Annotated in this window: 125 protein-coding genes, 2 pseudogenes, 7 riboswitches and 1 other annotated feature (1 of these 135 only partly in view); of the genes and pseudogenes, 97 read left to right on the forward strand and 30 right to left on the reverse strand. The window is 40.3% G+C overall.

The genetic code is table 11. The features are described from left to right. Positions 1–243: 243 nt before the first annotated feature. Entirely contained in the window at positions 244–732 is a 489-nt protein-coding gene (locus ACTJJD_RS04230; RefSeq protein ID WP_007498817.1) for a small multi-drug export protein, read from the forward strand. 16 nt (positions 733–748) lie between these two features. Next, positions 749–1,294, forward strand: a complete 546-nt coding sequence (locus ACTJJD_RS04235; RefSeq protein ID WP_017359129.1) for a GNAT family N-acetyltransferase — start codon at positions 749–751, stop codon at positions 1,292–1,294. A gap of 18 nt (positions 1,295–1,312) precedes the next feature. Here the strand turns inward: ACTJJD_RS04235 and ACTJJD_RS04240 are convergent, their stop codons facing one another. Continuing rightward, on the reverse strand, positions 1,313–2,356 hold the full coding sequence (locus tag ACTJJD_RS04240; RefSeq protein WP_017359128.1) for a bifunctional transcriptional activator/DNA repair enzyme AdaA: 1,044 nt from the start codon (positions 2,354–2,356) through the stop codon (positions 1,313–1,315). Positions 2,357–2,555: 199 nt separating this feature from the next. Then, a riboswitch (guanidine-I (ykkC/yxkD leader) is annotated at positions 2,556–2,665 on the forward strand. 66 nt (positions 2,666–2,731) lie between these two features. Here ACTJJD_RS04240 and ACTJJD_RS04245 point away from each other — a divergent pair. Then, a complete protein-coding gene (locus tag ACTJJD_RS04245) occupies positions 2,732–3,061 on the forward strand; it encodes a DMT family transporter (protein ID WP_024719620.1) in 330 nt (109 codons plus the stop codon). Next, the gene (locus ACTJJD_RS04250) at positions 3,058–3,372 is read left to right on the forward strand and encodes a DMT family transporter (protein WP_017367096.1); all 315 of its coding nucleotides are present in this window, start codon (positions 3,058–3,060) and stop codon (positions 3,370–3,372) included. Before ACTJJD_RS04245 ends, ACTJJD_RS04250 begins: the two co-directional genes overlap by 4 nt. 33 nt (positions 3,373–3,405) lie before the next feature. Here the strand turns inward: ACTJJD_RS04250 and ACTJJD_RS04255 are convergent, their stop codons facing one another. Next, positions 3,406–3,591, reverse strand: coding sequence for a hypothetical protein (locus tag ACTJJD_RS04255; protein WP_024719622.1), 186 nt, complete (start codon positions 3,589–3,591; stop codon positions 3,406–3,408). A gap of 163 nt (positions 3,592–3,754) precedes the next feature. Here ACTJJD_RS04255 and purU point away from each other — a divergent pair, with 163 nt between their 5' ends. The 6 genes from purU to ACTJJD_RS04285 all read left to right on the forward strand — a co-directional run bounded on the left by purU (position 3,755) and on the right by ACTJJD_RS04285 (position 9,325). Further along, complete coding sequence (gene purU, locus ACTJJD_RS04260) at positions 3,755–4,657, forward strand: formyltetrahydrofolate deformylase (RefSeq protein ID WP_138825629.1); 903 nt, start codon at positions 3,755–3,757, stop codon at positions 4,655–4,657. Positions 4,658–4,700: 43 nt separating this feature from the next. Beyond that, positions 4,701–4,920 (forward strand) — a binding site (T-box leader). A gap of 56 nt (positions 4,921–4,976) precedes the next feature. Then, the gene (gene proB, locus ACTJJD_RS04265) at positions 4,977–6,074 is read left to right on the forward strand and encodes a glutamate 5-kinase (protein WP_025207224.1); all 1,098 of its coding nucleotides are present in this window, start codon (positions 4,977–4,979) and stop codon (positions 6,072–6,074) included. Positions 6,075–6,086: 12 nt separating this feature from the next. Continuing rightward, positions 6,087–7,334, forward strand: coding sequence for a glutamate-5-semialdehyde dehydrogenase (locus tag ACTJJD_RS04270; RefSeq protein WP_440608138.1), 1,248 nt, complete (start codon positions 6,087–6,089; stop codon positions 7,332–7,334). A gap of 125 nt (positions 7,335–7,459) precedes the next feature. Then, the gene (locus ACTJJD_RS04275) at positions 7,460–8,596 is read left to right on the forward strand and encodes a Rap family tetratricopeptide repeat protein (protein ID WP_024719625.1); all 1,137 of its coding nucleotides are present in this window, start codon (positions 7,460–7,462) and stop codon (positions 8,594–8,596) included. Further along, the gene (locus ACTJJD_RS04280; protein WP_008346190.1) at positions 8,586–8,720 is read left to right on the forward strand and encodes a hypothetical protein; all 135 of its coding nucleotides are present in this window, start codon (positions 8,586–8,588) and stop codon (positions 8,718–8,720) included. Before ACTJJD_RS04275 ends, ACTJJD_RS04280 begins: the two co-directional genes overlap by 11 nt. A gap of 176 nt (positions 8,721–8,896) precedes the next feature. Further along, positions 8,897–9,325 (forward strand): organic hydroperoxide resistance protein, encoded by a 429-nt coding sequence (locus ACTJJD_RS04285; RefSeq protein WP_440608139.1) that lies wholly within the window; start codon positions 8,897–8,899, stop codon positions 9,323–9,325. 33 nt (positions 9,326–9,358) lie between these two features. Here the strand turns inward: ACTJJD_RS04285 and ACTJJD_RS04290 are convergent, their stop codons facing one another. Further along, positions 9,359–9,805: a MarR family winged helix-turn-helix transcriptional regulator gene (locus ACTJJD_RS04290; protein WP_008346188.1), complete on the reverse strand. Its 447-nt coding sequence runs from the start codon at positions 9,803–9,805 to the stop codon at positions 9,359–9,361. A 161-nt stretch (positions 9,806–9,966) separates the two neighbouring features. Between ACTJJD_RS04290 and ACTJJD_RS04295 the strand changes: the two genes are divergently transcribed. Continuing rightward, entirely contained in the window at positions 9,967–10,386 is a 420-nt protein-coding gene (locus ACTJJD_RS04295; RefSeq protein ID WP_284565014.1) for an organic hydroperoxide resistance protein, read from the forward strand. A 73-nt stretch (positions 10,387–10,459) separates the two neighbouring features. On the opposite strand, the gene ACTJJD_RS04300 is transcribed toward ACTJJD_RS04295, so the two are convergent. From ACTJJD_RS04300 to ACTJJD_RS04310, 3 genes are all read right to left on the reverse strand, one after another. Beyond that, on the reverse strand, positions 10,460–10,930 hold the full coding sequence (locus ACTJJD_RS04300) for a nucleoside deaminase (protein ID WP_008346184.1): 471 nt from the start codon (positions 10,928–10,930) through the stop codon (positions 10,460–10,462). A 142-nt stretch (positions 10,931–11,072) separates the two neighbouring features. After that, positions 11,073–13,361 carry a 5-methyltetrahydropteroyltriglutamate--homocysteine S-methyltransferase gene (gene metE, locus ACTJJD_RS04305; RefSeq protein WP_039170288.1) on the reverse strand — a complete coding sequence of 763 codons (2,289 nt, stop codon included), beginning with the start codon at positions 13,359–13,361 and terminating at the stop codon, positions 11,073–11,075. A gap of 156 nt (positions 13,362–13,517) precedes the next feature. Next, a riboswitch (cobalamin riboswitch) is annotated at positions 13,518–13,710 on the reverse strand. Positions 13,711–13,822: 112 nt separating this feature from the next. Further along, positions 13,823–14,782, reverse strand: a complete 960-nt coding sequence (locus ACTJJD_RS04310; protein WP_007498796.1) for a S8 family peptidase — start codon at positions 14,780–14,782, stop codon at positions 13,823–13,825. A gap of 459 nt (positions 14,783–15,241) precedes the next feature. Between ACTJJD_RS04310 and ACTJJD_RS04315 the strand changes: the two genes are divergently transcribed. The 9 genes from ACTJJD_RS04315 (at position 15,242) to ACTJJD_RS04355 (ending at position 22,035) form a co-directional block, all read left to right on the forward strand. Beyond that, the gene (locus ACTJJD_RS04315) at positions 15,242–15,544 is read left to right on the forward strand and encodes a hypothetical protein (protein ID WP_440608140.1); all 303 of its coding nucleotides are present in this window, start codon (positions 15,242–15,244) and stop codon (positions 15,542–15,544) included. A 1-nt stretch (position 15,545) separates the two neighbouring features. Then, positions 15,546–15,749 carry a helix-turn-helix transcriptional regulator gene (locus ACTJJD_RS04320; protein WP_008346178.1) on the forward strand — a complete coding sequence of 68 codons (204 nt, stop codon included), beginning with the start codon at positions 15,546–15,548 and terminating at the stop codon, positions 15,747–15,749. Between the two features lie 199 nt (positions 15,750–15,948). Continuing rightward, positions 15,949–16,635 carry a response regulator transcription factor gene (locus ACTJJD_RS04325; protein WP_440608141.1) on the forward strand — a complete coding sequence of 229 codons (687 nt, stop codon included), beginning with the start codon at positions 15,949–15,951 and terminating at the stop codon, positions 16,633–16,635. 3 nt (positions 16,636–16,638) lie between these two features. Continuing rightward, the gene (locus tag ACTJJD_RS04330; protein WP_284565016.1) at positions 16,639–17,988 is read left to right on the forward strand and encodes an ATP-binding protein; all 1,350 of its coding nucleotides are present in this window, start codon (positions 16,639–16,641) and stop codon (positions 17,986–17,988) included. Positions 17,989–18,054: 66 nt separating this feature from the next. Next, positions 18,055–18,744 (forward strand): PepSY domain-containing protein, encoded by a 690-nt coding sequence (locus ACTJJD_RS04335; RefSeq protein ID WP_284565017.1) that lies wholly within the window; start codon positions 18,055–18,057, stop codon positions 18,742–18,744. A 93-nt stretch (positions 18,745–18,837) separates the two neighbouring features. Continuing rightward, positions 18,838–19,356 carry a PepSY domain-containing protein gene (locus ACTJJD_RS04340; protein ID WP_008346169.1) on the forward strand — a complete coding sequence of 173 codons (519 nt, stop codon included), beginning with the start codon at positions 18,838–18,840 and terminating at the stop codon, positions 19,354–19,356. A 174-nt stretch (positions 19,357–19,530) separates the two neighbouring features. Further along, positions 19,531–19,674, forward strand: a complete 144-nt coding sequence (locus ACTJJD_RS04345; RefSeq protein WP_008346168.1) for a hypothetical protein — start codon at positions 19,531–19,533, stop codon at positions 19,672–19,674. Positions 19,675–19,806: 132 nt separating this feature from the next. Beyond that, positions 19,807–19,970, forward strand: a riboswitch (M-box (ykoK) riboswitch). A gap of 207 nt (positions 19,971–20,177) precedes the next feature. Beyond that, positions 20,178–21,536 carry a magnesium transporter gene (gene mgtE, locus ACTJJD_RS04350; RefSeq protein ID WP_007498785.1) on the forward strand — a complete coding sequence of 453 codons (1,359 nt, stop codon included), beginning with the start codon at positions 20,178–20,180 and terminating at the stop codon, positions 21,534–21,536. Between the two features lie 100 nt (positions 21,537–21,636). Then, complete coding sequence (locus ACTJJD_RS04355; RefSeq protein WP_024719633.1) at positions 21,637–22,035, forward strand: hypothetical protein; 399 nt, start codon at positions 21,637–21,639, stop codon at positions 22,033–22,035. Between the two features lie 134 nt (positions 22,036–22,169). Here the strand turns inward: ACTJJD_RS04355 and ACTJJD_RS04360 are convergent, their stop codons facing one another. Beyond that, positions 22,170–23,033: a LysR family transcriptional regulator gene (locus ACTJJD_RS04360; protein WP_284565018.1), complete on the reverse strand. Its 864-nt coding sequence runs from the start codon at positions 23,031–23,033 to the stop codon at positions 22,170–22,172. 208 nt (positions 23,034–23,241) lie between these two features. Here ACTJJD_RS04360 and ACTJJD_RS04365 point away from each other — a divergent pair. Next, a pseudogene (locus tag ACTJJD_RS04365) lies at positions 23,242–23,600 on the forward strand (cupin domain-containing protein). 257 nt (positions 23,601–23,857) lie between these two features. On the opposite strand, the gene ACTJJD_RS04370 reads toward ACTJJD_RS04365, so the two are convergent. Beyond that, positions 23,858–24,187: a MerR family transcriptional regulator gene (locus tag ACTJJD_RS04370; protein WP_007498778.1), complete on the reverse strand. Its 330-nt coding sequence runs from the start codon at positions 24,185–24,187 to the stop codon at positions 23,858–23,860. A 192-nt stretch (positions 24,188–24,379) separates the two neighbouring features. Here ACTJJD_RS04370 and ACTJJD_RS04375 point away from each other — a divergent pair, with 192 nt between their 5' ends. From ACTJJD_RS04375 to ACTJJD_RS04385, 3 genes are all read left to right on the forward strand, one after another. Continuing rightward, on the forward strand, positions 24,380–24,535 hold the full coding sequence (locus tag ACTJJD_RS04375) for a hypothetical protein (protein ID WP_008346151.1): 156 nt from the start codon (positions 24,380–24,382) through the stop codon (positions 24,533–24,535). Between the two features lie 38 nt (positions 24,536–24,573). Continuing rightward, on the forward strand, positions 24,574–24,732 hold the full coding sequence (locus ACTJJD_RS04380; RefSeq protein WP_035700511.1) for a hypothetical protein: 159 nt from the start codon (positions 24,574–24,576) through the stop codon (positions 24,730–24,732). A 356-nt stretch (positions 24,733–25,088) separates the two neighbouring features. Further along, a complete protein-coding gene (locus tag ACTJJD_RS04385; protein ID WP_088004396.1) occupies positions 25,089–25,553 on the forward strand; it encodes a MarR family winged helix-turn-helix transcriptional regulator in 465 nt (154 codons plus the stop codon). Between the two features lie 30 nt (positions 25,554–25,583). Here ACTJJD_RS04385 and ACTJJD_RS04390 read toward each other — a convergent pair whose 3' ends face one another. After that, positions 25,584–28,007 (reverse strand): EAL domain-containing protein, encoded by a 2,424-nt coding sequence (locus ACTJJD_RS04390; protein WP_178897132.1) that lies wholly within the window; start codon positions 28,005–28,007, stop codon positions 25,584–25,586. Positions 28,008–28,255: 248 nt separating this feature from the next. Here ACTJJD_RS04390 and ACTJJD_RS04395 point away from each other — a divergent pair, with 248 nt between their 5' ends. The 4 genes from ACTJJD_RS04395 to ACTJJD_RS04410 all read left to right on the forward strand — a co-directional run bounded on the left by ACTJJD_RS04395 (position 28,256) and on the right by ACTJJD_RS04410 (position 32,104). After that, a complete protein-coding gene (locus ACTJJD_RS04395) occupies positions 28,256–28,870 on the forward strand; it encodes a DedA family protein (protein ID WP_007498772.1) in 615 nt (204 codons plus the stop codon). A gap of 78 nt (positions 28,871–28,948) precedes the next feature. Continuing rightward, a riboswitch (yybP-ykoY riboswitch) is annotated at positions 28,949–29,119 on the forward strand. A 32-nt stretch (positions 29,120–29,151) separates the two neighbouring features. Next, complete coding sequence (locus tag ACTJJD_RS04400) at positions 29,152–29,943, forward strand: TerC family protein (protein ID WP_046527615.1); 792 nt, start codon at positions 29,152–29,154, stop codon at positions 29,941–29,943. A 215-nt stretch (positions 29,944–30,158) separates the two neighbouring features. Beyond that, complete coding sequence (sigI, locus tag ACTJJD_RS04405; RefSeq protein ID WP_008346139.1) at positions 30,159–30,914, forward strand: RNA polymerase sigma factor SigI; 756 nt, start codon at positions 30,159–30,161, stop codon at positions 30,912–30,914. Then, positions 30,911–32,104: an anti-sigma factor domain-containing protein gene (locus ACTJJD_RS04410; RefSeq protein WP_019743081.1), complete on the forward strand. Its 1,194-nt coding sequence runs from the start codon at positions 30,911–30,913 to the stop codon at positions 32,102–32,104. Before sigI ends, ACTJJD_RS04410 begins: the two co-directional genes overlap by 4 nt. A 39-nt stretch (positions 32,105–32,143) precedes the next feature. Here ACTJJD_RS04410 and ACTJJD_RS04415 read toward each other — a convergent pair whose 3' ends face one another. Both ACTJJD_RS04415 and ACTJJD_RS04420 read right to left on the reverse strand, forming a co-directional pair. After that, a complete protein-coding gene (locus tag ACTJJD_RS04415) occupies positions 32,144–32,338 on the reverse strand; it encodes an alpha/beta-type small acid-soluble spore protein (protein ID WP_019743080.1) in 195 nt (64 codons plus the stop codon). 124 nt (positions 32,339–32,462) lie between these two features. Beyond that, positions 32,463–33,179, reverse strand: a complete 717-nt coding sequence (locus ACTJJD_RS04420) for a DUF1836 domain-containing protein (RefSeq protein ID WP_025207237.1) — start codon at positions 33,177–33,179, stop codon at positions 32,463–32,465. A 278-nt stretch (positions 33,180–33,457) separates the two neighbouring features. On the opposite strand from ACTJJD_RS04420, the gene htpX reads away from it, so the two are divergent. The 5 genes from htpX (at position 33,458) to ACTJJD_RS04445 (ending at position 36,809) form a co-directional block, all read left to right on the forward strand. Further along, a complete protein-coding gene (gene htpX, locus ACTJJD_RS04425) occupies positions 33,458–34,357 on the forward strand; it encodes a protease HtpX (RefSeq protein ID WP_282833562.1) in 900 nt (299 codons plus the stop codon). A 143-nt stretch (positions 34,358–34,500) separates the two neighbouring features. Beyond that, positions 34,501–35,847, forward strand: a complete 1,347-nt coding sequence (locus ACTJJD_RS04430; protein ID WP_007498761.1) for a TrkH family potassium uptake protein — start codon at positions 34,501–34,503, stop codon at positions 35,845–35,847. Between the two features lie 98 nt (positions 35,848–35,945). Continuing rightward, on the forward strand, positions 35,946–36,473 hold the full coding sequence (locus ACTJJD_RS04435; RefSeq protein WP_045034960.1) for a DUF421 domain-containing protein: 528 nt from the start codon (positions 35,946–35,948) through the stop codon (positions 36,471–36,473). Further along, a complete protein-coding gene (locus tag ACTJJD_RS04440; protein ID WP_017367114.1) occupies positions 36,470–36,634 on the forward strand; it encodes a hypothetical protein in 165 nt (54 codons plus the stop codon). The genes ACTJJD_RS04435 and ACTJJD_RS04440 overlap by 4 nt, the downstream gene beginning before the upstream one ends. Further along, positions 36,627–36,809 (forward strand): hypothetical protein, encoded by a 183-nt coding sequence (locus ACTJJD_RS04445; protein ID WP_281215391.1) that lies wholly within the window; start codon positions 36,627–36,629, stop codon positions 36,807–36,809. Before ACTJJD_RS04440 ends, ACTJJD_RS04445 begins: the two co-directional genes overlap by 8 nt. A gap of 36 nt (positions 36,810–36,845) precedes the next feature. On the opposite strand, the gene ACTJJD_RS04450 is transcribed toward ACTJJD_RS04445, so the two are convergent. Continuing rightward, entirely contained in the window at positions 36,846–37,865 is a 1,020-nt protein-coding gene (locus ACTJJD_RS04450) for an acyltransferase family protein (protein WP_017367116.1), read from the reverse strand. A 293-nt stretch (positions 37,866–38,158) separates the two neighbouring features. Between ACTJJD_RS04450 and ACTJJD_RS04455 the strand changes: the two genes are divergently transcribed. From ACTJJD_RS04455 to ACTJJD_RS04465, 3 genes are all read left to right on the forward strand, one after another. Then, positions 38,159–40,354 (forward strand): PAS domain S-box protein, encoded by a 2,196-nt coding sequence (locus tag ACTJJD_RS04455; protein WP_440599996.1) that lies wholly within the window; start codon positions 38,159–38,161, stop codon positions 40,352–40,354. 1 nt (position 40,355) lies between these two features. After that, positions 40,356–40,847: a methylated-DNA--[protein]-cysteine S-methyltransferase gene (locus ACTJJD_RS04460; protein ID WP_017359455.1), complete on the forward strand. Its 492-nt coding sequence runs from the start codon at positions 40,356–40,358 to the stop codon at positions 40,845–40,847. A gap of 89 nt (positions 40,848–40,936) precedes the next feature. Beyond that, the gene (locus ACTJJD_RS04465) at positions 40,937–41,071 is read left to right on the forward strand and encodes a hypothetical protein (protein ID WP_017359454.1); all 135 of its coding nucleotides are present in this window, start codon (positions 40,937–40,939) and stop codon (positions 41,069–41,071) included. Positions 41,072–41,095: 24 nt separating this feature from the next. On the opposite strand, the gene mtnA is transcribed toward ACTJJD_RS04465, so the two are convergent. Together mtnA and mtnK are read right to left on the reverse strand one after the other, a co-directional pair. Further along, complete coding sequence (gene mtnA, locus ACTJJD_RS04470; protein WP_284565021.1) at positions 41,096–42,157, reverse strand: S-methyl-5-thioribose-1-phosphate isomerase; 1,062 nt, start codon at positions 42,155–42,157, stop codon at positions 41,096–41,098. Between the two features lie 6 nt (positions 42,158–42,163). Next, a complete protein-coding gene (gene mtnK / locus ACTJJD_RS04475; protein ID WP_284565022.1) occupies positions 42,164–43,357 on the reverse strand; it encodes an S-methyl-5-thioribose kinase in 1,194 nt (397 codons plus the stop codon). An 80-nt stretch (positions 43,358–43,437) separates the two neighbouring features. Further along, a riboswitch (SAM riboswitch) is annotated at positions 43,438–43,595 on the reverse strand. A gap of 164 nt (positions 43,596–43,759) precedes the next feature. Between mtnK and ACTJJD_RS04480 the strand changes: the two genes are divergently transcribed. From ACTJJD_RS04480 to ACTJJD_RS04505, 6 genes are all read left to right on the forward strand, one after another. After that, positions 43,760–44,950 (forward strand): pyridoxal phosphate-dependent aminotransferase, encoded by a 1,191-nt coding sequence (locus tag ACTJJD_RS04480; RefSeq protein WP_440608142.1) that lies wholly within the window; start codon positions 43,760–43,762, stop codon positions 44,948–44,950. Positions 44,951–44,994: 44 nt separating this feature from the next. Beyond that, positions 44,995–45,096, forward strand: a riboswitch (SAM riboswitch). Between the two features lie 99 nt (positions 45,097–45,195). Further along, the gene (gene mtnW, locus ACTJJD_RS04485; RefSeq protein ID WP_144740349.1) at positions 45,196–46,413 is read left to right on the forward strand and encodes a 2,3-diketo-5-methylthiopentyl-1-phosphate enolase; all 1,218 of its coding nucleotides are present in this window, start codon (positions 45,196–45,198) and stop codon (positions 46,411–46,413) included. After that, complete coding sequence (locus ACTJJD_RS04490; RefSeq protein ID WP_135226812.1) at positions 46,414–47,109, forward strand: 2-hydroxy-3-keto-5-methylthiopentenyl-1-phosphate phosphatase; 696 nt, start codon at positions 46,414–46,416, stop codon at positions 47,107–47,109. Further along, positions 47,073–47,705: a methylthioribulose 1-phosphate dehydratase gene (locus ACTJJD_RS04495; protein WP_099496475.1), complete on the forward strand. Its 633-nt coding sequence runs from the start codon at positions 47,073–47,075 to the stop codon at positions 47,703–47,705. Before ACTJJD_RS04490 ends, ACTJJD_RS04495 begins: the two co-directional genes overlap by 37 nt. A gap of 16 nt (positions 47,706–47,721) precedes the next feature. Continuing rightward, positions 47,722–48,252: a 1,2-dihydroxy-3-keto-5-methylthiopentene dioxygenase gene (locus ACTJJD_RS04500; RefSeq protein ID WP_019743068.1), complete on the forward strand. Its 531-nt coding sequence runs from the start codon at positions 47,722–47,724 to the stop codon at positions 48,250–48,252. A gap of 302 nt (positions 48,253–48,554) precedes the next feature. Continuing rightward, entirely contained in the window at positions 48,555–48,797 is a 243-nt protein-coding gene (locus ACTJJD_RS04505; protein WP_008346101.1) for an aspartyl-phosphate phosphatase Spo0E family protein, read from the forward strand. Between the two features lie 51 nt (positions 48,798–48,848). On the opposite strand, the gene ACTJJD_RS04510 is transcribed toward ACTJJD_RS04505, so the two are convergent. Then, positions 48,849–50,348 carry an ATP-binding protein gene (locus tag ACTJJD_RS04510; RefSeq protein WP_008346092.1) on the reverse strand — a complete coding sequence of 500 codons (1,500 nt, stop codon included), beginning with the start codon at positions 50,346–50,348 and terminating at the stop codon, positions 48,849–48,851. 204 nt (positions 50,349–50,552) lie between these two features. On the opposite strand from ACTJJD_RS04510, the gene ACTJJD_RS04515 reads away from it, so the two are divergent. Continuing rightward, the gene (locus ACTJJD_RS04515; RefSeq protein ID WP_003211701.1) at positions 50,553–51,008 is read left to right on the forward strand and encodes a MarR family winged helix-turn-helix transcriptional regulator; all 456 of its coding nucleotides are present in this window, start codon (positions 50,553–50,555) and stop codon (positions 51,006–51,008) included. 186 nt (positions 51,009–51,194) lie between these two features. Here ACTJJD_RS04515 and motB read toward each other — a convergent pair whose 3' ends face one another. The 3 genes from motB to ACTJJD_RS04530 all read right to left on the reverse strand — a co-directional run bounded on the left by motB (position 51,195) and on the right by ACTJJD_RS04530 (position 55,415). After that, positions 51,195–51,959: a flagellar motor protein MotB gene (motB, locus tag ACTJJD_RS04520; RefSeq protein WP_017367125.1), complete on the reverse strand. Its 765-nt coding sequence runs from the start codon at positions 51,957–51,959 to the stop codon at positions 51,195–51,197. Beyond that, entirely contained in the window at positions 51,952–52,746 is a 795-nt protein-coding gene (gene motA / locus ACTJJD_RS04525; RefSeq protein ID WP_008346088.1) for a flagellar motor stator protein MotA, read from the reverse strand. The genes motB and motA overlap by 8 nt, the downstream gene beginning before the upstream one ends. Before the next feature lie 563 nt (positions 52,747–53,309). Beyond that, positions 53,310–55,415 (reverse strand): AAA family ATPase, encoded by a 2,106-nt coding sequence (locus tag ACTJJD_RS04530; RefSeq protein WP_440608143.1) that lies wholly within the window; start codon positions 55,413–55,415, stop codon positions 53,310–53,312. Positions 55,416–55,660: 245 nt separating this feature from the next. Between ACTJJD_RS04530 and ACTJJD_RS04535 the strand changes: the two genes are divergently transcribed. The 6 genes from ACTJJD_RS04535 to ACTJJD_RS04560 all read left to right on the forward strand — a co-directional run bounded on the left by ACTJJD_RS04535 (position 55,661) and on the right by ACTJJD_RS04560 (position 59,790). Next, the gene (locus tag ACTJJD_RS04535) at positions 55,661–56,704 is read left to right on the forward strand and encodes a YkvI family membrane protein (RefSeq protein WP_108611227.1); all 1,044 of its coding nucleotides are present in this window, start codon (positions 55,661–55,663) and stop codon (positions 56,702–56,704) included. A 71-nt stretch (positions 56,705–56,775) separates the two neighbouring features. Beyond that, positions 56,776–56,820: riboswitch (PreQ1 riboswitch) on the forward strand. Positions 56,821–56,978: 158 nt separating this feature from the next. Continuing rightward, positions 56,979–57,635 carry a 7-cyano-7-deazaguanine synthase QueC gene (gene queC, locus ACTJJD_RS04540; protein WP_025207244.1) on the forward strand — a complete coding sequence of 219 codons (657 nt, stop codon included), beginning with the start codon at positions 56,979–56,981 and terminating at the stop codon, positions 57,633–57,635. Next, positions 57,636–58,076, forward strand: coding sequence for a 6-carboxytetrahydropterin synthase QueD (gene queD, locus ACTJJD_RS04545; RefSeq protein ID WP_007498731.1), 441 nt, complete (start codon positions 57,636–57,638; stop codon positions 58,074–58,076). Continuing rightward, on the forward strand, positions 58,069–58,800 hold the full coding sequence (queE, locus tag ACTJJD_RS04550; RefSeq protein WP_440608144.1) for a 7-carboxy-7-deazaguanine synthase QueE: 732 nt from the start codon (positions 58,069–58,071) through the stop codon (positions 58,798–58,800). The genes queD and queE overlap by 8 nt, the downstream gene beginning before the upstream one ends. 15 nt (positions 58,801–58,815) lie before the next feature. Next, the gene (gene queF / locus ACTJJD_RS04555; RefSeq protein WP_283931312.1) at positions 58,816–59,313 is read left to right on the forward strand and encodes a preQ(1) synthase; all 498 of its coding nucleotides are present in this window, start codon (positions 58,816–58,818) and stop codon (positions 59,311–59,313) included. A 258-nt stretch (positions 59,314–59,571) separates the two neighbouring features. Continuing rightward, the gene (locus tag ACTJJD_RS04560) at positions 59,572–59,790 is read left to right on the forward strand and encodes a hypothetical protein (RefSeq protein WP_017367128.1); all 219 of its coding nucleotides are present in this window, start codon (positions 59,572–59,574) and stop codon (positions 59,788–59,790) included. Positions 59,791–59,889: 99 nt separating this feature from the next. On the opposite strand, the gene ACTJJD_RS04565 is transcribed toward ACTJJD_RS04560, so the two are convergent. Together ACTJJD_RS04565 and ACTJJD_RS04570 are read right to left on the reverse strand one after the other, a co-directional pair. Then, positions 59,890–60,414, reverse strand: a complete 525-nt coding sequence (locus tag ACTJJD_RS04565) for a GNAT family N-acetyltransferase (RefSeq protein WP_035392243.1) — start codon at positions 60,412–60,414, stop codon at positions 59,890–59,892. A gap of 132 nt (positions 60,415–60,546) precedes the next feature. After that, the gene (locus tag ACTJJD_RS04570; RefSeq protein ID WP_003211747.1) at positions 60,547–60,735 is read right to left on the reverse strand and encodes a YkvS family protein; all 189 of its coding nucleotides are present in this window, start codon (positions 60,733–60,735) and stop codon (positions 60,547–60,549) included. Positions 60,736–60,902: 167 nt separating this feature from the next. Here ACTJJD_RS04570 and ACTJJD_RS04575 point away from each other — a divergent pair, with 167 nt between their 5' ends. The 17 genes and pseudogenes from ACTJJD_RS04575 to ACTJJD_RS04655 all read left to right on the forward strand — a co-directional run bounded on the left by ACTJJD_RS04575 (position 60,903) and on the right by ACTJJD_RS04655 (position 79,298). Then, complete coding sequence (locus ACTJJD_RS04575; protein ID WP_008348081.1) at positions 60,903–61,097, forward strand: hypothetical protein; 195 nt, start codon at positions 60,903–60,905, stop codon at positions 61,095–61,097. 306 nt (positions 61,098–61,403) lie between these two features. Next, positions 61,404–62,063 (forward strand): cell wall hydrolase, encoded by a 660-nt coding sequence (locus ACTJJD_RS04580; protein WP_057079621.1) that lies wholly within the window; start codon positions 61,404–61,406, stop codon positions 62,061–62,063. A gap of 112 nt (positions 62,064–62,175) precedes the next feature. Beyond that, positions 62,176–63,492: a polysaccharide biosynthesis protein gene (locus ACTJJD_RS04585; protein ID WP_281215388.1), complete on the forward strand. Its 1,317-nt coding sequence runs from the start codon at positions 62,176–62,178 to the stop codon at positions 63,490–63,492. Positions 63,493–63,546: 54 nt separating this feature from the next. Further along, on the forward strand, positions 63,547–64,035 hold the full coding sequence (gene stoA / locus ACTJJD_RS04590) for an endospore biogenesis thiol-disulfide oxidoreductase StoA (RefSeq protein ID WP_440608145.1): 489 nt from the start codon (positions 63,547–63,549) through the stop codon (positions 64,033–64,035). Between the two features lie 295 nt (positions 64,036–64,330). Continuing rightward, the gene (locus tag ACTJJD_RS04595; protein ID WP_440608146.1) at positions 64,331–66,250 is read left to right on the forward strand and encodes a heavy metal translocating P-type ATPase; all 1,920 of its coding nucleotides are present in this window, start codon (positions 64,331–64,333) and stop codon (positions 66,248–66,250) included. Positions 66,251–66,354: 104 nt separating this feature from the next. Beyond that, entirely contained in the window at positions 66,355–67,449 is a 1,095-nt protein-coding gene (locus ACTJJD_RS04600; protein WP_440608147.1) for a M24 family metallopeptidase, read from the forward strand. A gap of 292 nt (positions 67,450–67,741) precedes the next feature. After that, the gene (locus ACTJJD_RS04605) at positions 67,742–68,731 is read left to right on the forward strand and encodes a LacI family DNA-binding transcriptional regulator (protein ID WP_440608148.1); all 990 of its coding nucleotides are present in this window, start codon (positions 67,742–67,744) and stop codon (positions 68,729–68,731) included. A 55-nt stretch (positions 68,732–68,786) separates the two neighbouring features. Continuing rightward, positions 68,787–69,641 carry a glucose PTS transporter transcription antiterminator GlcT gene (gene glcT / locus ACTJJD_RS04610; protein ID WP_017359435.1) on the forward strand — a complete coding sequence of 285 codons (855 nt, stop codon included), beginning with the start codon at positions 68,787–68,789 and terminating at the stop codon, positions 69,639–69,641. Between the two features lie 202 nt (positions 69,642–69,843). Beyond that, positions 69,844–71,943 carry a glucose-specific PTS transporter subunit IIBC gene (gene ptsG / locus ACTJJD_RS04615; RefSeq protein WP_017359434.1) on the forward strand — a complete coding sequence of 700 codons (2,100 nt, stop codon included), beginning with the start codon at positions 69,844–69,846 and terminating at the stop codon, positions 71,941–71,943. Between the two features lie 93 nt (positions 71,944–72,036). Further along, entirely contained in the window at positions 72,037–72,303 is a 267-nt protein-coding gene (locus ACTJJD_RS04620) for a phosphocarrier protein HPr (RefSeq protein ID WP_003211078.1), read from the forward strand. Then, positions 72,303–74,021 carry a phosphoenolpyruvate--protein phosphotransferase gene (gene ptsP / locus ACTJJD_RS04625; protein ID WP_052320863.1) on the forward strand — a complete coding sequence of 573 codons (1,719 nt, stop codon included), beginning with the start codon at positions 72,303–72,305 and terminating at the stop codon, positions 74,019–74,021. The genes ACTJJD_RS04620 and ptsP overlap by 1 nt, the downstream gene beginning before the upstream one ends. 100 nt (positions 74,022–74,121) lie before the next feature. After that, complete coding sequence (locus ACTJJD_RS04630) at positions 74,122–74,364, forward strand: transcriptional regulator SplA domain-containing protein (RefSeq protein WP_034646394.1); 243 nt, start codon at positions 74,122–74,124, stop codon at positions 74,362–74,364. A gap of 80 nt (positions 74,365–74,444) precedes the next feature. Further along, positions 74,445–75,473: a spore photoproduct lyase gene (gene splB / locus ACTJJD_RS04635; protein ID WP_440608149.1), complete on the forward strand. Its 1,029-nt coding sequence runs from the start codon at positions 74,445–74,447 to the stop codon at positions 75,471–75,473. 115 nt (positions 75,474–75,588) lie between these two features. After that, positions 75,589–76,611: pseudogene (locus ACTJJD_RS04640) on the forward strand (cache domain-containing protein); the annotation flags it as partial. Further along, positions 76,603–77,550: a methyl-accepting chemotaxis protein gene (locus ACTJJD_RS04645; protein WP_370529227.1), complete on the forward strand. Its 948-nt coding sequence runs from the start codon at positions 76,603–76,605 to the stop codon at positions 77,548–77,550. The pseudogene ACTJJD_RS04640 and the gene ACTJJD_RS04645, both read left to right, overlap by 9 nt. Positions 77,551–77,626: 76 nt before the next feature. Then, entirely contained in the window at positions 77,627–78,412 is a 786-nt protein-coding gene (locus tag ACTJJD_RS04650) for an SDR family oxidoreductase (protein ID WP_249670235.1), read from the forward strand. 13 nt (positions 78,413–78,425) lie between these two features. After that, positions 78,426–79,298, forward strand: coding sequence for an NAD(P)-dependent oxidoreductase (locus ACTJJD_RS04655; protein WP_272511448.1), 873 nt, complete (start codon positions 78,426–78,428; stop codon positions 79,296–79,298). 114 nt (positions 79,299–79,412) lie between these two features. On the opposite strand, the gene ACTJJD_RS04660 is transcribed toward ACTJJD_RS04655, so the two are convergent. Next, positions 79,413–80,210, reverse strand: coding sequence for a CAP domain-containing protein (locus ACTJJD_RS04660; RefSeq protein WP_007498701.1), 798 nt, complete (start codon positions 80,208–80,210; stop codon positions 79,413–79,415). Positions 80,211–80,546: 336 nt separating this feature from the next. On the opposite strand from ACTJJD_RS04660, the gene ACTJJD_RS04665 reads away from it, so the two are divergent. Further along, positions 80,547–82,673, forward strand: coding sequence for a peptidoglycan D,D-transpeptidase FtsI family protein (locus ACTJJD_RS04665; RefSeq protein ID WP_045035143.1), 2,127 nt, complete (start codon positions 80,547–80,549; stop codon positions 82,671–82,673). Positions 82,674–82,829: 156 nt separating this feature from the next. Further along, positions 82,830–84,656 (forward strand): PAS domain S-box protein, encoded by a 1,827-nt coding sequence (locus tag ACTJJD_RS04670; RefSeq protein ID WP_440599990.1) that lies wholly within the window; start codon positions 82,830–82,832, stop codon positions 84,654–84,656. A 25-nt stretch (positions 84,657–84,681) separates the two neighbouring features. Here ACTJJD_RS04670 and ACTJJD_RS04675 read toward each other — a convergent pair whose 3' ends face one another. Next, the gene (locus ACTJJD_RS04675; RefSeq protein WP_019743910.1) at positions 84,682–85,854 is read right to left on the reverse strand and encodes an aminotransferase A; all 1,173 of its coding nucleotides are present in this window, start codon (positions 85,852–85,854) and stop codon (positions 84,682–84,684) included. Between the two features lie 294 nt (positions 85,855–86,148). Here ACTJJD_RS04675 and ACTJJD_RS04680 point away from each other — a divergent pair, with 294 nt between their 5' ends. Further along, positions 86,149–87,033 carry a cation diffusion facilitator family transporter gene (locus tag ACTJJD_RS04680; RefSeq protein ID WP_017359428.1) on the forward strand — a complete coding sequence of 295 codons (885 nt, stop codon included), beginning with the start codon at positions 86,149–86,151 and terminating at the stop codon, positions 87,031–87,033. Between the two features lie 65 nt (positions 87,034–87,098). Here the strand turns inward: ACTJJD_RS04680 and ACTJJD_RS04685 are convergent, their stop codons facing one another. After that, positions 87,099–87,251, reverse strand: coding sequence for a hypothetical protein (locus ACTJJD_RS04685; RefSeq protein ID WP_017367142.1), 153 nt, complete (start codon positions 87,249–87,251; stop codon positions 87,099–87,101). Between the two features lie 300 nt (positions 87,252–87,551). On the opposite strand from ACTJJD_RS04685, the gene ACTJJD_RS04690 reads away from it, so the two are divergent. The 3 genes from ACTJJD_RS04690 (at position 87,552) to ACTJJD_RS04700 (ending at position 90,509) form a co-directional block, all read left to right on the forward strand. After that, positions 87,552–88,091, forward strand: a complete 540-nt coding sequence (locus ACTJJD_RS04690; RefSeq protein ID WP_007498690.1) for an RDD family protein — start codon at positions 87,552–87,554, stop codon at positions 88,089–88,091. A 125-nt stretch (positions 88,092–88,216) separates the two neighbouring features. Further along, positions 88,217–89,527, forward strand: a complete 1,311-nt coding sequence (locus tag ACTJJD_RS04695; protein WP_242731923.1) for an MFS transporter — start codon at positions 88,217–88,219, stop codon at positions 89,525–89,527. A gap of 73 nt (positions 89,528–89,600) precedes the next feature. After that, the gene (locus ACTJJD_RS04700) at positions 89,601–90,509 is read left to right on the forward strand and encodes a chemotaxis protein (protein ID WP_008348035.1); all 909 of its coding nucleotides are present in this window, start codon (positions 89,601–89,603) and stop codon (positions 90,507–90,509) included. 36 nt (positions 90,510–90,545) lie between these two features. On the opposite strand, the gene ACTJJD_RS04705 is transcribed toward ACTJJD_RS04700, so the two are convergent. Next, positions 90,546–91,007, reverse strand: coding sequence for a YkyB family protein (locus tag ACTJJD_RS04705; RefSeq protein WP_007498684.1), 462 nt, complete (start codon positions 91,005–91,007; stop codon positions 90,546–90,548). Between the two features lie 477 nt (positions 91,008–91,484). After that, positions 91,485–91,700, reverse strand: coding sequence for a hypothetical protein (locus ACTJJD_RS04710; protein ID WP_008348016.1), 216 nt, complete (start codon positions 91,698–91,700; stop codon positions 91,485–91,487). A 167-nt stretch (positions 91,701–91,867) separates the two neighbouring features. Between ACTJJD_RS04710 and ACTJJD_RS04715 the strand changes: the two genes are divergently transcribed. Beyond that, positions 91,868–92,044, forward strand: coding sequence for a hypothetical protein (locus tag ACTJJD_RS04715; protein WP_284565062.1), 177 nt, complete (start codon positions 91,868–91,870; stop codon positions 92,042–92,044). A 64-nt stretch (positions 92,045–92,108) separates the two neighbouring features. Here ACTJJD_RS04715 and ACTJJD_RS04720 read toward each other — a convergent pair whose 3' ends face one another. From ACTJJD_RS04720 to ACTJJD_RS04730, 3 genes are all read right to left on the reverse strand, one after another. Beyond that, the gene (locus ACTJJD_RS04720; RefSeq protein WP_008348012.1) at positions 92,109–93,386 is read right to left on the reverse strand and encodes an MFS transporter; all 1,278 of its coding nucleotides are present in this window, start codon (positions 93,384–93,386) and stop codon (positions 92,109–92,111) included. Positions 93,387–93,459: 73 nt separating this feature from the next. Further along, entirely contained in the window at positions 93,460–93,957 is a 498-nt protein-coding gene (locus ACTJJD_RS04725) for a L,D-transpeptidase family protein (RefSeq protein WP_008348009.1), read from the reverse strand. 156 nt (positions 93,958–94,113) lie between these two features. Further along, positions 94,114–94,971: a metallophosphoesterase gene (locus ACTJJD_RS04730; protein WP_254505785.1), complete on the reverse strand. Its 858-nt coding sequence runs from the start codon at positions 94,969–94,971 to the stop codon at positions 94,114–94,116. A gap of 139 nt (positions 94,972–95,110) precedes the next feature. Here ACTJJD_RS04730 and fadH point away from each other — a divergent pair, with 139 nt between their 5' ends. The 15 genes from fadH (at position 95,111) to ACTJJD_RS04805 (ending at position 106,161) form a co-directional block, all read left to right on the forward strand. Further along, positions 95,111–95,875, forward strand: a complete 765-nt coding sequence (fadH, locus tag ACTJJD_RS04735; protein ID WP_019743904.1) for a 2,4-dienoyl-CoA reductase — start codon at positions 95,111–95,113, stop codon at positions 95,873–95,875. A gap of 64 nt (positions 95,876–95,939) precedes the next feature. Beyond that, the gene (locus tag ACTJJD_RS04740) at positions 95,940–97,160 is read left to right on the forward strand and encodes an EAL domain-containing protein (RefSeq protein ID WP_024719569.1); all 1,221 of its coding nucleotides are present in this window, start codon (positions 95,940–95,942) and stop codon (positions 97,158–97,160) included. A 259-nt stretch (positions 97,161–97,419) separates the two neighbouring features. Continuing rightward, on the forward strand, positions 97,420–98,316 hold the full coding sequence (locus ACTJJD_RS04745) for a manganese catalase family protein (RefSeq protein WP_019743902.1): 897 nt from the start codon (positions 97,420–97,422) through the stop codon (positions 98,314–98,316). A gap of 184 nt (positions 98,317–98,500) precedes the next feature. Continuing rightward, positions 98,501–98,743, forward strand: coding sequence for a YkuJ family protein (locus ACTJJD_RS04750; RefSeq protein WP_003212254.1), 243 nt, complete (start codon positions 98,501–98,503; stop codon positions 98,741–98,743). Between the two features lie 139 nt (positions 98,744–98,882). Further along, positions 98,883–99,398 carry a ribonuclease H-like YkuK family protein gene (locus ACTJJD_RS04755; RefSeq protein ID WP_440608150.1) on the forward strand — a complete coding sequence of 172 codons (516 nt, stop codon included), beginning with the start codon at positions 98,883–98,885 and terminating at the stop codon, positions 99,396–99,398. A gap of 149 nt (positions 99,399–99,547) precedes the next feature. Continuing rightward, positions 99,548–99,739: an antirepressor AbbA gene (gene abbA / locus ACTJJD_RS04760; RefSeq protein ID WP_008347999.1), complete on the forward strand. Its 192-nt coding sequence runs from the start codon at positions 99,548–99,550 to the stop codon at positions 99,737–99,739. A 146-nt stretch (positions 99,740–99,885) separates the two neighbouring features. Continuing rightward, positions 99,886–100,329, forward strand: a complete 444-nt coding sequence (gene cbpB, locus ACTJJD_RS04765; RefSeq protein WP_007498671.1) for a cyclic-di-AMP-binding protein CbpB — start codon at positions 99,886–99,888, stop codon at positions 100,327–100,329. A gap of 96 nt (positions 100,330–100,425) precedes the next feature. Further along, positions 100,426–101,307: a LysR family transcriptional regulator gene (locus tag ACTJJD_RS04770; RefSeq protein WP_039168691.1), complete on the forward strand. Its 882-nt coding sequence runs from the start codon at positions 100,426–100,428 to the stop codon at positions 101,305–101,307. A gap of 95 nt (positions 101,308–101,402) precedes the next feature. Beyond that, the gene (locus tag ACTJJD_RS04775; protein ID WP_073414341.1) at positions 101,403–101,810 is read left to right on the forward strand and encodes a DUF4275 family protein; all 408 of its coding nucleotides are present in this window, start codon (positions 101,403–101,405) and stop codon (positions 101,808–101,810) included. A 190-nt stretch (positions 101,811–102,000) separates the two neighbouring features. Continuing rightward, complete coding sequence (locus ACTJJD_RS04780) at positions 102,001–102,477, forward strand: flavodoxin (protein ID WP_072367699.1); 477 nt, start codon at positions 102,001–102,003, stop codon at positions 102,475–102,477. After that, a complete protein-coding gene (locus ACTJJD_RS04785; protein ID WP_045034210.1) occupies positions 102,467–103,360 on the forward strand; it encodes a WD40/YVTN/BNR-like repeat-containing protein in 894 nt (297 codons plus the stop codon). The genes ACTJJD_RS04780 and ACTJJD_RS04785 overlap by 11 nt, the downstream gene beginning before the upstream one ends. 16 nt (positions 103,361–103,376) lie before the next feature. Further along, positions 103,377–103,835: a flavodoxin gene (locus ACTJJD_RS04790; RefSeq protein ID WP_440608151.1), complete on the forward strand. Its 459-nt coding sequence runs from the start codon at positions 103,377–103,379 to the stop codon at positions 103,833–103,835. A gap of 109 nt (positions 103,836–103,944) precedes the next feature. Next, positions 103,945–104,655 carry a 2,3,4,5-tetrahydropyridine-2,6-dicarboxylate N-acetyltransferase gene (dapD, locus tag ACTJJD_RS04795; protein WP_008347987.1) on the forward strand — a complete coding sequence of 237 codons (711 nt, stop codon included), beginning with the start codon at positions 103,945–103,947 and terminating at the stop codon, positions 104,653–104,655. A gap of 34 nt (positions 104,656–104,689) precedes the next feature. Continuing rightward, positions 104,690–105,868 carry an N-acetyldiaminopimelate deacetylase gene (locus ACTJJD_RS04800; RefSeq protein WP_052141832.1) on the forward strand — a complete coding sequence of 393 codons (1,179 nt, stop codon included), beginning with the start codon at positions 104,690–104,692 and terminating at the stop codon, positions 105,866–105,868. A 50-nt stretch (positions 105,869–105,918) separates the two neighbouring features. Further along, positions 105,919–106,161: a YkuS family protein gene (locus tag ACTJJD_RS04805; RefSeq protein WP_003211408.1), complete on the forward strand. Its 243-nt coding sequence runs from the start codon at positions 105,919–105,921 to the stop codon at positions 106,159–106,161. 22 nt (positions 106,162–106,183) lie between these two features. Here the strand turns inward: ACTJJD_RS04805 and ACTJJD_RS04810 are convergent, their stop codons facing one another. Continuing rightward, positions 106,184–106,993: a mechanosensitive ion channel family protein gene (locus tag ACTJJD_RS04810; RefSeq protein WP_242731933.1), complete on the reverse strand. Its 810-nt coding sequence runs from the start codon at positions 106,991–106,993 to the stop codon at positions 106,184–106,186. Positions 106,994–107,264: 271 nt separating this feature from the next. Here ACTJJD_RS04810 and ahpA point away from each other — a divergent pair, with 271 nt between their 5' ends. From ahpA to ACTJJD_RS04825, 3 genes are all read left to right on the forward strand, one after another. Beyond that, positions 107,265–107,807, forward strand: a complete 543-nt coding sequence (gene ahpA / locus ACTJJD_RS04815) for a biofilm-specific peroxidase AhpA (RefSeq protein WP_007498654.1) — start codon at positions 107,265–107,267, stop codon at positions 107,805–107,807. A 276-nt stretch (positions 107,808–108,083) separates the two neighbouring features. Continuing rightward, positions 108,084–108,542, forward strand: a complete 459-nt coding sequence (locus tag ACTJJD_RS04820; RefSeq protein WP_008345174.1) for a TlpA disulfide reductase family protein — start codon at positions 108,084–108,086, stop codon at positions 108,540–108,542. Between the two features lie 480 nt (positions 108,543–109,022). Further along, entirely contained in the window at positions 109,023–109,604 is a 582-nt protein-coding gene (locus ACTJJD_RS04825; RefSeq protein ID WP_007498648.1) for a Rok-like winged helix domain-containing protein, read from the forward strand. Positions 109,605–109,666: 62 nt separating this feature from the next. On the opposite strand, the gene ACTJJD_RS04830 is transcribed toward ACTJJD_RS04825, so the two are convergent. Continuing rightward, positions 109,667–110,584: a sigmaE regulated sporulation protein gene (locus ACTJJD_RS04830; RefSeq protein WP_079920060.1), complete on the reverse strand. Its 918-nt coding sequence runs from the start codon at positions 110,582–110,584 to the stop codon at positions 109,667–109,669. 82 nt (positions 110,585–110,666) lie between these two features. On the opposite strand from ACTJJD_RS04830, the gene ACTJJD_RS04835 reads away from it, so the two are divergent. The 6 genes in view from ACTJJD_RS04835 to moaD are tightly spaced (at most 29 nt apart) and all read left to right on the forward strand, a layout consistent with a single transcriptional unit that may run on beyond the window. After that, complete coding sequence (locus ACTJJD_RS04835; protein ID WP_284565335.1) at positions 110,667–111,248, forward strand: molybdenum cofactor guanylyltransferase; 582 nt, start codon at positions 110,667–110,669, stop codon at positions 111,246–111,248. Between the two features lie 29 nt (positions 111,249–111,277). Beyond that, the gene (locus ACTJJD_RS04840) at positions 111,278–112,294 is read left to right on the forward strand and encodes a MoeB/ThiF family adenylyltransferase (RefSeq protein WP_284565063.1); all 1,017 of its coding nucleotides are present in this window, start codon (positions 111,278–111,280) and stop codon (positions 112,292–112,294) included. 9 nt (positions 112,295–112,303) lie between these two features. Then, positions 112,304–113,578: a molybdopterin molybdotransferase MoeA gene (locus tag ACTJJD_RS04845; RefSeq protein ID WP_284565064.1), complete on the forward strand. Its 1,275-nt coding sequence runs from the start codon at positions 112,304–112,306 to the stop codon at positions 113,576–113,578. After that, positions 113,560–114,087: a molybdopterin-guanine dinucleotide biosynthesis protein B gene (mobB, locus tag ACTJJD_RS04850; protein ID WP_007498638.1), complete on the forward strand. Its 528-nt coding sequence runs from the start codon at positions 113,560–113,562 to the stop codon at positions 114,085–114,087. Before ACTJJD_RS04845 ends, mobB begins: the two co-directional genes overlap by 19 nt. Then, positions 114,080–114,571, forward strand: a complete 492-nt coding sequence (locus ACTJJD_RS04855; RefSeq protein WP_041092418.1) for a molybdenum cofactor biosynthesis protein MoaE — start codon at positions 114,080–114,082, stop codon at positions 114,569–114,571. The genes mobB and ACTJJD_RS04855 overlap by 8 nt, the downstream gene beginning before the upstream one ends. Beyond that, a protein-coding gene (gene moaD / locus ACTJJD_RS04860; protein ID WP_008345159.1) for a molybdopterin converting factor subunit 1 crosses the window boundary here: on the forward strand, positions 114,564–114,681 show its 5' portion. Its footprint extends 116 nt past the window's final position; only the first 118 of its 234 coding nucleotides appear in the window; its start codon is at positions 114,564–114,566; its stop codon lies off the right edge, out of view. Before ACTJJD_RS04855 ends, moaD begins: the two co-directional genes overlap by 8 nt.

The raw sequence follows: 114,681 nt of genomic DNA on the forward strand, positions 1-114,681 counted from the left end.
CGTGCTGGTGCTCACGAATGTCAAATTCGCTCCGCGCCAGTACTCGTCCTTCCTAGACTGCAAAGGTTTTCTATCAAGCTGAAAAGAAGACAAAGGGCTAAAATAAAGTTCATTTTAGCCCTTTGTCAACAATCTGGAGCACATCACTTGCGATGTGCTTTTCTTTTTCTAAAAAAATGTAGATATGGGATCACATTTTTCTTTACAATGAGAAGAGGACAAAAATGAAAAGGGGTTCTGTGATTGGATATTGTATGGGGGTATGTACTCGTTTTTATATTGGCTGCTTTACCTTTCTTTGAAGTGGTTGGTGTCGTTCCGCTGGGGATTTTAAGTGGTCTGCATCCTGTGACAACGGCAGTTATTGGATTCGTCGGCAACTTTCTTACCGTCTTACTACTCATCGTCTTCGTGGACCGATTTAAAGCGTGGTGGCTGAAGAGGAAAGAGGAGAAACATGATGAAAAAGGAGAGAAAAAACAGCTGAAAGCCAGAAAGGTTTGGGAACGGTACGGTCTCCCTGGTCTGGCACTTATTGGTCCTTTTATTATTGGCAGTCATTTAGCGGCTTTTATGTGTATGAGCTTCGGTACGAAAAGAAAACAAGTCACTGTGTGGATGACGGTCAGTTTAATCATGTGGACCGCATTAGCTGCTAGTTTAACGGGTGCGGGGTTCCATTACTTTGCCCCAGATTCAAATGGGTTGTTCGGAGATATTTTTAGCAAGTAAGCAGGGGGGATAAAAAATAGCACATCAAACACGGATCGTGCTTGAAACAGAGCGTCTCAGACTGAGAACAATGGATGAAGACGATGCGCCTTTTTTATATGAAAAGCTGTTCCAAGATGCAGAGGTCATGAAGTATTATCCTTCACTAAAGGATGAAAAGCAGACAAAAGAGTGGATTGCTTGGAATCAAAAGAATGACCGCACATTTCATACATCCCTGTGGATCATTGAAGAAAAAGAAACGAAGGAACCACTTGGTCAAAGCGGAATTGTTCTCCAAAACGTCGAAGGACAAACAGAGCTTGAAATTGGCTATATGCTAAAGAGATCGGCATGGGGAAAAGGATATGCTGTTGAGGCTGCAAAAGGCTGTCTTGCGTATGGTTTTGACGAAATGAAGGTGAGGCGAATGGTCAGCTTAATTCGCCCTGACAATGAAGCGTCAGTCAAGGTCGCAATGAAAATGGGGATGAAAAAAGAAAAAACCATTTCAAAATGGGATCAAATGATTGATGTTTACAGTGTTACTCGTGACGGAAAAAGCGGCTCGCTTGAATCATAAGGAGAGCCGCTTTTTCTTTTATAGACGCTGTTCTAACTGAAGTAAATATTTCTTTCGTTCGATTCCCCCGCCATATCCGCCAAGTTCACCGCTTGTTTGAATGACTCGGTGACAAGGAATGATGACGGCCAACTGATTGGCACCATTTGCATTTCCAACTGCCCGAACCAAATGGGGATCGCCAAGCATGATGGCAAGATCTCGATACGATCTCGTTTCGCCTGGCGGAATCTGTAATAGAAGATCCCATACCCTTTTCTGAAAAGGGGTGCCATGTATAGCAAGTGGCACAGTAAACTGCGTGAGTTTCTTTTCAAAATATAAGGCCAATTCCTTTGCTAATTGCTGATGAACGTTTGTTTCTCCAACTAAAATACGGGCATGATGTTTTTTTCTGATGTTCTCAATTTCTCTTTCTAATCCTCGCCTGTCCATAAATTCCAGCAAATACACATGGGTTGCATCTGAAATGCTCATCATCCGCCCAATCGGAGTAGAAATAAAATTCGCATGCAAAATATTGACTTGCGCCTTTTTGGGTGGATTCCCCATGATTTTCGTAAAGGCATCATTGAAGGCACTGGAAGACTCGTAACCGAAGGTGACTTGCTGATCAATGACTTTTTTTCCGTTCAGAATCTCTTTAAACGCTAGCCCCATTCGGCGTGATCTAGCATATTGAACAAAGGTCATTCCATAGATTTCTTTGAATTTTCTCCGAGCTGTTGCAGAGTGAATCCCTAATTGGCGAAAATCTTCTTCTTTCCACCGTTTCTCAGGACTCTCTTCAACTGCTGATACAAGTGTTTTGACTTCTTCTGGAATGCTGTTAGGATATGTTAAAGGCGTGCATCGCTTACACGGCCGATACCCTGCAAGCAGCGCCTCCTCTGCTGTAAAGAAAAACTCGCAGTTCTCATATTTTGGTTTTCTAGCAGTGCACGTGGCATGGCAGAAGATGCCGGTTGTTTTAATACCAGCAAAAAACGTGCCGTCATATTGCGGATTTTTATCAACAAGTGCTTGATAAAATTCGTGTTTTTGTTCGTCGGTCATCATCATTTGATCCACCTCTTGTTTTATTATATCAGTGATGTGGTCGTTCCTCTTTCTATCATTTAGTATACTTCGCTTTCATCCACTTTCTTTCGAAAAATGAACAAGTATATTTGAAGGAAAAAAGCAAAGTGGTAGACCGGCATATCAGGGTGTGATACACTTTTTCATACAGAATCGGCTCTACGCTAGATCTGATTATCATGAATTGGTTTTCTAGGGTTCCGTGCGGGCAGCGCAGTCTGGACCGAGAGAAAACACATAGGGTCTAGACAATAGACCGTATGGACACGGAGGGATAAAAGCCCGGGAGATTTGATCAAACGATCGATTTCCGGGCTTTTTTTATTGCTTGGAATCGGTAAGAAAGGAAGAGATCGAATGAAATGGGGAAATGTTTTGATTGCAGCCGTATTTGAAGTCGGCTGGGTAATGGGGTTGAAATATGCTGGCTCTATATTGGAATGGAGCGCAACCATCGTTTGTATTGTCGTCAGCTTTTATTTACTCCTAAAAGCCACGACGGTACTTCCAGTTGGCACACTTTACGCCGTTTTCACCGGACTTGGAACAGCCGGTACGGTCATAGTAGGGATGGTCATGGGTGAGCCGGTACAGCTAGTAAAATTACTTTTGATCATGGTGCTTTTAAGCGGTGTATTAGGACTCAAATTGACCACAGGTGAAAAGAAAGGGGAGGCTGAATCGTGAGCTGGCTTTTACTCATTGGGGCAGGCATCTTAGAAATGCTTTGTGTCACCATGATGAATCAATTCCAGAAAGATCGCCATGTCAAATGGATTTTCTTCATAGCAGCTGGATTTTCGCTTTCCTTTCTGATGCTGTCTCTTGCGATGAATACAATTCCGATGGGAACGGCGTATGCGATTTGGACAGGAATCGGAGCAGCTGGAGGAGCGATTGTTGGGATGTTGTTTTATGGTGAGTCGAAAGACGCAAAACGTATTTTCTTTATCGCACTGATTTTATCGGCAGCGGTCGGGTTGAAAATCATTGAATAAGAAAAGGCTGGCAAACATGTGCCAGCCTTTTTGCTACATCGAATGATGATTGGAATCGTTTTCATTTTTGCGGTAAAGTTGACTCACAAGCAGAAAACATACACCAAATGTAAGTAAAGGAATGAGTCTTTCTCCGGTCATAAATAGATAAATGCCCGTGATTAGACATACGATGCCGAGCCAAAAGCTCACTTTACCAAACAAAGTCATGCTTTTCATCTCCATCACTCCTTTTGTGATAAAAGGTCTATTCATATTATATCACGCCAGGTGCAGAATTGAATGAATATTCAATAAAAAATACGCCACTTAATTGCTTTTTCTGTTTCCAGTCCAGTATAATATTTCATTAGAATGAAAAACGTAAATGAGGTCATAAGACATGAGAACATTGATTACAGAGAAACTTGAATTACACAGACAAAAGCATGAGCAAAAAGGAAGGCTTTTAGTCAGCTGCCCGGATCAGCCTGGTATTGTGTCAGCTGTTTCTACTTTTTTATTTGAACATGGAGCAAACATCATTGAATCTAGTCAATACACAACAGATCATGAGAGCGGCCGGTTCTTTTTAAGAATTGAATTTGATTGGAAAGACATTTCTGCCAACTTAGATCAATTGAAAAGCAGTTTTGAGCCAATTGCGCAATCATTTCACATGACATGGAGCATGTCGCGTGCAAGTGATCTAAAAAAGCTGGCAATCTTTGTGTCCAAAGAGCTTCATTGTTTACATGAACTTTTATGGGAATGGCAAAGCGGTAATTTAATGGCTGAAATAGCGGTTGTCATCAGCAATCATGAAACGGCAAAGGATACAGTCGAAGCACTCGGCATTCCATTCCACTTCGTGAAAGCAAATAAAGACATTCGCCAAGATGCAGAAAAACAACAGCTTGCCTTATTAGAAGAATATGATATTGATGCGGTTGTGCTTGCTAGATACATGCAAATTTTGACGCCAGCCTTTATCGAACAGCACCCGAACAAAATCATTAATATTCATCATTCCTTCCTGCCGGCTTTTATAGGGGCTAACCCTTACAAGCGTGCATATGAGCGAGGGGTTAAACTGATTGGTGCGACTTCTCATTACGTGACAAATGATTTAGACGAAGGGCCAATCATTGAACAGGATATTGAGCGGGTAGATCATAGAGATGATACAGAGGCATTAAAAAATATTGGCCGCACGATTGAGCGCAGCGTGCTTGCCCGAGCTGTCAAATGGCATCTGGAAGATCGAATCATTGTCCATGAGAATAAAACGATTGTGTTTAATTGACCGCTTGACTTTTCTGAAGCAATTGGTGATAATATAAAAAAATTAACGAGCGTTGAGAAGGAATAGTAAGCAGGACCTGCTGTGTAAAAGAGAGCAAATGACATGCTGAAACATTTGCCGCAGACAGCTGCTGAACCTACCCTTTGAGCCTTAGAGGAAAAATCTAAGCGCATGCCTGGCGTTACAGGAGTTGAGTGGAATAAGCAGACGTGTGCTTATTCAATGAAGGTGGTACCACGGAAAATCCCTTTTTCGTCCTTTACATAAGGAGAAAAAGGGATTTTTTATGTGGTGAAAGGTATAGCGGAGGGAATCAATGATGAAAAAGCAAAGGATCGTCATAAAAATTGGTAGCAGTTCATTAACAGAGCAAAAGGGAGCCATTGATGAACAAAAAATGCAGGATCATGTCAAAGCCATCGCAAAGCTAAAAGAGGCAGGCCATGAAATCATTCTCATTTCGTCAGGTGCCGTTGCGGCGGGATTTGGCAGTTTAGGATATCCGTCAAGACCTGTGACCTTAAAAGGGAAGCAGGCTGCTGCTGCTGTTGGTCAAGGCTTGTTAATGCAGAAATATACAGAACTATTTTCACAGTTTCAGATGACGCCTGCACAAATGCTTTTAACACGTAATGACTTTTCAGATCGTACAAGATATCGAAATGCTTACGCAACGATGATGGAACTGCTCGAAAGAAAAATTTTACCGATCATTAATGAAAATGATTCTGTGTCCATCGAGGAGCTTACCTTTGGTGATAATGACATGTTATCAGCACTGGTCAGTGGCTTAATTCATGCAGACCAATTGATCATTTTAACAGATATCAACGGAATTTATGATGCCAATCCAAGTGAGAATCCTGATGCGAAGCGGTTTGATGTGCTGACTCACATTTCAGATGAATTGTTCTCATATGCGAAGAGTACGGGTTCAAAGGTTGGAACAGGCGGGATGAAATCTAAGCTTTCAGCTGCACAAACAGCTCTCTCCCTTGGCGTTAAAGTCTTCATTGGCACAGGTACAGGGGAAGACAAGCTTCTTCACATTCTCGCTGGTCAAGGGGACGGCACATATATTGGTGAACAAGACTTATCATCAGTCAATAACCGTCGCCAATGGATTCAATTCCACTCACCAGTCTCTGGGAAGATCATGATTGATGCGGGGGCAGAGGCGGCGATTTTGCATAATGGAAGGAGTCTTCTTCCAGCTGGTGTCATTGATGTAGCTGGTGAATTTTCTAAAGGAGAGGTCGTCGAAGTCGTTGGTCCAAACGGGTTAGTCGGTAAAGGGCAAACATTGTATGATTCTGATGAGCTTCTTGGCATTAAAGGGATGCGAAGTCAGGAGCTTTCTTATGAAAAACCTGAAGTCATTCACCGAGATCACTGGGTTCAGCATGTACAAAACTGAGGAGGGAAAACGATGAATGAAGTTCTAAAAAAAGCAAAAAAGGCAAGCGCAGCCAAAGATCAGCTGCTATTAAAAACAACTGAACAAAAGAATGCTGCATTAGACGCTATTGCAAAAGCATTAAAAGCATCTTCAGCTTATTTAATTGCCGAAAACCAAAAAGATGTTCAGGCGGCTATAGACAAAGAGTTCACGCCATCTGTGATCGACAGAATTACATTAACAGAAGAGAGAATTGAAGCGATTGCAGACGCTACGAATCAACTCATTCAGCTCAAAGACCCAATTGGTGAAACATTAGAGACCATTCAAAAAGAAAACGGGCTTCTCATTGAAAAAGTACGTGTGCCTCTTGGAACGGTTGGGATGATTTACGAAGCAAGACCAAACGTGACAGTCGATGCGGCCACTCTTTGCTTGAAAACTGGAAATGCTGTGATTCTTCGAGGAAGTTCATCGGCCATTCATAGTAATAAAGCGATTGTGAAAGTCATTCACGAAGCGCTGCAACCAACGGATATTCCAGTAGACAGTGTACAATTGATTGAAGATACAGGCCGTGAGACGGCTAAAACCCTGTTCACTTTAAATGACTATCTAGATGTCCTTATTCCACGCGGCGGGAAACATTTAATTGATCTTGTTGTGAGAGAGTCTACTGTTCCAGTACTTGAGACGGGTGCAGGGAATTGTCATATTTACATTGATGAAACAGCCCAAAAAGAAATGGCTGAACAAATTGTTCTGAATGCGAAAACACAAAGACCATCTGTTTGTAATGCCATTGAGAGCATTGTCATTCATGAAACATGGGCAAAAGAACATGGCGCTTCGCTTTTTGAAGCACTTCAGACACATGGTGTAGAAATACGGGGCGATGAAGCAGTATGTGCACTTGCACCGAGTGCCACATTAGCTAAGGCCACTGATTTTGAAACGGAATTTTTAGCGCCGATTGTCAGTATTAAAACCGTAAAGACCATGGAAGAGGCGATACAGCATATTCAAATGTATAGCTCTAAGCATTCTGAAGCGATCATTACGGAAAACGAGCAGCATGCGGCACTTTTCTTAACAGCCGTTGATGCTGCCGCTGTGTATCATAATGCATCTACCCGGTTTACAGATGGCTTTGAATTTGGCTACGGAGCGGAAATCGGCATTAGCACACAAAAATTGCATGCTAGAGGACCAATGGGTCTGCCAGCCCTAACCTCTGAAAAATTTGTGATTCGTGGTCAAGGACAAATAAGAGAATAACCCATCCAAAAAGAGAGTCTTATCGCACAAGGCTCTCTTTTTCCTTTCATTTTTGTATTTCTTCGGTCAAGTATGATAAAATATGGTAATGTTTTATATTTTGAGAAGATTGGAGAAGGCAACGTATGGCGAAAATCATTCCCTCTTCGGATATTGGAGTGAAAATCAACAAGTGGTATGAATTAATCCGCAGATTTGATTCAGAACAAGCAGAACAGTTAAAGCAGGAAATTCGCACCTCTCTTGATTCAATGGAAGAAGATCAGAATTTGCTTCTCTATTTTTCTTTAATGGAATTCAGGCATGAGGTCATGCTCGATTATTTAAAGCCATTAAAGGAAGGAAAGCTTCGCGCCAACTTTTCCGAGCTTTCGAAAGAAATAGATGAGCATCAAACGCATGTCACAGGCATGCTTGAATATTACTATCATTTCTTCAGAGGCATGTATGAGTTCGGCCGGAGAGAGTACATTGCTGCCATATCGTCCTATCAAAAGGCAGAGCATAAGCTTTCTTTTGTATCCGACGATATTGAACGTGCAGAATTTCATTTTAAAATGTCAGAAATATATTATCACATGAAACAAACACACATTTCGATGCACCATGCCAAACTAGCGCTGGATGTCTATATTCAGCACGAACTATATGCGCTTCGTACCATTCAGTGTGAATTTATTGTAGCCGGTAATTATGATGATATGAGAAGGCATGAAAAGGCATTGCCACATCTCGAAAGAGCACTTGCAAGGTCAAGAGACTTTCAGAATGTGCGTTTTATTGCTTCTTCTTTGTTTAATATGGGCAACAGTTATTACAGAATGGGAGACTTGAACCGCGCACTCGACTTAATGAAAGAATCCATCTCATTATTTGATCAAAACCAATCTGATCATCTTCGTCGATCGATAGACCCTCTTTATACAGCCGCTCAGATCTTATACAAACAAGGTAAAAACGATGAAGCATTATATTACAGAGAAGAATGTATGAAACGAGCAGAAGCTCTGCAGGATGACATTCATATTCAGAAGACCATTTTTTTAGAAGCGTTGTACTTACGACAAGATGCAGAGCATATTAAACGAATTTTCCATTTTTTAGAATCTTCCTATGCATATCCAGATATAGAAGAGCTGGCTTTAGACACCGCAAAGTATTATAATGAAATGGAGGATTATGAAAAATCTTCCATGTTCTATGGGGAAGCGGAACATGCTCGTATCTATATTCAGAGAGGGGATTGTTTATATGAATTTTAAAAAATGGGCAGTCGTCTGTACAAGCATCACGATCTTGGCATTATGGATCACATCACCTAATGCCGACCCCGATAACAGAAACCATACGCTAGAAAAACCGAATCCGCAGCATATCACGATCTAAAAAGCCCTTTTTAAAGGGCTTTTTTTATTGACCGCTTCAATCATCGTAGGTTGCACATTCATAAAAATAAAAAATGGAGGAAAGATGAAAGTGAGTGTTTTTCATTGACTCTTGAATTTATATTGTGTACAATTCAATTGTAGAAAATATTAATAGAGCGAAAGAGGGTTATATTCATGTCAGAAGTTTTATTTACTGCAACGGTATCAGCTGTAGGAGGAAGAGAAGGTAAGGTTGTGTCAACAGATGGCGTACTAGAGCATGATGTAGCAATGCCAGGAACGCCAAGAGCGAAAAAGCTTGAGAAAGCAACGAATCCAGAGCAATTATTCGCAGCGGGCTATTCTGCATGTTTTGATTCAGCTCTTCAAATGGTCGCAAGACAAGAGCGTATCCGTTTTGAAAGTGAAGTAACGGCACATGTAAGCTTAATCAAAGACAGTTCAGACGGCGGTTTTAAACTAGGTGTCAAATTAGAAGTAAAAGGAACTGGAATTGAGCAATCTGCACTTGATGAACTTGTTCATAAAGCACACGGCGTTTGCCCATACTCAAAAGCAACGCAAGGAAACATTGAAGTAGAATTAGTAGCTGTCGCTGAATAATAGACATCAAAAAAAGGCTGAGGGAATATTCCCTCAGCCTTTTGATTGTGTTAATTTTTGCAGAAGCTCATGTAAAGAAGCGCGAAGTGTTTTCAGCTCTTCTTCTGATCTGCCTGTTCCAGACAGCATTTGAAATGGAATCGAAGTGGCCTTCTCTTGTAAAGCTTCTCCGTATTCTGTTAAACGAATTTGGACCGAACGCTCATCCTCTTTCGAACGTTCGCGGATGATGAGTCCATTTTGTTCCATTCGTTTTAGCATAGGTGTGAGTGTACCGGAGTCTAAATATAAAAGCTCTCCCATTGTTTTCACATTTAATGTCCCATGCTCCCATAACAAAAGCAGTGCCAAATATTGCGGGTATGTGATATTTAACTCTTCTAATAATGGTTTATACTGCTTCGTCATTTCTCTTGAACTTGCATATAACAAGAAACAAAGCTGATTTTCCAGCTTCATATGTTCAAATTCATTTGTCATATCTGTCACCAACTATTTTTTGTCATACTTATCATTGTATAAGATTTTCTTCCTTTTTAAAATAAATACAGACTAAAAATGAAAAATTCTTCAATGTGCCATAAATGTTTGAGCAACGAATAGAACGTGAAAGGTATAAGTAGAAGAAGGAGGAGATCAAGATGAAACCATTATTTACTGCAAAAGTAAAAGCACAGCACGGAAGAGCAGGACATGTTCGTTCTGATGATGGTGTGCTTGACCACAACATTGTGATGCCAAACGCAAAGAAAGATGGAGAAACTGGTACGAATCCTGAGCAATTATTTGCAGCGGGTTATGCGGCCTGCTTCGGAGGGGCGCTTGAACAAGTCGCCAAGAAGCAAGGTGTCGAAATTGAATCAGAAGTAGAAGGACATGTCAGTCTATTAAAAGATGAAAGTGATGGCGGCTTTAAACTTGGCGTGAAGCTGATTGTTTCCGCTAAAGGGCTTGACCATGACAAAGCGAAAGAGCTTGTTGAGGATGCACATGAATTCTGTCCATATTCAAAAGCAACAAGAGGAAACATCGAAGTAGAGCTTGAAGTGGCGGAATCATGAAAAGAAAAAAGGGCTAAAATTTAGCCCTTTCTCAACAATCTACTGACACCTGCTGTGGAGCAGGTGTCTTTTTTTAATATTCTTTCTTTTTGTCGTATGTGTCCCATGCTTCAAATGGAGCAAGGGTTTTTTGAAGGGTCAGCTGGTAAAATGGAATGTTTCTTGATTCGTATTCTTTGTTGATTTCTTCATAAATAAAGGAGTCATCAAAACCAGAAGTCGCTGCATCCTTGTGTCCAGCGGCAAAATATACGGCCTTTGGTCTAGCCCAATAGATAGCACCAAGACACATTGGACAAGGCTCACAGCTTGTATACAAAATACAGTCTTCTAATTGGTATGTATGTAGTGTTTGGCACGCCTTTCGAATGGCTGTCACTTCTGCATGTGCGGTTGGATCATTACTCGTTGTGACATTGTTGCTTCCCTCTGCAATAATCTGACCGTCTTTGACAATGACCGCTCCAAAAGGGCCGCCTGTGCCACTATTTACTCCTTCTACTGCAAGATCAATTGCGCGTTGTAAAAAAGCTTCGTGATTCATTGTCTTCCTCCCTTTGTTCGACTGACTTCTCTAGTATAAACGAATCATGATAGAAAAGGAATCATTGTAGGAGGAGATCGAACAGGACAATTTACGGATAAAAAACCCCTGCCAAATGTTCAGCAGGGGAAGAGTAAGTCCATTATGCGTGCTGCGCTAGCTTTTTACGAGCGACTTCAGCAGCTGTCACCATGTTTTTCAAAGCAGCAATGGTTTCAGGTTCTTGTCTTGTTTTCAGTCCACAGTCAGGGTTGACCCAGAAGCGATCTGTCGGACATACGTTCAGTGCATCATCAATGATTTTACTCATTTCTTCAACAGATGGAACGCGCGGGCTGTGAATGTCATACACCCCAAGTCCAAGGCCTTTCAAATACGGGTGTTTTTCTAAATAATCGAGGAACCCGCCATGACTGCGTGAATGTTCAATCGTAATCACGTCTGCATCAAGGTCTTCAATCGTATCAACAATATCCTCGAAGTTGCTGTAGCACATATGTGTATGAATTTGCGTTTCATTTTGAACAGACGATGTCGATAGACGGAATGACTCTGCTGCCCAGTTTAAGTATGCTGCCCAATCACTCTCTTTTAAAGGAAGACCTTCTCTTAGCGCAGGTTCATCCACTTGAATCACTTGAATACCCGCTGCTTCTAACGCTTCTACCTCTTTACGTAAAGCAAAAGCGATTTGGAAGGCAATGTCTTTACGAGAGATATCTGTTCTTGGGAAAGACCAGTTTAAGATCGTGACAGGCCCTGTCAGCATTCCTTTGACTTTTTTCTCCGTTAAGCTTTGAGCGTAAACCGTTTCTTTCACTGTCATTGGCTCTGTAAATTCTACATCTCCATAAATGATCGGCGGCTTCACGCAGCGTGATCCATAAGATTGAACCCAAGCGAATTTTGTAAAGGCAAATCCAGCGAGTTTTTCACCGAAGTATTCAACCATGTCTGTACGTTCAAATTCTCCATGAACGAGTACATCTAGGCCAATCTCTTCTTGAATATCAATCCATCTTTTTGTTTCTTTTTTAATAAATTCATCATACTCAGCATCTGTCCACTCATTTTTGCGCCATTTTTGACGAGCACTGCGCACCTCAGCTGACTGAGGGAAGCTTCCGATTGTTGTGGTTGGAAGAAGCGGCAGTTCAAGAGATTCATTTTGAATGCGTAGTCGTTCTTCAAAAGCAACTGGACGTTTAAAATCTTTTGATGAAAGATTGTTGCGCTCTGCTGTCAGGTCCGCATTCGTTCCTTTCGCGAATTCTTTTAACGTCAGAAGTGCTTCATTTGCTGCATGGATGTCTGCATCAATGGCAGCCGCTCCTTTTGATAAGCCTTCTTTTAATAGCGTTAATTCAGCCAGTTTTTCAGTGGCATAAGAAAGTCCGTTTAATAGTTTTTCTTCAAGCTGTTCGCTCGGATGTTTTGCAACTGGGACATGTAGCAGGCTGCTTGAAGGCTGCAGCCATACTTCTTTCGGCTGCACGTCAGCAATCACTTCAGAAACAAACGATAATCTTTCTCCTAGATCTGATCTCCAAATATTTCTGCCGTCGATGATACCGGCTGCTAAAATTTTATCTTTTGGGAAGCCGTGTTTTTTCAATTGTTCAAGGTTTCGTCCTTGATCATGGACAAAATCAAGACCTATGGCTTCAACAGGATACGTGACAAGCTCTTCATAGGCATCTACTGAGTCAAAGTATGTTTGAAGGAGAACGTTTAAGGCAGGTACAGCTTCTTTAATCGTTTGATAGATGGCTTTTACTGCTTTCACGTCTTCACTTGAAGCTGTGACTAAAGCAGGCTCATCAATTTGAACCCATTTTACACCGGCTTCTTCAAGCTCTTTTAACAACTGAGTATAAAGCGGCACTAGGCGTTGCTGAATCTCTTTCACTTCATTGGCTTCATAGCCTTTAGAAAGAGAAACAAATGTATAAAGACCAAGAACGACAGGTTTTGTTTCAACACCAAACGCTTTTTTCACCTTTTCGTAGGCTTCAAGCGGTTTGTTATGTGTGAGTTTGAATTCTGTGCTTTTTTCGTATTCTGGAACGATGTAGTGATAGTTTGTATTAAACCATTTTGTCATTTCACTTGAGACAGCATCTTTTGTTCCTCTTGCCATCGCAAAGTATGTATCTAGCGGGTCTTTCAAGCTGCGGAAGCGCTCTGGAATCCAATTGAACATAACGGCAGTATCCAGCACGTGATCGTAGAAGGTGAAGTCGCCAGAAGGAACAACGTCAATTTGTTGATCAATTTGAGTTTTAATAGCGGCTAAAAATTGTTCATCGAGTGTGCTTAAGAGGGTTTCTCGGTCAGTTTGACCTTTCCAATAAGACTCAAGTGCTTTTTTCCATTCTCTGTTTAAACCAATTCGCGGAAAACCTAGATTACTTGTTTTAACAATTGTCAATTCCAATTCCTCCTCTAAATATAAAAAGACACTCACACTCATGGTCAAGATTGATGAGGGCAAATGTCTGGTTTAAAAAGACAAAATGTGTGTGCGAAAGAAGGCGTAAGTATCAATGACGAACGCTTTTCCGACATCTCCTATCAACCGTAGGGGGTTTGATGTGATAGAGCGGCTGGTATCCTGGCTAGTGAATCTGCAAGCTTTTCATCCTTCCCATCTTCACGACAGTGGATGATTAACGAAAAGCTCTCCTCACTTACAGTGGCGGGACCGCGCCGGATTTTCACCGGTCTTCCCAATTAAAATTCGACGTGTGATCGAATTACCGACTCTCAAACTATGAATTTATTGTGTTCGATTATATAACGTTCACTTCATTTCGTCAAAGTAAATTTTGAATAATTTTAATTAAAAAAATCCTGAGAAAATTCTATCTTTTCTCAGGACCTAACATGTACCTATAGAGACAAAAGTTCTGCTTCTAATGTTTTCTCAAGAAGCACATCTGGTGCAGTTAAATATAAAAACCCGTTTCCTACAAGGGTTTTCGATTGTTTTAGCGGAAGGGTTCTTCGTACGAGCTGAGCATATACCTCAGGTTCTGTCAGCTTACGCTGGAACGCTTCTTCTTCGGCATTTTTAATAATGGCGAGTGCACCGCTCACATGAGGGGCAGCCATGGAAGTGCCTGTTAGTCTTCCGTATTTATGGTTAGGGAGAGTGGACAAAATGTCTTCACCTGGAGCGACGAGGTCGATTTCTTTATTCGCATTGGAGAATTCAGAGGATTCTCTTGCAAGAGAGACAGAGCCGACGGCAATGACCTCGTTGTATGCAGCTGGGTAGGAGAACTCTTCAGTACGCTCGTCTCCGTCACCTTCATTTCCTGCTGCGCAGACAACAAGCACACCGCTGCTTACCGCATGTTGGATGGCCTTTTGCAGTTCTGGTTCATTGCTTGGCCCACCGAGAGACATGGAAATGATATCAACTTTCTGTTCAACCGCATAGTTAATGCCATTGATAATCCATTCGTATTTCCCGCTGCCATTTTTCCCTCCAAGAACTTTCACGATCAACAGCTTGGCTTCAGGGGCAACACCTAAAATGCCGCCATTTTGATCCGTTGCTGCAATCGTTCCTGAGACATGGGTACCATGCCCGTTGTAGTCTTTTACATTCTCAGCATCGCCATTGTCATCATCGGTAAAGTTTTTTCCTCCGATAATCTGATCTTTTAAATCGGGATGCTCCGTGTCGCAACCTGTATCAAGGACAGCAATGGTTATGCCTTTTCCTTTGAAGCCACTTGACCAAAGTTCGGGTGCTTTAATCTCCTGAATACTTTCCGGCGTCTCTTTCGCTTCCATCACATTGGCTTTTACTTCATACGGAATTAAGCGAATTTCACCTTTCATAAGAAAGCCCTCCTTATTTTGTTTTCAAAGTAGATTCAGGTTGCGTAATGTTATTGTATAAAACAAATGTTTGATCGGAAAGGGTCAATTGTAATAATTTTTCAAATAATCAAATAATTATTTATTGTGCAGTTCTCCTCATATCTTGCCGAAAGAAGTCACCTTTTGAGGAAAACTCTTAGTATCATATGAAAAAGAATGAAATGTTGCATAGTGAGCTTGCACCTGTACAGATGAAAATGGGTGAAAAGAACTAAAAAAGGCAGATCGAAAAAACAATCATATAAAGAGATAGAGGATGACAGAAAAGAAAAAGGTACATGCCATGTGCAGATAATTGTTTTTTCATTATAATGATCGAAAGAATATAGAATGTAAAAAGTATTTGACATTTTTTAAGCGGATGATATGATTGAAATGTAAAAAGTATTTGACATTTTGATTGGAGGGGACTAACCGTTGGATGTTGTCAAAGATGTGTATTCAGTCATCTTATTAGTGGTCGGACTGTTCATTTTTATCGCGCCCACGATTCAAAAGGGTGATGAAAGAAAGAGATTTATCTACTCAAAAGCTCAATCGTATGCATTTATGGTGGTCATTGGTATGCTTTTATTAGAAGTCGCTGAGTCTATATTTTTAACGACCCAAGGGAACAATTCTGATAAGGGGTTTGGGATTTCTCCCATCATGTTCCTAACTGTGATTTCGGTCATATATTTAGTTACATTACTCATATACAGAAAAAAATATGGTGATTAAATTGCAAAATCATATAAGAGAACTAAGGAAATCCATTAAATTATCCCAAGAAGAACTTGCTAAACGGTGTAAGGTCTCGAGACAAACCATCAATGCCATTGAGAACGATAAGTACGACCCTACTTTACAATTAGCCTTTGACATCGCCTCTGTTTTGAATACGACTGTAGATGAGCTTTTTGTCAGTCAACCTAAAAAGAAGTAAGGGACCAGCCTCAGAAAAGAGGCTTTTTTTGTTGATTTGTGTAATGTGAAAGGATCAGCTGAAAATAAAAATCAACCATATTACATAACAATTCCTCATTCATGAAAAATAGAATATGAAGATTGTGACTGTTCCAATGGAGAAAGGCAACATATAATAATGGAAAGACAAGCTTGCCTTTCAGATAGGAGAGATAGAGATGAACAAAGGGAAGATACTCGTGGTAGAAGATGAAAAGAAAATTGCAAGAGTGCTGTCATTAGAACTTGAATATGAAGGATATGAGGTCACAGTCCAAGATACAGGGATGAAAGGACTCCAGGCGCTCGAAGAGGAGAGTTTTGATTTAGTGCTTCTAGATGTCATGCTTCCAGAATTAAGCGGACTTGAAGTGCTTAGAAGGGTTCGAAAGACAAATACGGCAACACCGATCATTTTGATTACCGCAAGAGGAAGTGTTCCCGATAAGGTCAGCGGTCTTGATCTTGGGGCAAACGATTATATTACAAAACCCTTTGACATAGAAGAATTATTAGCGCGAATTCGTGCACAGCTGAGGTTCAATCACAATGCGCAAGAGGAAAAGGAAATTGAGCTAAGTATTGCAGATTTAACGGTGAATGAGAAAACAAGAGAAATTCAAAGAGACGATCAGACGCTTGAGCTGACACCGAGAGAATATGACTTGCTTGTTCATTTATTGAAACATCAGCAGCAAGTGCTCACAAGAGATCAGCTTTTAACAGCTGTTTGGGGTTTTGATTATTTTGGTGACACGAACGTGGTTGATGTCTATATTCGCTATTTAAGGAAAAAAATCGATTACCCGTTTGAAAAACAATTGATTCACACAGTGAGAGGTGTGGGTTATGTGATGAAAGGATAAAGCATGAGATTAAAAAATAAGATCCAGCTTTATACATCGTTGTCCTTGTTTTTAATGGTGCTGCTGTTTCATACAGCGATTTACTTTATTTTTTCGATGACCTTGACGCAAAAAGATATGTCCAGACTGTCGGAAGTAGCTGAAAATATTGCGATTGCACTAAAGAAGTCAGAAGAAGAGGGCCTTCCATCTTCAGAGCTTCTGAAAGCGTATCTGCCTCAAAATGGTATGATCCGTGTCGTCACAGAGAAAGGTGAATCAAAGCTGACCGTCACGAAGGAATCTACGTTCAGCTCACTTCCTTTTACATACGAATCTGGTCAGACAGCAGAAATTCAAGAATACAATAAGCATATGATTGCGTTCGCGGCTATCCCTGTCATTTGGACAAATGGGGACATTGTGTCGCTGCAAGTATATGAAGAAATTGAAAATACAGAAGAGAACTTGGCGTTATTAAAAATGATTTTAATCACTACTGGCGTTTTGTTTATTGTGCTTTCTTATTTTGCAGGCCACATTTTAACGAAACAAATTGTCCGCCCAATTAGTCGAATGACCAATACGATGAAAGCAAGTATGAGAGAAAAGGCATTTAAACGAATTGAATTAACAGGCGATTCAAAGGATGAACTGTATCAAATGGGTCACACCTTTAATGAAATGGCCGAAATTCTCGAGAAACATTATGAGAAAGAGCAGCAATTTTTACACGATGCTTCTCATGAATTGAAAACACCCATTACCGTCATCATGAGCTACAGCAATTTACTAAAACGCTGGGGGCAAAGCCGGCCAGAGGTCGTAGAAGAATCCTCTCAAGCCATTCATGATGAGGCAAAAAAAATGAAAAGGCTGACAGATCAACTACTCACACTGGCGAAAAATGGGCAGCCGCTTTACTTGGACATGAAGCCGGTTGATCTTGGTCAATTGTGCAGCCAAGTCGGCCATACACTTGAAGTGGCAACCAATCGAACCATCCTTACTCATATACAAACAGATCAGCCTGTGATTGCTGAAGGGGACGAAGAGAAGATCAAACAGCTTTTGACCATCTTGATTGATAATGCGGTTAAATATAGTGCAGAGGCAGTTGATGTGAACTGCGGACGAGCAGGAGAGAAACCGTTTATTTCGGTTGTTGACAAAGGAATTGGCATAAAAGAAGAGGATCTGCCGAAAATCTTTGACCGCTTTTTCCGTGTGGATGAAGCGAGAAACAGTGAGACGGGCGGAACTGGACTTGGTCTGTCAATTGCGAAGCAAATTGCTGAAGAGCATGGGGCTGAGCTAAAGGTAGACAGTCGTATCGGTGAAGGAACCGTGATGACCATTCTTTTTCAGAAATAAGTAGGTCTTTTCTCATCAATTTCTCATTTCCTCCTTATAAAATAGGAAATAGGAAGGGGGCGCTGCATGTCTAAAAAAATGAAAATGCTGCTTACGCTCGCAGGATGTCTTTTCATTCTTGCGGCCTTTGCAATGCTCATGATTCAAACCATTGACCAAAAAATATTAAGCGAAGCAGACATTAAAAAAATCATCGCAAAAGACTACAATGGAAACATCACAAATATTGATTTGATCAATCATAAACAGGACTATACATTGACGCTTGAAAATTCAAATGGCATCTATCAAATCATTGCATCTTCCTCAAGCGGTCAAATGAAAGAGATGAAACAGTTAAAGAGCTATCAAAAAACAAATGAGAAAAATGCCGAACTCCAAGCAGAAGAGGTGGCAGTGAAAAAAGTGAAGGGTACCGTGATTCAAAAGAAAGAAAAATCGGATCGCTTTATCTTTACGATTCAATCAAAAAAAGAACTGTATCAAGTGGATGTTGAGAAAGACACGTTCAAGGTGATTGAAGCAGAAAAGAAAAAGCCAACCTCTAAAGAAAAGAAGCTCACAAAAATAACGGTAGAAGAAGCCATTCAGATTGCCGTAAAAGAAGTGGGCGGCACAGTGGATGATGCAGATCTTGAAACTTTTAGCGGAATGCTCGTGTTTGAGGTAGAGCTCGATTTGCCGGATGGAAGAGAGGCAGAGGTGTTAGTGAATGCCTATACAGGAGATATTGAAGGCATTACGTACGAAAACTAATCATTTTCTCATGATTTTCTCATGTTCCTTTCCTTCCTTTATCATCTTGTTTTTTTAAGATAAAGGAGAAATCAAACAGAGGAGGAATGAAATATGATAAAAAAAGTGCTAGTCGCTACAGCATTCACAGGAGCCCTTGTCGCAGGTGGTTTCACCCTTCAAGCGCAAAATACAAATCAAACGGCAAATGCCGAACAAGTGGTGCAAAAGAAATCTTCATTTGTCTCAAAGAAACAGGCTGAAAAAGCAGCATTAAAAGTTGTGAAAGGCTATGTAGATGATGTAGATCTTGAGCGTAAAAAAGGAAAATGGGTATATGAGGTCGAGATAAAAAAAGGCGGCTTTGAATATAAAGTATATGTCGATGCCAAAACAGGCAAAGCGCTCAATGATCCAGTCAAAGAAAAGAAACAAAATGTAAAAATCACCAAAAAACAGGCTGAACAAATTGCCCTTGCAAAAGTAAAAGGAACAGTCACAGATTCAGAATTAGATAAAGAAAATGGTGTGTACTTGTATGAAATCGAAATTACGACACCAAGCGGCGAAGAAGTTGATTTTGAGATTTCCGCTAAAACAGGCAAAATCCTCAAGCAAGAATGGGACGATTAAGGTATAAATGAACCTTTGAGCGTGATAGAAAACCTTTGCAGCCCTAGGAAGGACGAGTACTGGCGCGGGGCGAAATTGACATTCGTGAGCACCAGCACGCACACGCTGAACCTTACACTTTTATGTGTAAGGTTTTTTCATTGGGACAAACTACTGGAAAGGAGGCGAGAGAATATGATGAAGAAAAAAGAAGAAGAACAGACGATGGATCGTGCGGAATATGTTCCCCATCCTGATGGAGAAGGATATGCTTTGTTTTTGCATGATTCCTTTCATCTCCTCTCCCAAGAGGATATGAATCAGCCAGAAGAGGAATAGAAGACATGAAAGGGCGATGGTCAACTTGTCTATCGCTCTTTTTTTTGAAAAGAAAGCGAATACATCAGGAAACTTGGCATCTTGCTTATTGACATCATTGCGCTTTTTCTGTAATCTCAGTGTGTCAACAATATGAGACTTCGTTAGGTGAGGCTCCTGTATGGAGATACGCTGCTGCCCAAAAATGTCCAAAGACGCCAATGGGTCAACAGGAATCATCGACATAAGGTGATTTTTAATGCAGCTGGATGAATCCTATGCCATACAGTGCTAAAGCTCTACGATTGAAGGAGCAAGTGTTTATTTGTCATGCTTACAAAGCGCCTTCATTCGGTTGAAGGTGCTTTTTTATGAGAAAAGGAGGTGTGGGGATGGATCATCCCGATTCGAGACACATAGAGAGTATCTCAAAAGATCAGATTGACGCATCAGATAGAGGAGATCCTGACCCCCGCACAATCTAAGGGATTCGGGTATCTCCTGATTTTGGGGAGGTAACAGCGATGATACAGAACATTACGTACGATGAACTCATTTTACGCATCATTATTTTACTAAGAGATGGAAAACGTAAAGAATTTAAAAACATTATGGAAGAACTTCAGCCTTATGATATGGCCTACTTATTCAAGGAGCTTCCAGAAAAACACCGCGGCCGCTTTCTCAGCTTTTTAACAGTCGATGACGTGACGGAAATGATGGGTGAACTGGAGCGGGAATATCAAGAGATTGTTCTTGAAAAAGTAGGGAAAGACAAAGCCACCTTCGTCACAAACAAAATGGATAACGATGATCTAGCCAACTTGTTTGATGAGATGGAGGATGAGCTGAAGGATCAGCTTTTATCTAACATGGAAGCAGAGGAATCCAAGGCCGTCCAGCTTCTCATGAATTACCCTGCTGAGACAGCAGGCCGGATCATGACCAATCGGTACGTTTGGATTCCGCAGCATTATACGGTTCAGGATGCCGTGGTGAAGCTGAAAAGCTTTGCTGAAATTGCCGAATCGATCAACTACTTATATGTCATAAATGATCAAAAACAGCTTGTAGGGGTACTCTCATACAGGGATCTTATTTTAGGTGAACCGGATGAAAAAGTGCAGGATCTTATGTTTACAAGAGTCATTGCCGTTGGTGCCTTTCAAGACCAGGAAGAAATCGCGAAGCTCATTGAGCGATATGATTTCCTTGCCATCCCTGTTGTAGAAGAGAACAATGTCTTAGTCGGAATTGTGACAGTCGATGATATCATTGATGTTGTGATTCAAGAGGCAGGAGAAGACTATGAAAAGTTTGCTGCCTCTGGTAAAGATATCACGTTCGACACACCGGCATTTGTGGCGGCATACCGCCGTCTTCCATGGCTCATTTTGCTTCTATTCATTGGGCTGATTTCAGGCAGTATCTTAAATTATTTTGAAGATACCCTGCAGCAAGTCGTTGCTTTAGCATTCTTCATGCCGATGATTGCAGGTATGACAGGGAATACAGGGACACAGTCTCTAGCGGTTGTCATTAGAGGATTGTCAAAAGAAGAATTAACGAAAAAAACCATTATGCGCTTGATTTTCAGAGAGCTGAGAACAAGTATTTATATTGGGATTGTTTGTTCAATCATTATTACGGTCGTTGCCATGGTATGGCAGGGCAATATGATTTTAGGTTTTGTTGTTGGTTCCTCGCTTCTTGCAACACTGATTATTGGGACAATGGCAGGTACGGTCGTGCCGATTATTTTACACAGATTAAACGTCGACCCAGCCATTGCATCTGGACCGCTGATCACAACATTGAATGATATTTTATCCTTACTCATCTATTTTGGAATTGCAACAGCATTTCTTCATACACTGATGTAGTCAAAAGACTGTAAAATGTAACGTTTTACAGTCTTTTTTGAATAAAGATTGCATATAGCGCTTCCATCCTTTACATTTTAAGGAGAAGGTGGGAGAAAAAATGAAGAAGTTTTTATTCATTTTCATGTGCATTGTTTTGCTAAGTGCATGTTCAAGAGAAGACGAGGGGAAAGACAGAAGACTGGTAGCATCAGAGCATATGCTAGAAGCGATAACTGAAGGAAATAAACGAAAAATGGACAATGTCTATGTCGAAGGCGCAGTCCCAAGCCCAAATGACATTCTTAAATCGAAAAAGGAATGGGGAATTGAGACGCTTTCTTATGAAGATTTTCAATTGGAAGAAGCCAGCATCCATGTCTTTCATGCAAATTATAAAGATGTAAACACTGGAGAAAAAAAGGCGCTTGCTTTTCGGGTGAAAGAAGATCCTGAAAAAGGCGGCGTACGAATTGACTTTGTAGGGGTTGTTGAAGGAACTGACGCTTCATCTAAATAAAAAGTATCGTTCATATGCTTGGCATAAGTTGAGATAATGTAAAAGGATAGAAGAGCTGAAAGAATGTCGCTCTATCTATCCTCTTTTTTGTATCACACATGATCTTATTAATGAAAACAATGATCTGTCTCAGATCACATATTCGTAATGCCTATTAACTCCATAAATTGTGACAGGGCACTGGTCATGTACGAATCACGTCGCCTGATCAACACAGTGGGCACGATTCGATGTGGTTCTGGTAATGGATGACAGGTAAATTTACCTTCCTCCCGAGATTCAACCATAGATTTTGGTAATATAGTCACTCCCAGCCCGCTTTCAACACATTTAAGGACGCCCTCTAACGTACCATATTCCATGACCTTCATAGGAGGATAGCCGTTGTTCTCTAGCCACTTTTGCCATCGTCCTAAATAAATACAATGGGCGAATGACGAGAGCAACGGCTCATGTAAAATAGATTCTACCTGGAATTGCTCCGTGGAGTAGCTTGTAATGAGAACGAGGGATTCTTCCAATACAGGATACTCGATGATTTCTGGATGAAGAATTGGCCCATCTACTAACGCGCTGTCTACTTTGTAGTTGAGGATAGCGCTAACTTGGTCGACTGTAGGTGCCATATACAAGCTCAATTCTACTTGTGGAAATTTTTTGTGATATTCTGTGAAAATGCTGGGCAATCTTGTAGATGCGGTGGACTCTATTGATCCAATGTGTAAAGATCCCCGCGGAGTAGAGGAAAGCTTTACTGCTTCTATCGCTTCTTCGTAATCGTATAGTAATTTATTTACATAGGGCAGCAGTTCACGTCCTGCAGGCGTTAAAGATATTTTCTTATGATATCGATAGAGAAGAGGTACACCTAACTCTTGTTCAAGACGTTGGATTCTTGCGGTGACATTGGACTGCACATAATTTAATTTTTGAGCAGCTTTTGTGATGCTTTGTTCAATGGCAACTGCTTTAAATACTTCCAAAGATTTAATATCCAAACTAACTCTCCTTTTTTGCATCACAAATTGTGATGATCTATATGCTATTTTTTGATTTTACGTGATCCAAAGAAGTATGTAAACTAAATGATAGAAGAGGTTGATGCTCATTGCGGCGTCCCTTTTATCTGATCGAGAGGAGAAAATGAGAATTTTTTAGCTGTGGCAACTAAAACAGACGTTTCCATTTAATAAGGAGGGGAATCGATTGATTTCAAAGGTAAATATCGAAGAAAAATTTTCGCAAATAAATGATTATTGGAATCCTAGAATAGGTGGAGAGTTGAACGACTCATACATGAAAATGGTAAAAATTAAGGGTGAATTCATTTGGCATCACCATGATGATGAGGATGAAATGTTCTTTGTGTGGAAAGGCAATCTAGTCATCCGTTTTAGGGATAGGGAAATAACGCTTAATGAAGGAGAATTTCTTGTGATTCCAAAAGGAGTTGAACATCAATTGCTGAAGAAGAAGTTCACTTGCTCTTAATTGAACCCAAAACGACGCTAAACACGGGGAATGTGCTCAATGAACGAACTGTTTCAATTCCTGAACAAATTTGAAAAACTAAATCGTTAAAGATCAAGTATCTTAGGTGATAAATAGTTGAATGGTTGTTTTAGCTAATAACGAGGCTGCAATTGCTGCCTCGTTTTGTTGCTTCAATGATTCAGATGAGTTGTAATGCATTTCCTTTCGCTACCTGAAATAGACTCTTCAGCAAGAATCGGTCTTTGGGTCAGTTCGTGCTTTCATCGTTTCATATTCAGGTCGATCAGATGCTAAGTCTATTTTGCCAAGTAAGCGATTTTTATTTAGTTCATCGATTTTTGTACCGGAAGTGTGCATTAATTTGACCTTCCAGCATTTTTTTCTTATATTGTCCGCTTTTTAATGCCTGTTCTTTTTTCTTCATGTCTTTTAAAATTTCCGCTGTCTGCACACCATCTTCCCGTTTATTGGCGATATCCATTAAACGTTCTACATCAGAAAAAGAGTATTTCCGTGTGCCTCTTGTTGAGCGCTGGGGGTAGATGAGTTTCCGTTCCTCATAATATCGGATTTGCCTGACGGAAAGCCCTGTTAATTCACTGACAATCCCGATTGAAATGACTTTTTTATCTTTATAAGATACATCTTCCTGCGTCATATCCTCACCCCTGCAAGTCTTTTCTTCATATTATATCGAAAAGTCAGTAAAAAAACCTAACGTTTGTTAGATAATATAACACAAAAATGAAAAAAGTGAAAAATAATGGAAGGAAAATTAACATATAACGTGCAAATCATGTCACGTGAACATATGATAATAAAAAGAAAAAATGAGGAGGAGGCGCACTTGATGGAGAAAACACAGATCATCCGTATGGCAAAAGAAATCATCGCATTAGATGTGAAGAGGGATGAACTGCTGGAGCAGTTCATGCAGGCTGCGGGTCAGAATGCACATGCTCTTCTTAGAGCCGTACAAAATGATTTGTATAAAAAGTCCTCATAAGCACCCGATCCATATCCATTGATAGGAGGGGAGATGTCGTGCGGCTAAAAGAAGCTTTAGCGAAAGAAAGACATTATTATACGAAGCAGCTTTGCTCACTTGGGGTGTATAGCCCTGATATGACCAAGAACATGACAATTAGTGACTTAAAAAAAGAGTATCATTTCTTTTTCAACAAAACAGACCGCTATCTTTAACATCCCTATCATGTGCACTGTCACATGAAGGGTTCTTTTTTTGCGTGTTTAATATTATAGCAATATTGAATTTTGTAGAAATTTGACGAATCAAATGTAAGAAAATATAGAGCCTTTACAGATTATGTTAAAATTTGTCGTAACTTGATGGTTTGCTGGAAAAGCTTTTTTTCGAGATGATTGTGAAAAATAAGAAGGATTTTAAAAGTTTATATCGAAATCTTATACATAACACGAATGGAGTCACTTATGTGGTTGAAAGGGTTTTCAAAAACGTACTTCTATTTTTTACGAAAGGCTCCAACTGCACCGCAAGAAAGCCTTGAAGTTAAAAAAATATTATAAGAGGTAGATATGTGATGAGACTATCGTTTAATGAAGAAGAAGTAGAACGTTCAATGACGCTTTACAAAGTTTTTGCAAGAGCATTTAAAAGCGTTTCCGAACACAGTATTAGAGACAGCAAGGAGCATGGATTCAATCCAACTGAATTTGCCGTTCTCGAATTACTGTATACGAGAGGTGCTCAAAAACTTCAGCAAATCGGCTCAAGACTCCTGCTTGTCAGCGGGAATGTTACGTACGTAATTGACAAGTTAGAACGAAATGGTTTCATTGAAAGAGAACAGGACCCAAAGGATAAACGGTCAGTTTATGCCCATTTAACGGATAAAGGGCGCAGTTATCTAGATAAAATTTATCCAATCCATTCTCTTCGAATTGCGCGGGCGTTTTCTGGTCTTTCGCGTGAAGAACAGGAGCAATTAATTAGTCTGCTGAAAAAAGCAGGTATTCACAGTCAGCATTTGTTATTTAGATAAAACGAAAAGGTGCCATGGTTGGCACCTTTTTTATGTATCCAGCTGATGAGCAGGATAGGCGATAAATTTTTCAATATCACTAGCTGGAAGTGGCTTGGCATAATAAAAGCCTTGTAGATCGTCACAGCCCTGCGCAGATAAAAGTTGCGCTTGTGCAAAAGTTTCAACACCTTCAGCAATGACTTCTAGAGATAGCTGGTGCCCCATTGCAATAATAGCCCCTGTGATTTGCTCAGACTTTGAATCGCTCAAAATATCCTCGATAAATGATTTATCAATTTTCAGGCGGTGAATCGGCAAATCCTTCAAATAGCTTAAAGAGCTGTGGCCTGTACCAAAATCATCAATACTAATACGGACGCCAAGTTGTTTTAGAGATGTCAGTACTTGTTTTGACTGCTTGATGTTGTCCATTGTCATGCTTTCTGTCACTTCAAGCTCAAGAAGTGATGGTTGAAGGTCGTATTTTTTTAGCGTTAGTTTGATCAAATCAATTAAGTCTTCAGAGTTAAACTGCTTAGCAGATAAATTGACCGCTACAGGGATTTTCAATTGCTTGTCATACCACAATTTTGCCTGCTTACATGCTGTGTCAATGACCCACCTTCCAATATCGATAATCAGGCCCGATTCTTCAGCAAGTTCAATGAAAGCCTCTGGTGATTTTAGAGAACCGTCTGGTGCTTTCATTCTTAAAAGGGCTTCAACACCTGTCATCTGTCTTGTTTTGGCGCTGATTTGCGGCTGATAATGAAGCACAAACTGCTTTCTTTGAATGGCATCTCGTAGCTCCAGTTCGCGATTGAGTCTGTCCTCACTCAATCTTTCCATAGATTCAGTAAAGAATTCATAGCGGCTTTGTTTATGTTTCTTTGATAAATACATGGCCATATCTGCTTTTCTCATCAATTCCATACCATTCTTACCGTTTTGCGGAGAGATGGCGATTCCAATACTAATGGATGTAATGAGCTGATGGTTTTGAATGAAAAAAGGACGTTCAAATTGGCGAATGATGTTTTTCAAAAGCTGTTCAATTTTATGTGTGTTATGCTCCATGTGAGGAAAGATCATTAAAAATTCATCCCCGCCAATTCTTGCAATAAAGCCATTGTCAGGCAAACATTTGGTTAGTCTGTTTGCGGCCGCTTTCAACAGCAGATCGCCTATGTTATGACCAAGGGCATCATTAATAATTTTAAACCGGTTTAAATCAAGAAAAAGAACTGCCGTTGACGTTTTTGTCTCTTCTTGAGCGGATAAAACATCATTTAAATGATTAATTCCGTGACGACGGTTCGGAAGTTCAGTTAATGCATCATAATGTGCCATCACATGAATTTCTTTTTCAGCAATCTTCTGCTGGGTTAAATCCTTTAAAACGAGATAAATGCTGTCAAGTGTATGGTTGACGTGTACGGGTATGTATGTAACATGATAATAATAAAAACGATCTGCTGCTTTCAGTTCTGCTTCACGCGTAATTGCTTTTTTTGATTGATAAATAAAGTCTTCCCACATCTCAGTCGGCATGACGTATTGACTCACATCATCACCAATCCAGGAATTGCACATTTTCAAAATGTGTTTGCCTGGGTCATTCGCCGATATCACTTTTCGATCAACAGATAACACGATAATACCATCTATATTATGTTTGATCAGTGATTGGAACCGCTGTTCATTTTCTTTTAGCTGATCTGATTGTGACATAATCCGTTGATCAATATAGGCGCCGAAAATCATGAGTGATTGGACGATAAGTGTCATCAGGCCGATGAAAATGGACAGGCTAAATGGTGACATTTCAAGAGAACCACCCGCAGCGACCTGACCATCTGAATGAAAAAACATCGTCGAAGACGCCATGCCAGTGTAATGCATGCCCGCAATAGCACCGCCCATCATCAGCGCACCCGCTATTTTTAACAGCTGATCCTCCCGCCTTTTCTCAGAGCGATGGAGCCGGAAAAAAAGGTGTAATGAAAAGAATGAAGCGAGCGCACCAATAAAAAACGAAAGAAAAAAGAGAACAGGATCATAGCTGATGGTGACATTCGCCATTGATTCCAATCCGAGGTAGTGCATGCTGCAAATAGCTGAGCCCATCGTGATCGAACTAATCAAAAGTCGTCTTGTAGAAAGTTGCTGCTGAATACATATTGAAAAAGCAATGAAAGAACCGATAAAAGAGGCCAAAATCGATAAAATGAGTAAGGGTGTTTCATATGTGATACCAGAGCGTAGATGAAACGCCATCATGCCAATAAAATGCATTGACCATATTCCCATCCCCATGATCATCGCACCAATGATCAACCATACTCTTTTCTTTGCGCCGCTCGACTGGATCACCCGGCTGGCTAATTGAAGAGCTGAGTAGGAGGCGACAGCGGCGACAGCGACTGACAGAAAGACAAGCCATCCGTTGTAGCTTCCTGTTAAATGTGTCATGTAAGAAAACCTCCTGTATCTAAAAACAGACATATACTTAATATATCGGATCAAGTGGCGCCTGTGTTCACTTTTCCTTTACTTAAAAAGGGCATTCAGCATTTTTTTTGACCATTTTTTATAGTAAAATCAAATTTAATGTAAAAAAACGAAGAAAAGTGAATCATTTTTGGTTTTTTATTCGTTTAATAGGTGGCACGGTACGATTTGCAAGCATAGCCTGTCAAACTGATTATGTGTGAAAGGGATTGATAAACATCGAAGATTTTATTATTTCATTAGCTGATGCCTTTAAGAATTTGTCGTACTTCGGCATCTTTCTTGCATTATGCATTGAATTTGTTCCTGCTGAAGTGGTGTTGCCTCTTGCAGGTTACTGGGTTTCAAAAGGGGACATGGCCTTCATTGGTGTTGTGGCTGCCGGTTCTATTGGCGGTGTGGCAGGCCCCTTGACCTTGTACTGGTTAGGGCGTTACGGAGGCAGACCCTTTTTAAATAAATATGGGAAGTATTTCTTTGTGAAACCTGAGTCACTTGATAAATCGGATGCTTTTTTTGAAAAACATGGCGGATTTGTTGCGTTTAGTGGCCGGTTTATTCCAGGGGTCAGAACCCTTATTTCCATTCCGTGTGGGATTGCGAAGATGAATGTGTGGGTTTTTTGCCTGTATACGTTTTTGGCGATTACGCCAATTACATTTGTATATGTGTATCTAGGATTTGTCCTTGGGGAGAACTGGCAAGAGGTTGGAACCATTTTAGAACCATATGTATTGCCGATTGGAATTGGTATGCTCTTATTGTTTGTTCTCTACGTGTGGCTGAAACGAAGAAAAAGAAAAACAGAAACACCAACGGCTTAATCAATGGGTGGAGATAAAAAGTCACCTGTTGACAATCCGGGGTCTGTTGATTATGATATAAGTAATCTAAATATTCTTAATCCCACCAAAGGGGAGTAGCGTCCGGTTTTTACCGGAAACAAAGTCGTCATTACATGGAACCTCATTCCATCGGCTTTGTTGGCATGATTTACATATCACATGTCTAGCAAGACCTTTGCCATTACAGGCAAAGGTCTTTTTTGCATTCATAAGCCTTTGTCTGTTGTGGGACAATAGATAAAAAATAAGGAGGAATGATGATGGATGCAGCAATTATTTTAGAGTACGGGTGGGTTCTTCTCGTATTGATTGGATTAGAAGGGATTTTAGCAGCTGATAATGCGCTGGTTATGGCTGTGATGGTCAAACACCTTCCTGAAAAACAGAGAAAAAAGGCATTGTTTTACGGACTTGCGGGAGCATTTGTCATGCGATTTGGTTCTCTTTTTCTTATTTCGTTTTTAGTAGATGTGTGGCAAGTTCAAGCCATTGGCGCAATTTATCTTCTATATATTTCGATTCACCATATTTTAAAATCGCACGTATTTAAGAAAAAGGAAGCAGACACAAACATGAAACAAAGCGGCTTTTGGGCAACCGTCGTGAAAGTTGAGCTTGCTGACATTGCATTTGCAGTAGATTCTATTTTAGCAGCTGTTGCATTAGCTGTGACTCTGCCAGCAACAAACCTTCCACAAATTGGCGGGCTTGATGGCGGTCAATTTATTGTCATTCTATTGGGCGGTATCATTGGTCTAGTGATCATGAGGTTTGCGGCGACTGTATTTGTGAAACTGCTTAAAACGAGACCAAGCCTAGAAACAGCAGCATTTGTCATTGTCGGATGGGTTGGCGTGAAGCTGACGCTCTATACACTTTCTCATCCAGCCATTGGGATCGTGTCCTCTCATTTCATTCATTCAACATTATGGAAAGTCATTTTCTGGACGGTTCTTCTCGCAATTGCAGCATTTGGTTGGTTTTTATCAAGTCCATCAAGAAAAGGCGGCCAGCAAAACGAGGAAAAACAAGAGATGCGGCTGGAAGAGTAGGTTTTTTGAAAGAAATATCATTTCATTTTCATAACACGTATATTACAAAAAAGGGGGGGATACCCCCTTATTTCTTTGCTTTTAAACGAAACGTTGTAAAGTAGATAAAGAAATACATGTCACAATTGAGTAACAGGAAATGAATTCCTCATTTCTTCCTTTGCGCTTCCCTCATAAATTAGCTATCATAAATGAGTAATATAGGGAGAACTGAGGTGAAACCATTGCTTAGCCTTTTGTTTAAAAAGGGAAAGAAAAAGCAAACATTAGAGCAGTCGGCAATCAACATCCAACAGGGTGATACCGAGCTGCAAAATGCATTAATCGAGCAATACAAACCATTTGTCGCTAAGACGGTTTCATCCGTTTGTAAACGATATATAGATGAAAAAGATGATGAATTCAGCGTAGGCTTAATTGCCTTTAATGAAGCGATAGAAAAATACTCTGCCGAAAAAGGCAACTCACTCCTTGCATTTGCGGAGTTAATTATTAAAAGAAAAGTAATCGACTATATTCGAAAAGAAGCAAGAAACGCGCCAACGGTTCAAATGGACCTTCAAGAAAGTGAGAATGGCGAGTACTCGCAAAGCATGATTGAAGCAGAGCTTTCTGCAAATGAATATAGGCGTTTAATTGAACAAGAACATAGAAGAGAAGAGATTGAACATTTTAAAGAACGATTGAAAGTATATGGTCTTACGTTTCAAGAACTGCTTGAGCATTCACCAAAGCATGCGGATGCGAGACAAAATGCCATTAAAGTGGCCCATACACTCGTTAAGCACGATGAACTGAGAACCATTTTATTTCAGAAAAAACAATTGCCAGTCAAACAGCTGGAAAAGCTAGTGGAAGTCAGCCGCAAAACGATTGAGAGAAATAGAAAATATATTATTGCGATGGCGATCATTATGACAGGTGATTATGTGTATTTGAAAGATTACCTTAAAGGGGTGCTTAATTCATGAGAAGAGGCATTATAGTAGAGAAAAACAAAAAATATGTCACACTGCTGACCCCTGATGGACAATTTCTGCGGACAAAGTATGAACAGCAAGACTATGAAATCGGTCAAGAAGTGACGTTTCCGAATGAATCACGTCTCGAAAGAAAAAGAGCCGGTTTTTTTGACCTGCTTCGTTTACGTCCGTTAAATGCAGGAATTCTATCAATTGCAGCAATTATTGTCGTGATCTTCACTATGATGCCATCTTTCTCAAGTCAAAAAGCATATGCATATATGACGATTGACATTAACCCAAGTTTTGAGCTGAAACTCGATCACAATTATCAAGTGATCGGTGTCACTCCGCTGAATAAAGATGCGAAGCAAGTACTGGCCAGTATGAAAGATTTAGAAAAAAACGACATGACCAAAGTCGTGCAGGAAATCATCGATGATTGTGATAAAAAAGGATACGTGAACCACTCTAAAAGCATTTATATTTCAACTGTTTATGAAAACAAGCAGGATCATACATACAAAACAAACGTAAAAAGTAAAATCAGCACCATCTCGGGGGAATATCAAAAGCGCAATTATAAGCTGGAAACTGTGGAAGGTGACCTGGAAACAAGAGAAAAGGCACAAAAAGCAGGCATTTCAACAGGAACTTATATTAGAAATCAAGAAATGCAAGACAACGAACAAGAGGACGTTAAAAAAGAAGATGAAGATCCAGCAGATGACGAGGCTGTCAAAGAAGAAGAGCCGAAAAATGCTGATGAAGATCAAAAAGACGAAGACAAAAAAGAAGATATAAAGACAGACGTTAGCGATGAGATGCAGCCGGATAAAGAGGCTCCAGAAGGCGAGGACAAAGAGCAGAAGGAAGTTGAGAGGGAAGAGCAAGGAGCTGTTCAAAAGCCTCACCAAACAAGCCCTAATCATGAAAATAAAGAGAAAAAGGGAAAAGAAGAAAAGGACCGCCCTTTTGAAAAAGACAAAGAGCAAAAAAAAAATCACTCGACTGATCCTGATGAAAAAAGACATCCAAATGGCACATCACGTGGTGATGCTGAAAAGCATGTAAAAAAAAACGACAGTGGTCAGAATCGTCCGTACGTCGAACGTAACAGAAATGACGTCAAACAAAAAGGGAAAAATACACCGCCTTCATACCGTGAAAACCGGGATGAGCCTACATATGAACAGTAAAAAAACGCCAGAATAGATCCGGCGTATTTCACCATGTCTTTATTTAGTTGAATGGCCCATTTGAGATTGCGCCTGCTGTACGAGTCTTTTTGTAATCTCGCCGCCAACAGAACCGTTTGAACGTGCGACTGTATCTGAACCGAGAGTCACGCCAAATTCTTGAGCGATCTCGTATTTAAATTGATCTAATGCTTGTTCTACTCCAGGAACAAGAAGTTGATTTCGATTTGCCATCACAGATTCCTCCTTTCACCTCATGTTTGTTGCGCCTTCTTATTTTGAAAAAAACAGCCTGCAATTATGCTGGCAATTGCTGCACAAAAAAGCCGAGGTGATGAAGGTCACCTCGGGCTCTGTTTTAAGCCTTTTTCAGCTGAAGCGTATTCAACATCATTTCTTGCGCTGTGCTTTGCAAGTGAGAAGTGAAAACGGAGAAAACGGTAGAACTGATAATGCCTTTAATCAAGTGCCATTGCGGCTTCGTCAATTCTGTAAACTCTTCGTGGAGCTTGTCCGTCTGTTCTTCTGTCATTTCTCTTAAATTCGTTTCCTTTAATGGAAAATGTGTATGGTGATAAATAAAATCAAGGACGTGCGCATATGCTTCATAAAAACGGATGGGGCTGATAATATCATCCGTTCGATCTGTGATCGTATTAAATAAGGCAGATAAGATCATACGAATAGAATCAAAATCAAATACTGATTTTAAATCCCGGACAATTAATAAAATAACGACCTGATCAATGGAGTACTTCTTGCCAAGCTCTGGATGGCCGATCATATCTTTAATATCGCGCTTGATCCAGTTTTGAATGGCTGTCGATTTAAGAGAAGTCAGCTCACACAAGTTGCCAAGCTCAACGATTTCGTTCGTTGAAAGCCCGTGCTCTGATTTTTGCTTCCGCCGTTCGAGTTTTTCAAAAAACGAAGGGATTTTTAATTCATCATATTCATGTTCCTTATCGCTTTTTACAGATAAATTCAAAAGCTGAAGCGGAGTCAGATCTCCCTCGCCTTTTAGAGAATACAGAAGTCTCGTCATGTCAATTCTCGTTAATTTAAAAGTCACCATGTTCCACCTCATTTGTACGTCAAAAACGTGATTATTGATCTAATTCAACATCATAATCTCTTTTTAATGAAAATGCAAAATAAACTAAAATAGGGCAGCTGCGTCACAATTTGTTCACTTTTTAGCGGATGCAAGTAGCGTAATCATTGAAATGACGAGGTTTGAGCCAGTATGATAAACATAGAAAACGATTCCTTTTTCCTTGCAATTTGAGACGTTTATTTTTATAATTTTATTAATAAGTTCAAATGAACTTAATATGACAGCGGAGGTTATGTATGGGTAAAAGAATATTTCTGTTTATATTAACGAACATTCTTGTTATCACTACGATTGGTATTGTCCTATCGGTTATTAGTGCAGCAACTGGTGTTGGTTCTTATATAGGAGCAGACGGAAGACTTAATATCCTTTATCTTCTTGTATTCAGTGCAGTTGTTGGTTTTGTAGGCTCGTTTATGTCACTAGCGATGTCTCGCTGGATGGCAAAAATGATGATGGGTGTGCGTGTGTTAAATCCAGAAAAGGATTCTTTAACATATGATGAGCAGCAGCTTGTTGACCGCGTTCACAGACTATCAAGAGCAGCAGGCCTTTCTAAAATGCCTGAGGTCGGTATTTACCAATCATCTGAAGTAAATGCTTTTGCGACAGGTCCTTCTAAGAGTAGATCGCTTGTTGCCGTATCAACTGGATTGCTTCATGAAATGGATGATGCAGCAGTTGAAGGGGTTATCGCTCACGAAGTCGCTCACGTAGCGAACGGTGACATGGTTACAATGACGTTACTTCAAGGAATCGTCAACACGTTTGTTGTCTTCCTTTCAAGAATTGCGGCATGGATCGCAAGTCGTTTCGTTCCACGTGAAGAGCTTGTCCCAGTTGTTCACTTTATCGCTGTGATCGTCTTCCAAATTATTTTCTCTATCTTAGGAAGCCTTGTCGTATTTGCTTACTCTAGACATCGTGAATTCCATGCAGACCGCGGCGGTGCGGACCTTGCAGGAAAAGATAAAATGATTCATGCGCTTCGTTCACTAGAGGCGTATACATCAAGAATTAAAGATGATGATCAAGCAGCTGTTGCTACACTGAAAATCAGTGGTAAAAGAAAAGCTTCTCTTTTCTCAACACACCCTGATTTAAACGAAAGAATTAGAAGACTAGAAGCAAAATAAGAAAGATCAAAAGACATTCTGCGTAAGGATGTCTTTTTCTTTTTGATGAAAAAGTAAATAAAGCACAAAATACCTTTAAAATCTTCTCTCTTTTCATTAAAATGATAAAGTATTCGAAAAGAAAGATAAAAGAAGGAATAACCATGAATCCAATGAAAAAACTAATTGACCGGCTGTCGGCTTTTCAGCTGATTGCCCTTTACTATTTTCTTGCTGTGACCGTGTCGTTCATTCTACTCAGTCTGCCAGTGGCTCACCAAGAAGGAGTCAAATGGACATTTATTGATGCGCTGTTTACAGCTGTGAGTGCTGTCAGTGTCACGGGTCTGACTGTTGTCGATACGTCACAAACATTTAGTGTGACCGGGATGTGGATCCTTGCATTTGTTTTGCAAATCGGTGGTATCGGCATTATGACGCTTGGTACATTCGTCTGGCTGGTTATGCGAAAAAGGATCGGCATTAAAGAAAGAAAATTAATTATGGCAGACCAAAACCAGAGCAACTTATCAGGAATTGTAAAACTCATGAAGCAGGTCTTATATTTAATCTTACTGATTGAGTTTGTAGGCGGTCTGATTTTAAGTATGTATTTTCTAAAGTATTACGATGTGCAAGGTGCTTTTTTACACGGATTTTTCTCTAGTATCAGTGCCACAACCAATGGAGGATTTGATATTACTGGAAATTCGTTAATTCCTTATAAAGATGACTATTTCGTCCAATTTATTACGATGCTGCTCATCATTTTTGGCGCTATTGGCTTTCCGGTACTTGTCGAAGTAAAGGATTATTTATTCAATCAAGACCGAAAACATGCATCGTTTTCATTGTTTACGAAAATTACAACGATCACGTTTGGTCTCCTTGTTGTCGTTGGGGCAATTGGGATTTATGCACTTGAAGCCCGGTTTACTTTTCTAGGGAAGAGCTGGCATGAAATCTTGTTTTATTCTTTGTTTCAATCAACAGCTACCAGAAGTGGCGGGCTTTCGACATTAGATATTACGCAATTGACAGAGCCGACACTGTTATTTTTATGTTTGCTGATGTTTATCGGGGCATCTCCAAGCTCGGTAGGGGGCGGAATTCGGACAACCACGTTTGCCCTTAATTTACTTGCTTTGTTTCACTTTGCGAGAGGAAATAAGTCCATTAAAATCTTTAAAAGAGAGCTTCATCAAGCGGATATTAATAAATCCCTCATGGTGACGATGATGGCCTTTATTTTAGTGTTTGGTGCTACGTTTCTGTTAACTTTATCAGACCATCATACACTTCTTGAAACTTTATTTGAAGTTTGTTCTGCCTTTGGAACAACGGGACTGTCGCTCGGAATTACGTCTGACTTGTCGGTATTTGGTAAGTGTATTATTATGGTGGTCATGTTTATAGGACGGATTGGAATTCCAAGCTTCTTGTATTTAATTGGCCGCCGGGAAAGTGAAGCGAATTATCATTATCCGAAAGAGCGTGTGATCATCGGCTAACCAGCATTCCTACTGAATGCTGGTTTTTTTATTTCCATTATATAACTGGCTAAATCACAAGGGATGTTCGCAATCTATAGGTAAGAGGTGAAAGAGACGTGCTGGATGTGTTATGGAAAGCAATTGTAATGCTACTCGTTGGTACCTTGCTGCTGAGAATAGCAGGACCTAAATCCATTAGTCAATTAACGGTTCAACAGACAGTCATCATGATTTCAATTGGATCGATTATTATCCAACCCTTCATTGAGCATAATTTACTTGAAACCATTTATGCAGCGACCATCTTTATTGTGGCACTTGTGGTGATGGAAAAGCTGTCAATTCGGTTTGATTTCTTTGAAAAATTGGTTTCAGGGAAGTCTGTGGTGATTTTAGAGGATGGAGAAATGCTTGATCACAAGCTGAAAAAAACGCGTCTGACAAGGGACGAATTCAAAATGCGCTTAAAGCAGCAGGGCATCACAGACATCAGCAGTCTCAAAAAAGCAACGCTAGAAGCGAATGGGCAAATTGGATATGAGTTAAAGCCTGAGGAAAAACCAGTGACAGTCAAACAAATGAAAGAGCTGTTTGATCAATTGAGCGAAGAACTAAACATGTTAAAAAGGAATGATGACAAATGAAAAGAAAAGCAGCAAAAAATGAAGCACTCACGAATAATATGACGCCTACAGAAAGCATGGCACACGATCAAGGACAAACACAATTTGACGAGCAATCAGAAGACCGCCAAGCGAACCGAAATTCTCATCAAGGTAAACAGGGGGGAGCATCTCGTGACTAAAAAACATGTGAAAAGTAAAGATATGAAAGACCATAAAAAACCGATGAACCCCGATATGTTAGAAGAGGAATTTGGCAGCGAGCTAGGAGATATAAACAGCAGTAAATGGATTGATACTTTAATGAAGCCTAAAAAAAACGATGAATGTCACACTGAACAGAAAAACAAAAAATAAATAGAAAAAAAAACGATCCTCACAGGATCGTTTTTCCTATTTAATATAACTGTTTTGTCTGCCAGTAATGGTTCTCATCAGGCTGGTCATTTTGAGCTCGATGACTGGTTGTGCAACAGTTTTAACAAATGTACTAGATAGGGTAAAGGTTAAGAGGACCGTAAGCAGCAATAGAATCAATACACTTGCCGTATTTAGAGCCCAATCATCAAACCAAGTCGTTCTTAAAAGCTTAATCACAAAGCCATGAAGTAAATAGACATAAAGCGTTCTTGTGCCCCATTTGGTAAAGAAGAACCGGCGTGTAGGGACTAATGCAAAGAAACTAAAGGTAGCAGCAAATGCAAGTAAATACCATACCATTCGTTTCATCGCTGCAATGAGTCCTTCATCTCCAAGAGAAGCGTAAGACTGTGACCCAAATAAAAAGGAATAATCGAATTCATAAAAATAGCAAAACATGAACACGGCCATCAGTACAAGAAGTGCAGTCAGTTTCCCTTTGCTTGTTCGGATAAATTCAAAGTGCTGCTTTTTTAAATAAAAGCCAGCTAAAAACATCGGCAAAAAGACAAACGTACGAGATAGGCTGAGCGTATCGCTAATGCTGTCCACGTAACCGACAAGTAACGCCATCGATAAACTAACGATCATTGCCCAGTGGAATGGCAGTTTTGAAAAAGGAATGAGTAGTAAGTTCCAAAAGAATAAACTGATTAAAAACCATAAAGACCACTGCGGATCAATCGGATTTAAGTTAGAGATGCTTTGATCCTGTAAGAAATAATAATACACAGAATAGATGACCTGAAAAATCAAATATGGGATGATCAGCTTAACTGCGACTTTTTTCATAAAACCTGGTTTTCTAAAACCTTTGGCAAAGAAGCCAGACACCAATATAAAAGCGGGCATATGGAATGTATAAATAAATTTATATAAGTAGAGTATCCAGTCATTATCATGTATGAATGACCGTAACAAATGACCAAAAACAACTAGAAAAATCAGAAGAAATTTTGCATTATCGAAATAACTGTCTCTCGTTGACGTCATAACATCACCTTTCCTGCTTCATTTCGAACATAAACGTTCTAAGTGCACTGTTCCCTCATTTGCCCCATTTTAAAATACAAATTGGCTCATTTCGCTATTTGATGTGAAATTGTAGAACGGTTGTAAAAGAAGCGTAAGAAAAGAGAATCGTTATACAATCGTGTCATCCAAATGAAACAAATGAAGCAAGCCTCGTGTAAAAAGTTCTCTTTTTTTATGAGTCGAATGAAGGAACAATGAAAATCTTGTAGAAATATTGTAGAGGAATGAGGCTGGAAAAGGAGTGTAAGAGAATGACTGAAACGCTCGATGGCGCGAAAAATATCAGAAAATTAGAAAAAGAGAACGAATATTTGCGAAATGAATTGATACAGCACAAAATGCTGTTAAATAAGACGTTAGATGCCATTTTTATATTTGATCAGCACCTCAACATTATTCAAGCCAATGAAGCGACATGTAGGCTTGTGCAAACACCGAAAGAAGACCTCCTCAATAAATCCGTTCTAGATTTCCTATACGGCATCCCGAAAAACAAAATTGACTGCTCACTTGAGATTTTTTTTCGAAAAGGAACGTTAAAAAGAGAGATCTCCATTCAACTTGAAAATGGAGAGACAAAATATATTGAATTTGTAGCAGAGCACGACGTGGTGAATCAACAATATATTGTCGTCATGCGTGATATTTCTTCAAAGAAAATATTAGAGCGAGAACGTTCGATGAATGAGCAGCTGTTTAAAGATTTATTTGATCGAGCGATTGACGGTATGGTCATATTTGATCAGGATGGTTGTATGATTGACGCCAATCACTCTTTTTGCCAGAGCTTTGAACTTCAAAAAACAGATTTAACAGACCGCTACTTAAATGAATTTGTTGAAGAAGAAAATCTTCCAGCGCTCCAGCAGCTCTTAACTTCATTGAAAGAAACAGGGAAAGCAAAGGGTGAACTTCCTGTTACCCTTCAATCTGGGCAGCACAAATTATTCGAACTGACCATCACATCCAATGTGATGAGTGGTTTTTACATGTCCATCATGCGTGATATTACAGAAAAAAGATTAATGGAAGAAAAGCTGCTAAAAAGTGAAGAACGTTTTAGAGAAATATTCGAAAATGCGATGGATGCCATCATCATTTGGGCGGATGATGGAGAAATTGTCAGGGCAAATGAATCTGCCTGCCGAATTTTCGAATTACCGATGCATCAGCTGATTGGCAAGAAACTCATGGATTTTCTAGTCAAATCTGATCGCAGATACCGGCCGACAAGAAGACGGTATATCAGGAATCTTGAAATCAGAGAAGAACTCCTCTTTAGAATGGCGAATGGCCAATTCAAAGAGCTTGAGTTCACCTCTAAGCATGCGGTATTAGAAGGGCAGCACTTAACCATATTACGGAATGTCAGTGACAGAAAGCGAATGGAAGAGGAGCTGCGAGAAAGTGAGCTCAAATTCCGTAAAGTATTTAATGGCTCTATGGATGGCATTGTTCTTTTCGATAATCAATACCGGATTATTGATGTGAATCCATCCGCAAGTGAACTGCTTGGCCTCAAAGATGATCACTTAACGGAAATGAACCTTTTTCATATCCTTGCGCCATATCAAATTGAAAATTTGGCGCAGCCAGCTCAGGCGATGTCATTAGATGAGATGGACAATGAAGTTCCATTTGTGCTGAACCATCCAGATCAACGTATTTTGGAGTTTTCTTTTAAACGAAATATTATTCATAACATGAATTTGGCCATCTTTAGAGATGTGACTGAGCGCAAGGAATTAGAGGAGCGGGTAAGAAAATCGGATACGCTTCATGTTGTCGGAGAGCTTGCCGCTGGAATTGCCCATGAAATTAGAAATCCAATGACGGCTTTAAAAGGCTTCATTCAGCTGCTCAAAGGAAATATTGAAGGGGAGTATTCGCTCTATTTTAATGTCATCACATCAGAGCTAAAAAGAATCGAATCCATCATTACAGAATTTCTGATTTTAGCAAAACCGCAGGCCATCATCTATGAAGAAAAAAATGTCGTGCAAATTGTCAAAGACACGATGGATCTTCTTCACGCACAGGCCAATCTTGGCAATGTGCAAATGCACTTAAATGTGCTGGATGATATTCCGCTCATCTACTGTGAACAAAATCAATTGAAGCAAGTCTTTATTAACATTTTGAAAAATGCGATTGAAGTAATGCCTCAGAAAGGAAATGTATACGTGAGCATTCAAAGGAAGGGGAAGGAGCACATTGTGATTTCTCTTCGTGATGAAGGCTGCGGCATGACAGAGGATAAACTAAAACGTCTCGGAGAACCATTTTATACAACAAAAGAAAGAGGCACTGGACTTGGGTTAATGGTTAGTTATAAAATTATTGAAGAGCATCAAGGAACCATTGAAGTAGAGAGTGAAGAAGGGGTTGGAACAGTGTTCCATCTCACGCTTCCACTCCGGCAGCAGAAACAAGAAGGGGAGCTTTAATGTGTATTATACAGTCTATACCGCACCAATCGGGGCATTATACATACTAGAGAAAGATGGTGCCATCATTGAAGTGAAGTTTGATGATGAATCGTTTTTGGTCAAAGAACAGAGAGACCATTTTAAACAAGAAGACACGCCTGTATTAAAAGAAGCGAAAAAACAGCTGGATGAATATTTTAAGGGCGATCGGAAAGTGTTCGATCTCCCGCTCAAGCAAGCAGGCTCTCCGTTTCAAGAGCAAGTGTGGGAGGCACTTTCTACTATTCCGTATGGTGAATCAAAAAGCTATGCTGATATTGCAGAAGCGATCGGCAATCCAAAGGCTGTCAGAGCCATTGGACAAGCTAATAGACGCAATGCATTGCCTATTTTTATCCCGTGTCACCGGGTCATTGGAAAAGACAGGACTCTGACTGGTTATGCAGGGACGAAGACAGGGATGAAAGCGATCCTGTTAGAATTAGAAGGCATCCCATTTGTTCAAAAATAAATGAATTGACCTGTTCCAAATGTTTAGTGAGCGACATATCCTTTTATTAAGCTAAAAAAGTTGGTCTAGGGAAAAAGGAGGCTGCTAACATGTTATGGGGCAAAAAAGATAAAATGTACGCCGTCACATCACTATGTGTCAAAATGAACGTGTTGACAGAAGAACAGAAAAAAGAAATATTAGCAAAAACGAACGAAACAAAAAAGCGCGGTGCTCTTAAATGATAAGAACCCCGCGCTTTTGTTTGATTAAAGTGACGCGCTTTCGGTGAATAGTGCATCAATCTCTTCTGTATAGTTGGAAGTGATAATGCCTTTTTCTGTAATGATCCCGGAAATGAGATGGTGAGGAGTGACATCAAAGGCAGGGTTAAATACCTGCACGTCAGGAGGCGCAATTTGGATGCCGTTTAATTCCTTTACTTCCTGCGGGTCGCGTTCTTCAATCGGAATATCTGATCCATCCTGAGTTGACACATCAAAGGTCGAAAGAGGCGCTGCCACAAAAAATGGAATTTGAAAGTGTTTAGCTAAAATAGCCAGACTTAACGTTCCAATTTTATTTGCTGTATCACCGTTTCTAGCGATTCGATCTGCACCAACAATCACGGCAGAAATTTGTTTTTCTTTCATCGTATGGGCTGCCATATTATCCGTGATAAGCGTCACATCTACACCGCCCTGCATCAATTCCCATGTCGTCAGACGAGCGCCTTGAAGGACAGGACGTGTTTCACATGCGTAAATGTGAAGATCGAGGTTTTTCTTTTTCGCTAAATAAAAGGGTGCAAGCGCTGTTCCGTACCGGCTTGTGGCAATGGAGCCTGCGTTGCAAATGGTCATAATTCGATCACCAGATTTAAAGAGCTGAAGAGCATTTTGACCGATTTGCCGACATGTTTCTTCATCTTCGATTTGAATTTGAATGGCTTCATGGACAAGATCAGTTTTGGCTGCATTCACCGAAGCAGCACGCTCAATGCGCTGATAAAGCCGGTCTAATGCCCAGGCAAGATTCACAGCGGTTGGACGAGCACTGTTTAAATATTCTTTCAGGCGAGCGACTTCTCGCTTAAAGAGATTAATGTCTTCTGTATCAATCTCTTGTGCACTGAGTGCGAGCCCAAAAGCCGCTGTAATGCCAATAGCAGGTGCTCCGCGTACTTTTAGCGTCACAATGGCATCATACACATCTTCTTTTGTATATAAATGCTCAAACACGGTTTCAGCGGGTAATTTTTGCTGATTCAAAATGTTGATACGGTTTTCTTCCCATTCGACGGAACGGGGAACTTCAAATTCTTTAGACAAAACTCGTCACTCCTTTACAGTTTGCTGGAATAATGCGACGAGGTCAGACGCTGTTTCCACTGCTTGATATTGTTTGATCAATGTTTTTCCTAGTGTAAGTGCTGCTTTTTTCTGCTGAAGCCTTCTAGAATGTGATGGAATCGCATCAAGATCAGCCGCATGCGCAAGACCGATGGTTCGGCGAACAAGCTCACAGCCAGCAAAGCCGGTGGCTTCTTTTAAAATACGGTCAAACGTTGTTTCTAAAAAGCTGTCCGATACACTAAACGCTTCAATACTGTCTTCTTTCCATGCTTTTGTGAACACTTCTTTGAATGTTGCCCACACATTGACGACATGATCAAAAAGGTGCTGCTGATCCTGCTCATTCTCATGAGATAAAGCATTGATGAACAGATTGGCAATAAAGTGACCGATATCGAATCCGAAAGGACCGTAAAAAGCGAACTCTGGATCAATGATTTTCGTTTCCGTTTCGTTTGCAAAAATACTGCCTGTATGAAGATCTCCATGTACCAGTGTTTCAGCAGAGGTTAAGAAGATCCGTTTCAATTCGGCTGCTTTTGCTTGCAGTTCAAGATCAGCCCATAGTGCTTGTGCCTCTTCTCTTAATTCCTCTTCGAAGTCATTCGTTTCGCTGTCAAAGAAAGGATCTGTGAAGACGAGTTTCTCTGTAATGTCACAAAGATCAGGGTTTGTAAACTGCTTCACGAATTGTTTTTTGATTTTAGGATTTGTGGCAAAGTCAGACGTGTAAAATAGTGTTTTGCCTAAAAATTCTCCGACATGATCTGATAAATACGGATAATGTTTTCCGGCAATTAGCCCTTTTCTGACGATTTCAAGGTGTGATAGATCCTCCATTGCCGTCACTGCAAGAGCTGTATCCGAATAATAGACGGTTGGTACGAGATGTGGTGCATACTCTGATTGCTTGATGAGTGCTGCACTTTCAATTCTTGCACGGTCTAATGTCAGCGGCCAGCTTTCTCCAACGACTTTTGCGTAAGGAAGGGCCTGCTTGATAATCAGTCCTTTTGCTTGTTTGTGATCATAAATATGAAAGACGTAATTTAAATTTCCGTCACCGATTTCAGTGCATGTTAAATGACTGCTCTCCTGAATCAATCCAAGTCTAATGGCAAGTGCAACTGCCGAACTTTCTGTTAATTCTTCATATGATGCCGTAAGTGTAACCAATTGCTTCCCCTCCAAATCATATAAAAAAGCCTCTTTCTCCTGAGAGAAAGAGGCTTGATGGCGTGTATGCTCGAAGCCTCTCTTATCTCTCAGCACATACGTCTGATGGAATTAGCACCGTGCCCTATAAGACAATTGTCTTGGCGCTGTACTTGCTGCGCCCCACTTCACAGTGGTATTAACGGTCGGTTGCTGTTGGGGTCAAAAGGCCAAATCCCTCGCCCAACTCTCGATAAGAGAAATCAATATGTAATTGTTTCATGTCTGCTTGCATTTCTTAATTCTAGATATTATCAGAGCTGCAGTTCACATGTCAATCTTTTTTCAAAATTGCTTTACAATTCATAAAACAATCCATTACAGTGATTGTATTGTCATGTAACTTGAATAGAAGGTGAAAAAATGGAATTCCAGCAATCGGATGTATTGAAACATTTACCGAAACAATTTTTTGCGTCGCTTGTACAAAAAGTACAGAAAAAAGTGCAGGAAGGGGCAGATGTGATTAATTTAGGTCAAGGAAATCCTGATCAGGCCACTCCTCCACATATTGTGAAAGCGATGCAGGAAGCGGTAGCAAAACCTGAAAATCATCAATACTCCTCATTCCGCGGGACAGCGAAACTAAAAAAAGCTGCAGCTGCTTTTTATGAAAGAGAATATGGTGTCACGCTTGACCCAAAGACAGAGATTGCCATCTTATTTGGAGGGAAAGCGGGACTAGTCGAATTGCCGCAATGTTTACTGAATCCAGGTGATACGCTGCTTGTTCCAGATCCGGGCTATCCTGATTACTGGTCAGGCGCTGTGCTTGCCGGAGCTCGCATGGTCACAATGCCTCTTCTTGAACAAAATGAATTTTTGCCTGACTACCACCAACTGTCTGAGGAAGATAAGAATCAAGCAAAATTGATGTACTTAAATTACCCAAATAATCCAACTGGTGCGACTGCAACCAGGACATTTTTTGAAGATACTGTTGCGTTTGCGAGTGAAAATAAGATGTGTGTTGTCCATGATTTTGCATATGGTGGCATAGGATTTGACGGCGAAAAGCCCCTCAGTTTCCTGCAAATAGACGGAGCAAAAGAGACAGGTATTGAAATCTATACATTGTCCAAAACGTATAATATGGCTGGCTGGAGAGTCGGTTTTGCAGCAGGGAATGCCTCTGTTATCGAAGCCATTGAGCTTTATCAGGATCATCTGTTTGTGTCACTGTTTAAAGCAACTCAAGATGCAGCAGCAGAAGCACTTTTAAGCGATCAAACGTGCGTACAAGTACAAAATGATCGGTACGAAAAAAGACGAAACACTTGGATTGCTGCATGCAAAGAGATTGGCTGGGACGTCAGTGCGCCAAAGGGCTCATTTTTTGCTTGGTTAAAGGTGCCTGAAGGGTATACATCGGAAACTTTTTCTGATGTATTATTAGAAAAAGCACATGTTGTTGTGGCACCGGGGAATGGCTTTGGTGCTCATGGTGAAGGCTACGTCAGAGTCGGGCTTTTAACAAGTGAGGAGCGGCTAAAGGAAGCCGCTGATCGTATCGCTGCCTTGCAGTTATTTGAAAAAAAGCCATTGACAACGTAAAAAAATGGTGCGATAATTCAGGCAATATTTAAGAAAATTGAATATTCTTATCAAGAGTAGGCAGAGGGACTAGCCCAATGAAGCCCGGCAACCGACTTCCATGAAGCACGGTGCTAATTCTTGCAGCAAGCGCTGAGAGATAAGATTCGGATGAATGAGACGAAACCTCTTTAACGCGCTGATCAAGCACTTAAAGAGGTTTTTTTATTGACCATATACAGGACGCAATCGAAAGGGGATTCCTAGTGAGTGAACTACTGGCAACATACGTACTAACACATCGAGAGGATGAACAAATAGACCGAAAAGCAGAGCAGATCGCACTTGGGTTAACGGTCGGGTCATGGACGGACTTGCCGCAGCTCAAAAAGGAGCAGCTGAAAAAACATAAAGGCCGTGTGGTGAGCGTAAAAGAACAGTCTCCCACAAATGGTGGTCTGTATCAATCAGAGGTGACCATTGCTTATCCTGAGGCGAACTTTTCAGCTGATATACCAGCGGTGTTGACGACGATTTTTGGAAAGCTTTCACTGGATGGGAAAGTAAAGCTCGTCGATATCGAATTTTCGGAAAGGTTTAAAAGCTGTCTGCCAGGACCGGTATTTGGCATTGAGGGGATACGAAAGAAAGTAGGCGTGTTTGATCGGCCGCTATTGATGAGTATATTTAAAGGCGTGATCGGCCGTGATATGGAGGATTTAAAAGAACAGCTCCGCTTACAGGCTTTAGGTGGAGTAGACTTCATCAAAGATGATGAGATTTTATTTGAAAGCCCATTAGCCCCTTTTGAAGATCGAATCAAGGAAGGAAAACAGATATTAAAAGAAACATATGAAGAGACAGGACATCGCACGCTTTATGCTGTTAATTTAACGGGTAGAACTTTTGATTTGAAAGATCGAGCAAGAAAGGCAGCCGAACTCGGGGCTGATGCGCTTTTATTCAATGTTTTTGCCTATGGACTTGATGTCATGCAAAGCTTGGCTGAAGATCCAGAGATCCGATTGCCGATCATGGCACATCCGGCAGTGAGCGGTGCAATGACATCCTCTCCAGACTATGGATTCTCGCATTCTCTTCTTTTAGGCAAATTAAATCGATATGCTGGCGCTGATTTAAGTCTTTTTCCCTCTCCTTATGGATCAGTCGCCCTTCCGAAAAAAGATGCCATTGGCATTTTCGAAGCATGTGTGAAAGAGGATACAGTTCAACAAACATTTCCTGTCCCTTCAGCAGGCATTCACCCGGGAATGGTGCCGATCTTAATCAAAGATTTTGGACTTGATCATGTCATTAATGCAGGCGGGGGAATTCACGGACATCCGCGGGGAGCAATTGGAGGAGGGAAAGCCTTTCGTTCGATCATTGATGCGGTGGTCAAAAAAGAGTCTATCGAAGAAAAAGCATCAACTTGTCAAGACTTACAAGCAGCACTTGATCTTTGGGGAAGGGTAGCAGAATAAATGAAAAAACCAATTGTATGTTGTGATTTTGATGGTACGATTACGAAAAATGATAATATCATTCGCATCATGAAGCAGTTTGCTCCAAAAGAATGGACGAAATGGAAGGATGGTGTTCTAGCAAAAGAGATCACGATCCAAGAAGGCGTCGGGCAGATGTTTCAGTTACTGACGAGTGATCAGAAAGAAGCCATTCGGTCATTTATTTTAGAGGATACAGAGATTCGTGAGGGATTTGAACAGTTTGTCGATGATGTCAAAAAAGCAGACATTCCTTTCTATGTACTCAGCGGCGGTATGGACTTTTTTGTCTATCCTATCCTTGAAGGGATTGTCGAACAAGAGAATATTTATTGTAACTATGCATCATTTAAAGAAGACCATATTCAAATTGAATGGCCGCATGCCTGTGATTCAGAATGCCAAAATGGCTGTGGCTGCTGCAAGCCTTCCATTATTCGAGAACTGACGCAGGAAGATGACTTTATTATCATGATTGGTGATTCAGTGACTGATATTGAGGCAGCGAAACATGCGGATCTCACGTTTGCGCGTGATTATTTACTGAACGAATGTAAAGAGCTAGGGCTCGTACATCAAGAGTATGAAACATTTGTTGATCTAAAAGCGCAATTTGATCAAATAAAGGAAGTGAAGGAATGGCAGACGAGAAGAGTAAACGCTGGAAGGAACTAGCAGACGTCAAACGTGAATTGGCACAAAGAGACTGGTTTTACGGAACGAGCGGCAATTTATCGATAAAAGTGTCGGATGATCCCATCACGTTTTTGGTGACGGCAAGCGGCAAAGATAAACGAAAAGAAACCGATGAAGATTTTGTTCTTGTTGATGCAGCAGGTCAGCCGGTTCATCCGAATCAGCCGCTCAGGCCATCAGCTGAAACACTGCTTCACACATACGTTTATGAGCGGACGAAAGCAGGATGTTGTCTTCACGTCCACACGATCGATAACAATGTCATTTCTGAGCTGTATGGCGATAAAGGAGAAATTCGTTTTAAAGGTAATGAAATCATTAAAGCGCTTGGTTATTGGGAAGAGGATGCAGAAGTTGCTGTTCCTATTATTGAAAACCCAGCTCATATTCCGCACCTTGCAGAGCAATTTGCAGTGCACCTGACGGACGATGCTGGTGCTGTACTCATTCGTAATCATGGCATCACCGTTTGGGGGAAAAGCGCATTTGAAGCCAAACGAGTCTTAGAGGCTTATGAATTTTTATTTACCTATCATTTGAAAGTAGCGCTTTATCAAAAGCAGCTTGTTAAATAAAAAGGAGGAAACACACATGGCGACCATTTACATTCATAATGAAGAGAACACGTTACTTGAGAACGAACAAGAGGTTCAGGCGTATTTAGAACAGCAAGGGGTCATTTATGAACATTGGGATATTGAAAAACTACCAAAACAGTTATCAGAAAAGTACGATTTAACAGATGATGAAAAGGAAGAAATTTTAACTGTGTTTCAAGAGGAAATAAAGAGTATTTCCGAGCGAAGAGGATACAAAGCGCAGGATGTGATTTCATTATCAAATGCGACTCCTAATCTGGATGAACTGCTTCAAAACTTTAAACGTGAGCATCATCATACGGATGATGAAGTCAGATTTATCGTGAGCGGTCATGGAATCTTTGCCATTCAAGGCAAAGACGGCGTCTTTTTTGATGTGAGACTGAATCCAGGTGATTTAATTTCTGTGCCCCCGAATATTCGTCACTACTTTACACTTCAAGAAGATCGTCAAGTCGTCGCAGTTCGCATATTTGTCACAACTGAGGGCTGGGTGCCAATTTACGAAGAAGAAACGGTTTAATAGTGGGAGCTGATCATTTCGCATGAGGCGGAAGATCAGCTTTTTTTTTAGGAAAATAGACATAAAATGAGAGAGAAAATAGTTGATTTTGGTCTTCTGCATAGGATAAAATTCTGTTTAATCAATGTGTCAGTCCTGTCCAATTTTGAAGTTTACCCCCAGAATTCATTGGGTAAAAGGTCTTTAGGCTGTAAAAAATTAAATAAAATAAGCATATTTAATTTAATTTACAAATAAAGTATAATTTTGGTGTCGGATCATTTAGAGCGTAGACAGACGAATTCATAGCGGGAGCTGAGATCATGAATATTTATGTACGGAAAGAACAGCTATTAATGTCAATTGATGAAAAGAGAAGACAAATGGTAGAAGCTGCTCAAGTAGAAGGCTATACAGGTGAGACGACAATTAAATATAGTCAAGAACTGGACAACCTGATGAATGAGTATCAGTATCTTCTTTTTCATGAACAACAATCTGTTGCTTCCTTTCATGATCTTGTATCACAAATGAGTCTCCTTTCTGTCAATCGTCCTTCTTATTGACATCAAAAAACCGGTCTTGCCATTAGCAAAACCGGATGAATGCTTCAGCTATTAGTGTGCAGAAGGGAGCATGATGATCACGGTTGTTCCTTTATTCACTTCGCTCTCGATATCGATTGTCCCCCCATACATCGAAATGATTCGTTTACACACAACAAGCCCAAGACCTGTTCCTTTTTCTTTCGACGTAATAAAAGGGAGGAAGATATGTTTCAGCATCTCTTCTGGTATACCTTCACCTGTATCTTTCACTTTTATGATGACCTGTTCTTTTTCAGCCTCAATGACAATCTTCAAATGACCGCCATTTGGCATCGCTTCTAACGAGTTTTTCGCTACATTCAATACCACTTGTTTAATGTGATCCTTCGTGCAATACACGCCAACATCTTGAATGGTATTGATTTGCAAATCAACCTCGACATTATAAAGATTCGCCTCAGAAAATACAATTGGCATGATCTCACTCACAATTTCTTTCACAGAATTATTTTGCCACTTTTCAGCCGTTGGTTTTCCTAGCACAAGAAACTCACTGACGATTTGGTTAATCCGTTTAATTTCTTCCTCGATGACAGAAAAATAAAGCTGATCCTCTTCTGAACGATACTTCTTTTGCAAAAGTTGAATAAACCCGCTAATGCCTGTTAATGGATTGCGAATTTCATGAGCTGTACTTGCCGCAAGTGTTCCAATGAGTTCAAGCTTTTGTGCTTCATTTTGGTGGCGTTCCTGCTGGGTTTGTCGTCTTAAAATGATATATTGGACGAGTGTGAATAAGATATTTAAGAGAATAAATGCACTGGATAAAGGAAACAGCATCACAGACAGTACTTCACTTGTTGTCGCACGCTGCGGAAAAACCTCCAGCTTCCAGCTGTTTTCATCTAAATATGTAGACACGGTGCTATCACTTTCAGATGCTGGCTGTGGACCACTTGTAAACACAACGTCTCCATTTTGATTCAGCATCTTAAAATGAAGCTCTGGGTTTAATACATTCATAATATTTCTTAAATAATCAATTTGAATCGCAGCGACTAGCACATCCGTGACTTCGTCGTTTTCATTCAAAACAGGGACACAAATGGAGAGAATCCGCTGCTTAGTAATGCGGCTTACATAGTTATCTGTGATGACGGTCTGTTTTGTAACTTGAATACGTTTAAAGTAATCTCTAAATGACAGGTTGATTTTTTCCTTTAATGGTGTGGTGCTGGCTGTGACATTTCCTTTTTGGTCTAGGAGATACAGGCCTGAAAAACGAGGTTCTTGTTTATAGATTTTCTCTAGGATGTTTTGTACTCTTTTCGTTTCAAGCGGCTGGTCAAATCCCATGGCAAGGGAAGTTAATCTTGCTTCTGTTTCACTGATTAAATAATTCATTTGGTTTTTGTGAATATTTAACATAAGTGTAGCGGTTTGTTTGTTTTTTACATCAATTTTCTCAGTTTCTTTTTCGTAGATAAAATAACTAATGATGAGGGTTGGAATCACGACCAAAATAAGGTAAAGCTTGATCTTCTTCCAAAACCCTTTCAGTATACTCATGATTCATCGCTCCAACGTATTACCTAATAGACTTATTATAGCATTGAACCTATCTTTATTACGATGACTTGTGAGATTTTTAAAAAATTAGGTGATTCGTTCTGGTCTCTTTTTCATGCTAAAAATGGTTCAACATGTTGACATTTTACTTATTGTTTATTAATGTCACATTAGTGGGTTGCATTTCATAAAGGATGATAAAAAATGGAAAATCATAATGTTGAGAAATCTTTGAAATTATTTATTGTACTATCACGTGCCTATCGCTCCATTAATCACCACATGAACAAACATATTGTGAAGCACGGTCTGAATCCGACTGAATTTGCTGTATTAGAATTGCTGTATCATAAAGGTGATCAGCCGCTTCAGCAAATAGGTGATAAGATCTTACTCGCAAGCGGAAGCATCACGTATGTGGTTGATAAATTGGAGAAAAAAGAACTCCTTAGCCGGAAAGCTTGTGCAGAAGACCGCAGGGTGACATTTGCACATATTACGGAGCAGGGAAGAGCTTTGCTTGATGACATCTTCCCAGATCATGCAAAAGAGATTCACGAGATGATCAGTGTGCTTAGTGAAGAGGAGAAGGATGCCTGCATCGATATGCTCAAACATGTAGGACTGCGTGCCAAGCATTTATATGATCATAAAGAATAAACACATAAAAAAGGAAGCCGCTGGCTTCCTTTTTAGTATGTAGACTAATCCTCGCATATGGTGTCAGTCCTGCGCACCGATAAACGACAAGCGCTTTCAGTCGCGCTCATAAGAAAGACAAAGGGCTAAAATAAACATTATTTTAGCCCTTTGTCATGATCTGAAAGGAAGCTGCTGGCTTCCTATTTATTTTGCTTTTTTCTCAATTGGCAAAATAAGAACTTCGACGCGTCTGTTTTTACTTCTGCCTTCTGCGGTATCGTTAGAGGCAATCGGTTTAAATTCACCGTAACCTTTTGTGCTAAAGTTCTCTTGGTCTAGGTTGCTGTTTTCAAGGAGAATATTTAAAAAGTTGACCGCACGAATGGCGCTTAAATACCAGTTGGATTCAAATTCAGAATTCCGAATCGGAACGTTATCTGTATGTCCGCTAATGACGATATCACGAGCAGGGTTAATGACGAGCAGCTTTGATATTTCCTTGGCTAACGGAACATCCTGCGAGCGGATCACCGCTCGCCCAGAATCAAAGAAGATGCTGTCTTCAATTGTAATAAGCAGACCTTCATCCGTCAGCTTTGTTTCAAGCTTCGAACCAAGTTTTTTATCCGCAATGAATGAATCTACTTGCTTTTTAACCTTTGTTAATACCGCTTGGTCACGAGCTTTCGCTTTTGCTTCTTCTTCATCTTCTGCTGATTTTTTGGTTTGATTACTGTTTTCTGTTTCTTCGGTGCTCTGCATGCTTGATTGGTCCATTACGCCAGTGCCGCCAGTAAAGACAACATTAAACGATTTAGCCATCTGTTCATATTTTGCCGCATCAATGGAGCTAGATGCAAACAGCACAATGAAGAGGGCGAGAAGAAGCGTAAGAAGATCGGCGTAAGGGATCAGCCAAGACTCATCTACATGGTCTTCATGATCATGTTTTTTACGTTTCCTAGCCATTCTGTTTTTCTCCTTCTTCAATGACAAGATTTGCACGTTCTTTTGCTGGTAAGTACATCAGAAGTTTTTGCTCAATGACCTTTGGAGACTGGCCTTCAAGGACAGAAAGAATCCCTTCAATCATAATGAGACGAAGCTTTACTTCTTCCTTTGATTTACGCTTCAGCTTGTTGGCAAATGGATGCCACAACACATACCCTGTAAAAATCCCAAGCAGTGTGGCGACGAAGGCAGCACTGATCGCATGTCCAAGTGCTTCAATGTCTCCCATGTTTGCAAGTGCGGCAATAAGTCCGACAACGGCACCAAGTACCCCTAGAGTCGGAGCGTATGTACCAGCTTGTGTAAAGATTAATGCGCCTGACTGATGTCTCTCCGACATGGCATCGACTTCTTCTGTTAAGACGTCGCGAATAAATTCAGCACTTTGACCGTCAACCGCCATGCTTAAGCCGTTCTTTAGAAAATCGTCATCGACTTCCTCAAGATTTGCCTCTAATGCCAAAAGACCTTCACGACGAGCAATTTGTGCCCAGTTTGAAAATAGAGGAATCATTTCTTGTATCGTTGGAAGCTTGCTATCTTTGAAAATTTTGCCGAATAATTTTGGTGTTTTCTTAATTTCACTAGATGGGAAGGCAATGACAACAGCTGAAATTGTCCCAACCACAATGATCAATATAGCCGCCGGGTTGATAAGAGCGGTTAGACTCACACCTTTCAAAACCATACCGACACTCAGTGCAATAAATGCTAAAATAATACCAATTAACGATGTTTTGTCCATTATCTCACCAAATCCTTTAACTATCTTTTTCTATAGTTAATATCGGTGTCTTCTAGAAGGGTTTTAGTCAGAATATAAAATTAAGACAGTTTATGTGAAGAAATTTTGACGAAAGCGCTTTCTGAAAGCCGTAAAAAAAGAAACTCCCTCATATAAAAGGGAGTTTTCAGCGTGTAGACAAACCCTCGCATTCTTTGTCAGTCCTGCGCTCTGGTGCTCACGAATGCCAAATTCGCTCCGCGCCAGTACTCGTCCTTCCTAAGGCTGCAAAGGTTTTCTATCACGCTGAAAAGAAGACAAAGGGCTAAAATCAAGTTCATTTTAGCCCTTTGTCAACAATCTGGAAACTTCATCTTTTTTGAGCTGTTTCATCTAAGAGTAATTCTTTTAATTTTTCTTCATGTATGATTTTAATCAAATCGTAGTTCCAATTGATCATGTGATCCATGTGCTCCACCTCTTTTTCTTTTATCGTAAAGGAAAAGAGGCGGGGGAGCGTCGGCGCTCAGATGGAATTTAGACACTGCAACATGATGGAGCTGAAGATCCTCCTTAGGATGTACTTAGCTCTTTTTCACAACAATTTCGTCATGTTCAACATCGACTGTAAATCCAGTAAGTTGTTCTTCTTCAAGCAAGATGTCCGTCATTTGATCCTCAACATGCTCTTGAATCGTTCTTCGTAACGGACGAGCCCCAAATGCTGGATGATAACCAAGTTCAGCGATTTTTTCTTTCGCTTCGTTTGTGACGTGAACAGTTAGATGTTGTTCTTTTAACTGCTCTGACAAATCTTTGAGCAGAAGATCCACAATTTTGACTAAATCGTCTTTATCTAATGAATCAAACTGAATGATGCTGTCAAAACGGTTCAAGAATTCCGGTTTGAAATAAGCGCTCAGTGAATCAATCAATGATTGTTCTTCGATGGCTTCTTCTTGTTCAGACTGGAATCCGACTTTGACTGCTTTTTTATCTGTGCTGCCAGCGTTACTTGTCATAATGATGACTGTGTCTTTAAAGCTGACGGTTCTGCCTTGGCTGTCTGTTAGACGGCCATCTTCCATGATTTGAAGGAACATATGCTGGACATCAGGGTGCGCTTTTTCGATTTCATCGAGCAAAATGATGCTGTATGGTTTTCTGCGAACCTTTTCCGTGAGCTGTCCGGCTTCATCATGTCCAACGTAACCAGGAGGAGAACCGATGATTTTGGACACGGAATGTTTCTCCATGTACTCACTCATATCTAAACGAATGATCGCTTCTTTTGAGCCAAATAATTCTTCCGCTAATGTTTTAGACAATTCGGTTTTCCCGACGCCTGTTGGCCCAACGAAAAGGAAGGAGCCAGTTGGTCTATGTTTTGATTTTAAGCCGGCTCTGCTTCTTTTTACGGCTTTCGCCACTTTTTCAACCGCATGTTCCTGACCAATGACGCGGGCTTTTAAGCGGACATCAATTTCTTTCATTTTTGTTTGTTCGTCTGCTTGTAGTTTGCCGACAGGGATACCTGTTTTTTGTTCTACAATCGACTGAATGTCCTCAGCTGTGACGACATGTTCTTTGTCATTTGTTTTGTTTTGCAATCTCGCTTCAATCGCTTCTTCTTCGTCTCGAAGCTTCGCTGCTTTTTCATATCGTTCTTCATTTAAAGCAGCTTGTTTTTCAGCGGCAATTTGCGCAAGACGGTTTGTTAATTCATCTTCACTTGCTGCATCAATGGAGAGATTCGCTTTTGAACCTGCTTCATCCATTAAATCAATGGCTTTATCTGGCAAGTGGCGGTCTTGAATATACCGCGAAGATAATTGAACACACGCTTTAATGGCTTCGTCAGAATAGGTGACGCCATGATAGGCTTCATACTTATCCTGAATGCCTTTTAAGATCTCGAATGCTTCATCCTGTGTTGGCTCATCAACGATGACAGGCTGGAACCTGCGTTCAAGGGCAGCATCTTTTTCAATTTGACGATATTCCTTTAATGTCGTCGCACCTACTAGTTGCAGTTCCCCTCGAGCTAGAGCTGGTTTCAAAATGTTTCCGGCATCCATTGACCCTTCGGCAGAGCCTGCGCCTACAAGAAGATGAATTTCATCAACGAATAAGATGATATTTTTACGGCTTTGCAATTCTTTGATTAATTGCTTCATCCGTTCCTCAAATTGACCACGTATACCTGTGTTTGCCACAAGTGAAGAGACATCTAATAAATAAACTTGTTTGTTCTTTAATTTATTTGGTACATCTCCATTTGCAATTTTTAGTGCTAGTCCTTCGGCTATGGCCGTTTTACCAACACCAGGTTCACCAATGAGGACAGGATTGTTTTTATTTCTTCTATTTAAAATCTCAATGACTCTTGTGACTTCTTCATCACGGCCAATGACAGGATCGATTAAACCAGCATGTGCGCCATCCGTTAAATTCCGGCCAAGCTCATCGAGTAAGCCTTTTTGTTTAGGCCGCTCTTGGCTCGTCGCATGTCCTGCTTGCTCAGAGAAGAATGAACCGCCTCCGAACAGGTTAGGACCCATTTTCATTTTTGACTGTTCCATCAAAGAGGTATAGCAGTCTTCACATAAAACCATTTGGCTACGGGACGAATTTACTTGCATATTCAGGCGAATAGTTGCTTCATTTACTTGACAATGTTGACAACGCATGAGCCATGACCTCCTTAAAATAAAGTTTGACTTTATTTGACCAATGAATGTTAAATAAAATGGTCTGTTGTTTGACCATCTTTGACTATAGTATACTCTGACCTATTTTGACTTTCAACCGTTTTGCTCATAGCTGAATGAAAAATCCTTTTTTGCATTTAATCATGGTTTGTCCTTCTTTTCAAGGAACTTGTCTCATAGGATAAAAAAGAGACAATCGAAAGTGATGGGTGCGGAGGGGTCATATGAAACGTTCAAATGAATCCGCTTTTCAGCTTGCCTTTGTATATGTAGGAACAGTGGTTGGAGCTGGGTTTGCGACAGGAAAAGAAATCGTAGAATTTTTTGTTCGTTTTGGCTGGATTGGATTGATCGGGATTTTGATTAGCGGTGTTATTTTTACCGGCCTTGGCGCAAAAATGATGCTGATTTCCAAACGAATTGAAGCGGAGTCTTATCAAGATATGAATCGGTTTTTATTTGGAGCTGCTGCGAGTCGATATATTAACATCGTCATGTTTTTTATCTTACTAGGTGTGACGTCAGTGATGATTTCTGGAGCAGGCGCTATTTTTGAAGAACAACTTGGCATCTCAAAAGAATATGGTATTTTTTTAACGATTATTTTAAGTGTCATTGTCCTTTTTAAAGGTTCAAAAGGGTTATTTGGTGTCAATGTACTTGTCGTTCCAATGCTGATTTTCTTTTCGCTGATTGTGTTTCTAGACTCATTTGTGTTTAGTAGCGGTGAAAGCCACGTTCTGGGGCTGCAAATGGGAGAGGGCGAATGGATGTTGTCTGCTATTTCATATGGTGCATTTAATTTAGCGCTGTCTCAAGCCGTATTAGTGCCGGTCGCAAACGAAATGACATCCGAAGCCGTTATAAAAAAGGGAGCGGTGCTTGGGGGTCTGATGCTGACACTCATTCTGCTCGCCTGCTTTTTATCCCTTTCTTCATTAGAAATGCTGGAAGCGTATGATATTCCGATGGCCCAAGTGGTGTATCAAGTCGCAAACTCCATTCATCTCGTCTATTTATTCGTGATCTTCGGTGAAGTCTTTACATCTGTTATAGGGAATTTATACGGTCTCGAAAGGCAAGTGAGGGCGTATATCCGATTGAACAGTATGTATACGATATCCTTTATTCTGCTTTGCTGTTATGTGATCAGTAAAATTGGATACGGCACACTCATTTCAACGGTTTACCCTGTTTTTGGCTATGTCAGTATCTTTTTTATCCTCTTTCTTTGTCTGAAAAAAGTGCCTGCATCACGTGATAAGTAAAGAAGGGATAGCTTGTACACCAATTATGTGGTACACTATCCTCTGTGAAAATTGAACAAAAATCCGTGAAAACGGGAGAGGTTCTAGCAAAACCCTCTATAAAAAACTAAGGACTTGCCGTATCCTTGGATGTGGCATTTTTTATTTTTTATGGCTGGGACACCTCATACACATGTAAAGGTGTCTTTTCTTTTGAGAAAAATAGGGGTTTTCATGAACCTTTCAGATGCAGCTTTGTGCGGTGGTACGGGTCTGCAAAAGGAGGAAAAGGAAAATGAAAAATGAAAAAGCGGTCGTTGTCTTTAGCGGGGGACAGGACAGTACGACATGTTTACTATGGGCACTTCAACAATTTAAAGAGGTTGAAACGGTAACCTTTCATTATAATCAGCGTCATCAAGAAGAAATTGATGTCGCCAAAAGAATTGCTGACAAGCTAGGTGTGAAAAATCATCTATTAGATATGTCTCTTTTAAATCAGCTTGCACCAAATGCCTTAACAAGAGATGACATTGATATTGAAGAAAAAGAAGGAGAACTGCCTTCCACATTTGTTCCGGGGAGAAACTTAGTTTTCTTATCCTTTGCATCCATTCTTGCGTATCAAATTGGAGCACGTCATATTATCACGGGTGTGTGCGAGACAGACTTTAGCGGCTACCCAGATTGCCGAGATGAGTTTGTGAAATCTTGTAACGTCACGGTGAATTTGGCAATGGAAAAACCATTTGTCATCCATACGCCGCTCATGTGGCTGAATAAAGCTGAAACGTGGAAGCTGGCTGATGAACTGAATGCGCTAGATTTTGTGAAAAATGAAACGCTCACTTGCTATAATGGCATCATTTCTGATGGCTGCGGGGAATGTCCTGCATGTAAGCTTCGGAAAAATGGCTATGACACGTATATGAAAATGAAGGAGGCAAACTAAATGCTTTCTCAAATCTATCCACAGACGGATCATCCATTTTCGTTTGAATTAAATAAAGATATGCATGTATCGGCAGCCCATTTTATCCCGAGAGAAGATGCTGGCGCTTGTAGCCGTGTACATGGTCATACGTATACCATCAATATAACCATTGCTGGAGATGACCTAGATGAATCGGGTTTCCTTGTCAATTTTAGTACATTGAAAAAACTTATTCATGGTAAATATGATCACACGCTGCTCAATGATCATGAGGAATTCTCCTCAACCGATCCATATGCGATGCCTACTACAGAGGTTGTCGCAAAGACTGTGTATGATAAAGTGGCCGCATATTTAACGACTTTAGCGAACAAGCCGACATGTGTTCAAGTTTTTGTCAGAGAGACACCAACAAGCTACTGCATTTACCGTCCGAAACGAGTTGAGCTCAATGACTAAAGCGATTCCTGTCTTAGAAATCTTTGGTCCAACCATTCAAGGAGAAGGAATGGTCATTGGCCAAAAAACCATGTTTGTCAGAACGGCTGGCTGTGACTACTCTTGCAGCTGGTGTGATTCATCTTTTACATGGGATGGATCAGCTAAGCATGATATTCAGTGGCTTCAGGCAGAGGATATTGTAAAAGAGCTGAAGAGAATAGGTGGAAAGGCATTTTCTCATGTCACCATTTCAGGTGGGAATCCTGCGCTTTTAAAACAAATGGAATCACTTATTGATTTATTGCATGAAGAAGGAATTGATACGGCGCTTGAAACGCAGGGAACGATGTATCAAGATTGGTTTTTGAAGATAGATGATTTAACCATTTCTCCAAAGCCACCAAGTTCTAATATGAAAACCGATTTCACGAAACTAACGCGTATCATAGATGAATTGAAAAAGGGAAACAGGTTGCATCATGCAAGCCTGAAGGTCGTGATCTTTGATGATCTTGATCTAGCCTATGCAAAGGATGTTCATGCGAAATACCCAGAACTCCCCTTTTATTTGCAAGTTGGAAATGATGATACGACGACAGCTGATGATGCGTACTTATTAACGCACTTATTAAAGAAATACGAAATGCTTGTAGATCAAGTAGCGCAAGATCCTGATTTGAATCGTGTGAGAGTCCTACCACAATTGCATACGCTATTGTGGGGAAATAAACGAGGCGTATAGAAAGGAAGAAACAAAATGATGACAAGAAAACCAGAAGAATTAGAAGGTGTCACTTTACTAGGAAACCAGGGGACGAATTACTTGTTTGACTATGCACCACAAGTGCTTGAAACGTTCCCGAATAAACATACGAATAGAGATTATTTTGTGAAATTCAACTGCCCAGAATTCACATCACTTTGCCCGCAAACAGGGCAGCCAGATTTTGCGACCGTGTATATCAGCTACATCCCAAATGAAATCATGGTCGAAAGTAAATCATTAAAATTATATTTGTTCAGCTTCCGTAACCACGGTGACTTCCATGAGGATTGTATGAATATTATCATGAACGACCTCATTGAATTAATGGACCCAAGATATATCGAAGTATGGGGCAAATTTACACCAAGAGGCGGTATTTCAATTGATCCGTATACGAACTACGGAAAACCTGGGACAAAGTATGAAGAGATGGCATCGTATCGTATGATGAATCACGATATGTATCCAGAAACGATTGATAATCGCTGATAAATAAGAAAAGACATGCGAATAACATGTCTTTTTTTATGGAATAGATCATGATGACACATAAAAAAAGAGAAGAGTCATGTCACTCTTCTCATACCAATAGGAATAGAACTTGCTAGGACGGCTGGGGGCTACCAGCTCGTATGTATAGTATACATGACAGAACGTATGTTTGTAAAGGTGTATCATGCTTTTATTCTTCATATATTTATTTTAAGATAAAATTGAAACGAGCGAATGAAAATGGGGGCGTTTGTGTTGGCAAACAAAGAAGACAAAACAGAGAAGCTGCTGATGGAATTAAGGGAAGAGCTTCAGATGCTTGAACATCAAAACAAAGAACGATATAAATGGAGTGCCTCCACATTACTTGGAGTGATCGCCCTTTTAATTGATAAAGGCGTGATAACACCTGAAGAAGTTGATATGTACAAAACAAAAGCGGAAATGCAAACCTTTCACGCGCAAAAAGACTGACGCCTTCATCAAATGATGTAAGAGAAAATAAGAAAAAGACATAATAAATTGATGATTCAATTTATTATGTCTTTATTTCTGCAATTCTTTTTCATCGTATTAAACGAGCTTATACATTAATACATCATCCCAGTATTCATGATCATTTATTTTAAATTCATTGATTTTACGCCCTTCTTCTAAAAAGCCCATCTTTTTATACAAAGAAATAGCTTTTTGGTTTGTGGAGAAAACGGCTAAACTAACCTTTTCAATTGAAGGGTTCTTTTCTGCCCAATTTAATAATGCTGTTAGTAACATTTCCCCTATGCCTAAACCTCTATAGCTCTTATCAACCATCAAGCCGAAAGAACCAACGTGAGAAGTTCTTTTTCTATTTGATGATTGTTCAAAGGCTATCCATCCAATGACTTGATCGCCAGTTTGGGCAACTATGTACGTCTCATTTTCGTTTTCTATTCTTTTCTGTATCCATTCCTTGTGTTCTAACAAGGTTTTTTTGTATTCTTCCGGCGTTGTCAGTAAATAATCTGACTCAGCAATCACTGATTTTTGAATTTCTAAAGTAGTTTCAGCATCTTCTATTTTTCCAAAACGTACAATGATATCATTTGAATGTTGCATATTAGTTTCTCCTATCTAGAGCTAATATTGCATCAGATCACTTTTTTACATAAAACATAAAAAGTAAGGTATTGTGATCAGCTCTGCTTCGTATATCCTTATGTAACGGTAGGCTGAATTGAGGATTGCAAATTAATGTACGGAGTCTTTGATGATTTTATAGTTTTTATGATTAACGACTGTTAGTGAATCCAGTTCTAAATCTCTATAGTTGTCCATAATGGTGACATCCACAATAACAGAGTTTTCATTCACTTTTTCAACTACACCTGTTAAACCATTTCTAAATTCGATCACATTCCCAATTTTTGCAATCTTCAACCGATCCCTCTCCTTTAAAAACAGATTTCATTCCCTATTAAAAAGTATTTTGCAATATTTTCATACCAATGTAAAGGATAAAGACGTTTTTCTTTCGTTTTCGTTGTACGCTTTGAAAACGAATGGTATATTTAATATTTGATCAAGGCTGAAAAGGAGCGATTTTTTTGACTGAAGAACACATCAACACAATACTAGAATCATTACGGAATGGAACTGAAAAACAAGTGACCATTCAAAAGGATGATTTTTTAACATTTCGTTCTGTATTGGTCAATCAAGATGATTTTAAACATTTTCGCGGAATCGCCAAGCATGGTGGAGATGTTATTTTTGAATATCTTAAAGAAGCAAGAAGCTAAAGCTTTTTCTCATTCATGAGAAAAAGCTTTTTATTTTGGTTCTTTTGTCACACTTCAAACCAGCTTGATACATATGAAAAGAAAATGTAATAACCCATAATCAGGAGCATAAGGATGATTATAGGCTAAAAAGAGACTATATTAAACGCTTACATTACCAGTTCATGCGTATTTCAACTAGGACATGCCATTTAATGACGGAATTTGGACAGGCATGCAAATCTTTGTGCGTGAAAATAGAAGAAGCTCTTGTTAGAGTGGACAAGTATCTTACGGCCTACATTGATTAAAGGAGGAATGAGGCGAATGATCAAAATTCATACAGCTCTTTTTGCCATCCTTATGCTCATCTCAGCGATCAAGATGGACAATATACAAGAGCAAGAAGGCACATTAAGTCAGAAACTTGAACAAGCACCTGTAAAGCATCAGCTTTCATATATAGATCAAGATGAAAAGCATACCGTGATCCCAGCGTTTTCAGAGGAGAAACATCAGCCTAAAGTGAAAATGCTAAGCACGTCAACAGAGGAAAAGGCATCAAAACCGAAGCCGAAGCCGAAGAAAAAGGAAACGGCAAAGCCAGCAAGCTCAAGAAATCAATCACACTATTCTAATGAAGAAATGGACTTGCTTTCTCGGTTGGTACATGCCGAAGCAAAAGGTGAATCTTACGCCGGGAAAAAAGCGGTAGCAAGCGTCGTCTTAAACCGCGTGGAACACCGCTCTTTTCCTGACAGTGTCAGAGGCGTGATTTATCAGCGAAATGCCTTCCAGCCAGTATCAAATGGAAGTATCAATGATAAGGCAGACCAGGATTCCGTAAAAGCAGTGAAGCAGGTTGTCAAAGAAGATGACAGAACAACAAAGGCGATTTATTTTTATAATCCAAAAACGGCGACAGATAACTGGATTCGTTCTCGTAAAATTGTAGAACGCATTGGCCGTCATGTGTTTGCAGTGTAAAGAAAAGCAGCGATCAATCAGTCGCTGTTTTTTGTCTTCAATTATTAAAATATTTTCAGGACTTGTCTCATAGAATGTGAAAAGAATTTGCTTTTAGACAAGGGGAGGCTACATGAATCGATTTGTAAAAGGGGTCATTCTGCTATCTATTGCAGCTTTCATTGCTGAGTGTATCGAGTTTTTAGTCAATATGATTTTAGCGAGAGAGCTTGGAGAACATGGAATGGGTTTATATATGAGCATCCTTCCCATCATCATGCTTGTGCTTGTGATCGCCAGCTTAGAGCTGCCAGTCTCCATTTCTAAATTCATTGCAGAATCGCATGAGCGGCTTCATAAAAGTATGCTTCGCCATGCATTTAAAATGACGCTTGTGGTGACATGCACAACAACGGCAATAGCAGCCATTGTACTGCCTTTCATTCCTGTATTTCAATCGTATCATCCGCTGATGAAGGGCTTGGTTCTGTCACTCATTCCAATCATCGCATTTACTTCCATTGCACGCGGCTATTTTATGGGCAAGCAGCAAATGGGCAGAATTGCTCTAGCCAATATGCTGAAAAAAACGATCCAGCTTATCTGTTTGTTTTTGTTTTTTCATTGGTATTCGTTTGATATTGAAACAGCGGTGCTTATCGCGATTGGTGTGATTGTTGCAAGTGATCTCGTCGTCTTTATCTATTTATATTCCCAATACGTCATGGCGAAAAATGCTGTGAATGTCAGATCGGTTGAGTTAAGAGGGATTGACGTCAGAAAACGTTTGTTAGCGGTCTCCATTCCGACAACAGGTATGCGTATCTTTCATGCCATTGCCAATGCGATTGAACCGTTTTTAATCAAAGGAGCCCTCGTTGCAGCGGGCATTTCTGGTACGCTTGCTGTTGATCATTACGGAATGCTTGCTGGCGTAGCGATGTCGATCGGTTTTTTTCCGGCGTTTATCGCTCATTCCATTATGATTGTGATGATTCCGAATGTATCAGAAGCCTATGCCTTGGGGCAGTATCATCTCGTGAAAAAACGTGTCAGACAAGCGATTCTCATTACGTTTGGATATGGGGTGCCAGCCGTGATGATCATGTATTATTTCGCTTATCCGCTCACGCAGCTCTTTTTTGACTCACCTCAAGCAGCCGTCTACTTGCAGCTGCTATGGCCTTACTTCTTATGCCACCTGTTCGTGATGCCGTTTCAAGCTTGCTTAATTGGTATGGGTCTTATTAAAGATGTGTTCCTACATAATATATGGGTGCACGTGGTGTCGTTCTCTATGGTGTATTTCCTAGGATCCATCGAATCCTTAAATATGATGGGTGTTATCTTAGGAATGAACACGGGGATGCTGCTATTAACGGCTTTGCATTATGCGACGATTTGCAAGGAACTCGGCGTCTCCATGTTTCTTACATTGAAAAAAGCTTGAATGTCATGTGCAGCTAGCGGGCAAGCTATAAGAAAATCAGGAAGGAAGATGCTGATGAATCGTAAATATCTACCCGCCAGTCTTCTCATGATGACCCTTCTTTTATTTCTGATGAGCATAGAGGCTGAAGCAAAAGAGCCTGTCATGGCGCCGAGGATAGAAGCTCCTACATTAACAGGTGAAACGCAGGTGATCCCGGTGAAAGGGAAGCGGACCATTCTGCATTTTTGGACAACGTGGTGCCCATCCTGCAAAATGGAGCTTCCAGCCTTTGAACAGATTGTGAAAGAAAATCAAAGTGATGTAGACATACTGACTGTTAATTTACTTGGTGCTGAGCAAAGCAAGCATGCTGTTGCCCAATTTGTGAAAGACAGAAAGTTCACATTTCCGATCGTTCTCGATGAACACGGAGAAATGATGAAGAAATACCAAATCATGACGATCCCGACGACCTTTTTCATCAATGAAAAGGGTGAAGTGGTCAAAAACCATGTAGGTCCGCTGACGAAAAAACAAATCAAAGAGTGGACAAATTCGTAGAACACAAGCTTTCTGTAAAGAACCAATGGTCGATCCGTTGGTTCTTTTTTGTGTTCAATTACCTTTTAGATGAATAAAATGTGCTCAGAAAGAGGAAGAAATGTTGGATACTAATAATGATAATTATTATCAAAAAGAAATTATAATAATTATTAATTGAAAATTGATCAGAACCTGTTATAATGAGTTACAGACCTATAAAAAGCTTGAAATAGCAGAAAATATAGATGATAAACGGAACGGGCAACGATTGATAATGTGAAAATCATTATCAATTAGAGAGGAGAAAGTAATCATGAATGAGAATACAGTACTTTATCAAACGACAGATCAAAAGGGATCCAACTCGCTCTTTCAAAAATGGGCACAGCACGGAGAATTAATCGCAGCAGGCATTTCGGGGATTCTCATCTTGATTGGATGGTTTCTAAAGGATGAAACGATGTGGAGTATTCCTCTTTTCATTCTTGCTTTTGTTATTGGTGGTTTTGCAAAGGCAAAGGAAGGAATTGAAGAAACCATTTCATCCAAGACATTAAATGTAGAACTTTTAATGATATTTGCTGCGATAGGCTCAGCGATCATTGGCTACTGGGCAGAGGGAGCCATTTTAATTTTTATTTTTTCGCTTAGCGGTGCGCTAGAAACGTATACGTCAAATAAAAGTAAAAAAGACTTAACGGCCTTAATGAGGATCGCTCCAGATGAAGCCACTTTAATTGAAGAAGATGGCACCACCATTCAAATCGCTGCTTCTTCACTTACACCAGGCGACCGTATTTTAATCAAAGCGGGCGAACGAATTGCAGCAGATGGTGTGATCATGAGCGGAAGAACAAGTGTAGACGAATCTGCCTTAACGGGTGAATCGGTGCCTCAGGAAAAAGGGCAAGGGGAAGATGTGTTTGCAGGAACAGTGAATTTAAATGGTTCATTAACAGTAGAAGTAACAAAACATAATGAAGAAACACTTTTTCATAAAATCATTAAGCTTGTGGAATCTGCACAAGAAAGTGTATCGCCAAGCCAAGCATTTATTGAAAAATTTGAAGGTGCATATGTAAAAGGTGTGCTCATCACTGTGGCGATTTTAATGTTCCTGCCTCATTTTGTACTTGGCTGGAGCATGAGTGAAACGTTTTACCGTGCGATGGTGTTTATGGTGGTTGCTTCGCCTTGTGCACTTGTTGCCTCAATTATGCCAGCAGCTCTTTCACTCATCTCAAACGGTGCAAGAAACGGTATGCTTGTAAAAGGAAGTGTCTTTTTAGAAAAACTGGGCACAAGTACGATGATTGCATTTGATAAAACGGGTACGATTACAAGTGGAAAACCAGCTGTTGAAAAAGTGGTCTTGGCAAAAGGGCAGGATGAATCGACCTTTTATCAAGCGCTCTATCAAATTGAAAGTCAGTCAAACCATCCATTAGCTAAAGCCATTTCTGATATGGCAAAAGAGCATCATACAGGGCGGTCAGCCCACTTAACCATTGAAGAAACATCAGGTTTTGGTGTGGAAGCACAATTAAATGAGGACACATGGCGGATTGGGAAGAAAGATTTTGCCGGAAAAGCTTCAATGGATCGTGACATTGAAGAGAATGGTGATGTTCTTTCATCCAAAGGATATACAGTTGTCTATGTTCAAAAAAATCAAGAAGTTGTCGGCTGTCTCGGTTTGAAGGATCAAATCAGACCTGAAGCCAAAAAAATGATTCAGGAGCTGAATGATTTAGGCATCCAAACCGTCATGCTCACAGGGGATCAGCAAAAAACAGCTGAAGCGATTGCAGAGGAAGCAGGCATCCAAACCGTTGTCGCTGAATGTCTTCCAGATGAAAAGGTACACGAAGTCAATCAACTGAAAAAACAAGGTGATTCGATCATTATGGTCGGAGATGGAATCAATGATGCACCTGCACTCGCCACAGCAGATGTTGGCGTCGCAATGGGCGGAGGCACAGATGTTGCTTTAGAAACAGCAGATCTCATTTTAATGAAAAATAACTTAAACAACTTGACAAAGATGATCCGTCTTTCAAGAAAGATGAACCGAATCATTAAACAAAACATCATCTTTTCATTAACTGTTATTTGTTTGTTAATCTGTGCGAATTTCTTACAAGTTCTTGATTTACCTTTTGGTGTCATTGGGCATGAAGGTAGTACGATTTTGGTTATTTTAAACGGACTTCGTTTGCTTCGTGCTTCTTAAGCAAATCACAAAAGCGCACTGGCTTTAGGTCAGTGCGCTTTTGTGCGAAATACAGTGAAAACTGATACAATAGATCAGTAGTCAAACGTGTGAGGAGGATCACGATGAATCGAATGAAAAACTTGTCTTCTTGGCTTAAGAAAAAAGATATTCAAGGTGCATTTATACATACAAAGGAGAATGTATTCTATCTATCTGGATACTTCACAGAGCCGCATGAAAGAGTGATGGGGCTGTTTGTTTTTGAGGAAGCTGATCCATTTTTCATTTTGCCTAAGATGGAAGTTGAGCAAGCAAAAAATGCGGGATGGGCTGGAGATCTCATTGGATATGAAGACCATGAAAACCCCTTTGATTTCATACAAAAGGCACTAGGAAAACGAGGAGTAAAAGCGACTCGCCTAGCGATTGAAAAAGAATCCATTCCTTTGCAAAGAGCAGAGCAGCTTCAAGCTGTCACTGGGGCAGAAACATTTGTCCGGGCAGAAGATGTGCTCAATCAGCTAAGACTAATAAAAGACGAAGCTGAAATTGAAACATTGAAAAAAGCAGCTCAACTGGCAGACGAAGGCGTCAAAATTGGGGTTCATGCCCTAAAAGAAGGGGTGACGGAAACCGAAGTTCTTGCTGTCATCGAATATGAACTGAAGAAAAAAGGCATTCAGGGCATGTCCTTTTCAACCATGGTACTATTCGGAGAAAAATCAGGAGAACCTCATGGAAATCCGGGGCAGGCAGCCTTGAAAAAAGGTGATTTTGTTTTATTTGACCTTGGCGTGATTGTGGATGGCTATTGTTCAGATATTACAAGAACCTTCATCTATCAAGAAGCGTCTGAACAACAAAAGGATATTTACAACACCGTCTTGAAAGCCGAATTGGCAGCACTTGATATGAGCCAGCCGGGTGTGAGAATTGGTGACCTTGACTTAAAAGCAAGAGGGTTGATCGCAGAAGCAGGGTATGGCGAATACTTCCCGCATCGTCTAGGGCATGGACTCGGGGTTTCTGTTCATGAGTTCCCTTCTATGAGTCAAGCAAATGATGACCTTCTAAAAGAAGGGATGGTCTATACGATCGAGCCGGGTATTTATGTACCAGGAGTCGGCGGGGTTAGAATTGAAGACGATGTTCTCATTACAAAAGATGGCCCAGTCACCTTAACCAATTATCCAAAAGAGTTGACGATCATCAAGTAATGAAAAAAATCACGATGAACGTCCAAGTATTGGGAGCGTCATCGTGATTTTTTTGTCACTCTTTGCGATCCTTATCAACAAAAAAATCATCAATTGATTGAAACGGCTTGATTTTATGTTCTTTTCCTAAAGGATGTAGTGCGAATCGAGCAGAAAACAAAATAGTCAAACATAATATGATCCATATGATAATACCCATCTTGAATTCCCCTTTCCACCCAGTGATTTGTTCAGCTCACATACATCTTAAAGTATGAAACGCTTACCATATCAAGAGAAAGTAGGAGAAAAAATGCCTAACATAAGGGATATTGCGAAAAGAGCGGGCGTATCTGTTACCACCGTATCACGAGTGATGAATGATCATCCTTATGTCAAAGAAGAAAAGCGAGAGCGCGTACTTAGTGCGATGAAAGAGCTCAAATATACACGGAATATTCAGGCAGTGCATTTAGCAAAGGGCTATTCCAATATGCTTGGAATTGTACTTCCGACAATTGATCACTCCTATTTCAGCGGAATTGTCACAGGGATTGCAGAGAAAGCACAGGAGTGCGGAATGCATTTTGCCTTGTTTCAAACAGGATATGACCCATTAAAGGAAAAAGAAGCATTAATGAGCTTAAAAGAGCAGCGTGTGGATGGTTTAATCTTTTGCTCAAATGCGTTAAGTGATCGAGACATTTTAAAGTGGCAGGAATCTGGTCCTATTATCTTTTGTCATCCTACTCCGCATGCTCCATGTTCATCGGTATCGATTGCGCATGATCAGGCTTTTAAGGAAGCGCTTGAACACTTAGCGGCATGCGGTCATGAGCGAATCGCAATCGTTCTTGCTAGAACAGAAGGGGAGAATAGCCAAGTTCGCATTCAGACTTATCAAGAAATGATGCGGTCGCTTGGGCAGGACATTGATGATGAATGGGTCATTGAAGGAAAACTGACCATTTTTGATGGCAAGCAATTATTTACAGAATGGAAAGAGATGAAAAATCGTCCGACAGCCTTACTGATTACAAACGATGATGTATCAGCAGGTTTTTTACTAGAAGCACAGCGTCACCACATAAACGTTGGAGAATCACCAGCCATACTTGGCTTTCAAAACGATCAATTGAGTGAAGCATTGGGGATTTCTAGTATAGACATTCCCCTCAAACAAATGGGGCAGGAAGCATTTGACTTGTTCAAGCGAGCATTACAAGGTGAGGCACCAGAAAAAAGAGTGCTGTCATATCGACTCGTTGAGCGCACAACGACTATTTTGAAAAACAATCGTTGACGCACGTTTCATCTGTTTTGTACGATAAGAAGGATTGAATAAGAAGGAGGTGGGGATGTTCATGGAATCCTTCACCGTTGATAAAGCGTTAAATAATAATGTCATCATCGCAAAACACCCTTCTTTAGGCGAAGTGGTCCTGATTGATAAAGGGATCGGCTTTGGGAAAAAATCGGGTGACGTTCTCGATCAAGCGGCATTTGAGAAAATGTTTGTGTTAAAGAATACAAAAGAGCAAACAGAATACAAACAATTGCTGCACCACATTAATGAGGACATGATTGAGCTTGCCAATGACGTCATTTATCATATACGAGAAAAAATGGGTCATCGTTTAAATGAGCATATTCATATTGCACTGACAGATCATATTGCCTTTAGTTTTAAACGAGTTAAGCAAGGCTATGATATCACCAATCCTTTTATGCTTGAAACGAAATCCTTATACCCGAAAGAATACGAGGTCGCAAAGGAAGTCGTGGAACTGATAAATGCGCGGCCAGATGTTGAAACGAAGCTGCCCGAAGGAGAGATTGGCTTTATTGCGCTCCACATTCACTCTGCTTTAACGAACCGGCCTTTATCCGAGGTCAACCGTCATTCGCAGCTTATGACACAAATGGTCCAAGTCATAGAAGATGCATTTCATATGAAAGTAGATAGAGAAAGTATTCATTATTTACGCTTACTGCGCCATATTACGTTTTCGATTGAACGTATAAAACGGGAAGAATCATTAGAGGAGCCAGAAAAGTTGCTTCATCTATTGAAAAATGAATATCCTTTATGCTACAATACTGCTTGGAAAATGATCAAAATTTTGCAACATGCATTGAAAAAGCCTGTACAAGATGCCGAAGCTGTCTATTTGACACTTCACCTGTACAGATTGACGAATAAAATTTCATAGTTTCCTTGAAACGTGTAACTGATTCGATCAGGCATGAGTGAGTTAAGGTAAATACAGGATAAGATCCTGTTATTTGCGCAACCTTATATCACCATGCCTTTTTTGTGTTCTGAAAGTGAAATGTAAACGGTTAATTATGAAATGTAAGTCAATATGTGATTGAAATGTATGTTGTAAGCGAAAACAAAAGGAGGTTCAACCAGTGTTTAAATCACTTTTTGGTGTGTTGCAAAAAATTGGACGAGCACTTATGCTTCCAGTTGCGATCCTTCCTGCTGCTGGTATTTTACTAGCACTTGGAAATGCGATGCAAAATCCGCAGTTGATTGATGTCGCTCAATTTTTAAGCAATGATACAATTCAGCTTGTTGCTAGTGTTATGGAGAATGCGGGGAATATTGTCTTCTCGAATCTTCCACTCCTATTTGCTGTAGGGGTTGCCATCGGTCTTGCCAATGGAGACGGTGTGGCAGGGATTGCCGCGATCATCGGTTACCTTGTCATGAACGTGACGATGAGTGCCGTATTAATGGCCAACGGTTCCATTCCATCCGATTCAATCAAATTGGCTAAGTTCTTTAAGGAAAGTCATCCAGCATATGTGAATATGCTCGGCATACCGACCTTGTCTACCGGCGTGTTTGGCGGGATTATTGTCGGGGTATTAGCGGCTTATATGTTTAATAAATTTTACAAAATTGAGCTCCCGCAATATCTTGGCTTCTTTGCTGGTAAGCGTTTTGTTCCAATCGTTACGTCGATTTCAGCACTTATTTTAGGGCTTTTGATGCTCGTCATTTGGCCGCCAATACAAGGTGCATTGAACTCATTTTCAACAGGATTGCTTGCAGCGAATGAGCCGCTAGCTGCCTTTGTATTTGGTGTCATTGAACGCTCATTAATTCCGTTTGGTCTGCACCACATATTCTACGCACCATTCTGGTATGAATTTTTTAGCTATAAGAGCTTATCAGGAGATATTATCCGTGGTGACCAGCGTATTTTCATGGCGCAAATCAAAGATGGTGTTCAGCTGACAGCCGGTACATTCATGACAGGGAAATATCCGTTCATGATGTTTGGACTTCCAGCAGCAGCACTTGCGATTTACCATGAAGCAAAACCTAAGAATAAAAAACTTGTAGCAGGAATTATGGGGTCAGCGGCCCTTACTTCTTTCCTAACAGGGATCACTGAACCGCTTGAATTCTCATTCTTGTTTGTTGCACCGATATTATTTGCGATTCACTGTGTATTTGCTGGATTATCCTTTATGATAATGGATATTCTAAACGTGAAAATCGGGATGACCTTCTCAGGAGGGTTAATCGACTTCTTCCTATTTGGTATCCTGCCGAATAGAACCGCTTGGTGGCTTGTTATTCCAGTCGGTCTCGTACTGGCTGTCATTTACTACTTCGGATTCAGATTTGCGATTCGCAAGTTTAATCTGAAAACGCCAGGACGAGAAGATGAAGCAGCTGACGGTGCAAGCAGCGCTCAATCTGGAAAAGGCGATGACTTACCTTATGAAATTCTTGAAGCAATGGGTGACCAAGAAAACATTAAACACCTAGATGCTTGTATTACGCGTTTACGTGTCACTGTAAATGATCAGAAAAAAGTGGATAAAGACCGCTTGAAAAAGCTTGGCGCTTCAGGTGTCCTTGAAGTCGGGAATAACATCCAGGCCATCTTTGGACCACGCTCTGATAATTTAAAAACACAAATGCAGGACATTATTGCAGGGCGCACACCTCGACCAGCGAAAGACCCTTCTGCAAAAGAAGAAGTTAGCCAGCAGGTTGAAGAAGTCATTGCAAAACCGCTTCAAAACGAACAAGGGGAAGAAATGTTTGCTTCACCAATTACAGGGGAGCTGCATCCAATTACAGATGTGCCAGATCAAGTATTCTCAGGGAAAATGATGGGTGACGGTTTTGCTATCTTGCCAAAAGAGGGAACAGTGGTTTCACCAGTAAGAGGAAAAATCTTAAATGTGTTCCCAACAAAACACGCCATCGGCCTCCAGTCTGATGGTGGACTTGAAATCTTGATTCACTTCGGGATTGATACAGTCAGCCTCAAAGGAGAAGGATTTGAAGCATTTGTACAAGAGGGAGATCAAGTAGAAATCGGTCAAAAACTTTTAGAGGTTGATATTGATAAAATTAAGTCAGAAGTACCATCTTTAATGACACCAATTGTATTTACAAACTTAAGTGAAGGACAATTTATTGACCTTCAAGAATCCGGTGAAATCAAAGCTGGCCAAGAAAACATCATGAAAATTTCAAAATAATTTTCATAACTGCCGTTCTTGTTAGATGACAAGCTCGGCAGTATGATATAATATTGTGGATGTATGAAATGTATAAAAAGGAGATTGATAAAAATGGCTCAACAAACATTCAAAGTAACTGCAGATTCTGGAATTCACGCACGTCCTGCAACAGTTCTTGTACAAACTGCTAGTAAATATGATGCTGATATCAACTTAGAATATAATGGTAAAACAGTGAACCTGAAATCTATTATGGGTGTAATGTCTCTAGGAATTGCGAAAGGTGCTACAATCACAATCTCTGCTTCTGGTTCTGATGAAAATGATGCACTTGCTGCGCTAAAAGACACAATGAAAAGTGAAGGCCTAGGCGAGTAATGCAACAACTGAAAGGAATCGGTGCTTCAGCAGGCGTTGCGATTGCAAAAGCATATCGTCTAGAAGAACCAGATTTAACAGTTCACCAAAAAGACATCAATGATCCAGAGACAGAAGTGAAACGCTTTGAAGAAGCAATTCATGTTTCAAAACAAGAACTTGAAGCAATTAAAGAACATGCGCTAAAAGAACTTGGCCAAGATAAAGCAGATATTTTTTCTGCACACCTTCTTGTGTTAAGTGATCCAGAGCTGCTCAACCCAGTGAAGGATAAAATCACATCGGATAAAGTAAATGCTGAATTTGCTTTAAAAGAAACAGCAACAATGTTTGTTACAATGTTTGAAGCAATGGACAATGAATACATGAAAGAACGTGCAGCGGATATTCGCGACGTTACAAAACGTGTCACTGGTCATTTGCTAGGCGTTGACATTCCAAACCCAAGTATGATTTCTGAAGAAGTCATTATCATTGCTGAAGATTTAACACCTTCTGATACAGCTCAGCTGAACAGACAATTCGTCAAAGGTTTTGCGACAGATATCGGTGGTCGTACTTCTCACTCAGCGATTATGGCAAGATCAATGGAAATCCCAGCAGTTGTTGGAACAAAAGAAGCAACAAAAACGGTGAAAAACAATGATCTGATCATTGTTGATGGTATTAGTGGAGACGTCATCATTCAGCCTTCTGAAGATGAAGTGAAAGCGTATCAAAAAAAGCATGAAGACTACTTAGCTCAAAAAGCGGAATGGGCGAAACTTGTTGACCAACCAACGGTCACAAAAGACGGCGTTCACGTAGAGTTAGCTGCGAATATTGGAACACCTGAAGATGTGAAAGGTGTACTTGAAAATGGCGGCGAAGCAGTTGGATTGTACCGTACTGAATTTTTATACATGGGCAGAGAGCAGCTTCCTACAGAAGAAGAGCAGTTCGATGCGTATAAAACCGTTTTAGAGAAGATGGAAGGCAAAGCAGTGGTTGTCCGCACACTAGATATTGGTGGCGATAAAGAACTTCCTTACTTGCAGCTTCCAAAAGAAATGAACCCGTTCCTTGGCTATAGAGCGATCCGCCTTTGCCTTGAAGAGCAGGAGATTTTCAGAACACAGCTACGCGCGTTACTTCGTGCAAGTACATATGGAAACTTGAAAATCATGTTCCCTATGATCGCGACGTTATCAGAATTTAGAGAAGCAAAAGCTATTTTACTTGAAGAAAAAGAAGCATTGGTTGCTGCTGGTACAGAAGTATCTGATTCCATTGAAATCGGAATGATGGTAGAAATTCCATCAACAGCTGTTATCGCAGATCAATTTGCAAAAGAAGTAGATTTCTTCAGTATCGGAACAAATGATTTGATTCAATACACAATGGCTGCTGATCGAATGAACGAACGAGTGTCTTATCTTTACCAGCCATACAATCCAGCTATTTTACGCCTCATAACGCTTGTGATTGAAGCAGCGCATAAAGAAGGTAAATGGGTTGGCATGTGCGGTGAGATGGCAGGAGATGAAATCGCAATCCCGCTCCTACTTGGATTAGGATTAGATGAATTTTCAATGAGCGCAACATCGATTCTTCCAGCAAGAACGCAGTTAAGCAAGCTTTCTAAGGAAGAAGCTGCATCATTTAAAGAGCATATCTTATCACTGAGTACAACTGAAGAAGTGGTTGATTTCGTGAAAAAAACGTTTCAACATAACTAGGTGATGTAAACCAGACAGGTCAAACTGTCTGGTTTTTTTGTCGAATTTTATCATAATCAGTCATATCGCTTGCAGAGAAGGGCATCCTAAAATAAAAAAAATGGAGGTGACCAGTTTGTCTTTCTCTAACTATAAGCCGGGTGATCAAGTATATGTCATTTATCGAAATCCACATGCAGCCAATGTCGCACAAATTAAAGAAGCGGAAATCGTTTCACACCCTTACAATGAGCAAGAGCTTGCGCTATTTCTACTTGAAACATATCACCCATTAGCCCCTGATGATGCCGTATTTCCAACATACGAAGAAGCAGAAGCCCTTTATCAAGATCTGTTTGAATAAGGGAGATTTTAGAAAGGATAGAAGCCATCCTGAGAGGTTAAAGTAACGATATGAACCTATAAGGTAAGGATGTGCTAATTATGATCAAACCGTTCGTTCCCCAGCTTGTGTATATTGAACCTCGGGCGCTAGAGTACCCATTAGGACAAGAGCTGAAAGAAAAGTTTGAAGGCATGGGAATTGAAATTAGAGAAACAACCTCACACAACCAAGTGAGAAATATTCCGGGGAAAAATGATTTGCAAAAGTACCGTAATGCAAAGTCGACGCTCGTTATCGGCGTGAGAAAAACCTTAAAATTTGATACATCTAAACCATCTGCAGAGTATGCCATTCCGTTTGCGACAGGATGCATGGGGCATTGCCATTATTGCTACCTGCAAACGACTATGGGGAGTAAGCCGTACATTCGCACATATGTCAATGTAGAAGAGATCTTAGATCAGGCTGAACAGTACATGAACGAGCGTGCGCCTGATATCACGCGATTTGAAGCCTCGTGTACATCTGATATCGTTGGAATTGACCATTTGACTCACACACTCAAACGAGCGATTGAATACTTTGGTCAAACCGATCTTGGCAAACTACGCTTTGTTACGAAATTTCATCATGTAGACCATTTGTTAGATGCAAAACACAATGGACGAACAAGATTCCGTTTTAGTATCAATGCCGATTATGTCATTAAATATTTCGAACCTGGAACATCACCACTCGATCAGCGGATTGAAGCGGCTGTAAAGGTAGCAAAAGCAGGCTATCCACTGGGCTTTATTATTGCCCCTATTTACATTCATGAAGGGTGGCAAGAGGGCTATAAAGTCCTATTTGAAAAACTCGATGCAGCTCTTCCTGAAGAAGTGAGACAAGATATCACCTTTGAAATGATTCAGCACCGTTTTACAAAACCGGCGAAGCGTGTCATCCAAAAAAACTATCCAAAAACAAAACTAGAACTAGATGAAGAAAAGAGAAGATATAAGTGGGGTAGATACGGAATTGGAAAATATATCTATCAAAAAGATGAAGAACAAGAACTTAGACAGACATTAGAATCATATATCGAACAGTACTTTCCGTATGCAAAAATTGAATATTTTACTTAAAACAAGTCATTATGGCTTGTTTTTTCTATTTAAATTTTCTTACAACTATTGAATGCGGTACCAATTTTGCCGATATACACATTAAGATGCGAAAGTAGGATGTAGGGGTGATGAGATGTTTAAGAAACTTCAAGTGAGAATAGCTGTTTTCATCTCAGTTATTTTAATTTTAACCGTTGTCGCAGTTCAAGTGGGTTCCAATTTAGTATTAAGACCACTGATTGAACGAGATGCGAAAACAACGACAGCAGCAACGGCAGAAAGCATGAGAGACATCATAGCACTAAAGCTTGAGAATTACGGTGATACGATTAACAAATTGGCAACAAGTACACTTACTGAAGATTTTGCACAGAAACAAACAAAGCAGACATTGGCATTTGAAAACGATGAATTAAAAGGATTGCAGGAGCAGGATGAACTCATCTCGCTTGCCTATATAGGAACAAGTGATGGTAAAATGTTCGCTTTCCCGGAGTCCGATTTTGGTGAAGGGTATGATCCGTCTAAACGAGACTGGTATATTCAAGCAGCTGAAAAGCCTGACGAAGTCCTATGGACAGATCCGTACATTGATAAAGCAACAAATGAAATGGTCGTTTCAGCCACGAAGGCGATCGTACGAAACGGGAAAGTAGTCGGTGTCGCTGGACTTGACTTGAAACTGGCTTCCATTCAGTCTTATATAAAAGAACAAAAGATTCCTTATATGGGAACGGCTTTCTTAGTTGACGGCACAGGGACCATTTTGGCACATCCAACAGAGCAAGGAAAAAATATCTCAAAAGTCGCTTCTGTGAAAAAAGCGATCGACAACTCGGGTATTGATGATGACAAACAGCTGACCGTCATCTCAAAAATTAAAGAGGCAAACTGGACGATTGGTGTGAGCTTCGAGAAAAAGAAACTTCTTTGGATCACTGAACAAATGAATCAGACAAGTATCATTATTTCTGTCATTGCCATTATACTTGCCATGATTCTAAGCTACTTATTGGCTAGAAGCATTACAACACCAATTAAACGCCTCATCGAGCATGTTCGTAAAGTGTCTGAAGGCGATTTAACCAGCTCGCTTGAGTCGAAGTCTCAGGATGAGATAGGTTTCCTTACGAAAAGCTTTAATCAAATGACTGAAGGTATCAGGGATTTAATTGAAAAAGTGAAAGAGTCTTCAGATCAGGTTGTGAAATCAACGGATGAAGTGACACAAATTTCAAACGAGACCTTGCTATCTAGTGAACAGATTGCAACGGCTATTCAAGAGGTCGCTGTAGGAGCGACGAAACAGGCATCAGAAGCGGAAACCATTAATGAAAAATCAGAGCATTTGTATGAAAAAGTTCGTCATATGGGTGAGCTTGCCACGCAAATGCAAACCAACTCAAAATCATCGGAAGATGCAAGCTATAGAGGGCTTGATGCTCTTGGTCTGCTCGTCCAAAAATCAACACAAGCGAATGAAGAATCGAAGAAGGTAGAGCAAATGCTGCTTGACCTTGAGCATAAAACGAAAAATATTGAAAACGTCGTAACAGCGATCTCTGAAATCTCAGATCAAACGAATTTACTCGCACTGAATGCAAGTATTGAAGCAGCGAGAGCAGGAGAAAGCGGAAGAGGATTTGCTGTTGTTGCAGAAGAAGTCAGAAAGCTGGCTGAACAATCTGCGGAATCAACGAAACATATTAGTGAAACCGTAAAACTCATTCAAGATGAATCGAAAAAGGCAGCTGAAGCGATGACAGCAGCAAGCAAAATGAATGAAGAACAAGGTGATGCCATCAATTCAACAGGAGAGGCACTCAGCAGTATCACAATGGAAATGCAGGCACTTGTCGGCTCCATTGACAGCATTCATACACAAATCAATGAAATGACTGAAGAACAGCAGAAAATGAATGATTCCATTCAAAGTATTGCGGCCATTTCACAAGAATCCGCAGCTTCAGCTGAGGAAGTACATGCTTCGACAGACGAACAAGTACAAGCTTTAGAAAGAACGAAAACTTCAACAGAAATGTTGAACGAATCAAGTCAGGCACTGCGTCAGGCAGTCAATCGGTTTAAACTATAATCTTGCAGAAAAGAACCTTGCCATGTGAGCAAGGTTCTTTTTGTATGATAAAATATGAACAGAGGAGGGTGCCAACATGCATGTTAATCTATCTGGAAAAAAAGCATTGGTCGCTGCAAGCAGTCAAGGTATCGGTAAAGCCATTGCCTTTCATCTTGCAAAAGAGGGAGCAGATGTGATGCTCTCGGGAAGACATGAGCACACGCTGCAAGAAGCGGTCAAAGAATTATCCCCGCTTGTAAAAGGGAACCTGACGTATCAAGTATGTGATGTATCTGACGCCGAGCAAATTAAAGCGCTTGTCGTCGCAGCAGCAGGTGATGAAAAACGTCTTGATATACTAGTGAACAATACAGGCGGTCCTCAAACAGGAACACTTGAAACCTTAACGGATGAAGATTGGATGGAATCATTTCAGCTTCATTTACTCAGCTATATTCGGTTATTAAAAGAAGCCTTGCCGTATTTAAAAAAACAAGGTGCACGAGTGTTAAATATTGCATCTATGTCGGTCAAAGAACCGATCCCAGGCTTGATGCTGTCGAATACATTTAGACCGGCCATTACCGGCTGGACAAAAACAGCTGCCCAGGAGCTTGCCAAAGATGGCATTTTGATCAATACCTTAGCCCCGGGGAAAATTGAAACAGAGCGTGTGAAACAGTTGGACAAACACCGTGCACATGAGGAGCAACAATCGGTTGAAGAGATCAAAGCACAAGCTGAACGTATGATTCCGCTGGGCCGTTACGGACAGCCAGAGGAATTTGCAGCATATGCGGCTTTTCTTTTATCTGAAGCCAATACATATATGACAGGTCAAACCCTCATCATTGATGGTGGATTGACAAAGTCTCTATAAGGAGGAATTCTTGATGGCACAAATCAAAACAGTTGGTTTTATTGGAATCGGTGTAATGGGACGTAGTATGGCAGGGCATTTAATGGATGCTGGCTACGAAGTTCTCGTTTATACAAGAACAAAAGCAAAGGCAGACACATTGGTTCAAAAAGGTGCTCTTTGGAAATCGACCGTAAAGGAGATCGCAAAGGAGGCAGATGCCGTCATCACAATGGTCGGGTATCCATCAGATGTAGAAGAAGTCTATTTAGGAGAAGATGGACTCGTGGCACATGCTGCGCCTGGTACATACCTCATTGATATGACCACATCGAAACCTCAGCTGGCAAAAGAAATTGAATCGAAAGCGAAGGGAAAAGGACTATTTGCATTAGATGCGCCGGTCTCTGGCGGAGACGTTGGAGCCCAAAACGGCACGCTGGCCATCATGATTGGTGGAGAAAAAGCGGCCTATGAAGCGTGCCTGCCGCTATTTCAGCAAATGGGAGAAAATATTCAATATCAAGGACCTGCAGGAAGTGGTCAGCATACAAAAATGTGTAACCAAATTGCTATCGCAGCAGGGATGGTAGGTGTGGCTGAGGCAATGGCCTATGCCGAAAAATCAGGACTTGATCCAGAGCAGGTACTTAAAAGCATCACAACAGGAGCAGCCGGCAGCTGGTCTTTGTCAAACCTTGCACCAAGAATGCTGAAAGGTGATTTCGAGCCAGGATTTTATGTGAAGCATTTTATTAAGGATATGGGCATTGCACTTGAAGAGGCAGAGCTGATGGGAGAAGAGATGCCAGGCCTTTCACTAGCGAAGTCATTATATGAAAAGCTCAGCGAACAGGGCGAAGAAAACAGCGGAACACAAAGCATCTATAAATTATGGGTGAAATAAAAAAACTGCCCCGCCTAGGTGGAACAGTTTGTAGCGTGTAAACAAGCCCTCACATTGCTGAAAAAAGAAGACAAACTAAAAACCTGTCCCAAATAGAGACAGGTTTTTTTGATCTTATTTTCCGATGAATTGCTGCGTCCAGTAGTTACCAGATTTCACATAACCTACACCGATATGTGTATAGTTTTTGTTTAAAATGTTCGCTCTGTGACCTTCACTGTTCATCCAAGCTGTTACTACTTCTTGAGGTGATCTTTGACCTTGCGCAATGTTTTCACCTGCTGTTTTGTACGTGATACCAAATTGCTTCATTTGATCAAATGGAGATCCGTAAGTTGGGCTTGTATGAGAGAAATAGTTTTTATCTTTCATATCTTGTGATTTAGCGCGAGCAGATTTGCTTAATTTAGAATCAACAGAAAGAGCTTTTAAGCCTTGTTTTGCACGCTCTTTATTTGTCAGTTCAACTACTTCTTGTTCAAATGCATTTAAGCTGCTGTCTGCTTTTGTTGCAGTTGTGTCTTTTTGATCAGATTTTGAACTGTTGTTCGTTGTGTTTTCTTTTGCTGGTGTGCTTGGTTTAGAAGCAGCTGGTTTTTTCACTGATTCTTGTTTTTGCTCATTTTTTGCTTTGTTTACTTCTTTCACCACTTTTGTTCCAGTAACAGGTTGACCACTTTTGATCAGCTTGTTTAATAGAGCTTCGATCTCTTTTTGGTTTGATGTGCTTAGCTTGTTTACATCTGAAGAGATATGTAATTTTGCTGCTAATGTATGAAGATCAATGGCTTGATGCTGTACGTTTATGACTTGTTTCAGGTTAAGCTCTTTCGCATCAGCTGAATGCCCTCCAGTGAACGTGATCAATGCAGCAGCTGTCAGCGCTGAAAAAATGAATGATTTCTTTTTCATTTTGTAACTCCTCCTAAAATCTTTGTTTTGTTTTCTCACAGAAAATCATAACATGGACTTTTTGTTATAAACGTACCAGCATCCTCCATTGACAACGCCCATTTGTCATTTTTGTTAAAGTCATAGAAAGAGTCTCCTTATATCAATGAATGGAGAATCTTTCTATTTAAAGAAAACGACATAAACATACCAATATTTTAAAGTGTTAGTATATTTTTTTGCAGAATAGGGATTGACAGCTTTTTTTCACTTGTTTCGCTGTAACAACTATTACAAAAGTGTTACAATAATGAGTGGTAATTGTAAAAGATTGAAAGGATGAGAGGAGCTACATAAGTGGGAGAGAAACAGCATCAAGGTGCTGCCGAGCAGAAAAAAATGAAGCGCCGGAACGCCTGGAGAATTAATCTCTTTTTCTTCGCTGTATTTAGTTTATTTGCTGGACTTGTCATCAAGCTCGGTGTGCTGCAAATCGTCAATGGTGAGGATTATAAAAAGCAAGCCAACCGAACTGAGGTCAAAACAGCATCATACCCGTCTCCAAGAGGAAAAATGTATGACGCGAGAGGAAGAGTCGTTGTTGATAACGAAAGTGTACCTGCCATCGTTTATACATCAGAAAGCGGTGTGAAAGCGGAGGATAAGATTAAAGTAGCAAGAAAACTTGCGACTTATATAAAAATGGATACAGATTTTTTGAGAGAGCGTGACATTCGAGATTTTTGGCTGGCCAGCCATCCGAAAGAAGCGGATAAGCTCATTTCAAAAGCAGAGCAAAAGAATCTTAAAGCAAAAGATGTCTATCCTCTTCAAGTAGAGCGTGTGCCTAAGAAAGAAATCAAGGCGATCGAAAAAGATGCAGAGGAAAAAGCAGTTGCAGCGATCTATCGTAGGTTTACAGGCGGATATGCCTTTGAACCTCAAATCGTGAAAGCAATGGACCCGAACGAAGAGAAAAAAGGGGACGAAAAAGTTGCGTTGCTTGATGAAACAAAAGAATCAAAACAGACATCATCCGTAAGTTTGACATACGAAGAGATCTCACTTGTATCAGAGCATCTTGATGAACTGCCTGGTGTAAATGTCATCAATGACTGGACAAGGAAATATCCGTATGAAAAAACCCTCTATAATGTCCTTGGTGGTGTCACTACTCCAGAGCAAGGCATTATAAAAGAGCGTGAAGATTACTATATGGCAAGAGGTTACTCGAGAAATGACCGAGTAGGAAAAAGTTATTTAGAATATCAATATGAAGATTTTCTCAATCCAGAAAAAGCAACTGTTCAATATACACAGGTCGGCGGCAAACTGCTTGATGAAATCAAGCGGACAGAAGGACGAAGAGGACTTGACCTTGCACTCACATTTGATATGGAGCTGCAAAAGGAAGTCGACAAAATCGTTGAATCAGAGCTAAGATCCGCTAGTGCAAGAAACTATATGATGGACCGTGCCTTTGTTGTGATGATGGACCCTAACACAGGTGATGTTCTCGCGATGTCAGGGAAGAAAATGGACGGCAGGGACGTCACAGATTATGCGATCGGAACATTTACGACACAGTATGAAATGGGCTCTGTTGTCAAAGGAGCTACTGTCCTATCTGGTTATCAAGATGGCATGTCACACAACCAATCCTATATGGATACACCGCTGTATTTTGCGGGAAGTGGAGGAAAGCCGAAACAGTCTTACAAAGTTCTTGGATGGGTTAACGACCTTCAGGCACTCCAAAAAAGTTCCAACGTTTACATGTTCCAAGTGGCGATGAGAATGGCAGGGATTACCTATCAAAAAGATGGCCCGTTACCGGCAAGACCTGAACACTTACAAAAAATGAGAAACTACTATGCTCAATTCGGTCTTGGCGTAAAAACAGGCATCGATTTGCCGCAGGAATCAAGCGGAATGCAGACGCACCCTAAGACAGTCGGCGGACTCTTACTTGATGAAGCGATTGGCCAGTATGACACGTATACACCACTTCAAGTCGCACAATACATGTCGACCATCGCAAATGGAGGTAACCGTATTCAGCCAAGAGTGGTGAAAAGTGTTCACTTCCCAACGAATAAGGAAGAAGTAGGTCCTGTTGTGAAGAAATATGAGCCGAAGGTGCTGAACACCATTAACAACTCGAAAGCAGATATTGACCGTGTCAAAATGGGACTAAAAATGGTCACATCAACAGGCGGGACTGCCGCTGGCCGGTTCGGTCAGCATGATGTCGCAGGGAAAACGGGTACAGCCCAAACCTTCTACTATGGTGCCAACCGGAGCTGGTGGGGGAATGCCACGTACAATTTAACCTTTGGAGGATATTATCCTTCTTCCAATCCGAAAGTGGCATTTAGTGTCGTCACACCGTATGTATCAGATAAAGATCCTGTCATTAAAACCATTCCAAGTAAAATTGTTGATAAGTACGTTGAATTACAAAAGAAATATGAAAAGCAATAAACAGCAGGGAGCACAGCAAGAGAAAGTGCTCCCTTTTTGCTGAAAATATGGACGTTTCACACGAGATTGGGAGGAAAATACGGTTTTTCTAGCGAATCCTTTTTATACATCAAACTAAGGACAACCCTAAAAAAATTAAAGGAGGGTCGGACGACGATGGAACAAAAAATGAAAGATTCGAATCAGCTGTACTCGAATATTGATTTACATGCCGTTCTTTCTTCTAATGGCCGCTTTCTCTACATTTCTTCCAATTGTAAGCAGCTTTTGCTCTATGAACAAAAGGATTTACTAGGGTGTTTTTTGAAAGACTTTGTTCATACCGAAGATCAATTTCTCGTCGAAAGTTATTTCTATAATCAGCACATGCTAGAGATTTGCCACTTTAGACTGCTTAGAAGTGATCTTACAGCTGTATGGGTAGAAGCAAGCATTGATTTTGTAGCTTGTGATGGGTTAGACAACGATTTAAGTAGAGAAATGATCCTGAAAATGAGGGTAATGAATACAGAGCCTCAAAAAGCAGCATTTCAACCAACAGAAATGTCAGAACAGTCGTTAGGCAGTCTACCGGCTTTCCAAGATGTCAGTGAAGCTGAAAATCTGATTGCCATGCTGCCAAATCCGTTATGTATTACGGCGCTTGGGAAAATTGTGTATGCCAACGATGCGATGCTGCAATTAATGGGTGTATGTACAAAAGATGAAATGATCGGCAAGTCTGCGTTTGATTTTATTGCCGAGGAGTATCATGACATTGTGAGAAGCCGAATCAAAAGACTGCAGCAAGGCCTTCCAGTCGGAATGATTGAACAAATATGGAAAAGGAAAGACGGGAGCATGATTCATATTGAAGTGAAGTCATCTCCGGCAATTTATCAAAATCAACGGGCAGAACTTTTACTATTAGTGGACATCTCTTCCCGTAAGAAATTTCAAACCGTTCTTCAGAAAAGCAGAGAGCGGTATCAGCTGCTTATCCAAAATTCTATTGATACCATTGCCGTCATCCACGATCATAAATGGGTATTTATGAATGAATCAGGTATTAAATTATTTGAAGCCGAACATTACGATAAATTAATCGGAAAAGATATCTTTCATCAAATCCATTCATGTGATCAGCAAAAAGTCAAAAAGAGCATATCACGTATTATCGAAAGAGCATCAGATTCTGAGATTGTGACGATGAGCTGCCATACGTTTAAACACCGGTTGATTTATACAGAAATGGTTTGTATCCCTACCACATTTTTTGGTGAAACAGCCGTTCAAATTATTTTAAGAGATATATCTGAACGAAAACAGACAGAAGAACTCATGCTGCGCTCTGAAAAATTATCAATCGCAGGTCAATTGGCAGCAGGCATTGCACATGAAATAAGGAATCCACTGACGGCGATTAAGGGCTTTTTACAGCTCATTAAACCAAAAACAAAAGACCGTGATCAATATTTTGAAATTGTCTTCTCTGAGCTGAGCCGGATTGAAATCATCTTAAGTGAGCTACTAATGCTTGCAAAGCCGCAGCAAACGGCATCCATGCAGACGCTTGATTTGAAAAAAATCATTAGCGAAGTCACCGCTCTGCTAGAAACACAGGCCAACTTAAATGGAATTTTGATGAACACAAGTGATATTGAGGAGGATCTCCTGATGAATGGGGATCAAAACCAGCTGAAGCAGGTGTTTATCAATTTAATCAAAAATGCCGTCGAATCCATGCCAGACGGAGGGAAGGTAGACATTACCGCCAAAGCCGAAAAAGAAGGGATACTTGTCACGATTAGAGATGAAGGAATTGGTATTCCTGAATCGGTCATGAAGCGGATCGGTGAACCTTTTTTAACGACAAAAGAAAAGGGAACAGGGCTTGGGCTCATGGTGACATTTAATATTTTAGAAAATCACAACGGAACCATCCGGGTAGATAGCCACCCAGAGAAAGGGACTGTGTTTCACATCATGTTTCCCGCAAAATAAAAACAACGGCAAGAGAGCCGTTGTTTCATCCGTCTGTTGATTGTATGGAACGCTTTTCAAGAACAAATTGTTCGAGACGGTCAAGTCCTTCTTTTAACGTTTCAAGTGAATATGCATAGGAAAGGCGCACATATCCTTCTCCGAGTGAAGAGAAAGCAGAACCAGGTACGACCGCAAGTTTTGTACTTTCTAACAACTCCATGCAAAAATCAAATGAACTCATCCCAAACGATTCAATGGAAGGGAAAATATAAAAAGCGCCGGAAGGCTTAATGACCGGAAGCCCCATAGAAATGAGGCGATCATATACATAGTCGAGTCTTTTCTTATATTGCTCTCTCATGATCAGTGCATCATCCACACCATTTGTCACTGCTTCAAGTGCCGCCTTTTGTGAGATAGCCGAGGCACAAGACACGTTATATTGATGTACTTTTAATACATGTTTAGCAATAGGAGCGGAAGCAAATAAAAAGCCGATTCTCCATCCGGTCATGCTATGAGATTTTGACAGTCCATTGATGACAATCGTCTGTTCCTTTAAGAAAGAAGCAATGGAATGATGTGGACGATCAAATGTCAGCTCACTATAAATTTCATCAGATAGAATAAAAATATCCTTTCCTTCAAGAAGCTGTGCAATTTCTTTCAATTCTTCTTCTAATAGCGTGACCCCAGTTGGATTTGAAGGGTATGGAAGGACAACACACTTTGTCTTTTCCGTTAATGCATCTTCAATCAGCTTGGCATTTAATTTAAAACCGGCATTTGTTGTGTCAATATGCACGGGCACCGCACCGCACATCCGAATGATCGGTTCATAGCCAGGGTACACAGGGCCGGGCAGGATGACCTCATCGCCTTCAGTCAAAATGGTTCGAAACGCAGCATCAATTGCTTGACTCGCACCTGTTGTCACAATGATTTCTGTCTCTGCATCATAATCAAGATGGACTTTCTTTTTGATGTATTGCTGGATCGCTTGTCTTAGCTCTAAAAACCCAGCGTTATGAGTATACGAGGTGAAATTCTCGTCAATGGCTGTTTTGGCAGCTGTTTTGACATGATGCGGCGTATAAAAATCGGGCTGACCTATGGTCAATGAAACGACATCCTCATATGAAGATACGAGATTTGAAAATGTTCGAATGCCTGAAATTTCAATATCCTTTACTCTTGGATTCAGCAAATGCTCCATTTCTCATCACCTTAAAAATTTATGTTTTTATCCTATTTTACCATTCACTGCATAAATGTCACCTGCGGAAAGGCTTCGGATATCGTTATATGTAGTCTATTCTCCTATCCATCACAGCATGAGTGATATATGAAGAAAGAGCAACATTTATTATAGCGTAACCTGCTCGGAAAATACAGCTCTGCTTAAGATGATTAGAATAAGGCAAAACGGTATAAACTGAAAGAACGAGAGAATCAAGTCATGGGAATTGCTTTCACAGGCATACGATCTCCTGAAGGAGGACGATAATAGATGGATCAATCAGCAAAGACATCGAAAATAGCCTTTTTATCAGTCATGAGTAATACGTTTGTTGTGGTCCTTAAAATCATTGTAGGGGTGTTAACTGGATCTGTTGCGGTTTTATCAGAAGCCATTCACTCTTTTCTCGATTTAATGGCCTCTTTTATTGCATTTATCTCTGTTCGTATTTCAAGAAAGCCGGCAGATTCAAAACATCCTTATGGACATGGGAAAGTTGAGAATATTTCTGGAACGATTGAAACTTTGTTGATTTTTGTTGCTGGGATTTGGATCATTTATGAATGTGTTCATAAATTAATGCATCCTGAGCCTGTTAAACTGCCGGTACTTGGTATTGTGGTCATGCTAATCGGCGCACTTATCAATTTTGTTGTGTCGAGAGTTGTGAACAAAGAGGCAGAGCGAGTACATTCTGTTGCCATGAAATCGAATGCACTGCATCTTTTAACAGATGTGTTTACGTCACTAGGGGTTGCCATTAGTTTATTGCTTGTTGCATTAACGGACTGGTATTTCCTCGATCCGATTATTGGAATGGTGCTAGCGCTCTATATTATGCGTGAAGCGTTTAAACTCATGAAGGAAGCCTTCCCGCCGCTTGTCGACGCCCGGTTAACCCCGGAAGAAGAACAAGCAATAGAGGCCATCATTCAAACATTCAGCCAAGAATTTATTGAATATCATGACTTTCGAACAAGACGATCCGGTGCTGAAGAATATATTGATTTTCATTTGATTGTTCATGGAAAAACAACCATTGAAGATGTTCACCAATTATGTGATCGAATTGAAGAGAACATTCAGCAGGCGTTTCCGCATGCACAAATCTTTATTCATGTAGAACCTGAAAGTGAAAGAAGCACACAAACGTAAAAAAGGCGATACCACCTCTTTGAAGGTTGTATCGCCTTTTTTTACGCTTCATCTATGAAATGAAATCAATATCCATAAGCAGTATCGTAATCTTCATACCAAGAGATATAAGCAGCATCTTCATTAGATAAACCATGTTTCATATCTAAAAAATCAGCTTCGCAAATATCTTCAATCACAGTCATTTCGTTGTTCTTTAATAGTACGACAGTTCCCATCATGAACACCTTTCTTTAAAAAATCCTTGACTATTGTACCATGTGAAACGTGATTGTCAACAGAAGAATCGAAATGAGAGGAAAATATCACAAAATGTTAAAAAATCAGGCGTTGAAAGAACTAGATGTGCCATAATTTTCGTGAATTTTCAGTATTTATTCACATAAATCATCATTTAAAAATGATCTAAAATTCATGTAAAAATGTAAAGCTCCATTGATCTTGCGATATTCATAAGATATAATAACGAATGATTATAAGAAATTTATAGAAAACATACATAATAAAGGAGAAATAGGATGGAAACAAACATGTCAGAAGCACCTATTCAAGAAGAAAAACATCCTGAACTAGCTGGAGTAGGTTATCGTTTTCTTGCTCATCTTTTAGACGGTGTCATTATTAGTGTACCATTTTCAATCATTGTATTTATTCTCGCAACACTCTTTTTTGTCTCAAGCCCTGAGGCGGCATTTTTAATGTATGATGATAGCTATTACTATTCTTCAACGGTGATCACGGATGAAGAATGGGCAGTCATTGTGGGCCTTCTCTTTTTCTATGGCGTAACGACCTTAATCGGTATCGCGGTGACTTGGCTTTATTATGCGATCATGGAATCATCAAAGTTGCAAGGAACTCTTGGCAAGATGGCTCTTGGCATCAAAGTGACAAAAGTAACGGGTGGAAAAATAACATTCGGGCGCGCGACAGGCCGCTTTTTTGCAAAAGGCTTTTTGTCTCCAATCTTATTCATTGGCTACATCATTGCGTTTTTCACAGAAAAAAAACAAGCACTTCACGACTTGATTGCAAGTACCATTGTCGTAAAGAAATAATGAAGAGAAGCACCTCTGCTAAATAGTAAGGGGTGCTTTTTGTATAGATTGCTTGTATGGAAGAGGGAAACGTCACATAAAGTAGAATGATAGTGAAAATAAAAGCAGAGAAGGGAGTCAATCTATTGAAAAGAGGGAAAATGACTGTTCAGAAAAAAGGGGCAAGCTTCGGGCTCTTTTTCACAGCACCTGTTTTGGCCTGGGCATTGTATGATTTTGCAAATACGATATTTTCATCGAATATGATCACCATTTTCTTCCCATTTTATTTGCAGGAGACGATAGGCGACAGTGCGAGGATGGATCAAATCGCCAGTACATTTATTTCTTATGCGAACGCACTTGCAAGCTTTTTCCTCGTTATTTTTACGCCTTTATATGGTGTGCTGATTGATCGTACAGGGAAAAAGAAGCGGTATATCACGGTGTTTACCTTGATTTGTATTGCCTGTACCTTTATGATGGGGATCTTTGCTGGGGTTGATTTCTCAAGCGAATGGTTTGGTCTTCCTGTCTCCTTATTGGTGGTGGTTACCTTGTTCGTCATCGCCAAATTTTTCTATCACTCTAGTCTTGTTTTTTATGACACCATTTTGCCCGATCTTGGGACAAAGGATGAAATCCCCCTCATTTCTGGATTCGGTATTGCTGTCGGCTATTTAGGTACACTTGTCGGCCTTTCTGTTTATTTACTTGTAGGAAATGACCAGTTTCATGAAGCATTTATTCCGACAGCCTTTTTATTCTTTCTCTTTTTTCTTCCCTTTCTCTTTATTATAAAAGATCCTCAACCTCTCCCGCAGCAAGAGAAAAAGTCGTCTTTTTTCAGCGGGTATAAAGAGATTATTCGTACGTTTAAAGAGATGAAGCAGTACAAACCGGCCTTTATTTTTATGATCGCTTTCTTTTTTATGAATGATGCGTTGCAGACAGCGATTGCGATGATGGCGGTTTATGCAAAAATTATCATTGGCTTTACGGCAGGTCAATTTATTTTGCTGTATCTTGTGTCCACGATTTCAAGTATCATTGGCTCGTTTCTATTCGGATATGTCACAAAGGCCATCGGGGCAAAGCGCTCGATTACAGTCGTGTATGTCATTTTAATTGTGGCGCTCATTCTAGCTGTGACAGCGACAACTGAATGGGTCTTCTGGGTAGCAGGCAGTCTATTCGGAATTTCACTTGGCGCAAGCTGGGGATCATCACGAATCCTCATTATTGAGCTGACGCCTAAAGAAAAACGAGGGCAATTTTTTGGTCTCTTTGCGTTTTCGGGAAAGGTGTCTTCAATTGTTGGTCCCATCATTTATGGCTCCGTCACACTGCTGTTTGCAGCACATGGGAATCTCGCAAGCCGTCTTGCATTAGGGTCTTTGCTCATCCTTGCAGCCATAGGACTTGTGATTCATCAATTCGTGCGAGAGAAAGCGTAAAGAAACGTCAACTTTTTACCCATGCTGCCGATATAAAAAGTACAATCTTATATTGAAGAATAGAGGGATTTCCGTGGCTTTAAACAAACAAGAAATTTTACTTGACTCTGGTACTAATGAATTGGAAATTGTGAAGTTTGAAATTGGTTCAAATCAATTCGGCATTAACGTCATGAAAGTAAGAGAAATTATTCAGCCAGTTGAGGTGACAGTTGTACCGCACTCTCACCAAGATGTAGAAGGGATGATTAGTTTACGAGGCGAGATTTTACCAGTCATCAATCTATTTTCCTTTTTTAATGTCGAGTCAGATCAGTCAGAACAAGAGAAATACATTGTGACTGAATTCAACCAACGGAAATTTGTGTTCCATACAGGAACGGTATCACAAATTCACCGCGTCAGTTGGGAAGAGATTGAAAAACCAACTGCACTCAATCAAGGAATGGATCGTCATTTAACAGGGATCATCAAGCTTGACGAGAAAATGATTTTCCTTCCAGATTACGAAAAAATCATCTATGATATTGAATCCGCATCTGGCGTAGACACATATCATATGTTTGACGGTGAGAAAGACGAGAGAAGAACAGGGAAGAAGCTGTATGTTGTTGAAGATTCTCCGCTTCTCATGCGCTTATTAACAAATGAATTAACCGAGGCAGGCTATAAAAACATTGTAACCTTTGAAGATGGGAAACAAGCATATGACCATGTCATGGATCTTGTCAGTAAAGGCATTAGTGTGACAGAAGAAATTGATATGATTATTACAGATATAGAAATGCCAAAAATGGATGGACATCGATTAACAAAACTGCTGAAGGACAACCCTTTAACACAGTCCATTCCAATTCTCATTTTCTCTTCATTAATTACGGACGATCTGCGTCATAAAGGGGAAACCATCGGTGCAGATGATCAAATTAGTAAACCAGAAATTCATCAGCTGATTGAAAAAGTAGATCATTTTATTATCTAAAGAAAAAAACCACTCGCTTTGAGTGGTTTTTTCTGTTTAAAAATAACTTTCCCCGAGCCGTTTGAAGACGGGTTTTGTATAATGTGATTTTTGTTTTGTGGCGGCAGGTTTTTCTTTTAAACCGACATACGTTTGAAGTATTTGTTTTGCTCGATTTAATGACATATTCGCTTTCGGATTGCGATATGATTGATTTAAATTTCCTAAGTGTGGCAAAAATTCGAAGTCTTCTTTAGTTGGTGGCAGATGAAAATAATAATCTCCGATTTCAATCAGCACGTCGGACTGTTGTTGACTATATCTGGGATTGTTAGAGAAATGTAGGCCCACTTTTCTTCCTTTACCTTCTTGCAATAGTTTTTGCAGCGCACGTTTTTTCAAAAGATAAAGAAACTTGGGATTTGGTGCGGTTTTAGCATGGCGGTTAACAGTATAAATGGCTTTTGCGATGTTTTCTGCTGTAGGTTCTATGTCTTTAGTATGAGCATAATCGTCCATTTTTTCTCTCCTTTGTCTTTCGTCTTCCTGTGCTTAGTATAAATTATACGTTTTTATTAGTAAATTGCAAATAGACTTATTGTAAAAAGCAATAAGATTACATGGTTATTATTTAAAATAGCCAAAAATCATGATGTTGAAACTTTGCTGAAATTTGAAGGGGTCGACACATCTTTCTATCACTTTTATGATGAATGTCTCGCTGTTTTAGATGAAAAGCATACCATTATGTTAAATATTCAAGTGGTATGAATTGGCTGAGCATTGGTAGAAGATGCAGTAGGGGTGCATAAGTTAAAAGATCGTTTGTTTTCGATCATTAGAGGATGTAGTGAAATGTATACGAAGTGAACTATCATAACAAGATAACTACCTATTTGAATCAATGGGTAGTTTATCAATGTATAGATGGTTCATCGTGTAAAATCTACCATATGCAAGACAATCAAAGTCAAACATATGGCTTAAAAACATGGACTATTTCGTATGGCTAGAATAAGCACAGTAAAAACAGCCGTTAAAATCAGTTTCACTCGTCATTTTTTTGGCTTCATCCATGGCGCTTTCACTGTTCATGTGTAGACCAATCAACGTACGGCTTGCTGCATCACCTAAAAATGCGCAGTCTTCTGTATGTACAACGTATTGTCCTTGATCATTTTTTGTATGAATAAAATAATAGCTTTTTAGCATACCCCTCACCTCCAACCTGACTATCCTACTATAAAACTTCCAATAATGTAAAGGTTTTTTATTAAAATTGTTGCAATTTTATGCACATTCCTTTTATTTCATAAAAAGGGAAATGTGTTATAAAATATGAAGATCAAAGTCAATGAGAACAGAAAGGACGGTTTAGATTGAAAGATATTTTAACGCCTTTATTGGTCGCTTTTGTCGTTGGAGGCATTGTGTACGTGATAGATGATCGACCGATTCATCCTCTTCTTCTTTTTCTCATCTTATTTATTAGCATTTATACAGTCGATAGAATCGTTCATTTTGCTTCAATTCATTTCGATGAGCAGAAAAAATAAGCGTCGTTTGTGTTACTGCCATGAAAAAAGGACTTTCTATAGAAGAAAGTCCTTTTAGCCTCATCTATTGTACTCCCTGACCTTTTAATTCACGCTGTACATCTAAGTCAGCAGCTTCTCTGCTGAACTTTGGCAGTGTAATGAAGTAAAAAAGAAAGACGAGTAAAATAATAATACCCATTCCGTAATAAATGTAAGAAACATTGGTGATGAGCTTTGGAAATAACACGGCAATTAAACCTAGCGTCATTGATTGTGCAAACATGGTGAGCGGATCAACCCACCCTGATACGCGTCCCATCAGACGAGGGTGAACAATTCTTGGGAGCCAGCCTCCAATGACAATGTTGACTGGACCAATACATGTACCAATGACAAATGATGTGACATAAAATAACCATAATGTATGGGTAGAACCAAGGACAAAAATTAAAATACCTGCAACTAGAATTGGAATCGACATGAGATATTGCATCTTTACCTTTTTCGCAAGAATAGAGCCAAGTAAGCTTCCAACTAGAAGTCCGGCACCGATCGCGATCGTAAAAAAGGATGTATGCAGTTCAAAATGGTCCGGTGAAAGACCGTATTTCATTGTAAACATCGGAAGAACGGCAAATGCGCCATTCACAAGACCAAAAACAAAAAAGCCGAAAATTAAAGAAGCCAATAATTTATTTTTTAAAATATAGAGAATGCCTTCTTTAAAATCTTTTAGAGACGTTTTAACGGTCATGCCTTTCCAGCCTGCTTGTCCATTTGGCTGTCGTGCTTCAATTGGAATATTGCATGATCGAATGAGAATACCTGAAATAATAAAACTGACCAAATCAATGGTAATGGCACCGTGAAGTCCAATCGTTTTATACATAATGGCACCTATTCCAACACCAAATACCATAAACAAACTAAACAGCATCTGATTTAAACCAGCAGCTTTTGCATATTGATCTTTATTTAAAATGGCCTGAACGAGAGAGGCTTCAGCTGGATAGAAGAACTTCGTAATGGCACTTCGTATAAACAAGATCAAGAAAATAAGCGGCAGTGAATTAAAATAAATGACGATAAATAAAACGATCGTCAGCCCAGCTCGTATCCAATCACAATTCTCTGCGACTTTTTTACGATCAAAACGGTCTGCGACCACACCGACCATAAAAAAGACAAAGATCGTAGGCAGTGAATACATTAGCTCTGCTAAAGTGGCGTAAGCGGGCTGATGACTAAAATGATCGAGCAAATAAAAGGCAAACGCCATATTGCCTACTGTTGTCCCCATTTGCGAGGCAAGTGCTGCAAAAAAGAGACGAACAAAATTTCTGTTTTTAAAAATATCCATAAATACGCTCCTTAACCTGAAGATCCCACTTTCTATCATATAAAATTTTAACCATTCGTACAATTGATTTCTCCTACTGGCTAATGGTCACAGGTGTTCCATTTGGAACAATTGAAGCAAGTTCGATAACATTCTGATTGTACATGCGAATGCACCCTCTAGACACAGCTTTACCAATTGAAGACGGGTTATTCGTTCCATGGATGCCGTAATGAACTTTTGAAAGGCTCAGCCAATAGGCGCCAAAGGGACCTCCTGGGTTTGGCTGTCTGTTGACAATATAATAAGAACCTGTCGGTGTCATGTTTAATATTCTGCCAGTTGCAATCGGGTATGAGCGCAAGAGCTGTGATCCAGAAAACAGCACGAGACGTTTCGCTGAAATTGACACAGATATGCGGTAAGGGATCGTGTTAGGATCCGGTAACCCAGGGATGATGATGACTTCATTTTGTTCTGGTTCGCGGGCTTGAAGTGACGGATTTGCAGCCTTTAAAGCATCTGTCGTTGTTCGAAAATCAAGTGCTATAGAAGCAAGTGTTTCTCCACTTTTTACTGTGTATCGCAGCACGAAAGCACACTCCTTTTACTCAAATAAAAGAAGCCATGATCCCCGCCTCACATATACTATATGGACGGGATCAGGCCCAATAAGGTTTCTCCTAACATTTGTCATGAGAATGATCTTTGTTTATACATATGCAGGAAAAGGTGATTTGGCTTCTCTTTACACGTGAGATGTTAAGGTGAAAAAAGTGATTTCAGGTTTGGCTAAAAACCGAAGCGGCAGTCTAGTTGTCCCAAGCCCGCGGTTGACATAGATACGGTGCTGATAGCTACCGTATAAGCCTTCGACATATGTACGCCCAAAAGGTGCTGTGAGAATCGGTCCATAGAAAGGAAGCTGTATTTGACCACCATGCGTATGCCCAGAAAGCTGTAAGTTAATAGGTGTTGTTTCAAGCTCTAGTGCGGCATCAGGCTCATGCACAAGCAATAACGTAAAGAGATCAGAAGAGACTTCTCGTTTGATGAAATGGTAATCAGGCATACTCATCATGAGATCATCCAGTGTAGCGATCTGTATGCGTCCGCCTTCTTTTTCTATGTGAAACACTTCATTTTTACATAATGTAAAACCGCAAGTTTTCATCGTTTCCTCATATAGATCAATGCCAAATGGTCCGTAGTCATGATTTCCGCATATGGCAAACTTTCCAAACGGAGCATCAAGCTTAGACAAAGAGGCTTTGGCTTTTTCATGTTCTTCAATCGATGATTCAAAATCAACAAGATCACCTGTAAACACAATGAGATCGGGAGATGCAGCGTTGATTTTTTGGACAACAGTCTCTAAATCTTTTGCCGAAAATGTATCACTTAAATGAACGTCACTAAATTGCGCAATTTTAAATTGGTCAAAAGAAGCCGGTAGCTGAGCATCATGAATAGTGAGTGATACGGTGTCGATCATGCGCGGTTCAATGTACCGAGCATAGCCATAACCGGATGTGGTCGCCAAAAGTCCGAGAATACTCGCACCAGCTGCTCCTTTTAAAAACTGCCTACGGGAAAGTTGCTTCATATAAGACTCCTTTAAAAATAAAATTAAGTATAGCATGATTTTTGATGAATCTCCCATATGGTGTATGGAGGGGAAATCATGATATGATAGACGAATAATGAATGAATAGTCATTCAAAACACACAAAGGGGGAGAACAAATGACGAAGCAAACAGTGATTGTCACAGGAGGATCAAGCGGAATGGGAAAGGCGATGGCGACTCATTTGGCACTCGGGGGCTGGAATGTTGTGATTACTGGAAGAACAGAAGAGACCCTTGAAACAACGGCAAATGAAATCAAACAGCAAGGTGGTTCGATTGCTTATTTTCAAATGGACGTGCGACATCCAGAAGATGCTGATCAAATGGTGAAGTTTGCGGTAGATACATTTGGTGATGTGGATGCACTTATTAATAACGCGGCAGGCAACTTTTTAGTTCCAGCAGAAAAACTGTCTCCTAACGGCTGGAAAGCGGTCATTGATATTGTGCTAAATGGCACCTTTTTTTGCAGCCATGCAGTGGGCAACTATTGGATTCGTCAAAAGAAAAGCGGAAGTATGATCAACATGGTCGCCACATATGCATGGGGGGCTGGTGTTGGTGTAGCGCATTCAGCAGCCGCAAAAGCAGGCGTACTATCACTTACCCGAACGCTTGCAGTCGAATGGGGAAAGCAATATCGGATTCGCGTAAATGCCATTGCGCCGGGGCCCATTGAAAGAACAGGTGGTGCAGATAAACTGTGGGAATCAGAAGAGGCTGCCCAAAGAACATTAGATAGTGTTCCGCTCGGTAGACTTGGCACACCAGAAGAAATTGCAGAACTTGCGAGTTTCTTATTATCTGAGCATGCATCTTATATTAATGGAGATTGTATCACGATGGATGGGGGGCAATGGCTCAACCAATCACCATTTTGAATGACCGTGTAAGACCTGCTTTTGATATGGTATAATCACACAAAGAGAGAAGCAGGTGATGAAAATGGTCGATCCATTGGATATTTTAACGAATATTGAAGATGTTTTCCCGCACTATCAAGCGATCTTCAGTGCGGAGGAACAAAAAGTGATAGGCTATGAGATTCTTGGAAGAATGAAGCTTGAGTCGGGAACAGTTAGTCTAGGCTCCTTCTTTACGGATTCATCTATTCCTGACGAATATAAATTGGAAGTAGATCACAAAGTATTAAGTCAAGCGCTTGATCTCTTCACGACCGCAGATGAAGATTTGCTCATCTTTATTAATCATGATGCGAATGTCCTCATGCTTGATCATGGCGAAAGTTTTTTAGAACTTTTAAAAGAATATGAAGCAAGGGGTATTCAGCTTAACCGGTTTGTCATTGAAATTACTGAACATACGTTTAGCGGCGACATTGAACAGCTTTACCATACGTTAACGTATTATCGTACATATGGGATCAAAATCGCCGTATCTAATATAGGAAAAGAAAGCAGCAATCTTGACCGGATTGCTCTGCTTTCACCTGATCTATTAAAAATAGATCTTCAGGCTTTAAGGGCTTCGTCTCCATCTCCTTCCTATGAATATGTGTTATACAGCATTTCACTTCTTGCAAGAAAAATAGGAGCGGCTTTAATCTATGAAGACATTGAAGCGAATTTTCAGCTGCAATATGCATGGAGAAATGGCGGAAGATATTTTCAAGGCTTCTACCTTCACGAGCCTGCCGCACAATTAATTGACCGTAACAAACGAAAAGAGCAGCTTAAAGAAGAATTTCAACAATTCATTGCCCATGAGAAAAAGAAACTCCAAGCTGTCTATGAACATTCTGAAACCTTTTATAAGCGAATTCATCAAGCCGTCAGTACGTTAAAAAAATCATGCAGCACAAATGATGAACTTATACAAAAACTGGCACTTGAACTAACCGATTGCAGCTTTCGCATTTATATGTGTAATGAAGAAGGGTTTCAAATCACTGGAAATGTGTTTAAGAAAGAGAAAGAATGGCTGTTTCAGCCAGAGTATATAGAGAAAAACTGGAGCTGGCGCCCTTATTTTCTAGCAAATATTCTTCAAATGAGAATTAGCGGAAAAGGATTTTTCAGCGATATCTACAGTGATTTAGAAACTGGAGAACGAATACGAACGTTTTCTTATCCGTTAGAGGGAGACGTGTATTTGTTTGTAGATCTTCCGTATGCTTATCTATATGAGCAGGAAGGATTAATTTAAAAGCAGCCGTCATGGCTGTTTTTTTATTAGAAAAAAGATAGAAAAAATGGTTGACAATGAAACTGATAATCATTATCATTTAGTTATAGAGAGAAGCTACTCTCTGTTCCCCAACCCCTCTATCAGATCAAGATCCAAAAAACTTGGCGCTACCCCCGCCAAGTTTTTTTGTGCGCCAATCATTCCCTTCATGCATAGGACATCCCAATTCATCCATACACCTTAAATGATGATAGTTAGACAGTAGGAGGGAAAAGTCATGATCAAACGTGACAAGCGGCTGCTGATTGATTTACCAATGCCAGATCACCCAGATGCAAATGGTGCAGCGGCTGTGCAAGAATTACTCGGCGGAAAATTTGGTGAAATGTCCACATTAAATAACTACATGTTTCAATCGTTTAACTTTAGAGGGAAACGAAAGCTCAAACCATTTTATGATCTTGTATCAAGTATTACAGCTGAAGAATTCGGTCATGTAGAGCTTGTGACAACTGCAGTCAATCTCATGATTACGGGAACCACCCATGGGGGCGATCCAGATACGACCCCGATGAAAGCGGCTGTTGATAAACGAAATACGCAGCATTTTATCCAAACGGCACAAACAGGCTATCCGTTTGACTCCATGGCAAAGCCGTGGACAGGTGAGAATGTGTTCTCAAGTGGTAATCTGATTCTGGATCTTCTTCATAACTTCTTCCTAGAGTGCGGAGCTCGCACGCATAAAATGCGCGTATATGAAATGACGGATCACCCTACGGCAAGAGAAATGATCGGTTATTTACTTGTCAGAGGCGGCGTTCATGTTGTGGCGTATGCAAAAGCCCTTGAGGTAGCGACAGGGGTAGATGTTGGGAAGATGCTACCAATTCCAAATCTCGACAATAAATACTTTGACTCTGCAAGAAAGTTTGAAGATCAGAATATTCATACAAAACTGTATACATTTAGTGATACGGATTATAAGGATATCAATCAAATTTGGAAAGGAAACCATCCGATTGATGGAAAGCCGCTGACAGTTATTGAGGGCACGCCAAAAGGTGCACCCGTGCCAGATTATAGAGATTTGCCGGAAGAGTTTGCTCCAGGTATTTCGAAAGAAGATTTTGACGAAATTGCGAAACGCCTGATGAGATCGGCCGGTTTATAAAAAACAAGATGCATGAGAAAAGAAAAAAGACTCAAAATAAAAAAACAGATTCTTTTTCTTTTTTTGAATTCAAGAGGAAAAATATCATCTGAGAACACTTTATGGTATGATGCTTTGTAGGACTTGTGTATAATCAATACGGGTTCATCTTGAGTTGTTTTTTTGAAAGGAGTCTTTTTTTAGAATGTCACAATTAATGGGTATCATTACAAGGCTGCAAAGTCTTCAAGAGACAGCAGAAGCTGCAAACGAGCCGGCACAGCGTTATTTCGAAGTGAACGGTGAGAAAATCTGTAGTGTTAAGTATTTCGAAAAGAATCAAACGTTTGAATTGACTGTTTTTCAACAAGGGGATAAGCCAAACACTTTCCCATTTGACAACATTGATATGATTTCGATTGAGATTTTTGAGCTTCTACAATCCTAAGCTGAATCGTATGAAATGTTTTTTCTAAGAATTCCTTCGTTGATTGCGGAAGCATATACTTCATAAGTGATGAACAAATGGAAGATGATCATTCAGTGCAATATTCGGATAAGAGACCATTAAAAAGGAGTTCCTTTCTGTGAGTGATTCTTTTTTCTTTAATCTTTCTGAAGAGCATTTAGCGTTTTCTGATGTTGTCATGAGAATGAAAGACTTTATTCAAAAAGACCCGAGATCTGTTTATGTACTATCAATTGGTACGGACTCTCAGGTCAATCAGAATGTCACAACATTTATGACTGCAATTCATCTTCACCGGATCGGCAAAGGAGCTTGGGGCTGTCTCACGCAGCAAGTGTTGAATCGGCCTGTACAAAGTCTTAGAGAAAAAATTTCATTAGAGACAGCGTTTAGCCAAAAGGTATGTGCAGACATCCTTGAGGGACCTTTAACAGAACTGATGGATTTGCTTCTTCCGTTTGCTGAGGAAGGGGCAGACCTTCGTTTTGAAGTCCATCTAGATATTGGCAAAAAAGGAAGTACAAAAGAGCTGATCCAGGAAATGACCGGAATGATCACAGCCATGGGAATTGAAGCAAAAATAAAACCCTACTCATACGCAGCATTTTGCTACGCCAATCGATACACAAAATAAATTCCGTCATTTTTCTCCAAACGTTGTCGAAACGTGCGGTTGACGATTCGATTCTAGTTCCTTATTCTAGCTGTATAGAGAGGAAGCAGACATTCAAACGCCTGCTAATCAATATAAAAGCATATATGAAACAGGGGGCCTGATGTTGAATGAGCGTCATCGAAAATCGTTTTAATGAAGAAGAGAAAAAGCTATTATTAAACGTATTACTGAATCAGGAATATGCTGTCGAATTACTAAGCAGTGAGATCAATGATATAGAATGTGGAACAAAAAATGTCGATGACAATACGTATAAGAAATTGATCACATTGTATGACAGAGTAAGGTTTGAGAATTAATATCGATTGAACATTCTATTAGATACTCTACGCTGAGTATCTTTTTTATGCAGAAAAAAATCTTTCGACAAAATTCGTTTTAGTTTATGCTTAATGTTAAAGGGGAATGTATGATTGATGATTGAGAGAAAAGGGGTCGAAGAAACATGATAGAGATAGAACCGGCTCAATTACTTGAGTCAACAGTAGCTGAGCATATGATTGATGCAGATAAAGTGGCACACGTTCAAATTGGAAATAATCTTGAGCACGCCCTATTGGTCCTGACAAAAACAGGATATACAGCCATACCTGTTCTGGATGCTTCTTATCACCTTCATGGGTTAATTGGAACAAATATGATCATGGATAAAATCTTTGGCTTAGAACGAATTGAATTTGAAAAGCTCGACCAATTGAAGGTAGAAGAGGTCATGCTATCAGATATTCCAAGACTGAAAACGACGGATCCTGTTTTAAAAGGCGTTCACGCTGTGACGAATAATGGATTTGTTTGTGTGGAAAATGAAGAGCAAGTATTCGAAGGAATTTTCACTCGGCGTGTTGTATTAAAGCGCTTAAATGAAGTCATTCATTCCGCAAAAAAATGAGCTGTAGCCCAGCTTATTTTTTTTGCCTTCATAAGCTATTATTTATATAATGACTATATAAAATAAGAAAAACTTATCAAGAGAAGGAGGGCGCCCATGCAGCTTCAAGAGTTACATATGCTTGTTGTACTTAGTGAGGAATTGAATATGAGAAAGGCTTCAGAGCGGCTCTTTGTCTCTCAGCCTGCCTTATCTCAAAGACTGCAAACGATTGAAAAAGAGTGGGGAACCAAAATCTTTTTTCGTTCACAAAAAGGCTTGACAGTTACTTCAGCTGGCGAACAGATTATTCAATTCGCCAAAGAGGTCACGACTGAGCAGGATCGAGTGCGAGAGAGAATTGACGAGCTTGAAGGAGAAATTCACGGTACACTCAAGCTTGCAGTTGCGTCCATTATTGGTCAGCACTGGCTGCCAAAGGTGCTGAAGCGGTATGTCGAGAAATACCCAAATGCCAAAGTATCTCTTGTGACAGGCTGGAGCAGTGAGATGCTTAAAAGTCTGTATGAAGACCATGTCCACATTGGCATCATTCGCGGGAATCCTGATTGGAAGGGCACAAAGGAATACTTAATGACCGATCATTTATATTTAGTCGATTCTGTCATCAAGGACGTGGATGAGTTAATTGAGACAGAACGCCCGTTTATTCAATTTAAAAGTGATAGCACCTATTATCAAGAAATTCAGCACTGGTGGCATCAAAAGTTTAAAGTGTCGCCAAAACAGACGATTCTTGTGGACCAGATTGAAACATGTAAACAAATGGCCTATCACGGTATCGGCTACGCTATTTTGCCTTCGGTCACCTTATATGATCATGAGAAAAGCGTACACAAAACCCCGCTCGTAGACGCAAATGGAGAGCAGATCGGACGTGACACGTGGCTGTTAGGATATGAAGCCTCTTTTCAGTTAAAACAAGTTCAAGCATTTGTTGGTGTGGTGAAAGAAATGCTTGAAAGTGAGGCAGTGTAAGTACTTCTGGAAGAGGAGGTGCTTTTTAGGATAAGTGGTTTGATTCGGTTTCTAATAGATTTATCTACTGAAAAAGCAGAAAGCTGGAAGAAATGATGAGAAATCAACAAAAAAAGAAGATGGATATACCGAAGTGGGGAACTTATTTACGCGAGAGATGGCGTGGACGTTTTGCAAGTCATCTTTCTTTAGAAGAACAAAAAGAGATTGGGATGGATGGCTTCCTATGGCACTTATGCAGCTGGGGAAAAGTTGAATGCCTTGAAAAAGAGGCAGCGATAAACGCCTTTCATCAGCAATCAAAGCATACATGTACTATTTTTTATCAATTTACTCAAGAAGCGTATCTGTTTGAAAACGCCGCTGACCTGTCAGTGAAGGAATTGCCGTATACAGACGAACACATGGACTATAGCGATCTGTATGTCATGGATTGGGAAGAAAATTGGACATTTGTGCTGACGCACGAAACCGATTGCGGTCCATATTTTATTCAGAAATAAAAAAACGAGTGACATAGGGTCACGATCAATTAGAGCCGCCTTCCAATTGGAATGAGCGGTTTTTTGATGTACGCCATGTTTATTTTGAACAGCACCTTTTCATAAAACATTTGACAATGAAAATCATTATCATTTAAAGTGTACATATAATAATTGAAAATGATTATCATTTAGATGAGGTGACCAATAGATGAAAGCACTAATTGCATTTGCGAGTATGTCTGGCAATACGGAAGACATGGCAGCGATCTTAAAACAAACGCTTGAAGGAAAAGGGATAGAGACAGAGATGATGGAATTTGACGACACAAGCGCAGAAGATCTTTCTTCATACGATTATGTCATGATCGGCTCTTACACATGGGGTGACGGTGATTTACCTTATGAAGCTGAAGATTTTTATGAAGAGGTCTCAGCTCTTGAACTTTCTCACATCAAAGCGGCGGTATTTGGATCAGGCGATTACAGTTATCCGAAGTTTTGCGAGGCTGTTCATACCTTTCATGACATGCTGAAATCGACAGGTGCATCCGTATTTCCTGAAACATTGAAAATGGAACTTGCACCAGAAACAGATGAAGATGTGGCGTGCTGTGAGGAGTTTGCAACGAGCTTTTTAACGTGGGCATCATTGTCTGAGAAAAGAGTTGAAAATCATGTTTCATAAAGGTGCGACAGCTGTTGCTGCGTCTAAAAGTGGCGGCTACTTTGTTGCTGTCAAACGAGAAGGTATTTTTCATTACAGTGTGGAGGGCGGATGGCAGCAGCTTTTTAAGCTCAAGCATAAAATCCACGCTATCAGTTATATTGGTCCGTATTTGTTCGGAGTTGGTGAAAATGGAACTGTCATACGATCAGGAGATGAGGGCCACACATGGGCGCTATCATCTTTTCCAACAAATGCAGTTGTTTGGTCTATTACAGGACGCAAAGATGGGTTTGTATGCGCACATGGAAAGCATAGTATTTATGTGTCAACCGATTTCGGAATTTCCTGGGAAATTATGAAGCCGTTTGCTCATGTGAATCAGCCCCCTGTGATTCGTTCATTATGTGTAGCCGGTGATTATCTTTATATTGGAACGCAGATTCATGAGGTGCATGGAGGAATATGGGTGTATGACTTGCAAAGTGAACAGATTTTTCTCCTAAACAGAGAAGAGCACCGAATGACTGCTTCTATGCTGCTTTGCAGGGAACACCTCCTTGTCTGTGCGTTGGGCTCTAAAAAAGGGAAAAGAGGGTCTGTTCAAATTTTAGACTTACATACAAATATGCTGCATGATATTCAATCACAAGCTTTTGCGCGAGAGGAATCATTTTTGGATGTGTCAGAGGATAACGGCATTGTGTACGTGACCACCTCACAGGACGAGCATGGATTTTCTAAGGTGTATCAGCTTGATATAGAGCAAAAAGAGCTCAAGTGGTTTGATACGATCAAAGGGCACGGTTTTCGTGTCGCCAATCAAAAGGAGAATTTTTTCTGTGCGGGTTTATATGAAAGTAAGTTTGTCAGGCCTTATGAGGAACCTGCACTGATTCATTAATAAGGAGGAAGAAAAAGTGACGAAAAAAGTTTTATTGGTGTATGCCACAATGTCAGGAAATACAGAAGCAATGGCTGATTTAATCGAAAAAGGATTAAAGGAAGCTGGGGCTAGCGTGGACCGGCATGAAGCGATGGATATTGATGCTGAACTTCTTCATGATTACTCGCACATTCTGTTAGGTGCATATACTTGGGGAGATGGTGATCTTCCAGTTGATTTTATTGATCTATATGAAGAAATGGAAGAGCTTGATTTGACGGGTAAAGCATTTGCTGTATTCGGTTCTGGAGATACATCTTATGAACATTTTTGTGGAGCTGTGGATTTAATTGAAGAAAAAGTGAAGGAGCTGGGCGGTGATATCGTCCTACCATCCATCAAAATAGAGCTGAATCCAGAAGGAAACGAGGAAGAGGAATTGATTTCTTTTGGGAGACAATTTGTTCATCTTCACCAGCAAGAAGCGGGATAAAGAGGCCCGCTTGTTTTATTTGCCAAGGCGCAGACAATTCTTTCACTTGTCATTAAAACTCTCCTTTGGTACAGTAATGAAGTATAAATTAAGAGGAGGACATACATACATGAAACAAATGGACGCTAATGAAATTATTTCATTTATTCAAAATAGTACAAAATCAACACCTGTTAAAGTCTACATTAAAGGGGACTTAGAAGGTATTGAATTTGGTGAACATGCAAAAACATTTATCACAGGTAACACTGGTGTTGTCTTCGGTGAGTGGAGCGAAATTCAAGAAGCTCTAGCATCAAACAAAGACAAAATTGAAGATGTTGTCGTGGAAAATGACCGTCGTAACTCTGCGATTCCTATGTTGGATTTGAAAAACATCAAAGCACGTATTGAGCCAGGTGCAATCATTCGTGATCAAGTGGAAATTGGCGATAATGCAGTCATCATGATGGGTGCTTCTATTAATATCGGTTCAGTCATCGGTGAAGGTACGATGATTGATATGAACGTTGTTCTTGGCGGCCGTGCGACAGTAGGTAAGAACTGTCATATCGGTGCGGGATCTGTTCTTGCAGGTGTTATTGAGCCGCCTTCTGCTAAGCCAGTTGTAGTAGAAGATGATGTTGTCATCGGTGCAAACGCTGTTGTTTTAGAAGGTGTAACAATTGGAAAAGGTGCAGTTGTAGCAGCTGGAGCGATCGTTGTGAACGATGTCGAGCCTTACACGGTTGTAGCAGGTACACCTGCAAAGAAAATCAAAGACATTGATGAAAAAACAAAAGGTAAAACTGAAATCAAACAAGAACTGCGTCAGCTTTAATTGACACAATTCGCAGCTGAAGACATAGACGTGGATGATATATCCACGTCTTATTCGTATAGAGGAAAGGAAGCGAGTTCACTTGTTAAATCGTGAGCAATTAATATCCATTCGAAGAGATTTACACCAAATTCCTGAGCTTGGTTTTAAGGAATTTAAAACACAAGCTTACCTCATCAAGCATCTCGAATCGTACCCAACAGATCGAATCGAGATGGAAACATGGCGGACTGGACTTTTTGTGAAAGTAAAAGGGACAAATCCTACGCGCGTCTTTGCGTATCGTGCAGATATGGACGGATTATCTATCCCTGAAGAAACGGGCTACCCATTTCAATCGGTACATGAGGGCAACATGCATGCATGTGGACATGATCTTCATATGACCATTGCTCTTGGTATCATTGATCATTTCGTGCATCAGCCAATCAAAGAAGATCTGCTATTTATTTTCCAACCGGCAGAAGAAGGGCCAGGCGGAGCTGAACCAATGCTTGCAAGTGATGTTCTAAAAAAGTGGACGCCAGACTTTATTACAGCGCTGCATATTGCACCTGAATATCCAGTCGGCACGATTGCAACAAAGCCGGGCCTATTATTTGCTAATACGAGTGAGCTTGTGATCGATCTTGAAGGAAAAGGCGGGCATGCCGCATACCCTCATTTAGCAAATGATATGGTAGTGGCTGCAAGTGCATTAGTAGGGCAGCTGCAATCGGTGATTTCACGTAATGTGGACCCTCTTGATAGTGCCGTCATTACAGTTGGCACGATTACAGGTGGCACTGCTCAAAATATCATTGCGCAGCACGCAAAGCTGGATGGAACCATTCGCACGCTCTCGCCAGAGTCTATGGAAAAGGTGAGAAAACGAATTGAAGCACTGGCAAAGGGAATTGAAATTGGCTACGAATGCAAGGCGACAGTTCGATACCCTTCAGCTTATTACGAAGTGGACAATTCAAAGGATTTGACAGAGGAATTTATGTCATATGTAGCCGAAGAAGGGCTTGCGAATGTCATTGAATGCAGAGAAGCGATGACAGGAGAAGATTTCGGCTACATGCTGAAAAAATACCCTGGGTTCATGTTTTGGTTAGGGGTAGATTCAGAATATGGACTGCACCATGCCAAGCTGACTCCTGACGAAAATGCGATTGAAACAGCTGTGAACGTCATGACGGCTTATTTTAAAAAGCAAGCAGGTGAATGAATAATCAAATGACCTCCTGTACACCTTATGTACAGGAGGTGTTCTTGATTATGACAAGAATTGGTGTAGAACCATCTTTATCCGATGTAGAAGAGCTTTTGAAGCAAAAAGGGTATGATGTCGTACGTATTCAAAATGAACAGCAAATGGATCAGTGTGACTGCTATGTGGTCACAGGACTAGATTCAAATGTTCTTGGCATTTCAGACACAACGACAAAGGCATCTGTCATTACAGCGTCAGGTATGACGGCTGATGAAATTTGTCAAGAAGTAGAACAGCGTGTTCAATAAAACAAACAAAAGAACCAGGATTTTATGATCCTGGTTCTTTTTGCTCTTTTTCTAGATCAAGTGCTTCTTTCATTTTTTTGCGCAGAATTCGTTCGACACGCCACTGCTCCATCGTTTCAGTTTTTGCAATGATCCGAAGGACGAGGGATGAGGAGCCAAATGATTCCACCCCAACGACTTGAGGACCTTCGATGATTTGCGGCATGCTCTCACGAACTTCATCACAGGCTGCTTGCAAAGTGGTGATCATCTGATCCACATTTTCATCTGGGGATAATTTGATATCAACGAGTGCCTGCATCGTCCCTCGTGAATGATTGCTTACATTAAGTATACTTCGGTTCGGAATGAAATGAAGAGTGCCGTCAAAGCTTCTAAGCTGTGTTGTTCTCAGTCCAATTTGTTCAACGATCCCATCGAAACCAGCAACCGTTATATACTCGCCGACATCAAATTGTTTTTCCAGCAGTATGAAGAAGCCTGTCACAATATCACTCACTAATCCCTGAGCGCCAAATCCAATGGCAAGTCCTACAACACCTGCCCCAGCCAGCAAGGCGGTTGGGTTATAATGAAATAAGTCGAGGATCATCACAACTAGAATAAAAATCAGCAAGTAGGCGAAAATATTTAAGGTAAGACTTTGCAGCGTCTGAGCTCGTGATAAAGAGACATCATGCTTTTCAGAGAATGCTGAATAAGCACGCTTAATCATCTTATTTCCAATCGCTCTGATGATAAAATAAATCACAAAAATAGCAATAAGTTTTAGCAAAATCATACTGATATTCATGATGATGGAAACCCAATCTACTTGTTCAAGTGCTTTCATGATCTTCAAAACCTTTCTATGTATGTGCGAAATGAGAAGCTAATCATTTGTTCCCTTATGCAAGTCATGTTAAACTTTTAATAGTTGGAGCGAGAGATTGTGACAAATCGTTAATTAAATTTATTATTAATTAATATTGACTAAAAATCGCTTAAGTATTATAATTATATTTGTGAAGTTATTAACTAAATGAGAATTTAACCTATTGATTCTCATTTTATATACAGCTAAGAAGTCTGTATAAAGATATTATTTTTGGAGGGATTTACATATGGCAGAGCGTTTTGTAGGAAAACAAGCTCCACGTTTTGAAATGGAAGCAGTACTTGCTAATAAGGAATTTGGTAAAGTGAGTTTAGAGGAAAACATCAAGAATGACAAATGGACAGTTCTTTTCTTCTATCCAATGGATTTCACTTTTGTTTGTCCAACTGAAATTACAGCAATGAGCGATCGTTATGATGAGTTTGAAGATTTAGATGCTGAAATCATTGGTGTATCTACTGATACAATCCATACGCATCTTGCTTGGATCAACACAGATCGTAAAGACAATGGTCTTGGAGAATTAAAATATCCACTAGCTGCTGACACAAACCACACAGTATCTAGAGAATACGGTGTTTTAATTGAAGAAGAAGGAATTGCACTTCGTGGTCTATTCATCATTAACCCAGAAGGCGAACTTCAATATCAAACAGTATTCCACAACAATATCGGTCGTGATGTAGATGAGACACTACGTGTTCTTCAAGCATTACAAACTGGTGGACTTTGCCCAGCGAACTGGAAGCCTGGTCAAAAAACACTTTAATTGATAGTTGAAGAAGCAGTCTAACGGATGTTAGACCTTCAGATTGTTGACAAAGGGCTAAAATGTTGTTTATTTTAGCCCTTTGTCTTCTTTTCAGCGTGATAGAAAACCTTTGCAGCCCTAGGAAGGACGAGTACTGGCGCGAAGCGAATGTGACATTCGTGAGCACCAGCACGCAGGACTGACAAAGAATGCGAGGGTTTGTCTACATGCTGGGGTCTAACTGATGTTAGACCTTTTTGTTTCGAGACATACAATGGATGGAGGCGCTTCAAAATGAAATTACGTCAACCAATGCCAGAACTAACTGGTGCAAAAGAATGGTTAAATGGAGAAGTAACAAGAGAAGAATTAATTGGTGATAAACCAACATTGATCCACTTCTGGTCAGTTAGCTGTCACCTTTGTAAAGAGGCGATGCCGCAAGTGAACCAATTCCGTGATGAATACAAGGATCAACTAAACGTGATCGCAGTTCACATGCCACGTTCAGAGGATGACCTAGATCTAGAAAAAATCAAAGAGGTTGCAAATGAGCATGAAATCACACAGCCAATCTTTGTAGACAGCGACCATAAATTAACAGAAGCATTTGAGAACGAATATGTACCAGCTTACTATGTATTCGATAAAACAGGTGCTTTACGCCACTTCCAAGCTGGCGGAAGCGGTATGAAAATGCTTGAAAAACGTGTCAATCGTGTTCTTTCTGAGTCTGAAAAGGCTGCAGAATAGGCTTTCCCCCATGAATGGGGGTTTTTTCATGGGGAAAAATAGGAGACATATTGCACTGGATGAATATGATTGTAGGTGGAATGCCTAAGAAAAGAGAAAATGAGGGATTTCATTAAAAAAATTTCCTGAAACAAAAAGGTATTATGGCCTATTTACATTTTTATTTTGAAATGAAAATGTAAAGATTTTAACTTTTTACTATTCAGAACGTTTTTGCACAAAAGAAATTTCAGTTTGGTAAATAACTATATAAATCAAGTAGTATAAGCATTTATTCAAAATTTTTACAATATTTTAAAGGTGGTCAAAAGCCTATAGTGGCAATGAAATGGGTGCCGATTTTTCTTCTTTGGCAAAATTTTAGTTGGAAATACCTATCTGATAGCAAACTGTAAAATGATAAAAAAATAGTTGATAAAATTAGTTTTCTAATCTAATATTTACTATAGAATATTTTTTATATGATGAGGGGGAAATCCATTGTTTAATGAGAGGGAAGCGTTACGTTTACGATTGGAACAATTAAATGAAGCAGAAGTAAAGGTCATCCGTGAATATCAAATTGAACGAGATGCGATTTACGCAAAACTAAGAGAATTAGACCGTCAAGGTACAGGTCTCGTCACAGATACAAAAAAAGAAGTACGTACAGAGAGAAAAACAGATTCACTGCCTGTATTAGCTGAGCTGGCTGCACAAGAAATGAGAAGCTACAATCAGCCTGCGCAAACGCAGTCAAACGTTACATCATCTTTAGGAACAGGTCAGCTAAATGGTGCACCTGTAGGTATTCCTGAAGGATCTACAAGACGCAGAAGAGGCACAGCTAGACCTGGATCAAAGGCAGCTAAGCTTCGTGAAGCTGCAATCAAAACATTAAAGCGTCATAATGCGGCGATTAAAAGCTCTGAACTTCAAAAAGAGATTGAAAAAGAGAGCGGTCTTGAAATTCCAAATATGACAACGTTTATGCAAAGCTTAATTAAAATGTACCCAGAAGTGAAGAAACCTTATCGCGGACAGTATATTTTAGAAGGCGACATTCAAACAGAAGACGAATAAATAAAAAAGAAACTGCTGGGCGTAAATGCCAGCAGTTTTTTCTTGCGTACGTGATGAACTGATCACTTTTTTTGATCAACTGTATAGACAATCTTTCGTTCTTTGGGCATGTTGTCGCGCTGTTTTTTAAATCCATCGATCTTCACTGTCATGACCTCTCCACTCCGCTGCACCGCATCAACTTTTGCCTGGAGCGTTTCTACTTGTTCGTTTAGTTTCTTCAAAATCGGTCCTATTTCTTCGGTCGTTTGCAAAATAGGGTCTTGTGAGAACGGCTCGGCATTTGTTTGGGCTGACTGGTCGATATCAGCAAAATGAGAAGCGATCCATTCCTCGCTTTCGGCTAACTGTTTTTGGTAGCTCGTGAGCGTTTCATAAAAAATGGCTTCTTTTGCTTTTTCGATTTGCAGTAATTTTTCTTGTGTTTCATAAAAACGCTCCTGTAGATGCCGCACGCCTTCTTGTAATAAATGAAGCTCTGCGTTTTTATCGCTTAGAGTTTGTTGCAGTTTTTCAATCACAGCGGATAAAGTATTTCCTTTTTTCTCCTCTTTTGCAAGCTGTTTATCTTGGTCTAGTAATCGCTCCTGTAGTTGCTGAGACATTTCCTTATATTTTACAACCTTCAAATGCAATCGGTGCTTTTCCTCTGTTTCTTTTCGTCTATGATAGGTTTCCTTTTGCAGCATTTCATGAAGAAGGACGATTTTATGTAATAATTCGGATTTGCTATAAGAGAGATCCTGTATTTTAGATGATGCTTCGTCTTGGTCAATGGTCATTTCATCCAATTGTTGTTTTAATTGAGTGAAATCCTTTTTCATCTCATGATATTCTTGAGATAGCTTCTTGTTTTTAGCATAGGTATACGTGGACTGTAAATCTGAAATCATCTGTTGATATTTGGCCGTTTCAGCTTTTAAAAATAGATTTTCTTGAGACAGATCATGGAATAGGGGAGAAGCATGGCGCCGGTTCATAGGTAGACCTCCTTATTCATGTTATCAATAAAGTATGCGAAATGAGTGTGATTAGAACAACCATATCAAAGGGGATGAGATGATGAGAATAGTGAATGTGATACTAGCCGGAGGTGCTTCTAGGCGTTTTGGAGGGCCAAAGGCAAGTCATGTCTATCAGGGGAAACCACTATATGAACATGTGAAAGAGAAACTTTTGAAAGGGGAAACCGTCATCATCAGTCACCCGAAGCTTCTGCCTTTTTTCAAAGCAAGAGGGGAACAAGCTGTTTGGTTAGATGATGAACAGGTGCGTGGGTATGGCCCGCTTGCAGGCATATATACCGCTATGCAAAAGCAAGAAGCAGAGTGGTACTTAGTGACGGCATGTGATATGCCATTCATACGAAAAGAGACAGCCGTCGCTTTATCTTCTTATTGCCATGAGCATGTAGATGCTGTGGTCCCGATGGTGCAGGAAAGATTACAGCCGTTATTTGCGCTTTATCACCGCCGCAGTCTTCCGTTTATTTCTGCGTGCTTAAAAGAGAATCAATTAGCTATCAAAGACTTATTACAAAAACTTCACGTCCAGGTTGTTCCAGCCGACGAACTGAACGTGGCACCAAATGAATTTCACAATATCAATAAAAGAAGCGATTTACCTGAAAACGGTATGATATGATACATAAAAACGAGAAGGAGAGAACAATATTGAACGAGCGATATTCAAGGCAAATCTTGTTCCCTCCGGTAGGTGAAAAAGGGCAGTCTGAGCTTGCCGAAAGTCATGTCCTGATTGTTGGAGCTGGTGCACTTGGAACAGCGTCTGCTGAAGGGCTTGTCCGTTCAGGAATTGGTACTTTGACGATTGTAGATCGTGATTATGTGGAATTCTCAAATTTACAGCGGCAGCAGCTGTACACTGAACACGATGCAAAGATGCATGTGCCAAAAGCGGCAGCAGCTAAAAAACGTCTCCAAGAGATCAACCATGAAGTGACCATACACGCTCTTATTGAAGATGCAGGAGTAGAGCTGTTAAGACCTTTATTCCGAAAAGCAAATATCGTCATTGATGCGACTGATAATTTTGAGACAAGAATGGTGATGAATGACTTATCATTAGAAACAAATACGCCTTGGATTTACGGTGCCTGTGTGAGCAGTCAGGGAATGTATATGACCATTTTGCCAGGCAAAACACCTTGCTTATCATGTGTATTTACCTCAGTGCCTGTTGGGGGTTTGACATGTGATACAGCTGGTATTATTTCTCCGGCTGTCCAAATGGTGTCGGCTTATCAGCAAACAGAGGCATTAAAATATTTAACAGGGCATGAAGAGCAAATGGAGCGAAAGTTTGTCACGTTTGATTTGTGGCAGTCGTCTTCGTTTAAAATGGATGTATCTCGTACGAAGCAGGAGAGCTGTCCATCTTGCGGCATAAATAGAACGTATCCATATTTAGATGAACAGCGAAAAAAAACAGCGATTCTTTGCGGGCGTGACACCATTCAGATCATATCGAAGGATTTAGAAAACCTTTCATTTCAGCATGTAAAAGAGCGTCTGTCCTCTATTTGTGAGGTGGAAGTGAACGATTTTTTAATTCATATACGCTATGAAAGACACCGTATCGTTTGTTTTAAAGGAGGACGTGTATTAATCCATGGGACAAATGATGAAAGAGTAGCCAATTCATTACTAGCAAGACTGCTAGGCATATAGGAGTGAGAAGTGATGGAAAGACGACAGCCAATTCCAGTAGAAGAGGCAGTAAAGAAAGTCCACCAATTTCAAAAACATGGACAAGTCGAATGGGTTCCTTTAAAGAACAGCCTTGGAAGATGGATTGCAGAGGATATTTTAGCAGATCACGATGTTCCTGCCTTTGATCGTTCTCCGTATGATGGTTTTGCACTTCGAGCAGAAGATACAAAGGAAGCATCGAGCGAGCATCCGATTGAATTTGAGGTCATTGATCATATAGGGGCAGGTATTGTTTCTGCAAAAACGATCGGTCCTTTTCAAGCGATTCGCATCATGACAGGAGCGAAGATTCCAAAAGGAGCAAATGTTGTGATCATGCTCGAATTGACGAAAACGTTTGAAAAAGATGGTAAATCAATGATGTCACTTAAAAGACCTCTGAAAAAGGGTAACAATATTTCTCGGCAAGGAGAAGAGACCCTCAAAGGGAACGTCATGATCAAAAAAGGCTCAAAAGTTACCCCAGGCGTGACGGCGATATTGGCAACGTTCGGATATGCGGTTGTGCCAGTCGTCAAAAAACCGGTGATCGGTATCATCTCAACAGGTACCGAGCTCCTACAAGTAAGTGATGCCATGGTGGACGGTAAAATTAGAAATAGTAACCTAAGTATGGTGTACGCTCAGGTTCTTGAAGCTGGAGGAGAACCGCTTGATTTAGGCGGTGTATCCGATGATTTTGATCAAAGCTATGAAGCCGTAAAAGCAGCCTTAAGCAAAGTTGATATGCTCATCACAACAGGTGGTGTATCGGTAGGTGATTTTGACTTTTTACCTGCTATTTATGAAAAACTAGGTGCAGAGGTGTTGTTTAATAAAGTGGCGATGAGACCTGGAAGTGTGACGACCGTTGCTGCGTTGCCAAATGGTCAATTGCTTTATGGACTGTCAGGAAATCCGGCTGCCTGTTTTGTTGGCTTTGAACTATTTGTCAAACCGATCATTTATAAATGGTGTTTGAAAGAAAATCCATTTCCCGTTTTTGCTGAGGCGAAGCTGACACATGATTTTCCAAAAGCCAATCCATTCACACGATTTGTTAGAGCATCACTTGATTTCGCTGGCAGCCAGCTGAGTGTGACGCCAACAGGTCTTGATAAATCTAGTGCGGTGACATCTATTGCTCATGCTGATTGTTTCATTGTTTTGCCCGGAGGAACAAGAGGGTTTAGTGCAGGTGACCAGGTCAGCGTTCTGCTATTTCACCACGAAGGCGGTGCTCCATGTTGGATGACAAATTAAACATTCTACAAGTCGTGGGCTATCAAAATAGTGGTAAAACGACGCTGATCGAAAAATTATGTCAGCTGGCGGATGAAGAAGAAATGCAGCTAGGCTGCTTCAAACATCACGGACATGGTGGAAAGCCAGACCGTCTGTTCAAACAAAAAGATACGGATCGATATGTTCAAGCGGGTGCATTTGCCGCAGGTGTGGAGGGAGAAGGTGAATGTCACTTTTTCATACGGCACATGACATTCACACAACTAATCAACATGTGTCAGCATCTTCCTTTAGATGCCGTCTTGATCGAAGGATACAAACAAGCGCCTTACCGCAAAATCCTGTGTGTCAAAGACGAACAGGAACTCATTGATCTTTCGACACTTTCTCATATACAAGCAGCCATTTATTTCGATAAAGAAATACAGTTCACCGAGAAATACCCGTTTCCTGTGTTTTCAGCATTTGACAAGCGCGGGATCACATTTGCTTTTAATTTATTGAAGGGGGAAGCCTCGTATGAATGAACTTTTTAACATCACAAAAGAGCCAATTGATGTGAATGAATTGATTCAGCATGTCACAAGACGCAAAGCGGGAGCCATTACGACATTCATAGGCACGGTAAGAGAATGGACAAATGGCAAAAAAACGCTGCGTTTAACATATGAAGCATACATACCAATGGCGGAAAATATGTTGAGTCAAATTGGACAAGAAATTAAAAAACGCTGGCCTGATACAGAAGCTGCCATTGTGCATCGTATTGGCACTCTTGAGATATGTGACATTGCAGTGGCAATAGCTGTTTCATCACCTCATCGGAAAGCTGCATACGAAGCCAATGAATATGCGATTGAACGAATAAAGGAAATAGTTCCTATTTGGAAAAAGGAATACTGGGAAGATGGAGAGGCTTGGATAGGTGATCAGCTTGAAACCGTTTCATACCCGGAAGGAAAACCTAGTACTCTCCAACTTAACGAGAAAGAAGGGAAGCGGCATGATTAGCGTATTATTGTTCGCCGGCCTTGCTGAGAAGGCCGGTAAACAACAAATCATCATTCAAAAAGATCAAACAACGGTTGATGAGATTAAAATAGAATTACAGGAGGTATATG

Source organism: Bacillus sp. 22446 (assembly GCF_052044955.1).
In the GTDB taxonomy this organism is placed as follows: Bacteria; Bacillota; Bacilli; order Bacillales; family Bacillaceae; genus Bacillus; species Bacillus altitudinis.

Coding starts and splice junctions, on each gene's coding strand:
- ACTJJD_RS04495 (WP_099496475.1), top strand. CDS start 47,073: ATGGCAGACGAGAAGAGTAAACGCTGGAAGGAACTAGCAGACGTCAAA.
- htpX (WP_282833562.1), top strand. CDS start 33,458: ATGGGTAAAAGAATATTTCTGTTTATATTAACGAACATTCTTGTTATC.
- ACTJJD_RS04480 (WP_440608142.1), top strand. CDS start 43,760: ATGGAATTCCAGCAATCGGATGTATTGAAACATTTACCGAAACAATTT.
- ACTJJD_RS04675 (WP_019743910.1), bottom strand. CDS start 85,854: ATGGAGCATTTGCTGAATCCAAGAGTAAAGGATATTGAAATTTCAGGC.
- ACTJJD_RS04415 (WP_019743080.1), bottom strand. CDS start 32,338: ATGGCAAATCGAAATCAACTTCTTGTTCCTGGAGTAGAACAAGCATTA.
- ACTJJD_RS04620 (WP_003211078.1), top strand. CDS start 72,037: ATGGCTCAACAAACATTCAAAGTAACTGCAGATTCTGGAATTCACGCA.
- abbA (WP_008347999.1), top strand. CDS start 99,548: ATGAGCGTCATCGAAAATCGTTTTAATGAAGAAGAGAAAAAGCTATTA.
- ACTJJD_RS04390 (WP_178897132.1), bottom strand. CDS start 28,007: ATGACACATTTAACAGGAAGCTACAACGGATGGCTTGTCTTTCTGTCA.
- ACTJJD_RS04510 (WP_008346092.1), bottom strand. CDS start 50,348: ATGAGTATACTGAAAGGGTTTTGGAAGAAGATCAAGCTTTACCTTATT.
- queF (WP_283931312.1), top strand. CDS start 58,816: ATGATGACAAGAAAACCAGAAGAATTAGAAGGTGTCACTTTACTAGGA.
- ACTJJD_RS04750 (WP_003212254.1), top strand. CDS start 98,501: ATGTCACAATTAATGGGTATCATTACAAGGCTGCAAAGTCTTCAAGAG.
- ACTJJD_RS04300 (WP_008346184.1), bottom strand. CDS start 10,930: ATGAATCACGAAGCTTTTTTACAACGCGCAATTGATCTTGCAGTAGAA.
- ACTJJD_RS04670 (WP_440599990.1), top strand. CDS start 82,830: ATGGAACAAAAAATGAAAGATTCGAATCAGCTGTACTCGAATATTGAT.
- ACTJJD_RS04355 (WP_024719633.1), top strand. CDS start 21,637: ATGAAGAAGTTTTTATTCATTTTCATGTGCATTGTTTTGCTAAGTGCA.
- ahpA (WP_007498654.1), top strand. CDS start 107,265: ATGGCAGAGCGTTTTGTAGGAAAACAAGCTCCACGTTTTGAAATGGAA.
- purU (WP_138825629.1), top strand. CDS start 3,755: ATGAGAACATTGATTACAGAGAAACTTGAATTACACAGACAAAAGCAT.
- motA (WP_008346088.1), bottom strand. CDS start 52,746: ATGGACAAAACATCGTTAATTGGTATTATTTTAGCATTTATTGCACTG.
- ACTJJD_RS04375 (WP_008346151.1), top strand. CDS start 24,380: ATGGAGAAAACACAGATCATCCGTATGGCAAAAGAAATCATCGCATTA.
- ACTJJD_RS04770 (WP_039168691.1), top strand. CDS start 100,426: ATGCAGCTTCAAGAGTTACATATGCTTGTTGTACTTAGTGAGGAATTG.
- ACTJJD_RS04290 (WP_008346188.1), bottom strand. CDS start 9,805: ATGACAAATGAATTTGAACATATGAAGCTGGAAAATCAGCTTTGTTTC.
- ACTJJD_RS04855 (WP_041092418.1), top strand. CDS start 114,080: ATGAATGAACTTTTTAACATCACAAAAGAGCCAATTGATGTGAATGAA.
- ACTJJD_RS04255 (WP_024719622.1), bottom strand. CDS start 3,591: ATGAAAAGCATGACTTTGTTTGGTAAAGTGAGCTTTTGGCTCGGCATC.
- ACTJJD_RS04705 (WP_007498684.1), bottom strand. CDS start 91,007: ATGGACGATTATGCTCATACTAAAGACATAGAACCTACAGCAGAAAAC.
- ACTJJD_RS04420 (WP_025207237.1), bottom strand. CDS start 33,179: ATGGTGACTTTTAAATTAACGAGAATTGACATGACGAGACTTCTGTAT.
- ACTJJD_RS04585 (WP_281215388.1), top strand. CDS start 62,176: ATGAATCGATTTGTAAAAGGGGTCATTCTGCTATCTATTGCAGCTTTC.
- ACTJJD_RS04430 (WP_007498761.1), top strand. CDS start 34,501: ATGAATCCAATGAAAAAACTAATTGACCGGCTGTCGGCTTTTCAGCTG.
- ACTJJD_RS04830 (WP_079920060.1), bottom strand. CDS start 110,584: ATGAACCGGCGCCATGCTTCTCCCCTATTCCATGATCTGTCTCAAGAA.
- ACTJJD_RS04270 (WP_440608138.1), top strand. CDS start 6,087: ATGAATGAAGTTCTAAAAAAAGCAAAAAAGGCAAGCGCAGCCAAAGAT.
- ACTJJD_RS04810 (WP_242731933.1), bottom strand. CDS start 106,993: ATGAAAGCACTTGAACAAGTAGATTGGGTTTCCATCATCATGAATATC.
- ACTJJD_RS04335 (WP_284565017.1), top strand. CDS start 18,055: ATGTCTAAAAAAATGAAAATGCTGCTTACGCTCGCAGGATGTCTTTTC.
- ACTJJD_RS04340 (WP_008346169.1), top strand. CDS start 18,838: ATGATAAAAAAAGTGCTAGTCGCTACAGCATTCACAGGAGCCCTTGTC.
- ACTJJD_RS04410 (WP_019743081.1), top strand. CDS start 30,911: ATGAGAAGAGGCATTATAGTAGAGAAAAACAAAAAATATGTCACACTG.
- ACTJJD_RS04660 (WP_007498701.1), bottom strand. CDS start 80,210: ATGAAAAAGAAATCATTCATTTTTTCAGCGCTGACAGCTGCTGCATTG.
- queC (WP_025207244.1), top strand. CDS start 56,979: ATGAAAAATGAAAAAGCGGTCGTTGTCTTTAGCGGGGGACAGGACAGT.
- ACTJJD_RS04440 (WP_017367114.1), top strand. CDS start 36,470: ATGAAAAGAAAAGCAGCAAAAAATGAAGCACTCACGAATAATATGACG.
- ACTJJD_RS04530 (WP_440608143.1), bottom strand. CDS start 55,415: ATGCGTTGTCAACATTGTCAAGTAAATGAAGCAACTATTCGCCTGAAT.
- fadH (WP_019743904.1), top strand. CDS start 95,111: ATGACGAAGCAAACAGTGATTGTCACAGGAGGATCAAGCGGAATGGGA.
- glcT (WP_017359435.1), top strand. CDS start 68,787: ATGTTCATGGAATCCTTCACCGTTGATAAAGCGTTAAATAATAATGTC.
- ACTJJD_RS04740 (WP_024719569.1), top strand. CDS start 95,940: ATGGTCGATCCATTGGATATTTTAACGAATATTGAAGATGTTTTCCCG.
- ACTJJD_RS04600 (WP_440608147.1), top strand. CDS start 66,355: ATGAATCGAATGAAAAACTTGTCTTCTTGGCTTAAGAAAAAAGATATT.
- ACTJJD_RS04630 (WP_034646394.1), top strand. CDS start 74,122: ATGGAGGTGACCAGTTTGTCTTTCTCTAACTATAAGCCGGGTGATCAA.
- ACTJJD_RS04245 (WP_024719620.1), top strand. CDS start 2,732: ATGAAATGGGGAAATGTTTTGATTGCAGCCGTATTTGAAGTCGGCTGG.
- ACTJJD_RS04645 (WP_370529227.1), top strand. CDS start 76,603: ATGACTGAAGGTATCAGGGATTTAATTGAAAAAGTGAAAGAGTCTTCA.
- ACTJJD_RS04720 (WP_008348012.1), bottom strand. CDS start 93,386: ATGGATATTTTTAAAAACAGAAATTTTGTTCGTCTCTTTTTTGCAGCA.
- stoA (WP_440608145.1), top strand. CDS start 63,547: ATGAATCGTAAATATCTACCCGCCAGTCTTCTCATGATGACCCTTCTT.
- ACTJJD_RS04835 (WP_284565335.1), top strand. CDS start 110,667: ATGAGAATAGTGAATGTGATACTAGCCGGAGGTGCTTCTAGGCGTTTT.
- ACTJJD_RS04450 (WP_017367116.1), bottom strand. CDS start 37,865: ATGACGTCAACGAGAGACAGTTATTTCGATAATGCAAAATTTCTTCTG.
- ACTJJD_RS04595 (WP_440608146.1), top strand. CDS start 64,331: ATGAATGAGAATACAGTACTTTATCAAACGACAGATCAAAAGGGATCC.
- ACTJJD_RS04690 (WP_007498690.1), top strand. CDS start 87,552: ATGGAAACAAACATGTCAGAAGCACCTATTCAAGAAGAAAAACATCCT.
- ACTJJD_RS04465 (WP_017359454.1), top strand. CDS start 40,937: ATGTTATGGGGCAAAAAAGATAAAATGTACGCCGTCACATCACTATGT.
- ACTJJD_RS04535 (WP_108611227.1), top strand. CDS start 55,661: ATGAAACGTTCAAATGAATCCGCTTTTCAGCTTGCCTTTGTATATGTA.
- ACTJJD_RS04285 (WP_440608139.1), top strand. CDS start 8,897: ATGTCAGAAGTTTTATTTACTGCAACGGTATCAGCTGTAGGAGGAAGA.
- mobB (WP_007498638.1), top strand. CDS start 113,560: ATGTTGGATGACAAATTAAACATTCTACAAGTCGTGGGCTATCAAAAT.
- queD (WP_007498731.1), top strand. CDS start 57,636: ATGCTTTCTCAAATCTATCCACAGACGGATCATCCATTTTCGTTTGAA.
- ACTJJD_RS04710 (WP_008348016.1), bottom strand. CDS start 91,700: ATGCTAAAAAGCTATTATTTTATTCATACAAAAAATGATCAAGGACAA.
- dapD (WP_008347987.1), top strand. CDS start 103,945: ATGAAACAAATGGACGCTAATGAAATTATTTCATTTATTCAAAATAGT.
- ACTJJD_RS04680 (WP_017359428.1), top strand. CDS start 86,149: ATGGATCAATCAGCAAAGACATCGAAAATAGCCTTTTTATCAGTCATG.
- ACTJJD_RS04275 (WP_024719625.1), top strand. CDS start 7,460: ATGGCGAAAATCATTCCCTCTTCGGATATTGGAGTGAAAATCAACAAG.
- ACTJJD_RS04805 (WP_003211408.1), top strand. CDS start 105,919: ATGACAAGAATTGGTGTAGAACCATCTTTATCCGATGTAGAAGAGCTT.
- ACTJJD_RS04785 (WP_045034210.1), top strand. CDS start 102,467: ATGTTTCATAAAGGTGCGACAGCTGTTGCTGCGTCTAAAAGTGGCGGC.
- ACTJJD_RS04330 (WP_284565016.1), top strand. CDS start 16,639: ATGAGATTAAAAAATAAGATCCAGCTTTATACATCGTTGTCCTTGTTT.
- splB (WP_440608149.1), top strand. CDS start 74,445: ATGATCAAACCGTTCGTTCCCCAGCTTGTGTATATTGAACCTCGGGCG.
- cbpB (WP_007498671.1), top strand. CDS start 99,886: ATGATAGAGATAGAACCGGCTCAATTACTTGAGTCAACAGTAGCTGAG.
- ACTJJD_RS04345 (WP_008346168.1), top strand. CDS start 19,531: ATGATGAAGAAAAAAGAAGAAGAACAGACGATGGATCGTGCGGAATAT.
- ACTJJD_RS04685 (WP_017367142.1), bottom strand. CDS start 87,251: ATGGGAACTGTCGTACTATTAAAGAACAACGAAATGACTGTGATTGAA.
- ACTJJD_RS04400 (WP_046527615.1), top strand. CDS start 29,152: ATGGATGCAGCAATTATTTTAGAGTACGGGTGGGTTCTTCTCGTATTG.
- ACTJJD_RS04325 (WP_440608141.1), top strand. CDS start 15,949: ATGAACAAAGGGAAGATACTCGTGGTAGAAGATGAAAAGAAAATTGCA.
- ptsP (WP_052320863.1), top strand. CDS start 72,303: ATGCAACAACTGAAAGGAATCGGTGCTTCAGCAGGCGTTGCGATTGCA.
- ACTJJD_RS04500 (WP_019743068.1), top strand. CDS start 47,722: ATGGCGACCATTTACATTCATAATGAAGAGAACACGTTACTTGAGAAC.
- ACTJJD_RS04505 (WP_008346101.1), top strand. CDS start 48,555: ATGAATATTTATGTACGGAAAGAACAGCTATTAATGTCAATTGATGAA.
- mgtE (WP_007498785.1), top strand. CDS start 20,178: ATGATACAGAACATTACGTACGATGAACTCATTTTACGCATCATTATT.
- ACTJJD_RS04650 (WP_249670235.1), top strand. CDS start 77,627: ATGCATGTTAATCTATCTGGAAAAAAAGCATTGGTCGCTGCAAGCAGT.
- ACTJJD_RS04800 (WP_052141832.1), top strand. CDS start 104,690: ATGATATATCCACGTCTTATTCGTATAGAGGAAAGGAAGCGAGTTCAC.
- ACTJJD_RS04240 (WP_017359128.1), bottom strand. CDS start 2,356: ATGATGATGACCGACGAACAAAAACACGAATTTTATCAAGCACTTGTT.
- ACTJJD_RS04730 (WP_254505785.1), bottom strand. CDS start 94,971: ATGAAGCAACTTTCCCGTAGGCAGTTTTTAAAAGGAGCAGCTGGTGCG.
- ACTJJD_RS04820 (WP_008345174.1), top strand. CDS start 108,084: ATGAAATTACGTCAACCAATGCCAGAACTAACTGGTGCAAAAGAATGG.
- queE (WP_440608144.1), top strand. CDS start 58,069: ATGACTAAAGCGATTCCTGTCTTAGAAATCTTTGGTCCAACCATTCAA.
- ACTJJD_RS04580 (WP_057079621.1), top strand. CDS start 61,404: ATGATCAAAATTCATACAGCTCTTTTTGCCATCCTTATGCTCATCTCA.
- proB (WP_025207224.1), top strand. CDS start 4,977: ATGAAAAAGCAAAGGATCGTCATAAAAATTGGTAGCAGTTCATTAACA.
- ACTJJD_RS04310 (WP_007498796.1), bottom strand. CDS start 14,782: ATGAAAGGTGAAATTCGCTTAATTCCGTATGAAGTAAAAGCCAATGTG.
- ACTJJD_RS04515 (WP_003211701.1), top strand. CDS start 50,553: ATGGAAAATCATAATGTTGAGAAATCTTTGAAATTATTTATTGTACTA.
- ACTJJD_RS04280 (WP_008346190.1), top strand. CDS start 8,586: ATGAATTTTAAAAAATGGGCAGTCGTCTGTACAAGCATCACGATCTTG.
- motB (WP_017367125.1), bottom strand. CDS start 51,959: ATGGCTAGGAAACGTAAAAAACATGATCATGAAGACCATGTAGATGAG.
- ACTJJD_RS04295 (WP_284565014.1), top strand. CDS start 9,967: ATGAAACCATTATTTACTGCAAAAGTAAAAGCACAGCACGGAAGAGCA.
- ACTJJD_RS04490 (WP_135226812.1), top strand. CDS start 46,414: ATGAAAAAACCAATTGTATGTTGTGATTTTGATGGTACGATTACGAAA.
- ACTJJD_RS04775 (WP_073414341.1), top strand. CDS start 101,403: ATGAGAAATCAACAAAAAAAGAAGATGGATATACCGAAGTGGGGAACT.
- ACTJJD_RS04780 (WP_072367699.1), top strand. CDS start 102,001: ATGAAAGCACTAATTGCATTTGCGAGTATGTCTGGCAATACGGAAGAC.
- ACTJJD_RS04605 (WP_440608148.1), top strand. CDS start 67,742: ATGCCTAACATAAGGGATATTGCGAAAAGAGCGGGCGTATCTGTTACC.
- ACTJJD_RS04370 (WP_007498778.1), bottom strand. CDS start 24,187: ATGACGCAGGAAGATGTATCTTATAAAGATAAAAAAGTCATTTCAATC.
- ACTJJD_RS04565 (WP_035392243.1), bottom strand. CDS start 60,414: ATGCAACATTCAAATGATATCATTGTACGTTTTGGAAAAATAGAAGAT.
- ACTJJD_RS04655 (WP_272511448.1), top strand. CDS start 78,426: ATGGCACAAATCAAAACAGTTGGTTTTATTGGAATCGGTGTAATGGGA.
- ACTJJD_RS04745 (WP_019743902.1), top strand. CDS start 97,420: ATGATCAAACGTGACAAGCGGCTGCTGATTGATTTACCAATGCCAGAT.
- ACTJJD_RS04455 (WP_440599996.1), top strand. CDS start 38,159: ATGACTGAAACGCTCGATGGCGCGAAAAATATCAGAAAATTAGAAAAA.